Genomic DNA, 115,343 nt, shown 5'->3' on the forward strand with positions numbered 1-115,343 from the left:
TCATCCGAATGCCGTTTTCGTGCCATGTCTCACTACTCCAGTCTCTAATAAACAATGGCACAGTTTTAGGGGGACGAGACAGCTTTGGGGGCGAATATGCTGAATAGGTTCAAGACCACCGATGCTATCTTGATCAAGTTGAATGATCGCGCGGATGGCTTGAACTGGCAATTCAGCCAAAATTGCATGATAGGCGATGTCATCTATCCGTGCCCGGGAAATCACTCTGCCTCCAACTCCAACAATTGACTGTGAAACTGAGGTTTCGGGCCAATCACCATCGCGCCAAAAACGAGTTCGATCTCTATTGAAACTAGATCAGTGTCGGCGCGGTCTTGGATTTCTTCATTAAGTATATTCCGCTCGGGCTCTGATATCCGATCTTGAGGTCCCCAGGCTCTGATATCTCTAAGGGTGTTGAAAACATCCCTCCAAGGCGTAAATCCCGTCTCCATGCTTCGACCGCTTACCCAACGGCGCCACAAACTCATAACTTGTCTCAATGCGGCGTCGTTAGGAACAAGCAAGTAGGCGGCAGGATTTTTGTCGTCGTCCTCAGGAAAAGCCTCTTCGTCGATCAACTCCAGGCCCGGGACGTTACGAATAGCATTTGCAAAACTTGATATTGCCCCACGAACTTCGAAAACCAGAAGCCTTTCTGGTGCGAGTGCTGTAGGGTCTGCTCGAACCTCCAAGCCGCTGGAGGAAGCATCCATAAGTGACGCCAATTGTTCGAACTTAGGGCCTATCCGCTCAACTTGCCTACTTTGGTCAAATGATTCAGGTGGAGGCACAAACTGGGAATTACCGGGTTGCCTTCTTTGCGCGGGCCCTGCCTTTAGCCTCAGGAGCGGCATGTCCAAATTCGTCAACATCAAATATCCTTGGTTTTACTCTACTATCCCAAAGTTCTAGCTCAACCTTAAGGGCAGTGTCGACAGAGACCTCACCCAAACCAAGTATTTGTCTTCGTCGTACATTTTGACAAAAATCAATTATTTCTGAAAAGCTGGAGTCTCTGAGCTTCTTAGACAACGCAGCGGAACTTGACTTTGGGCAATCCGGCCATTGCCTTATAATTTGTTCTAGGAAAGCTTTCGTTTGGCTTATGCTAGGCGCAGGAAACTCTGAGCGGATTTGAAACCTTCGCCAAACCGCTTTGTCCAATAATTCAGCATGATTGGTTGCCGCAATAGTCACGACATAACTGGGAAGCTGATCGAGCTGCATCAACAAGAACGAAACAACACGCTTTATTTCACCAGTTTCGTGGTTGTCTCCTCGTTCTTTACCGATAGCGTCAAATTCGTCAAAGAATAGAACACATGGTCGTGTGCGGACATAGTCGAATAATTTCCGCAGCCGCGCGTTGGTTTCACCCAAGTAACTTCCGATCAAAGCGTCATAGCGAACTACGAAGAAAGGAAGTCCCAATGCCTCGGCAATGGATTCTGCAAAAGAGGTCTTCCCGTTGCCTGGCGGCCCAGACAACAATACCCGGTGTCTCGGTTCAAACCCATGTGCGCGCAACACGTCGGCGCGCATGTGCTCTTCAATAAGCTGACGGCCATTCTCACGCACTGGCAGCGGAAGCATCAGCTCATCAAGTTGAACCCTCGCTTCAACTTCCAAGATCGCCTCTTTTTCGTCTCCTGCTGGCTTTCTGGAGGTCATCAAAGCCGGTGCGGCCACAGGAATGCTGGAAAGCGTTCGCTCTATACGGTCAGCAAGAATATTGTGATTTTTTGCCCGTTCCTCAGCGATCAACGCTTCGGTTGCTGAGCGCAACTTTTTTTGATCGCCAGACACTCCGGCGCTTACAAGAGATAAAAGAAGGTCGCTGCGGGCCATGATGACAACTCTGTTTTAATCTACTAAACACTTCGGGAGCCAAAAATGGAAACATTTCATTTGCACAAGTTGAGCAAGTCGAGGACTTATGCATCAATAGAAATTTTACAACTATATAAAGTTATATAGGGATTCTTCGGGAGCCGACCTACATCTCCTTATGCTCACACACAGATAGTGCCGTCTAATATGCATGTCACTTACTTGCAGTTTAGGGCCAGTGTATTCGCTTGTGGAGAACCATATCACGAAGAATCTCCGTAGGGCTTGCCTGCAAGCGTCGAGGGCAGACAGCTGTACAAGCCAGAAGCCATGTCGATGTAATCAATCGAAGGGAAGTGATCCAGATAGACCTCTCCATCGTATGATAGAACCTCTAAGTCAGATCCCATCGCATCGATGGCTATTTTGGCTCCATTGCTGATTATTGGCATTAAATTGAAGAACAGACGTGATGGTTCGATACTCCGAGACTTGAAGTGTTCCACAGTCTCGCGGACTTGCAAATAATCCAAAATTTCAGAAGCCCGTTTATTCGAAAGCCGATTTTCTTTGTGTTCCAAAAACTCGACGATATCCGGTAGATAATGTGGCAGACTGGCTTGGCTTTCCGGCTGATAAGCCACGGTCCAGTAGCTTTGAGTGCTCCTGATTTGCCCCCTGAAAGCCATGGAAACAAAACCACGAACCCGTGACCCAAGATTGTGATGTCGCGCGTTACGAATGCCGATTAGGGTTCTAGCGCCCGGTTGCTCCATCCAGTCGTATGTATCTCGCGATGCGTCAGCAAGACTGTGATAACACGAAAGGACGTGATAGACGGCACTATCGAGGTTTCCAACTGCTTCATCGAGGTCGACCATCGCCAAATTCGAGAAGCCGAAGATAGCCTCTGGCAATCGACGAAGCGCACGACAAAACTCATCGTATGCATAATTGATCGATCTCATGTTTTCCCGAGCCACTTTCATAACCATAATACCTACTGCATCAAACGTTAGAACGATGACGCATTTCGTTCCGTTTGCACAGCAAAAGTTACCACCATCTGTCTTGAACGGCCGCTCTCTCGAGTTTTAAAATGCTACCTCGCATCCGTAGCGAATGTCCGGTTCCCGCCCTTTTTATTCATACAGCTTGCCCTCTAAGTTGCTTATGTGATGTCAATGTTCCTAGTTGGACATAGGTGAACATTTCAGCTCATCACAAAATATTACGATTTCTGAGCCTAAAATGAGCCTAAAGCCCGATTAAATTTTCAATTTTTCAGCTAAGTCATTGATTTTAAATGGAGGCGAGTACCGGAATCGAACCGGTGTACACGGATTTGCAATCCGCTGCGTCACCACTCCGCCAACTCGCCGTCCCATGGTGTACGCAGGGCTATAGCAACGCTGACCATGGCATGCAACACGAAACCGCGTCCTTAGTGCAGGTAATAAAACAACAAGCTGGGCAATAATTGAAACGCCAGTAGCGCTCCAAAAAACAGGCTGATCTTGCACCGGCCAAACCGCCATATCAACCATCCGCCTAAAATCAGTACACACAGGCTTTCTAGCATGCCAACTATTTGCCCAAAATGCGCTGGATCCCAATAGCTAACGGGACTCTCAAACACCCAATCTGAAAATGGCCAAAAATGGCGCCGTGCATCATCGTTGTGCAATAGAAAATCAGAAACCAAATGCAACATGCCCGATCCGGCAAAGGCTATTGCCGCCCAAATCCGCCGCCATATCGCCCACAGCAAAATCGCCCCCCATAGCGGGATCGAGTTATCTATCGCAAACACCGCCTGCCAACTGTTGGAAAAATAAAACTCGTCAAATATGCGACCAAAACTATGCCCACCGATCAACCGCGCCCATAAAACCATCAAATACAAAGAAAGATCGGGTAGAACACCACCAAAGATTGCCCACCATGTAATTTTCGGTTTATTTGGCTGTGCAAATGCAGCGGCTGCGATGATAATATGCGCGGGCGTGTTCATATTAAAATCATAGGGCATAGAATGGCGAAATCAATCATGATCCAAGGGGCCGGATCAAATGTTGGCAAATCTATGCTGGTGGCAGGACTGTGCCGCGCTTATCTTCGCCGCGGGATGTCCGTGCGCCCGTTTAAACCACAAAACATGTCCAATAATGCCGCTGTCAGCTCAGATGGTGGAGAAATAGGACGCGCACAGGCGTTACAGGCATGGGCATGTGGCGTGGATCCGGTCACTGATATGAATCCGGTGCTACTTAAGCCAGAATCAGAAACTGGCGCGCAGGTGATCGTGCAGGGCAAGCGCCTTACCACCGTAAAGGCCCGCGCATATTCTAACCTAAAACCCAAGCTGATGCCGCGGGTCATAGAAAGTTATGAGCGCCTGCGAGCGCAATCAGATTTGGTAATCGTCGAAGGGGCGGGCAGTCCTGCGGAAATAAATCTGCGCGCAGGGGACATTGCCAATATGGGATTTGCTGAGGCGGCAAATTGCCCTGTGATTTTGGTGGGGGATATCGATCGCGGTGGGGTCATTGCGCAGATGGTCGGCACCCACGCGGTATTACCCGCCGATGATCTGGCGCTGATAAAGGGTTTCATGATCAATAAATTTCGCGGCGATCCGACGCTGTTTGATGCAGGCTACGATGCGATCAAATCTCATACCGGCTGGCGGGGTCTGGGGGTTGTGCCTTGGTTCGATCAGGCCCATAGGTTTCCGGCTGAAGACGCGCTGGATATTGCCCCAGACCCACAGGGCGAGGGGCTGAAGGTTGTGGTGCCACAGCTGTCGCGGATTGCCAATTTTGATGATCTGGATCCCTTGTCTGCTGATCCAAATGTGCAGGTTCAAATGATCCCGACAGGTCAACCCCTGCCGCTGGATGCAGATTTGATTCTGTTGCCCGGTAGTAAATCCACCATCGCTGATTTAGCATTCCTGCGGGAACAGGGATGGGATATCGATCTGGCCGCACATATTCGTCGTGGTGGTCATGTGCTGGGTATTTGTGGCGGCTATCAAATGTTGGGGCGCGAGATAATTGATGACCAAGGTCTCGAGGGTGCGCCTGCGCGCGTGGCGGGGCTGGGGCATTTGGATATCACTACTGTGATGAAACCCGAAAAACGTCTTGCAGAAGTGACCGGCACCGATAGTACGGGCGATATTCTGGTATCGGGTTATGAAATTCACATCGGTGAAACCACAGGGCCAGATTGCGCCAAACCGATGTTATACATCGATGGCCAGGCACAGGGCGCGCAGAGCGCCGATGGTCACATTTCTGGCTGTTATCTGCACGGGATTTTTAACACCGATGGCTACCGGCGGCATTTTCTAACTGGTCTTGGTGGGCGGGGTGGTGATTTCAATTACGCGGCCAGCGTCGATCATGCACTGGATGCGCTGGCAGATCATTTGGAACACTATTGTGATTTAGATGCGCTATTGCGCTTGGCGCACTAGGCTTCGGGTTGGAAAACCTGTTTGATTTCATCGTGGATCAGCAAACGCACCTTGCGGGTAACATTCATCCCAAATGCCCCCTGCATTTCTGATCTGACAAACTGAGAAACCGTATCTTGTAACCCAATTGGCAATTCATCCTGCAGGCGCATTTGCACTTCGCTGGCGACGGTATCTTGCACCACTTTGCGTACGGTTTCCTCGATCATTTCTGGCGCGATCTGATCGACCAAATCTTGGATCTTCTCGGGGGCGAATGCATTGACCGCATGGCCCACATAAGACTTGCTGGTTTCAGCAAAAATATTGGCTATTTTGGCCGGGGCCATCTCTTCTATTATGCTGTGCAGGCGGGCGGGGGCCATGGTCTCGACGGTTTCGCTGATTGCGGTTTCTGCCAAAACCAACATCTTGGAATGGGTGACCTCTGGTTCATCCGCTAAATTTGCGGGCGTAGAAATATGTAGACGCCCCTGCTCAGAAATGCCCTCGCTTGCGGGAGCGGATTTCGCGGATTGGCTACCAGATTGAGGGGTAGTGTCGTGCTGGCGCACAGGATGTTGTAATACCAGCACGTTATCCTCGGTCGGCATCGCGCGCGTACGCGATCCACCGACAACCAAACGTTGTTCGCTTTCATGTGCCGAAACCTCGGAAATAAGCTGACGCAACTGTAGGGGCGTTGCCGAGATCGACAGGCTGTTTTTAAGTTCATCCATAGTAAATTTTCCGCGATTCGTTAATATATTACTAAAAAACCATGGCTAACAGCAAGCTTTTAGGCAATTTAAACGTCAGCGGCGTTTTTCCAACTTCTCCAAAAGGTTGTTTCGACGCGCCCCCAGCGCAGAGTTTGCACGCGCCTTTGGTGTGAATTTTTTGGGGTCATACAATTCCACATTCAACCCCAAAGTTTTGGCCGTAAGCGCTCCCATTTCTGATAGAACGCTATAGGCCCGAACCTGCTCATCGCGAAGGGCCGTTACCAATTCGGATCGTGCAGATAATAGATCCTGCTCTGCATCCAAAACATCCAATGTGGTGCGCGCGCCAACCTTGGCTTCTTCACTTACGCCCTCAAATGCGATTTTGCTGGCGCGGATTTGTTGCTGACGTGCGGTGATTGCGGCCTTGGCTGCTTCCCAATTGTAATAAGCGGTGCGCAGGTTGGCCTTGGTCGTGGCAATGGCCTGTTGTAGCTGACGTTGTTCGGTCTCTAGGCTAGCGGCGGCTGAGCGGCGCGCACTGCTGAGCGTGCCGCCTTGATACAGGGGAATGCTGGCATTTAGGCCCACGCTTACACTGGAATCGGGGCTGCTGAAATTACCGCTAAGATCAGATGTATCTCCAATTGATCCTGTCACCACACCAGTCACCGTGGGGATGCGATTTTTCTGAGCCACTTTTAAATCTTCCTCAGCAGCCAGTACGCTAAACTGTGCAGCGGTTACGCGAGGGTGATCAATCAAGGCGCGCCGTTCCGCTTCGGCCAAGGTCTTGGGCAGGGCAGGGTGGGCGGCAGGTGTCATCAGGCTGTGCGGTTGCTCACCAACGTTGGCAACATAATTGGCAATCTGACCTTGCAGGGCAGCGCGGCTGGTCTCGCGGCCACTGATCGCGGCGGCCAAGCGTGCCTGCGTTTGGCTGACATCTGTACGGGTCACTTCGCCAACCTCAAAACGATCCTGAGAGGCGCGTACCTGCTCTTCTAGAACGCGAATGTTGTTCTCGGCCAAGTTTAGTGTGGCTTGGGCGGCTCGTACATCCATGAAACTGGTGATCGCATTTAACAGCACTTGCTGTTCCGCAGCGACTAGATTTTCGCGCCCGGCCAATAGGGCCAATTCTGCGGCATTGATCCCCCCTAAGACCCGACCACCATCATAAATCAACTGGCTAACCTGTAGCTGAACGGTCTGGGAAAATCCCTTCGTAAAACTGCCACTGGTGCTAGAGGAATGGCTGTGCGTGGCGTTAGCGCTGTAGCTTCCGTTGGCGCTGGGGCGTAGGCCGGCGCGTGCCGATACCAAATTCTCGTCCAATCCGCGCAGGGTTGCGCGTGTTTCCGCCAGCGAGGGGTTGTTCGCATAGGTCGCTTCTAGTGCTGATTTAAGACTGGTCATATCGGCCAGAGCGGTTGTGCCCATGGCGATGCTTATCATGGTCACGCTAAAGAGGTTTCGCATGGTGGTCTCCTGTAGATTTTTTGGAGGGGGGAACCCTAAGCCAAGTTAAATTCTATTGTACGTTCAAATCCGCCAAGAATTGGCGCGGTTGCATCGAAATCACGCTTCCAGTTGATAGTATCGCCGGACTTTATGCCAATTCGGCACTGACCCATCGCCCCATCAACAAAGATCGCGGCCACACGCCCGCCATCTTTTAGCTGCTGCACAAGGCTTTCTGGGAAAACCTCAATCGCGCCTTGTAGAACCACCACATCATAGGGGCCGTGTTTGGCCGCCCCTGTGCTCAACGGAGCAGAGACAACAATTGCATTGTCCACCCCTTGTTGCGAAAGTGTTTCCGAGGCCGCATCAGCCAATTCAGCATTGTCCTCTACCCCAACAACAGCTTCTGCAAGATCCGCGATCACAGCCGTAGAATAGCCCAAACCGCAGGCTATATCCAAAACCAATTCATCACCGCGCACATTCACAGCATCCAGCATTTTGGCAAAGGTACGTGCATCCAGCAGATAACGGGAATTTCCCAACGCCACATGATCCCCCACATAGGCGATTGATATCTTGTCTGTCGGCACATATTTTTCGCGAGCAATATTCAACAAGGCATTGATAATAGGATATTTTGTCACGTCAGACGGTCTCACTTGGCAATCAACCATTGCGGTGCGTGCAGATGTGAAATCATTCATATCGATACCATTGTTAAAATCAGCTCGCCTTATCTTTGCCACAGGCACCCCACAGGAGCAAGCCCCTGCGAAATTAGTTTTCCTGTGAAAGCAAGGGGATCGGTACTGCGTCGCCCTTAAATCGGCTCTTGGCGCTGGGGTGGATGAATTCGGCACTTTTGCACCCCAGAACACGCCGTTTGCGAAACAAGAAGAATTTGGCAATCCCACGATAGGATCCCACCTTGGGGGCCGTTTCGTCACAGGGGTAGCGCTGGCGCCAATCATCAGGCAAGGTTAGACCGCAATCCACCACCTTTTTTAAAATCCAGGTCAGCGGAATATTGGATAATCCGCGCGCTGCGGGTCTGGCATAAACCTGTCCGCCCACATCGGCATGTCCACCTTTGAACCAGACCTGTTGCATCTGGCCAGGCCAGCTGGGATCGGCATCCCATAATTCGGGGGTATAGGCTATACGGTTTTCATCAATAGCCAACGCCTGATAGCCATGTTTTACACAAGCGCCGATGCGATCATTATGAAATTCGGTGGCCATGGGTGCGAGGCGCGAAATCAACGGATAAGGCAGTCCTAGCGCCTTTACCGTATCCCATACGCCCACCATGGTAATTTCCACATTCGCGGCACAGTGTTCGGCGCAGAAATCCCGTAAGGTCGCAGCAGAGGCCTGTTGTTCGTATAGTCGGAATGCTTGGCGCAGGTTTCGATGGGTGGCGCATTCGCGTCGCAACAGCCCCACTTGATCAATCATCCCCGCCAAGGATCGCACCGCATAAGCACCTCGAGAATAACCGAACAGGAAAATCCGATCCCCCGCACGATATTTACTGGCCAATAAATCATAGGCGTTCTTAATGGACTTATTAATCCCCATCCCAGAGGCCAAGGTCACCAAATTCCACAGCCCATGCCCCTGAACCCCTGCATCATAGTGCAAGGAGGTGGTCTTGGGGTCGTGCACTTCCAACAGCAATTTGTACAGAATACCCGCGTTGGTCTCTTCGCCCGTGGTCATGCGGCTTTGGGTGCCATCAATGATGATGATATGGTTTCGGTGCATTGGCCCTGCTTTGTTGCGTGGCCCCTAGGGTGAAACTATTCTATGCCCAAGTAAAGGGCGCAAAATTTCATAATGCCTGTATTGTTGGAATATCGCCAAACCCGTTAAATCGGGTTGCGATGGATTGCACATAGGCCCCCATGCCTTGAATTATGATGTAATCTCCATCCTTTAAATTAATCGGCAAATCCAAAGGCGCATCCAATTGATCCAATGAATCACAGGTCGGGCCAAACGCCATATACCCCTGTTTCGCGCCGCCCTTAGGATGGGCCTGGTCATCCACCACATACATGCGACCACAGATGCCAATATCGCTGAATTCGGCCAATCCACCGTAAACGCCGTCATTCAGAAAAATCTGTGAACCATCGCGCGCCTTAACTCGCAAGATCAAATTGCCCGCCTCAGCCACCATCGCCCGGCCCGGTTCGCAAACCAACAGCGGAGCTTGATCAAAATTATCTCGCACCGCTTGATAGATGGCGTCAAAATAAACAGATAGATCCACCGGCCCTGTACCGCGATCGCTGGGAAAACCACCCCCCACATTTAACCGCGCCAAGGGCACCTGCGCACGCCCCGCAATCTCAGCGCATTTTACTATGTAGCGCTCCCATGCGGTGGGATTTATACACTGGGTGCCTGGGTGAAAAGTCATGGAGGCCACCATCCCCGCGCCATGCGCCCGACGTAGCAATTGGACACAGGTTTCCGCCTCTGCACCAAACTTGGTGCCAAAATCATAGGCCGCCCCTGCCACATCCATATGCAGGCGTACAGAAACCTCGCTGCCCCAGGGTAACACGGCCAATAGTTTTTCCATCTCGCTGAGGCGATCCACCGAGAAAGAGCGTACCCCCAGCGCCACGGCTCGCTCGATTTCATCCCTGCTGCGCACGGGGTTGTTGTAATGCAGAATCAGATCTTCACCCATCTGACGGATGGTTTCGATTTCGGTAATTGAGGCCACATCAAATGTCTGAATGCCAACATTGATTAACTGGCTTAGAACCATTGGGTCAGGATTGGCCTTCACCGCATAGGTGACCAGCCCGGCAAAACCCGCTTGGAAACGCTGTGCGGTTTGGCGTAGGGTTTCGGAATCCATAAATAAATGTGGGCGCTCAGGCTGACAGCGACGAATAAACTCTTCGGGGGAATTCCAAACTGTTGGTTGATAACGCATGGGGCACCTTTTCTTACCAGAATGCGTGTAAAGATGGGCAAAAGGACTCGTAAATTTGTCAAATAGCTGAATAATATGTAGCATTATGACGAAATTTTGGGGAAATTACCATGGATGCCATAGATCACACCATCATTGACGCCCTGCGCCAGAATGCCCGCCTGCCTATTTCCAGCCTTGCCGCACAGCTGGGCATGGCACGTACTACCATCCAAACCCGCCTCTCGCGGCTGGAAAGCACCGGCATAATCCAAGGTTATGCAGTGCGCCTAGGCCCAGAAATCGAGGAGCGCCAAATCAAGGCTACGGTGCTATTGCAGCTAGACCCCAAAGCGGGGGCAGGGGTTGTCGCGCGTTTGAAGAAGATTCCGAACGTCGAACAGGCCTTTACGGCGTCTGGCCGTTTTGATTTGGTGCTGACGGTGGGGGCCAACTCTACGGGTGCGCTCGATGAGATATTGGACGAGATCGGGGATATGCAGGGGGTCAAATCATCCGAGAGTCTGATCCAGCTCAGCACCAAAATTGATCGCTAGCCTCGGCGCATCCACAATCCTCCTTTCCCTTGCTCAAAACCCACGCTAAGAAGCACAAAGCGTGATTTCACAGCGGATTATTCACAGGGCAAAACGATGGCGATGGAAAAAAACTTTGATGCGAGCAAACGCGAGGCTGACATTTGGGAAAAATGGGAAGCGGCGCAGGCCTTCAAGGCAGGTGCAAATGCACGCGATGGTGCCGATAGCTTCTCGATCATGATCCCCCCCCCGAATGTGACCGGTGTTTTGCATATGGGGCATGCATTTAACAACACGCTTCAGGATATCCTGATCCGCTGGAAACGTATGCAGGGCTTTGACACCCTATGGCAACCGGGCACAGATCACGCAGGCATTGCCACCCAGATGGTGGTGGAACGCGAGCTGGCCAAAGAGGGCAAAAAACGCACTGATTTCCCGCGCGAAGAGTTTTTAAAGAAAATCTGGGCCTGGAAAGAACAATCCGGCGGCACCATAATCAACCAGCTGAAACGCCTCGGCGCATCCTGTGATTTTGACCGTACCGCCTTCACCATGTCGGGGGCACAGGGTGATACCCGCGTGGGCCACGAAAACAGCCCCAATTTCCACGATGCCGTCATCAAGGTTTTTGTTGAAATGTACAACAAAGGCCTGATTTACCGTGGTAAACGCTTGGTCAACTGGGACCCGCATTTTGAAACCGCGATTTCTGATCTAGAGGTGGAAAACATCGAGGTTGACGGCCACATGTGGCACTTCAAATACCCCCTAGCGGGGGGGCTGGAATATGAATACGTCGAGAAAGACGCGGATGGCACCGTTACGCTTCGCGAGATGCGCAACTATATCTCTATCGCCACCACACGTCCTGAAACCATGCTGGGGGATGGCGCAGTTGCCGTACATACCAAGGATGCGCGCTATGCCCCGATCGTGGGTCAGCTATGTGAAATTCCTGTTGGCCCCAAGGAACAGCGCCGCCTGATCCCGATTATCACCGATGATTACCCCGATCCCGATTTCGGATCCGGTGCTGTGAAAATCACCGGTGCCCATGATTTCAACGACTATATGGTCGCCAAGCGTAACAATATCCCGATGTACAATCTGATGGATACCCGCGCCAACATGCGCGCCGATGGCGCCCCATATGTGGAAGAGGCCGCCAAGGCCCAAGCCATCGCCAATGGCACGCTGGAATTCGACGAGGCGATGATCGCCGCCACCAATATGGTGCCCGAGGAATACCGCGGTCTCACCCGCGAAGAGGCCCGCGCGCGCGTGATTGCCGATATCACCGCCGAGGGTCTGGCCGTGATGCACGACGTGACCAAAACCATCAAAGACGAAGAGGGCACCGAGTCTCAAATCACTGAAACCGTGCCATACGTCGAAAACAAACCGATCATGCAACCCTTTGGCGATCGCTCCAAGGTGGTGATCGAGCCTATGCTGACCGATCAGTGGTTCGTAGAAACCGATAAAATCGTCGGCCCCGCGCTGGACGCCGTGCGTGAGGGTACCGTTAAAATCATGCCCGAAAGCGGCGAGAAGGTTTACTACCACTGGCTCGATAATATCGAGCCATGGTGTATTTCTCGCCAGCTATGGTGGGGACACCAGATACCGGTTTGGTTTGATACAGAGGGCAACCAGTTTTGCGCCGCAACCGAGGCCGAAGCCATCGAGATGTCTGGCGGCAAGTCTCTAACCCGCGACCCAGACGTCCTAGACACATGGTTCTCCTCTGGCCTCTGGCCCATCGGCACGCTGGGCTGGCCCGAACAAACCGACGAGCTGGCGCGCTATTTCCCCACCAGCACCCTGATCACGGGCCAAGATATCCTGTTCTTCTGGGTTGCCCGCATGATGATGATGCAACTGGCTGTGGTGGATCAAATCCCCTTTGATACCGTGTATTTGCACGGTTTGGTGCGCGATGCCAAAGGCAAGAAAATGTCGAAATCCACCGGCAATGTCATTGATCCGCTGGATTTGATCGATGAATACGGCGCCGATGCCCTGCGCTTTGCCAATGCGGCCATGGCATCAATGGGCGGTGTGTTGAAAATGGATACCAAACGCATCGAAGGCTATCGCAATTTCGGCACCAAGCTGTGGAATGCCACGCGTTTCGCCGAATTCAACGAGGCCGCACCAGTGGCCGATTTCGACCCAAAATCCACAACCCAAACCCTGAACAAATGGATCGTGGGCGAGGTGGCCACACTGCGTGAAACAGTCGATGCATCGCTAGCTGCTTACCGCTTTAACGACGCGGCCCATGCGCTGTATGGCTTTATCTGGAACAAACTGTGCGATTGGTACGTAGAATTGTCCAAGCCATTGCTACAAGGCGATGATGCCGCCGCCGTGGCTGAAACCAAGGCAACACTGGCTTGGGTGTTGGATCAATCCTATACAATGCTACACCCGATTATGCCGTTTATCACCGAGGAGCTTTGGGCCGAAACAGGGCACACTGACCTGTTGGCACACAAAGATTGGCCCGAATACACCGCGGCTGATCTGGTCGATGCAGATGCCAATGCAGAGATGAGCTGGGTGATCAATCTAATCGAACAGGTGCGTTCTTTGCGTGCAGAAATGCGCGTCAATGCAGGGGCCAAAATCCCGATGGTGCAGTTGGAACTAGACGCAGCGGCCAAAACGGCCCTTGTCAATAACCAATCCATGATCATGCGCCTTGCCCGCATCAGCGAAATCACCACGGCCAGTGCCGCCCCCCAAGGCGCGGTTACTATCGCGGTCGAGGGTGGCGAATTCTGTCTGCCTCTGGCCGATATCATCGATATCGATGCAGAAAAGGCCCGTTTGACCAAGGCGATTGAAAAACTGAACAAAGAGCTGGGCGGGATCAAAGGCAAGCTGTCGAACGAAAAATTCGTCAATAACGCCCCAGAATCCGTGGTTGCGGAAAACCGTGCGCGTATCGAAACAGGATCAGAAGAGCTGGAAACCCTCACCGCTGCATTACAGCGCGTTGAATCCTTGGGATAAACTAGGCGGGATAATCTCGGGGCGCGCAGAACGCGCGCCTCTTACAATTCCAAATCTTTAAAATATCCAATCCCCTTGTCCCTCGGGACAAGGGGCAACAACGGCCGCTAGGGCACCACACGTTCCACCGCGCGCATCATTCCCGCCGCCTTGTCAAAATACACGGTCAGAATACGCCGCCCGCCGACCTTGCTGGCCACATTGGGCACAAGCCGCAGGCCCAACGCCGCCCCGCCGCTGGCCAAAACCCCACGTCGGCTGATTTTTATGCTGGTGTCATCTGACATCACGCCCTCCCATAAAGTCGTCCTGTTGCTCAATATCTAATGTCTCAGCATAGATTTTCAAGATAACGCCCTTATTCCATTGCATCTTCGCAGGATTTGCCGTTCTTTAGGCCAAAGGAATTTATATGCCCAAACAGACCAAACTTGCCCAATCTCTGCCCGCCACAGTGCCCTTCATCGCCCCAGAAATGACCGAGCGTGCCCGTGGCCGCGCCTTCACCGCGCGCCTTGGTGCCAATGAAAATGGTTTTGGCCCCGCGCCATCGGTGCTGGATGCTCTGCACAGCGCTGGCCCAGAAATTTGGAAATACCCGGACCCTAGCCTGTTTGACCTACGCCAAGCTCTATCAGACCACCACGCTATCCCGCCCAATCAGTTCATCCTTGGCGGTGGTATCGATGGCCTGCTGGGCACGCTGTGCCGCCTGTTTGTGGATCATAGCACGCATGTGGTCACCTCTTTGGGCGGCTACCCCACATTTAATTACCATGTGGCGGGATTTGGCGGCACCCTGCATCAGGTGCCCTATAAGGATGATATGGCAGATTTGGACGGCTTGCTGGCATCAGTTGTACGCAGTAATGCCACATTGGTCTACCTATCAAACCCAGATAACCCCATGGGCACAATGCACAGCGCCAGTGCGATAGAACAATTTGCAGAGGCCTTGCCTCGAACTTGCCTATTCATCCTAGACGAAGCCTATATCGAATGCGCCGATGCGCAAAATATCCCAAACCTTGCGGTAGACCAACCAAACCTGATCCGCTTTCGCACCTTTTCCAAGGCCTATGGATTGGCTGGCGCGCGTATTGGTTACGGGATCGGCCCCGCTGATCTGATCGCCAGCTTTGATAAAGTGCGCGATCATTTTGGCGTCAGCCTGCTGTCTCAGGCCGCGGCATTGGCGGCATTGGCAGATCAAACATACCTAACGGAGACCTGCCAGCACATCACACAGGCGCGCGATCACATCGCCCAAATCGCCCGTGATAATGGGTTGATCCCACTGCCCAGCCAGACCAATTTTGTCACAATCGATTGCGGACAAGGGGGGTATTTCGCCCGAGCAGTTTTGCAAAGCCTTGCTGATCAAGATGTCTTTGTTCGCATGCCAATGGTCGCCCCGCTGGATCGCTGTATCCGCGTATCTGTTGGCCCCGCGGCGGAATTGGCCGCCTTTGCCAAGGCCTTGCCCCTTGCGCTGACACAGGCGCGCGGCTAGCGCGATGCGGTTGCTATCACATGATTAGCGGCCTCAAGCGCGCCGGCGCCATGGGGAATATCTAGCGCTTTTAGCGCCGCATCAATCGTCCCCAAGGTACCCAGTATCATCGGTACATTCATGTGCCCCATATGACCAATGCGGAAATAATTTTCAAACTCGGGTGACTTCGCATCCGCCATACCCAGCCCTATGCCCAAGGTCACCCCCGCCACATTTTCGCACCAATCGCGAATTTTTCCGCCATCAAAATGGCTGGTGGTGATCGAGGTTACGGCAAAGGAGCGCTTGTCGGGTTCCTTGATATTTAACCACATGCGTCCAGCACTGCCCCAGCTATCAACGGCCGCCCAAATAGCCTGCGCAAACACGCGATGACGCGTCCAAACGTTTTCCAATCCCTCTTCTATCAGGATCATGTCAAGCGCCTCGCGCAGGCCCATCAAATGATGCGTCGGCGGGGTACCAGCAAAGCGTTGGTACAGCATCTCAGGGGCAACGCGCGGCGCCCAATCCCAATAGTAAGAAACGCGATCCATTTCGCGTCGGGCCGCATGGGCACGATTATTCAAAAACACAAACCCCATGCCCGCAGGCACCATCAGCCCCTTTTGACAGCCAGAAACCATCACATCCACCAGCCATTCGTCCATGAAATGCGGCTCGGTTCCAAGAGAGGCCATGCAATCCACCATATAAAGGGCAGGGTGCCCAGTGGCCCGTATGGCCTGCCCAAGGGCAGATATATCATTGCGCACAGATGTAGAGGTATCGGTTTGTACTACTAGAATGGCTTTTATATCGTTGTTCTTATCCGCCAAAAGCCGCGTCTCTACTTGGGCGATATCCACGCTGGATTGTTTGCCAAAATCGATTACTTCAATCTCTATACCCAATGTCTGAGCAACAGCCCCCCACCCAAGGGCAAATGGCCCTGTGCCCAGCACCAAGACCTTTTCGCCTGCGGCCACGGTATTACTTAGCGCGGCCTCCCAGGTGCCGTGACCATTGGTAATATAGAAAACCACATCGCCCGTGGTGCCGGCCAATTGCTTTAGATCGGGGATCATCCCTTCGATCATTTCCTTTAGGGGGCCATAATAAATATTGGGAGAGGGTTGATGCATGGCATTCAAAACCCGATCAGGCACAACCGAAGGCCCAGGAATAGCCAATAGTTTCCGTCCGTTATCCAGTGTCATCGCAGGCCTCTTAAAATACGGGGTATAGTGTGGCAGTCGCCGCGTACCAGAAGCACAGATTCGCGCCCGCTTGTAAAATTAAAATTTGTGTCATTGGACTTCACCTGTGCTCATGCTAAGAGGGGGGTCGAATTGCCCAGAGGGAACTGAATGCCCCAAGATTTTGATCCTAACCGCAGTGCATCTCAGGCCTATGGCCGATTGTGGCGCGATTGGTTGCGCCCATACCGCGCAACACTGTTCCTGACACTGATGTTAATGGTGATTGTTGCGTTGGCCTCGGCGGGCTATGCTAAATTTATCCAAATGGTGATCGAGGGCTTCGAAACCGCCTCAAACAGTGTAATCTGGTGGGGACCCTTGGGGATCATCGTGCTAACCCTCTCCAAGGGTGTTAGCCAATACCTGCAAAATGTCCTGCAAAACCAAGTGATGTCGCGCATGCAGGCGGATATTCAAACCAAGATGTACGCCAGTCTGGTCACTATGGATTTGGCGCATCTGCTGGCCGAATCCCCCTCTGCATTGTCGGCGCGGTTTTCCGCAGATGTTGAATTAATCCGCAACGCATCGCGCCAAGTGTTTTCTGCTGTTACGGCTATTTTGACCGTAATCGCCACCTTTGGGGTGATGTTGTCGATCGACTGGGCGATGACGCTGGGGTTGATATTGATTTTTGCGCTGGCCTTTGGCCCTGTGGGGATCGTAGGCGCGCGGGTTAAGGCGATATCGGCCACCACCCAGGAAGAAATCGCCCAGATGGTATCATCGGTGGACGAGGGGCTGTCTGGTATCCGTATGGTGCGCGCCTACCGCCTAGAGGATCGGCTGAAGGATTCGTCAAAAGCAGTCTTCGAAAACCTGTATAAACTGCGGGTCTCTTTGGTGAAATGGCAGGCGATCCTGTCGCCAATGATGGAAATTCTGGGCGGCTTGGCTGTTGGGGCGCTGTTCTTTTTGGTCGCTTTGCGCATGCGTTCGGGGGCTATTGATCTGGCGGGGTTTATCGGCCTGCTTACGGCGCTGGGCGTTGCCACAAATCCGGCACGTAAACTGGGCGGGGCCTATGCGATTGCCCTACAGGGTCAGGCTGCGCTGGATCGGGTTTTCGCGCTGTTTGATACCCCCAATACCATCCGTGATGGCAGCTTTGAGTTTGCCAGCGGAGATAAGGCCAAGGGCTTGGTAGAATTTCGCGATGTGGATTTCACCTATCCCGATGGGTTTCAGGCGCTGCATGGGATTAACCTGCGTATCGAGGCCGGCAAGACCTATGCCTTTGTTGGGCGCTCTGGAGCGGGTAAATCCACTGTTTTCAATCTTTTACCTCGCCTGTTTGACGCCACGTCTGGGGTGATATACCTAGATGGCCGCCCAATCACAGAATACACATTGCCAGCATTGCGTGATCAAATATCAGTGGTCAGCCAAGACAGCGTCCTGCTGAGCGGATCCGTGCTGGAAAACATCTCCTTCGGGCGCGAAGGCGCCAGCGAGGTGGATTGCATCAAGGCCGCCAAATCCGCCGCCGCACATAAGTTTATCACCAAACTACCCGAGGGGTTCAACACCCATATCGAACCCGCCAAGATCAAGTTTTCCGGTGGCGAGCGCCAGCGCCTGTCGATAGCGCGCGCGATCCTGCGTGATGCGCCAATCTTGTTGCTGGACGAGCCGACATCCGCCCTTGATGCGGAATCTGAAAACCAAATTCGCACAGCTCTTGATGTGTTATCTGAGGGGCGTACAACTCTGATTATCGCCCATCGCCTATCCACAATTCTGGATGCAGATCAGATTGTGGTGATGGATCAGGGCGCGGTGGTGGCGCAGGGTAGCCACGATGAATTGCTGGAACAGGGCGGGATCTATGCCGATCTGTTTAATCTGCAATTTGACCTCAGCCCAGAATCCTCTGCACCAAAACGCAAGCGATCGTTCAGCAATGGCCAAGGGCGCTGGAAATCCCCGCTTGAGGGTCTGGTCAAGTTTTTCGGGGGGTAGATGCGCGGTATTTCTGTGCCAGAACCTCGGGCGATGCCCCCAATTTAAACCGCGCCACCAAAATAATGTTACGCAGACCTTGGCGCAACCATCCCGCACGTTCATACCGGATGGCCGAGGTTTGGGCTGTGAAGTTCAAGGCCACCATCTGCCCCTTTAGAGCCTGAGCAATCAAGACATCTTCCATGATCGGAACTGGCGCATAGCCCCCCACAGCATTGTACAAACGTTTGGATATCAGCAAGCCTTGATCACCGTAGGGCATATCAAATAGGCGCGCGCGTAAATTGGCCCATTTGGCCGTAACCCGCGCCATAAAATGCCCACTGTCAAAGCACAACTGACCATAGCCCGCATGGGCCTTGCTAGCGATATGGGCCTCTAGCACGCTGCTCCAACCCTCTGCTAAAATGGTATCGGCATGGATCACCAAGACCCATGCCCCGCGCGCCGCTGATACGCCCGCATCCAACTGTGTTCCACGCCCCATAGGAGCGGTGATTATGCGCGCCCCAATCTCATCTGCAATGTGTTGGATATTATCGTCTGATCCGCCATCGGCAAAAATTAACTCGTGTACCAATCCTGCGTTTAATCCCTCGATCAGGGCGCGCAATGTAGGTGTGATGTGATGGGCCACGTTCAGGGTGGGGATCACAATTGAAAGTGGGGCGGGCATAGGGCTTGGCATTCCTTGTTATTCAAGGCTACATACAGGTTCTGAAAAGTAACATCACCCGAAAACTGAGGCAATACTCATGAGCGAATGGGCTGAAAATCGTCAACTCCTGCACGTCAGCGGCGCAGACACCGCCAAATTTTTGCAAGATTTGGTTTCGAATGATTTGACCGCCACATCCGATGGGCTGGTTTATACGGCCCTGTTGTCGCCCAAGGGCAAATACCTGTTTGATTTCTTCGTTACGCAACAAGACGGCGCATATCTGATTGATGTGGCCAAGGATCGCGCCGCGGCTCTGGCACAGCGCCTCAGCCTCTATAAATTGCGCGCAGATGTTGCGATTGCCGCATCAGATCTGCTAGTGAACCGCGGCCTTGGCGCCCCGCCGAGCGACGGCCACGCTGACCCGCGACACTCAGATATGGGATGGCGCGCCTATCAAGGCACTGCGGGGGGGGCTGCGCAGATTGATTGGGATGCGCGCCGCGTGGTGCAGTGTATCCCTGAAACGGGTATCGAGCTGATCCCTGATCAAACCTACATCTTAGAGGCCGGTTTCGAGCGCCTGAACGGCGTGGATTTTCGCAAAGGGTGCTATGTGGGCCAAGAGGTGACCGCGCGCATGAAGCATAAAACCGAATTACGCAAAGGTTTTGCCCTAGTGTCTATTGAGGGAAACGCTTCAATTGGAACGGATATCATGAGTGAGGGCAAGGTTGCAGGACAGCTGTTTACGCAATCGGGTGGCTCTGCAATCGCCTATTTGCGATTTGACCGCGCATCAGGTGATATGAATGCCGAGGGCGCGGTGATTAGATATCACGCACCAACTTAGCAAATTTGGCGTGGCCTTCGCTATTGGCGGCAATAATCGTACCCGTGTGCATTGGGTTAGCGTCCGCTTCGATTGATTGAACCAATCCACCGGCCTCTTTCACCAGCAAAAGACCCGCGGCCATTTCCCAGTATTTCAAACCACGGTTCCAATATCCGTCATACCGGCCCGCCGCCGTATAGGCCAAATCCAACCCCACAGCCCCAAGTCCACGAATGCCACCTGCGCTGGGTGAAATGCGCGCTAAATCTTTTAGATGCATTGGCAGATTGCCACTGGTTCCCGCAGGCATGCCCGTGCCCAAAACCATTTGTTCCAGAGAGGTCCGCCCAGAAACCCGCACGCGCGCCTCGTTTAGCCAGGTTCCAGCGCCCTTTTCCGCCAAGAATAATTCCTCGATAACGGGGCTTAGAACCACCGCCGCAACAATCTCCCCCTTGTATTCCAGCGCAATAGATACAGACCAATGCGGCAAACCGTGCACAAAGTTTTCCAAACCATCCAGCGAGCGTACAATCCAGCGCCGCGTTGGATCATCGCCCTTGGTCTCGCGTCCGCCGGCTCCGACAAACCCATAATTCGGGCGTGCCTCGCGAAGGATTTCTTGTAATGTTTCCTCGGTGCGTTGATCCGCACGTCTGGCAAAATCATTAGGCCCTTTTTTGGACACCTGCAATTTATCGACCTCGTTAAAATCGCGCATCATGGCGCGACCGGCCGGGCGAATAGCCTTGAGCATTACATTGATATTTGCAGACCATTGAGTCATGGGGGTTCACCTTTGAAATTCGGCATGGATGTTCGGGTTGGCGTTCTATAGGCCTAAGTGCGCGGAAACCCAAGCCCTAAATTCATTCCCCGGCTTTACGCTCTGCGCGCGTAAAGCCCACAAAATCCTTCATAAACGGGGCATCGGCCTCACTTTTGCGCACCGCCGCATATAAGCGCCGCGTCAGCCCGTTTTTGGTTACGGGCTTGGTGGCAAAATCATGGCCGTATTTCTGATCCTCGACCACCCAATCAGGCAATACAGAAACCCCACGCCCGGAGGCAATCAGCAATATAATCACCGCCGTTAGCTCTGCTTGGCGAATTTGTGCAGGTTCGATGCGGGCCGGGATTAAAACCTCGGAAAATATATCCAAACGTGCCTTGTCCATGGGATAGGTGATCAGTGTCTGATCACGAAAGTCTTCGGCCTCGATATAGTCTTTGGACGCCAATGGGTGATCCGTGGCGCAGACAAAGGTGGGCGTGTAGTCAAATAATTCCTGAAATTCGATCCCTGCCAGATCCTCTGGGTCCGACGAAATCACCACATCCACCTCTTCGCGTTGTAGCGCCGGCAGGGCGTCAAAGCTCAGGCCGGGTTTGATGTCGATGTCAATTTTTGGCCAGCTCTTGCGAAAATTTTCCAATACCGGAAACAACCACTCGAAACAGGCATGGCATTCAATGGCAATATGCATCCGCCCCGCCGTGCCACCAATCAATCCTGCAAATACCTCTTCGGTGGCGGCCACCTGCGGCAAGACCTTCTCGGCCAAATCCAACAGCTTGAACCCCGCCTTTGATAACTTTAATGGTTTTGACCGGCGCAAAAACAGCTCCATCCCCACCTGTTCTTCTAGGGCCTTGATCTGATGCGATAGCGCCGATTGTGTGATATTCAGCGTATCCGCTGCGCGCCCCAATCCACCTTGTTCGTGGATGGCCTTGATGGTCTTTAAATGTCGAAATTCTAGATACATGCCGTGCCTTTATGAGGTGATTTCATCTTTATTATTAAATATATGAATTTGATTCAAGCATGCAAATATTAGATAACCGTCCTAACTTACAGGAATAAGACCATGAACCTCTCTGATAAAAATTTCGGCCTTTCATTCGAGGTCTTCCCCCCGCGCAGCCTTAGCGCCAGCTTCAAACTGTGGAACACCATCGAACAATTGGCTACCCTCGATCCCAGCTTCGTCTCGGTTACGTACGGGGCAGGGGGATCAACGCGCGATATTACCAAATCTGCGGTACAGGTCATTGCCAAGGAATATGGAATCGATGTGGCGGGGCACCTGACCTGCGTTGATGCCAGCCGCGAAGACGTTCTGGCGGTTGCGCAGAACTATGCAGAATCTGGTGCGAAACAAATCGTGGCCTTGCGCGGTGACAGCCCCGATGGCACGCCGTTTCAGGCGAAACCAGATGGGTTCCAATCTTCTGTCGAATTGATCGAAGCCTTGGCCAAGCAAGGCGATTTTAAGATCCGTGTGGCCGCCTATCCGCATCCCCACCCCGATGCCAAGACCGCCACGGCCGATATCGATGTGCTAAAGGCTAAATTCGACGCAGGGGCCGACAGCGCCATCACCCAGTTCTTCTTCGAGCCAGAGGATTTCCTGCGCTTTCGCGATTCTGCGGCGTGCGCGGGCATCACGGGTAAAATCATTCCTGGTATTCTACCGGTGGAAAACTGGGCCAAAACCAAAAACTTTGCCAAGCGCTGCGGTGCCCTAACACCAGATTGGCTAGACAAGGCCTATGAGAATGCCAATACCAAGGAATTGCATGATTTGTTATCGATTTCGATCTGCACAGAGCTCTGTGATGATCTCATCAATGAGGGGGTGGAGGACTTACATTTCTATACACTGAATGATCCGAGCTTAACCAAAGAGGTTTGCCGTGCCTTGGGGCGCTGTGTTGCCACACCGCGCCTGACGAATGTTGCCTAGAAAAGAGGCCCTGTGTTCATATCACGAACCCAGGGCCTCATCCGCGCCAATGCGCTACACCTTTTGAACTTAAGCAAGTTCTCTTTAGAAATTGGTACTCATGCATTCAATTCAAGCATGCAGAAAAGTTACCCTAGGTAAGTTTCTAACGGGTAAACAATTCAAAACATCCACAAGCAAGATAATGTGTTGTTAAGAGCCTGATATCGTTGCCCAAAGAAGGAAAATCACGCGAAAATTGACAAATTTAACGGTTTTCACGAATAGGTGAAATAGGTGAAAATCGGCACGTTTAGGCGCGCTCTGAATATTCCATTGTCTCGGTATGCACCACAATTGACTGGCCCTGATCAATGAACGGGGGCACCATAATGCGCAACCCATTGTCCAAAACCGCAGGCTTGAAGCTGTTGGCGGCGGTTTGACCTTTTACCGCAGGCTCGGTTTCCTCTACCACACAGGTCACCTTTAGCGGCAGGGTCGCGTTTAACGCCTCGCTCTCGTGATATTCGATGGTCACAATCATGCTGTCCTGTAGAAGGGGGCGACGCTCGCCCAATATATCCGCAGGCAATTCAATCTGTTCAAACGTCTCGTTGTCCATGAATACCAGCATTCCATCATTCTCGTACAAAAATTGCTGGTCTTTTTGCTCCAGACGTACACGCTCTACCTTATCGGCGCTGCGAAACCGTTCGTTCAACTTTGATCCATTACGCAGGTTTTTCATTTCCACCTGCGCAAAGGCGCCGCCCTTGCCGGGCTTTACGTGATCGATTTTTACCGCCACCCATAGGCCACCGTTATGTTCCAGCACGTTGCCCATGCGAATTTCGTTTCCGTTAATTTTTGGCATTTGTTATGGCCCCGTTAGGATTGAATTAAGGTTTTGAGCGCTTATATCTGTCCTGTTGTTCGCATACAAGTGAGGCGGGCGGATTTAATAAAAGAGCTATGCGTTACGTGCATGATTGCTATGACCGTACTGGGGTACCGAATCGTCATAAAATCGTCATATTGCACGAACCTTAACAAAAACAAGAAAAAGAGGACGGCGAGATGTTCGATTTCGTTGATGACACAGCTTACACAAATGATCAGGGCAAACGCGCTCAGAAACTGTTTGCCGCTGTTGTATTGGCTGCTTTGGATGATGCCATTGCAGATGATAAGAAATATGGCAATGGGGTAGAATCCATTGCGCGCTGGGCACGTTCACGCGATGGCCGCGAAGTGTTGATGTGTGCGGGTATTGAGCCAACAGAGCGTTGCGTGACCGGCATGATGGGCTTCGTCGAAAAAGGCGTGCGCACATCAGTGGCCCTCAGCCGCGAAGAAAGCGAGCGCCAAGCCGCCGCCAAAGAAGCCGCCTAGGCGCTTCTTGTCAAAATTTTGAAAATGCGCCTCCCTTGCGGAGGCGTTTTTCGTTTGGGCGGGGTGTGTTGCACAGGGCATGTTGAGCGTAGCGTATTCTCAAGCTTTGGCAGATCTATCTTTTGCGCGGGTGTTTTACACGTCGTGTTGGTTCTGCCTCTGCAGGGTTCTCGGGCCATGGATGGCGCGGGTAGCGCCCGCGCATATCTTTGCGCACGTCAGCATAGGATGTCGCCCAAAAATTTGGTAAATCTGCGGTGGTCTGCACAGGGCGGTGCGCAGGCGACAGTAACTCAATCAATAGCGCCGTGCGCTTGGGGCCAATCGTAGGATGGGTTGTCATCCCAAACAGCTCTTGCAAGCGCACAGATATGCGCGGCGGCTCGCTGGCGTAATCCACCATCAGCTTGGTGCCCGTCGGGGCCAAGATATGGGCAGGGGCCAGCTGGTTTAGCAGCTCGTTTTGCCCCCAATCCAGCAGCCCCTGCACGATCATCCCCATGTCCAGCTTTGCTAGAGCGTCCATGGTCTTGATCCCAGACAGATGTGGCAACAGCCACTCCTGGGCGCGTAGGGCCAAGGCGTCGGGGGAACAATCCGGTAAATCCGCCCCCTCCGACACCAATCGATTGATACGCGCCAGATACAGGCGTGATGCCTTGCTCCATGGTAAACAGTCCAGCCCCAGATCCAACACGCCGTCTAACATGGCCGCGCCGATCGCAGCGCCGTCACAATCCTTCCAATTCTTGGCGCTTAATACCAAGGCCCCAAAACAGACCTCCTCTTGCGCCAACACCCGCCGCTCGCGTTTTGACCAGATGCACCTCTGGCGGGTCTCAATACGCTCTGGGTATAGCCCAAGCACCTCAGCCTCGGTGATCGCGATGCCCAAGCGCAGGCGCGCATTCGCACCGCCCCCATCCAGATCCGTGGCCACAATCATGCGCGATGCCCCCAATGGGTCGCCATCCGCAACCTCTGCCCCCCTGCCACCAGATAGCAAATAGCGCGCGCCCTTACCCGTGCGGCGCAACCCGATGCGATCCGGATAGGCCAGTGCCGCCATCTGTGCGAGGCTTAGATTATCGGTACCTGTGCCCTTCAGCCGCTTGGCGGTTTCCAGCACTCGTTTGCGGGCGGCTAAATTCACCCGAGGGACTTCGCGCGGATTATTCAGGGCCTTCCAGCGCAGGGTCAAATCACCACTGTCAGCGCTGGTCAGAATATCGCGCGCCTCCATCAAGGCCACGGCGCGGGGGGCCTCGCGCTGTGCTGATAGCAAGACCTTGGCCATACGCGGATGCACTGGCAGGCGGGCCATTTCCTCGCCCGCTTTGGTTAGGCGGTTGCCCTGATCTAACGCCCCCAACTGGCGTAAAACATCCTGTGCAGCGCTGAAATCTGTGGGGCGGGGCTGATCCAAAAATGGCATGGCACTGGGATCATCGGTGCCCCATGCGGCTAGTTCTAACACCAGTGCCGATAGGTCACTGCTGTGAATTTCTGGCGGGGCAAATGGCAATAGGCCGCCTTCTTCTCCTTTGGTCCACATCTTGTAGCATGTGCCTGCCGATACGCGGCCCGCGCGCCCCATGCGCTGGGTGGCCTCGGCGCGCGTTACGCGCTCGGTTACAAGGCGTGACATGCCCGATCCTGCATCAAAGCGCGCGCGCCGCGCCTGACCGCCATCCACCACCACGCGGATATCCTCGATGGTCAGGGAGGTCTCGGCAATAGATGTGGCCAAGACCAACTTGCGCGATGTGCTGGGCTCGATGGCGCGGCGCTGGTCCGCAAAAGGCATGGCTCCAAACAGCGGGTGGATGTGGATGGGTTTTAGGCGCGGCTCTAGCAGGGCCTGTACGCGCCGGATTTCGCCCTCGCCAGGCAGAAAGGCCAATATACTGCCCGTGGTTTCGGCGGCGGCGGTTTCGATCAGGGCGGCCATGGCCTGTACGAACCCATAGCCGCGTTGATTGGGCTGTGCCCATGGGCGCGCAAGATGGTGGGGGGTTACGGGGTATGATTTCCCCTGCGAGGTCACAATCGGCGCATCCCCCATTAGGGCGGCAACTGGGGCCGCATCCAAGGTGGCGGACATCACCAATATTGCCAGATCATCGCGCAGCGCTGTGCGTATTTCCAAGCACAAGGCCAGCCCCAAATCGGCGTTCAGGCTCCGCTCGTGGAATTCATCAAAGATCACACAGGACACGCCCGTAAGCTCTGGGTCGGATTGAATCATACGGGTTAGAATACCCTCGGTGATCACCTCGATCTTGGTTATTGCGCTGGTCTTGCTGTCGCCGCGCATGCGATAGCCCACAGTTTGACCCAAGGCATCGCCGTAATGTTGTGCAAGGCGGGTAGCGGCCCCGCGCGCGGCAAGGCGGCGCGGCTCCAGCATCAGTATCTTGCCGCTAAAAATCTCCGCTGATTCCAACGCGATGGGGATTCGGGTGGTTTTACCAGCCCCTGGTGGGGCCTGTAGCACGCATTGGGTGTGCTGACGCATTTTCTGGATCACATCATCCAAAACATCATCGATTGGTAAAGGGAAGGCAAACTGGGTCATGGGGCATAGATAGGGGAAAACGAACGCTATGTTGACCATAAATTGCACAAAACTGCGCGACGGGATAAAACATCTATGGAAGTTATGAGAATCCCTTGACCTTCGTGTCATATGGGCCTATTGCACGGCTCTGTTATATCAATTGCGTTTGGCCACTGGGGCTGAACCCCGAAAACCCGAGGAAGAAAACATGTCTCGTCGTTGTGAACTAACTGGCAAAGGCCCGATGACCGGCAATAACGTAAGCCACGCGAAAAACCGCACGCGCCGTCGTTTCCTGCCCAATCTGAATGATGTTACTTTGGCAAGTGAGACCCTTGGTCAAACTTACAAATTCAAAATCTCTGCTGCTGCGTTGCGCACTGTTGATCACCGTGGTGGTCTAGATGCCTTCTTGGCCAAAGCAAAAGATGCTGAGCTATCAGACAAAGCTCTGAAAGTGAAAAAAGACATTGCTAAGGCAACTGCCGCAGCATAAGTCTTGCGACCAATTGAACCGATTAAAGGCCTCGCACCTCGCGGGGCTTTTTGCTATTTGATGACCATGTTTTCAGATTTAAATTGGATATAGAGATGAAGCGTATTTCTTTGATACCTTTTAGCATTGTGATGCTGATTATTTTGGCGATTTCTTGGGTTTTTGCCTATGGACCATGTACACGGTCTGGTGAAATGGCTGTTGTGGATGCTTATGCGCGCGCCTCTAGCCCAAGCGCAAAAACCGGTGCTGCGTTTTTCGTTTTGAAAAACGGCACACAAAAGAATGATCGCTTAATTGCAGCCAAATCCGATGTTGCGCATCACTTGATGTTGCATACCCATAAAATCGATGCCAATGGCGTGGCGCAAATGGTGCATTTAATGGAAGGCTTTGCTATCGAGGCAGGGGCAGAATTTGCGCTAAAGCGCGGTGGCGCGCATGTGATGCTTATGGGGCTACAGCGTCCCTTGGTTGATGGGCAGAAAATCCCGCTTACCTTGGTGTTTGAAAACGCCGGTGAAATCATTCTAGAGGTCACTGTGGATAATAACCGCAAGGCCAAACACGCCCATTAGGGCCTATTGGATTTCCAACTATGAGTGATCTATTCACAGGAATTTTAAACGGTGCTCCTCTGTGGGTTTGGCCCTTGTTGGTGGGGTTGATCGCTCTTGGCTTGATCACCGCGCGCACCCGGTGGACATCTCTTGTTCCATTTTATTTTCTGCCCTTGCTGGCGCTGATATCGCTACAGGGGATATTGGCGCTGGATCCGCAAATCCTCGTTTGGCCCATCTATGGTATCGGCTATTCTATTGGGGCCTATTGGGTGTATCGCCGTCAGGCGGGGCTGATTTTAGAGCGCGCCGAGGGACGGGTGCGCCTACAAGGGGAATGGTTGCCGATGATCAGTCTGATGGTTATTTTTTGGGCCAATTTCGCTAATGGCACGATCAGCGCCATTAGCCCGTCGGCAGCTCAAGGTGTGCCCTTTGTTGTGGTGTTTGTGGCAATCGTATCGCTCGTCTCAGGCAGCTTCTTGGGCCGATCAGTGCGAATACTACGGGGCTAGGCCAACAGACCTACCAACCTCTGGGCCTGACTTTCACAGCTATTTAAGGCGGCGCGATCCTCGCCGGGGTAAAATCGAGCACGTGTGGCCGTGGGCATCGGCTCGGGGGTAAACCCGATGATGCGTGGCCCGGTGCTCTCGCTTTCTTTGGCCCAACTGGAAAACAACGCATCTTGCGCCGCCTTGCTGGTACCATAGGCGCCGAAAAATTTCTGGCCTGCGTTCTTATCAATCATATGCACCGCAGTGCCTTTGCGTGCGGTTAGCAGGGGTTCAATATTGGTAATTAGGCGTCCAGTTGCAGTGATATTCTGGGTGATGGTTTTTTGCCAGTCGCTGTCTGCAATATGGCTGGCAGGAGCCAAGGGCGCCGCATGAATGGCACAATGCGCCCAAATATCCAAGCCACCCCAACGTTCATGTATGGAAATACACAGCCGCTTTTGGGCCTCCTCGTCGGTGATATCCATGGGCACCAAGGTTGCAGTTCCACCTGCCGCTTGAATAAGATCATCAATTTCTTCCAATGCGCCCACAGTGCGGGCCACGGCGATGACATGGATATCCTTCTTGGCTATTTCTACAGCCAGCGCAGCCCCCAACCCACGCGAGGCGCCGGTGATCAGCGCCAGATTGTCGCCTTGTTCCGCCATGGTTATTCTGCCGCCATTTCAAAACCCTTGGCGATTTGATCGCGGGGTTCTACAGGGTATTCACCAGAGAAGCAGGCATCACAGTATTCAGGAGATGTAGCGTTGCGCCCTGATTTTACACCGCAGGCACGATACAGGCCATTGATCGAGATGAACTTCAGGCTGGCAACGCCCATATGTTCGCGCATTTGCTCTTCGGTCATGGTTGCCGCCAGTAACTGTTCGCGATCTGGCGTATCTACACCATAAAAACATGGCCACATGGTGGGGGGAGATGCGATTCGGAAATGAACCTCTTTGGCGCCCGCATCCAGAATCATTTCTTTGATTTTTAGGCTGGTGGTGCCGCGCACCACCGAGTCATCTACCAAGATCACCCGCTTACCCTCGATCAGCGCGCGGTTTACATTCAACTTTAACCGCACGCCCATGTTGCGGATTTGCTCTGAGGGCTCGATAAAGGTGCGGCCCATGTAAGAGTTACGGATGATGCCCATGCCATAGGGGATGCCGCTTTCATGGCTAAAACCAATAGCAGCAGGTGTGCCAGAATCGGGCACTGGACAGATCAGATCCACATCCGCGGGGCTTTCCTTGGCCAGCTCGATGCCGATCTGGCGGCGGGTTTCATAGACTGATTGCCCACCCAAGATGCTGTCTGGACGAGAGAAATAAACCTTCTCGAAAATACAGGGGCGGGGGCTGACCCGCTCGAAGGGGAAGCTGCTTTCTATACCCTCTGGGCCGATCACAATCATCTCGCCCGGTTCGATTTCACGCACCAATTGGGCACCGATAATATCCAGCGCACAGGTTTCCGAGCTAAGCACATAGCCATCACCAATTTGGCCTAGCACCAGTGGGCGCACGCCGCGCGGATCCCGCACACCGATAAGTTTTGTGCGGGTCATGGCAATAACTGCAAAGGCCCCCTCGACACGGCTAAGGGCATCTTTGATGCGGTTGGTATGGTTTTTATGGATCGAACGCGCCATCAGGTGAATGATACATTCGCTGTCTGACGAGCTTTGGAAAATTGAACCGCGGTTGATCAATTCTTTGCGCAGGCTATCGGCATTGGTCAGGTTGCCGTTATGGGCAATAGCACAGCCGCCCAAGGAAAATTCCCCAAAGAAGGGTTGAACGTCGCGAATAGCTGTATTGCCCTTAGCGCCCGCGGTGGAATAGCGTACATGGCCCAAGGCATTATCGCCCGGTAATGTTTCCATCAGCGATTTTTTGGTAAAATGATCGCGAACATATCCAAAGCGACGGGCGGAGTTAAATCCGGTCTCGTGGTCATAGGCGACGATGCCACCGGCCTCTTGGCCGCGATGCTGTAGGGCATGCAGACCTAGAGCTACGAAATTGGCGGCGTCTTTTACGCCGATCACACCGTATATTCCGCATTCTTCTTTGCGTTTGTTATGATCAAAGGGATGGGGCAGGAACGGTTCGGTGTCCGACAGACGCATGGCAATGACTCGCAGATGTTAGCAGCTGAGCGTTATATAGGGCAGGGAACACAAGGAGTCACCCGCCCTATAGGCGTTTTGGTAATTATTCTTAGTTGCCGGTTACCTTTGGTAGATCGTCTTTGGCGGCATTGGCACTACAGGTTGTGGTCAACTCGGTGTATTTTGATTGACCCCAGGCGTATACGCCTTCTTTGCCGGCCTCGTAATCGCGCTGAATCATGTCTTGGATTTTCACCTGAGTTTCTGCCAGCAATTCAACAGTCTTTGACTCGTTTACAATTGGGAAATCTGCCTCGAAGAAAGCATAGGCCACCAATGCCGCCAAGATAAGAAGAACCCCGCGCAGCATACCAAACAAAAATCCAAGTCCCTGATCAAAACCACTAAGCACGGAGCGCTGGACGGCGCCTGCGAATAGGGGGGTAAAGATTGCCTCGATAATCAGCGTACCCGCAAAGACGATGAAGAAGGCGGCGATCACCGACAATTCGCAATTCTCGCCCAAGATATCCGATAGGATCGGGACCTCGCGGATCAAGGGCTCTACTTGTGGTGCAAAGATGAAGGCAACGATGGCCGCCACAAACCAGCCTGCGATTGACAAAATCTCGCGTACAAAACCGCGCGAATATGCAAGTATTGCGGAGAGAAGGAGGATTATCCCCGACCCTGCGTCGACAAGTGTGAAACCTTCCATTCAGTATCCCCTTACACTGTTTAAGCGTCTATAGCCCCAAAACATCTTTCAACGAAGGCGTCTACACCATCGAATTTCTCTACCTTCATGCCCGATTCGCTGGGCAATTTCATCCTCGAAGGTGCGAAAATAGTTGAAAAACCTAATTTCTGTGCCTCTTTAATCCTATTTTCGGCCTGAGAGATAGGGCGCAATGCCCCTGAGAGGCTAATTTCTCCAAAAACGACGGTGTCCGAGGCCAAGGCAATGTCTTGGCGCGCAGATATCAATGCCGCCGCGACCGCTAGATCAGCGGCGGGCTCAGAAATGCGCAGCCCCCCGGCAATATTTAGATAGACGTCTTGGCCAGCAAAGCTGATGCCAACCCGCGATTCCAGCACCGCCAAGATCATCGACAGGCGCGCCCCATCCCAACCAATTACCGATCGGCGCGGCGTGGCCAGCGGCGAGGGCGCAACCAGTGCCTGAATTTCCACAAGCAAGGGGCGCGAGCCCTCTATCCCCGCGAAGACAACAGATCCTGCGGTTTGGGTGTCACGTTCCGAGAGGAACAATTCCGATGGATTGGAGACCTGCGCCAGTCCTGCGCCTGTCATCTCGAACACCCCGATCTCGTCCGCGGCGCCAAAGCGGTTCTTGACCGCGCGCAGGATGCGGAACTGGTGGCCACGCTCGCCCTCGAAATACAAAACAGTATCGACCATATGTTCCACCACGCGCGGGCCGGCTAGTTGGCCCTCTTTGGTCACATGGCCCACCAAAATCACCGCAACACCGCGCTTTTTGGCAAATGTGGTTAGCTCGTGCGCGGTGGCGCGCACTTGGGATACTGAACCCGGGGCGCTGTCGACGTGATCAGCCCACATGGTTTGCACGGAATCGATGATGGCTAGATCTGGTTTTTCATCCTCTAGCGTGGTTAAAATATCGCGCAGGTTGGTTTCTGTGGCCAATTTTACCGGTGCATCCGTAAGGCCAAGGCGTTGCGCACGCATACGGATTTGGCTAGAGGCCTCTTCGCCGGAAATATAGATAGCCTTTTTGCCTGAGCGGGCAAACTCTGCCGCCGCCTGTAACAGCAGCGTCGATTTGCCGATGCCCGGATCACCGCCCACCAAAATGGCACTGGCGGGCACCAGCCCACCTCCCAACACGCGATCAAATTCGCCAATGCCGCAGGTGGCACGCGGCAGGGGGGCATCGACTGTGGCCAGATCTGACAGGGGCACTTTGCGCCCTTTGCTGGATCCCAGCGTTTTGCCCTTGGGGCCAGCGGCAAGGGGGGCCTCTTCGCGGATGGTATTCCATTCGCCGCATCCATCACACCGTCCGGCCCATTTTTTATGGGTGGCACTGCAATTGGTACAGGTGTAGGTGAGTGTTGTTTTTACCATGCGATGGTTCTGCCCCAAAGCGGCCTTAAGGGCAAGAAAAGACTAGCTCTTTTTATCCAACATCAGGGAAATAACCAAGCTGGTTAGAACACAGGCGGTGAAGAGGTATAACCCCCAGCCTACCTCTAGGCGCCCCACGCCCACGCCTTTGGCCACCACGATATACATGGCGATCAGAAAAATATCAGCCATGGCGAATTTCCCCATGATTTGCAGGGCGGGGATCAGGCGGGCAGGGGCGCGGTTTAGCTGTAGTGCGGTGGTGCCCAGCACCTTGAGCATGGGGGCGACCAGTGCAAAGAGGATGACGATGATTGCAAGGAATATATCCTTTTCAAGCAGGCTATTGATGCCTGAAATCACGCTGATTTCCTTGAGTTTGAACAGTGGCAGTAGGCCAGCGCGCAACAGGGGGGCGAACCATGCAATGGGGAAGAGGATCAACAGGGACAGGTTAGCGCCGATCAGCAGGCGGGTTCGCATTTGCGCAGGGGTTGCGGTTTTGGGGAAGCCCAAGGGCATCAGCGCACCGCCTCTATAGGCCCCTCGGCGCGGCCATGCAGGAATTGATCTAAATAAGGGTTGCCAGATGTTTCAAGCTTGGCAATTGGGCCAGACCATTGCACCGCGCCGTCGTGTAGCATGGCCACCTTATCAGCGATGGCGCGTACAGACGACATATCGTGGGTAATGGTCATGGCTGTTGCGCCCATTTCTACCACGATCTCGCGGATCAATTCATTGATAACGCCAGACATGATGGGGTCTAGGCCAGTGGTGGGTTCATCAAAAAAGATAATTTCTGGGTCGGCGGCAATGGCGCGGGCCAGCCCTACGCGCTTTTGCATGCCGCCTGATAGTTCGGCGGGGAATTTATCGGCCACATCGGCGCGCAACCCCACGCGGCGTAGCTTTTCCACCGCCAGATCACGGGCATCTGTTTTTGAGAGTTTCCCCGCACCGCGCAGCAGGCGAAAGGCCACGTTTTGCCAAACTGGCAGGCTGTCAAACAGCGCCGCCCCCTGAAACAGCATGCCAAAACGTGCCAAGAAGGCATCGCGGTCGCCTTGGTCGGCCTCTTGACCGTAGACCAGAATGCTGCCGGCATCGGGGGTCTCTAGGCCAAGGATGCATTTTAGCAGCACGGATTTACCAGTGCCAGATCCGCCGATGATTACCATACTTTCGCCTTTGGCGATTTTCATATTCACACCCTGCAATACATGGTGTGCCCCAAATGATTTATGTACGCCTTTGATATCGATCATTAGAAAAATGCCTCCGTCAGGATATAGTTGGCGGCCAGGATCATTACGCTAGCAGAAACCACTGCATTGATGGTGGCGCGCCCCACACCAGCCGCGCCACGCCCAGAGTTATAGCCATGGTAGCACCCCATCAGGGCCACGATAAACCCAAAGACCGCCGCCTTGGCAAGGCCGCTGGCGATGTCCTGAAATTGCAAGAAATCGGTGGTGTTCTGGACATAGGCGCTGGCGTTAAAGCCCAGCCGATTGGTGCCCACCAGATAACCACCCATAATGCCGATGGTATCGCCGACCGCCACCAAGACCGGCATGGCCAATGTGGCCGCAGCAAGGCGCGGGGCCACCAGATATTTCATCGGGTTGGTTGACAGTGTGGTCAGGGCATCTATTTGCTCGGTCACCCGCATAGTGCCCAGTTCTGCGGCAATCGAGGAGGCCACACGCCCCGCCACCATCAGGCCGCCCAAAACCGGGCCCAGCTCGCGCACCATACCGATGGCCACGATCGAGGGCACCACCGCCTCGGCATTAAACCGCGCGCCACCTGAATAGATTTGCAGTGCAAGGGCCGCACCTGTGAACAGGGCCGTCAACCCTACAACGGGCAAAGAAAAGTAGCCAATTTGCATAAGCTGTTGTGCCAGCTCGCGCCCATAGAAAGGCGGGCGAAATATATGCGACGTGGCGCGCAACGCAAACAGGATAACGCGTCCAATAGTGGTGCAAAATCCAAGGGTTGCGGCCCCAATGGCGCCCAATGATCGTTCGATTAACTGCATGATTAACCTGCGTAATTACGGGCGTAACGCGCCCCGAGATTGGTAAGGATTTCATAACCGATGGTGCCAGCGGCGTCGGCCAAGTGCTCGATGGTCTGCGTCTCTGTCAGCAGATCCATCTGATCCGGAACATGGTCTAAATCAGTAACATCAACGGTAATTAAATCCATCGAGACCCGCCCAATAATCGGACAGGGTATTCCATCAGCAAAGAGGCAGATATCCCCGCCTCCCATGGCGCGGATCAACCCATCAGCATAGCCTGCGGCGATTGTAGCAACGCGGCTGTTGCGCTGGGCAACCCAAGTGGCAGAATAGCCTACTGTTTCGCCCGCTGCGACCACGCGGGTTTGGATCACGGGAATTGAGAGAGTGGCCACGGGGGCGGCATTTGTGAACGGGTGCCCACCATAAAGACCAATGCCCGGGCGGCACAGGTCAAAGTGATACTCAGCCCCCAGCAACGTCCCCCCCGTTGCCGCCAGCGAGCGGCGCGCAGATAGGCCATCGGTCAGGGCATGAAATTCGGCCAATTGCGCGCGGTTTTGCGGATGATCGGGGGTGTCAGCACAGGCGAGGTGGCTGATGATCAATTGGGCGTTTTGGGCGCTATCACGGTGGGGCGCGAATTCATTGGCCTCCATCCCTAGCCGGTTCATGCCTGTATCCAGCTGAATGCCGAAATCCGCATCGGGTAATTCTGTGCGAAAGCGCATCATTTGTTCGGGGGCGTTAAGCATGGGGATCAGTTTGTGATCGTGCAGGGTTTTCGCATCACTTAGCATCATGCCGCTAAAAACATAGATTTTAGCGGCATTTCCCAAGGCCTTGCGCAGGACCGCGCCCTCGGATGGCAGGGCTACGAAGAAGCTGTTTGCGCCTGCCTTTTGTAGGGCGGTGGCGACTTGTGCACTGCCTAGTCCATAGCCGTCGGCCTTAACGACGGCAGCGGTTTCTACGTGGGGGGCAGACTGTGCATCTAAATCGCGCCAGTTCTGACAGAGATTGTTTAGATTGATATGTAGGGTCGATGTGCTCATGCCCCATTGGCCATAGGCGGGTAGGGAAGGTCAAGGGCAGAGGCCGCATTGGGACGGTTTTTACCACATTGGGCTTTCAAATTTATGTTCGATCTGGAAGATTGCCCAAAAGAGGAGAACGAGATGAGTGCTGGGCGGATTCTATTTGTGTGTTTGGGAAATATTTGCCGTTCTCCTACGGCCGAGGCGGTTTTGCGCGCGATGGCACAGGCGCGCGGATTGGATTTGGTGGTAGAGAGTGCGGGAACGGGGGGCTATCATATTGGTGCCGATCCCGATCCGCGGTCGCGCCGCGTAGCAGAGGCGCGGGGATATGATTTTACGGGTCAGGTTTCGCGCAAATTATCAGCGCAGGATTTCAGCGACTTTGATCTGATCCTCTGTATGGATCAAGCCAATCTCCACGACACACGGGCGGTTATGCCAGAGGGCGCGCGGGCAAAGGTGCGCCGCTTTCTGGACTATGCAGTGGATCAGGATTTGAGAGATGTGCCTGACCCCTATTATGAGAATAATTTCGAACAGGTATTGGATCTGATCGAGCTGGGCGTGGGCAGGGTGCTAGACGCTGAAACCTAGCCGCAATGCATCTGCGCCAGTTCACCAAATTCCTTATAGCGTTTCCAAAACCGTTCTTTGGATCGGACATCGGATTGGCGGGTGTCCTGGGCCAATTGCGGGTTTTTGAAAAACTTTGCCGCCAAGGATTGATCGCTGTTGCTGAGCTTGGCGTTGGCGACCTGTTGGATACAGGAGCATGTGGCGCGATCAACGCGGCGGTCTGATTTCAGGCAGGCGGATTGAATTTTGCCTGCGTATAGGGGGACGGAACTGGTGCCTAGCGCCAGAGAAAGCCCGATAATCATTGCTGTTTTTTTCATATCTGCCTCTTTCGTGCGATTTTTTCGCATCTTGTTTTGCTATGATGCCAAAGGGGCACAATTGTGGCAAGAGTCAGTTTTGCAACAGTGTTAATCGCGCTGAATTAGCTTTGCAGGGCTATGGTCTCTTGACCAGACCTGAAAACCATATCATATCCGCAATTATGACTGATATAACCAAAATCCGCAATTTTTCCATCGTGGCGCATATCGACCACGGTAAATCGACGCTGGCCGATCGGCTGATCCAATCCACGGGCACCGTGGCGGATCGCGACATGGAAGCGCAAATTTTGGATACAATGGATATCGAAAAGGAACGCGGGATCACCATCAAGGCGAACTCGGTGCGTATTGAATACAATGCGAATGATGGCGAGACCTACACGCTGAACCTGATCGATACCCCTGGTCACGTGGATTTCGCCTATGAGGTCAGCCGCTCAATGAAGGCTGTAGAAGGATCATTATTGGTTGTGGATGCGTCTCAAGGTGTTGAGGCACAGACCTTGGCCAATGTGTATCACGCCCTAGAGGCGGATCACGAGATTGTGCCAGTGTTGAACAAGGTCGACTTGCCCGCCGCAGAGCCTGATCGTGTGGCAGAGCAGATTGAGGATGTGATTGGCATTGATGCCACGGATTCTGTGCATATTTCTGCCAAGACCGGTGTAGGGATCCCTGATGTTCTCGAGGCGATTGTGAATCGTTTGCCCGCGCCAACAGGCGATATTGATGCGCCCCTAAAGGCGATGCTGGTGGACAGTTGGTATGACCCTTATTTGGGTGTTGTGGTGTTGATCCGCGTGATCGATGGCAAGATAAAAAAGGGCGATAAAATTCGAATGATGAACACCAATGCCACATATCCTGTGGATCGCATTGGCGTGTTCCGCCCGCAAATGGAAAACATTGATGTGCTTGGCCCTGGCGAGATGGGGTTCCTGACGGCATCAATCAAGCAAGTATCCGATACGCGTGTTGGTGATACTATCACCCACGAGAAAAAGGGCTGCGAAGAAGCATTGCCTGGTTTTGCCCCAGCACAGCCAGTGGTCTTTTGTGGGTTGTTCCCTGTGGACAATGCCCAATTCGAAGATCTACGCGAGGCTATTGCCAAACTGTCTCTGAATGATGCGAGCTTTAGTTCAGAAATGGAAACCTCGGCGGCACTTGGCTTCGGGTTTCGCTGTGGATTTTTGGGATTGTTGCACCTCGAGGTGATCCGCGACCGCCTAGAGCGGGAGTATGACATTGATTTAATCACCACCGCCCCCTCTGTGATCTACCATATCCATATGCGCGATGGCGAGCTGATCGAGTTGCATAACCCAGCCGATATGCCAGACCCCACCCATATCGATCACATCGAAGAGCCGCGCATTAAAGCGACTATTTTGGTGCCGGATGAGTATCTGGGCGATGTGCTAAAGCTGTGCCAAGACCGCCGCGGGATTCAAGAGGATCTGACCTATGCGGGCACACGGGCCATGGTGGTCTATGATCTGCCATTGAACGAGGTGGTATTCGATTTCTATGATCGTTTGAAATCTGTGACCAAGGGATATGCCTCGTTTGATTACACGATGGAGGGCTATCGTCAGGATTTCCTTATGAAAATGCAAATTCTGGTAAACGAGGAGCCTGTGGATGCGCTATCTACAATGGTGCACCGCGATCGCGCCGATGCGCGCGGGCGGGCGATGGTAGAAAAGTTGAAAGACTTGATCCCGCAACACCAGTTTAAAATCCCAATCCAAGCAGCGCTGGGCGGGCGTATTATTGCCCGTGAAACCCTAAGTGCATTGCGAAAAGATGTGACCGCAAAATGTTATGGCGGGGATATGTCGCGCAAACGTAAATTGTTGGATAAGCAAAAGGCGGGTAAAAAACGCATGCGTCAATTCGGTAAGGTAGACATCCCACAAGAGGCGTTTATTTCGGCATTGAAGATGGATAGCTAGACGTAGGATTGCAAAGGCTAAGTGTGATGCAATCTAGGGTGTGTTTTTAGACGAGTCCTTGATGAAAAACTTCTGTTATTTACCAACTTAAGAAAAAGTTAATTTAAATTTTTGTCTTCAAAGTATAAAAGGTGATGGTGCTTTTATTTGCATTTTCACAAATTTCATAAGGGGACAATTATGAAAAACCTACTACTAAGCCTATCAATTGTGGCATTATCCGTTACAGCGACACAGGCGGGGACGCTGACCGATCCAGCGGTTGAAGAAATCATCGAACCAGCGGCAGAAGGATCCTCCGCAAATGGTATTCTAATCCCATTGCTGATTTTGGGTGTCGCTATCGCCTTGGTCGCTAGCAGTGATGATGACGATGATAACTGTAATATCTATCGCGACGTGGCTTTGGACGACCGCATTATTTGCCAAAAACGATAAGCTCGTGGTGCTGTCGGGGCGCGGGAAACTCCGTATTCTCCTGCCCTGATTACCGACTACTGGCCAATTGGCGGTGCCCTATAGGGCATCACCAACCTTTTGCGCAGAGTTAGATATTGCGCGACCGGCACTGTTTAGATCGCGCCCTACACCATCCACCGTGGCACAGGCGCTTAGGGTGCAGATAAGTCCGATGCAGATCAGCGATTTCATATAATTTTTCATGTGGGCCTCTTTTTTCTCAGTAATAGCAGATTACCCCCGATATTCAATTCTCTGGGGCAGTGGAATTATATTTCGGCGGGTTTGGGAATTGTGCTTTCATTGCGTTGGTTTCGCGGCTAGGTCGGGGGTAACGAGAGGTGGGATAATGTTAAATGTTTTGATGGCAAGGGCGGGGGCGAAATGCGAGTTTTGTACCGCCAGCGATGATTTGGCACCTATGGCTGTGGGGCCAGATGCGGATGGCACGGCCAATCGTGGGATTTTGTTGTGCGGTGTATGTCGAGACATGATTGAGGGGGATATTGATACCAATCATATGCGCTGTTTAGGCAGCGCCATGTGGTCGGAACATGCGCCTGTACAGGTGATGGCGTGGCGGATGCTGGATCGATTGTCGGATCAGGCCTGGGCGCGTGATCTACTTGATCAGATATATATGGAGGATGCGACCCGTCGTTGGGCCGAGGTCGGTGCGCTTCGCGACAGCGCGCATAAAGACAGTAATGGTGCGGTGCTGAATGCAGGGGATAATGTGGTTTTGATCAAGGATTTGCCTGTAAAAGGGGCGGGCTTTACTGCCAAGCGCGGCACAGCAGTGCGCGGGATATCCTTGGTTGTTGATAACCCTGCCCATATTGAAGGCAGGGTAGAGGGTCAGCGAATTGTGATACTGACCGAGTTCGTTAAAAAGAAATGATTATTGGGTGATATCGATTTCACATTCGGTTTCCAACGCCTTTAGGTAGGCGCCGATTTGCGAGGTGAATTCGCCCGGCTTCATAGACTGCATAGCCTCGAACATAATTTCGCTCTCTTTGGACTTTTCGGAAATCATTGCCAATGTTGCTGCTTCTTTCAGCTCTGGCGATAGGGTGGTTTCCATTTGTGCAAGTGAGCAATGGCAATCATCTGTGCTGACTTCCTCATTGGGGTTAACCTGTGCTGCTTTGGCACAGATTTCACTATTTGATTGCGCGAAGGCGGCGCCAGCAAGGCAGGCGAGCGCCGCTGTTGTTGAAATAAGTTTGACGGGAATAAGGGTCATGACGTTTCTTTCGCTGTCTTAGTTCACCGCGCATTTGGCGCCAACGGCTGCACCATATGCTTCCATGTCGCCTTCAAAGTTGGGGCGCTCGGATAGGCGGGTGAATGTTTCGATTTCTGTGCCACCGGAAAGCATCACGCGATTTAACGCGGCCTTGACGTCATCTTCAAGGTGGGCATCCATCTGATCTTGCATGCAGACGCACAGCTTGGTTGGCATTCCAATGCCATTACCACTTTCTTTTACTGCGGCGCAGAATTCTTCGTTGGTTTGCTGGGCAAAGGATGCGCTGGCGGTCGCAACCATAAAACCTGCTAAAATCACTGTTTTCATAATTTGTCCTCAAGACTATCTGTTGTGGGGGGAGAGTACACTGCCGTTGCTGTTAAGGTCAATTACACCTTTAACGGTTGCGGTTATCCGCTGATACCGCATTCTGCCTGTATGGCCAGACCGAATTTTTGCATAATGGGCAGCAATTCGGATTCAGGGGCAACCTGTAGCAGCCCCTCGTAGGGGGAAACGCCCGCCAATTGCGCCTGTTGCACGGCCTGTTTCATTTCCGGCGTCATGTGAATATCGGATTGCTGATAGATACAGACGCATTGCGCGTTGCTAACTCCGTCTAAATGATCAAGCTGTTCAGCGGCATCGCATTGCTCTTGGTTTGATAGATTGGCCTGTGCCATCGGGGCAATCAGGAAAAACAATATGGCAGAGTAGATGCGGTTCATCGGGGATCCCTTTGCAAATTTTGAAGGTATCTTAGGGGCTGAGTGGGCCATGTAAAGGTGCCATCAACTATTGGTGCCGCTACTTGCACTAATTTGATGGGAATTTTTCCTATATTTGGCATGATTTACTAGCGCGCGCATAGTAGCTTCGGGCGCGGAGGTGGCATATGAGAACATTGGCGATGATAGTTGGGCTAGCTGTAGCATGCTGGGGTGCTGGAACGATTGGGAAAGAGGTCAAGGCCACAGGGCCTACGGTAGAGAATTTCCGACTGGCCCAACAGGAGGGCGGCGATATGGACGAGGTGCACCACCCCTAGGGCAATGGCTTGAATGGATCACGATCTGGGCCTATGCTGGACTCAGCACAAGGAGCGTGAAGTTGGATTCCAGCGAAATTGAAAAAACCAAGTCGGATGTATCACAAAAGCTGGCGGATAAATTTTCCAGCAAAGGGGGATTCGCTAGTCAACTGCGTAAAAACAAGCACAAATTGCCGAAAACAGTGGTGGCCGATGCAGCGATCATCGAAGAAGCCGAGCATAATTTGCGCCACCCTAAGCTGCGCAAGCGTGTTGATGCACAACAGGTTTCAAACGCAAAACGGCGCATTCTTACCGCAGCCGATCAAGTTGAGGTTCAGCCGAACGATTATCAAGGGGTGATGGTTGGTTGGGTTGGCTTAGTTCTGGCCAAGCTGATGGGCGCGGCGGCGTTGATTTTTGGCGGCGGGTATTATTTAGGCCTATATTAACCCCAGAGAGAGATAATCGCGAGAATCACTTAGCTAATTCGCGCCGAATTTGTCTGACCAAGCGTCACGTTGGCATGAATGTGATAAACTTTGGGTTACCTGCGACAACTTTTGCGTGATTTGCCGATGTTTGGCGGTATCTATTGCGTGCATTGCGGTGGGTTGCCACATTTTGAACATATTTCAAGGCGATATATAGGGTATACCACTGCCATGGCTATACTATTGATTTTCCTGTGGAAGACATTTTAAATATATGGTGAAATGGTCAGGTACGAATAGAGTACGATTGCTGTATAGATTTATGGGTCGTTTTTACGTTGGGGTTCAATGATGTTGAAGAAAATATGTAAATTCATTTCGGATCAGAGCGGGTCGATGACCTTGTTCGTGGTTTTGACATTTACGACGATGATCGCCTTTGCTGGGATCGCGATTGATGTGGCCCGATATGAGGCGAGCCGTGCAGAGATCCAGACCCATTTGGATAATGCCACATTGGCCGCGGCCAGTTTGCGCCAGACCGAAGATGCAAGCGTGATTGTTGATCGCTATATGGTCGCTGCAGGTTTGGATGTGAAATATGATGTTGTTGCATTGAACGAGGTCAACAGCATCACCTATCGTCACATCGAAGCACAGGCTACCAGCAACATGGATACCTTCTTCATGCATATGTTTGGGGTAAGTGATCTGGATTTGGTCGTACGCTCGGCGGCGCAAGAACGTGTACCCCATGTAGAGGTATCCTTGGTTTTGGATATTTCAGGATCAATGGGGAACGGTGGCCGATTGACCAATTTGAAACCGGCGGCCGTAAGCTTTGTTACGAATTTGTTGGATGCGAATGATGCGGATAACCCAAACCGTGTTTCTATCTCCTTGATCCCCTATAATATGCAGGTGAATGCAGGTGAGACACTGTTCGAACTGGTGACTGGTGACGAGAATTCAGATCATGATTATTCTTATTGTGCCGAGTGGGATGAACAGGCCTTTGAGGAAACTGGATTTTCGGTTAGCCGCATGGATCAGGCGGTACATATGGGATATTCAAATTCTGACGACTACACCGATACCTCAGGATATGGTACGACGGTTGGATATTTGACCAGCCCCTATTGCCGACCAGAAACATTTGCAGAAATTACGCCTTGGTCGAAAGACCTAAACGCTCTGACCACACAGATTAACAATCTACAAGCTCGGGGGAATACATCGATTGATCTTGGTGTGAAATGGGGTACTGCCTTGTTGGACAGCTCTGCACAGCCGGTTTTGACCGCCCTTGCGGGAATGTGGGAGACCAATGCGGAAACCGGCGAGGTAACCGCGACGAACCGCCAAGCGGTGGATCCTGGTTTCATTGGACGGCCCGTGGTTTCAGGTGATGAGGTGACGCTAAAGGTTTTAGTGGTGATGACTGATGGCCAAAACACAACGCAGTATCGCGTAAAAAATTCCTATACGAGCAATACTGCTAATTCCCCTGTTTGGATTAACAGGAGTACCGAAGCAGTATCGTTCAATTTTGAAAGCGGCAGCTCTTGGGATCGCATGTCATGGACCGAGATGTGGGGCCGGGTATCCGTTAAGGGCTATACCCGCCGCAAGGGTGGTAAGTGGTGGCATTTCTGGGATTACCACCTAAACAATAGTGAGAAGAACGATCGCCTATCGGATATTTGTGCTGCGGCGAAGGACAATCAGATTATCGTGTTCTCTATTGCCTATTCTGCTTCAGAGGATGGTCAGGATGCATTGGAAGATTGTGCAACCAGTTCGGCCTATTATCACGAGGGTGATCCCGAAACCATCGGCGGAATCTTTGCTGAAATTGGCGGCGTGATTGAGAAACTGAAGTTGGTTCAATAGGATGCTTGCCTTTAAAAAATGGCGTTACCTTTTGCGGGATGCGTCTCTATTCAAGCGATTTTCCGAAGATCAACGCGGGGCGACATCGCTAGAAATGGTGGTGGCGTCTACGCTGTTTCTGTTCATCCTATTTTGGATGATTGAAACCGGATTTATCATGCTCCGTTGGATTATGCTGGAGCGTGGTGTAGATATTGCGGCGCGCGAATTACGCCTGTATGGCGTACCTGAGGCCTATGATACCAATCTGGCAAAGCATGAGTATATCAAAACCAAGATTTGCGATGAAACTGCAATGATCAAAGATTGCGATGAGAATCTGTATTTAGAGTTGCGCCCAGTGGATTCCAGCACTGGTATCCCCAATACTGCCGCCCAATGTGTTGATCGCACCGATGATATTGACCCCAATCTGGGAATTCCCACGGTTGATGCCGGGGCACGCAATGTGGCCGATGCTCGCGATATTATGTTTATGCGGGCCTGTGTTGTGGTTGATCCAATTTTGCCCGCAAATTACTCTATGCCGCTCAAGCTTGATCCCAGTGGCGGGATCGCGTTGGTGGTGGATAGTGCCTATATTAACGAGCCAAACTAGGAGACAGTGATGAGATTAAAGTCATATTTATCCGACAAGCGCGGTGTAGTTACGCTGGAATTCATGATGTTGGTTCCTGCGCTATTTCTATGGTTTGCTGGTACATTTGTGTTTTTCCAAGGCATTCATGGCTGGATGAAGGCCAAAAAGGCCAGCTATGCTGTTTCTGATATGTTGTCGCGCCAAACTGAGGTGGACAATGCATTTATCGATGCCTTGGACGGTGTATTTGATAGCGTATCCCAAAGCGAGGATTTCGCTCAAAGTTCGATCCGGGTTAGCAGTGTTTACAACGATGCAACGGATGGCTTGGAAATGAAGTGGCACTGGCCGCCCAATCCACCAGCACAGACCCCGCATCAGCTGTCTGATATTACCAGCCATATTCCTCAGTTGACCGATGGCGAGTATATTCTGGTTGTTGAAACATTTCGCCCGTTTACCCCTCTATTTGACTGGGTCGGGCTAGATCCGATGACATTTGAGAACACGATTGGTTCTGTTTCGCGGTTTTCAGCGAAGCTGAGCAATACCGATTTCCCAGACGCATCCACCGCCACCGATGATGGCGTAGAAACAGATGATCCAGATGCGGATCCCGACGCGTAGGATTTTATCACATTAGTTTATGAAAAGCAGGGCTTAGCCCTGCTTTTTTGTACCCAGCTTCTTCAACTTGCTACGCTCTTTCAAGGTTCGGTAACCCCCCTTGGATCCAAGGGCAAAGATTACCCCAAGGAAGCATGCCTCTAGCGGGAAAATAGAGGCCACAGCCGGTAGGGCGAGGATCATCTGTAACAATGTCCATAGGATCACCAATACAAGCCCCAGGCCCATAACCGTATAGAGCGCATGTCTGGCCTGATCTAATCTTGCCCCGTACTGGCGATCAACCATCCAACCAAAAGCTAAAGCCAATGCAAAGAACAAGACGACAGTGTGGAAAAAGCTCATGGTTCAAGGCTCGCATAAATGGTTTCAGACAGGTTTATCCCCCGAAGTGTTGCTAAGATCAATGCCTTTGGCATTCGCCCAGTCAACAAGATTCTTGGGGCGATAGCTGGTATCAGCTGCACATCTCTGAAACACTGATTTATCAATCACCTCGCATAGGCAGGTCAGAGTGAAATTATCGCCCTTGATCACGCCGCGCCCAATAGGGCGATGATGCCGGCGCCCAAGGTTACGGATAACTCCGATAATCCCACTAGCAAAGCTGTCTTCGATTCTTCCACTCGGGGATGCGTCGGATAGATCGACCGGTTTCTGAATTAACAGCCCCGCTGCCTGCGCTTGGGTGAAAACCCAGTTTAGAGGGATTTTTTCATAGGTATTGCCCTTGGATCCGCCAACACATCCGTGGCTGCCAGCAAACCAGCGCTGTTCTATGCTGGGGGTTATACGGTCTAGCTCTCGTTTTTTTTCCTCAGGTGAGAGATTATCTGGGGCATATTTGAAAAACAGAGTGGGTTTATACAGCTTGCGGTTTTCATTAATCGACAACGCATGGGCGATGTTTTTATACAGGGTGGATACGTTTTGGTGGTGGAACTTATGCTTGGTGTTCAATCCAAACCTATCTCCCTTGGGGACACCGATCATCCCCACAGTATCCCACAAGCCCATAAACTGAATATTCACGCGTTTGGAATGGGCCATGATTTGGCGCTCGGCTGGTGTATGCTCGGCGGCGTCTATGCGTTTTAGCACGCTGATTTGGCGAGCGAGTTTTCTGCGCGTATAATATTGAAACACCTGATCAGCCGAGAGCTCTGCAGTATTGTTTGATAACCCATAACGCACAATCATCCCCCCCAATGATCGCGCGGTATAGGATCCGCGCGAGAATCCGAACAGATAGATATTGTCACCGGGTTCGTAATGCTTGGCTAGAAATTTATAACCCTCTAGGATATTTGCTTGAACACCTTTGCCAAACGCTCCGCCGCGAATCCATGTAAATCGTTCGACCCCCACGCCTTTGATGTATTTGGTCACCTGCCTGCCGTTTGATTGGCTGGTGTTCTGGGCAATTTGATCATAGCCTTCGAAAACGTTCGTGTTGGTTTTGGGTTTATTCCATGTTCCGTCAAAAAATAGGGCAATATTTTTACCAGCCATCATAAAATCTCCAATTTAAACTTCGTAACAGAGTATCACATTTATTTTTTCCTGCGCATGTGATTTTTCCTACGAATTGTGATCCCTGGTTGTGATACCGGGTTGTTTTTCGCCCATGACTAGGACAAAGCTGTGCAGAGGTTTTACAACAGCGCAGGAGTGGGAAATGCGATTTGCTCATACAATGGTTCGGGTTACAGATATAGACGCTAGTCTAGACTTTTGGTGTACCAAATTTGGCCTAATAGAGGTGCGTCGCAAGGATTATCCCGCCGGGCGCTTTACCCTGATATTCCTAGCGGCCCCCAAAGACAAAGCCAGCGCACAAGCGACACAGGCCCCCGAGCTAGAATTGACCTTTAACTGGGATGGTGAGGCAGAGCCACTGCAAACGGGACGGTCTTGGGGGCATCTGGCCTACCGTGTGGATGATATTTACGCCAGCTGTCAGCGCCTAAAGGATGCAGGTGTGGTGATCAACCGTCCGCCGCGTGATGGGTACATGGCCTTTGTTAAATCCCCTGACAACATCTCTATTGAGCTGATCCAAGATGGCGAACCATTGCCCCCCCAGGAGCCATGGGCCAGCATGGAAAACAACGGCAGTTGGTAGGAACCGGCGATGAAAAAATCTGTTCGATATATTCTAAACGGGTTATTCTTGCCTGTGTTCGTTGTGAACCAGAAGAAGAATATCAGCTTTATGAACAAGGCCGCACGGGCGCGCTATGTGGATGCGCAAACTGGACAAGAGTTCAAAGAGGTTATTTCATCTAAAAAATGCCGCAAGGCGCTGAAAAAGGTTTTAGAGGGGGCGCCAAACGAGACGGTGACCATCACCTTACAAGAGGTGGTGCCAACCTCGTTTCGCGTATCTCTTTCGCGTTTGGATGATGAGCGCGGCGGCGCACCCAGCTGTGTGCTCAGCTTTGAGGATATTTCGCATATTCAAGAGGCCGAGCAGATGCGTCATGATTTTGTGGCCAATGTCAGTCACGAGTTGCGCTCGCCTCTAACGGCCATTTCGGGCTTCATCGAGACGCTACAAACGGCGGCGCAGGGCGATGCTGTGGCCACCAAACGGTTCCTAGATCTAATGGACCTAGAGGCGGGCCGTATGGCGCGTCTGATCGCAGATTTGCTGTCCTTGTCTAAATTGCAATCCAGCGAACGTGTGGCCCCAACACAAGCGATAGATGTTCAAAAGGTTTTGGCTCAGGTCACGTCATCTCTGTCTGGATTGGCCGAGCAAAACAAAGTGAACATTGAGCACAATCTATGCAACAACATTCCATTGGTTCTTGGGGATGGCGATGAGTTGACGCAGGTTTTCCAGAATTTAATCGAAAATGCGGTGAAATATTCACATCAGGGCACGTCGGTGGCGATCGATTTCTGCCCAGAGAATGCCCCGCATTCGCATGTGTGTATTTGCATTCGCGACCACGGCGATGGCATCGAGCCTGCGCATATTCCGCGCCTGACCGAGCGGTTTTACCGCATCGATAAGGGGCGCTCGCGCTCGCAGGGGGGCACGGGGTTAGGGCTGGCAATTGTAAAGCATATTTTGATCCGCCACCGTGGCTGGATGAAGATCACATCAGAGGTAGGCGAGGGCAGTGTATTTTCTGTATACCTGCCCATCGCCGAGCATTAGGCTTGATCTTGGTCTCGAATATAGGCCGCTGCCTCTTTGGCAGTTTCGAAAATATGCGGCTGTAATTTTCGTGCTTTTAGGTCTTGACCCATTTTCTGGCGTAGGAAGGCCGATGTGGTATATCGTGCGGCCTTTAGGAAGTACTGGGTCTCTAGCTCTGCTTGGAAATCCGCATAGAGCCCACGCAATTTGGGCGCGATCACGCGGCCATCAAAGTTGGAAATGATATTAACCTTCTTCCCCAGATCACCGAAGAAGCGATGCATGACCGTATAGTGCTCGTCCAGATCAGCCTTGGTGTTGATCGAGGTGCCGGCCAGATTGATGAAAACAGTATTTGTTGTCTCGTCATAGGTTAGGCGATCTTCCATTTTAACATTGATTAGGCTGTTGCGCAGCTTCATCGGTTTGTCTGCAAAAAGTGCAGGGTCCATGATCTTGGGCGAATTAATAATTGGCCTAAAGGCCATGTGGGCCAGAATATCGCGTTCGATATCGATACCTGGGGCGACTTCGGCTAATTCCAGACCGGCCTCGGTGAGGCGCAATACGCATCGCTCTGTGATATATAGAACCTCTTGGCCCTGTTGGGCTGCATATTCGCCGTTGAAAGTGACCTGTTCGACCTCTGGGATGAACTTCTGCATCGTGCCTTCTTGGGTAATCTGCATTGTGCCATCAGGGCATTCTATACGCAGGCCACGGGCCGTGAATGTGCCAACAAATATTAGCTTTCGGGCGTTCTGGCTGATGTTGATAAACCCGCCAGCACCGGCAAAGCGATCCTTAAACCTGCTGACATTTACATTGCCCTTGGCATCGACTTCGGCCATGCCCAGACAGGCCAAGTCCAGCCCGCCGCCATCATAAAAATCAAACATTTGATTGGTTTGGGTGACGGAATTAGCATTGATCGCCGCGCCAAAATCCAGGCCAGATTGCGGCACCCCTCCCAGAACGCCTGCCTCTGTTGTGAGGGTGATGTGATCCAGTATCTCTTCTTCGTTGGCCACGGCACCCACACCCTCTGGCATGCCAATGCCTAGGTTTACGACACCGTTAATCGGCAACTCCATGGCCGCACGGCGCGCAATAATTTTGCGATCAGAAAAGGGCATGGGGGGCAGCTCGTCCACCACACCTTTGAGGCGGCCAGTGAAGGCATGATTATAGGTGGTGTCATAGGTTTGCATGTGTTCAGAGGGATCCGCGACCACCACACAATCAACAAAATTGCCGGCAACGACCACTTCGCGCGGGTTCATCGAGCCTTCTGCGGCCAGACGTTCGACCTGCGCAATCACCAAGCCACCAGAGTTTTTGGCTGCCTGAGCGATAGAGAGCATATCCAGTGTCAGGGCCTCGCGTTCCATGGTGATATTGCCGTATTTATCCGCGGTGGTGCCACGAATAAAGGCTACATCGATTGGGATCGAGCGATAGAACAGCCACTCTTCACCGTCCAGATCCTTTAGCTCTACCAGCTTTTCTGTGGATAGTTCATTGATCGCCCCACCAATGTGGCGCGGATCGACAAATGTGTTTAGGCCCACCTTTGAAAACATACCCGGTTTGCCACCGGCGATCTCTCGGTACAGCTGTGAAATACAGCCCAACGGCAGGTTATAGGCGGCGATCCTATTCTCTACCGCCATTTTCCCAAGGCGCGGCACCAAAGACCAGTGGCCGCCGATGGCACGTTTCACTAGCCCATCCTGCGCCAAGCGATTCAGGCCTGCATCTTTGCCATCGCCCGGCGCTGCGGCAAACAACAGCGATAGATCGCGCGGCTCTGCCTGATCTCGATAGCGATCGGCCAGCCCGCGCACCAACGCCTCGGGCGTGCCAATACCCACAAACCCAGAGACACAAACCGTGTCCCCATCTTTGATGACTGCGACTGCATCTTCCAGTGATACGACCTTGTCGACCATAGTAGCCTCCCTTTTGTCTAAACTTGGGTTTTCTTGATCCAGTCGATCAAGCCACCCGCAACCACGCCTTGGGCTTTGCGGCTGACGAAGACGCCAACATGCCCACCGGGGAAGCCGATTTCGGTATATTTCTTTGGTGAAATGTAATTGCTCAGGGGTTTCGTACAGCTGATTGGTACGATGTGATCCTGTAGCGCGTAGATATTCATCACGGGGCAGTCGATATGCGATAGGTTCACCGCCTGACCGTCGACGCTGAACTCGCCCTTTACCAGCTTGTTTTCCCGATAGAAATCATTGAACCATTGCTTGGCGGCAGCACCGGGATGATCTGGGCGATCTGCGATCCATTTTTCCATACGCAGGAAATTCAATGTGGCATCCCTGTCGCCCTGTAGCCGTTGCAGACCGAGGTTATATTTGGTCATGGAATTCATCGGTGTCAGGGCCGAGAACATCACGCCAGACATCTCGCCGGGCATATTGCCGTGGACGTCGATCATGTTGTCGATCTCTTCTTTCGACATATTCGATAGCCACTGGTTCAAAAAACCCTCGCCGCGCCAGAAATTTTCTGGATCACCTTTGAAGTCGATGGGGGTGATGGCAAGCGCAAGACCTTTGAACAGGTCGGGTGCAAGGGCGGCTAGGCAGGTGGATAATGTGCCCCCCTCGCAGATACCAAACATGGTGATCGGCTTGCCATCATTATAATCCACCAAATACTCAACACAGTCGCGCAGATATATATCGATCATGTCTTCGATGGTGGTGAATTGATCGGCGCGCGTCGGGTTGCCCCAATCCAGCACATGTACATCAATGCCCGCCTCCAGCAGGTTACGCACCAAAGAGCGATCCTGTTGCAGATCGATCATGGTTTGACGGCCAAACAGCCCATAGGCGATAAGCACTGGTGGTGCGCCTTTTAGGGGCTTGGCCAATGGGCGATAGCGGCTGACGGTGACCTTATCGATCTGAAATACCACATCAGATGGGGTGGTGGCTATTTGCACATCAGTGTCAGAAATTGCGTTCAGCATTTCGGATGATTTTAGTGTGTTAACACCAGCGTCCATCAATTGACCCATGGCGGTATTATAGGCCTGTGAGAAATTATCAGGCGTCTGCTTTGGGGTGGTCATTTCTGTGCGGCCCTTAGATCTTTTTTCAGTTTGCGCAACTCGCGTTTCAGCTTGTGCACAGTTTCGGTCAGATCATCGATTTCTGTGCGTGTTGGCATCTGCAATTTTTCTCCCCAAGCTTCGGCCATTTTGGCCTGACGTTTTGTCAAGTTGCTAGAGGCTTGAATAAGGCCGCGTTGTGCAGCCATGAATTCTGTGGATGATTGGGTGTCCAGCAGCTCTTCATTTGCAGTTTTTACCCAGGCATTAAGGGCTTCGGTTACGTTGCCTGCCTTTAAATCATCGACGCTGAAGTGTTTGGAATAGGTGGCATAGGCGCGCGACCATGCCTCTTGCATTACCTTGCCAAATGCACTGCTGGCCTCTTGGAAATCAATCATCTCCTGCCATTGATCTGCGGCGCCAATTTGTGGGTAGGTCAGATCAGCCAGTTGGGGCATATTGGCAACGGATTCAAGGATAGAGCGTAGCTGTTCAGGCGCCTGTGTCATCCATGTGCTCGGATCAAACAAGGCAAAATAGGCGTCCTTTTGTTTGTCAAAGTTGGATTGTACGCTAGAGGCCATCATCGCACTTGGATCCCATCCAGGGGCCCAAGCGCGCACGAAGTTTTGCCAATTTTCAACGCCTTGACTGATCGGGTCTTTGGGTTTGGGTGCGAAGGCGCGGCCGAAATTTTCGGCCATTTCGCGCTGAGCATCGAAAAAGCTGTCTTGGCCTTGCTTCCAAAACTGCATCATTGCATCCATTCCATCGTTTTTATCAGCCATTGCGTTTTCTCCTAGAGTGCTGCGGTGTAAATTGCCAAGGCGTCGTCATAGGTGACTTCGCGCGGGTTATTTACCAGCAGACGTGATTGTTTCATGGCGTCCTCGGCCAAGCGCGGCAGGTCATTGTGGCTAACACCCACCTCTTTAAGTGTGGATTTCATACCCAGCTCCGGGCCCAGATCCTTGAAGCCCTGAACCATACCTGCACAGATTTCTGCATTTGATTTACCCGCCAGTTCTGGGAAGATAATCGGGGCTATCTCTGCATATTGCGATGCACCCAATTCATCGGCCATGTTGAATTCCAGAACATGGGGTAGAACCAGCGCATTTGACAGACCATGCGGTACATGGAAATGGCCGCCCAGAGGATAGGCCAGCGCATGTACCGCAGCCACAGGTGCGTTGGCAAATGACATGCCAGCCAGCATTGAGCCGAGCAACATATCAGAGCGCGCGGCGCGGTCTTCACCATCGCTACAGGCGGTCCGGATTGCCCCGCCCAGCAATTCCAGCGCTTGGCGCGCTAAGGTATCGGATAGAATGTTCTTGGCGTGTTTGGTGGTATAGGCCTCGATGGCGTGAACCATGGCATCAATACCGGTGGCGGCAGTTACATGCGCGGGCAGACCAACCGTCAGCTCTGCGTCCAGTACAGCCCAGTCAGGCAATAAGGTGGGCGAAACCACGCCTTTTTTCTCGGATGTGCGGGTGGTGACGATGGAAATCGGGGTCACCTCGGATCCTGTGCCAGCCGTTGTGGGGGCCAGCACCAGCGGCAGACGCCCGCCTTTCAGCATGCCCACGCCGTACATCTCGTCTAGGTCTTGGGCCACGTTATCCTGTGCCAGCACAGCGATCAGCTTGGCGGTATCCAAAGATGATCCTCCGCCGACAGAAACGACTCCATCGATGCCTTCTTTTTTAGCCTCTTCAACAGCGGCGCGGATCATGGCCTCTGGGGGATCTGCGACCACGTCGTCGATCACGTGTACATCAATGCCAGCATCTTTCAGGCCTTTTAGCGTAGCATCCGCAAGGCCCAGTTTTAGGATCATGGCATCGGTGACGAAGGCTACCTTTTTACAGCCCAAATCTTGCATCAGACCGCCGATTTTTTCGGTAGAGCCGACCTCAGACAAAATAGAGGCTGTGGTTTGGAATTTAAACGGTTTCATAATTGTGATCCTATTTGTTCAGAGGAGAGGAGAGCGTTTTTAGACGCGCAGTCAATTTCATGTTTTCAGAATAATCAACGGGACAATCGATGATCGATACGGTGCCATCATTCATGGCAGTGTTCAAAATGTCTTGCAATTCTTCAGTTTTTTCAACGCGGTAACCCTTACCACCGAAGCTTTCTGCGAATTTCACGAAATCAGGGTTGGTCACATCGATATGAGAGCTGCGGCCAAATTCGCGCAACTGATGCCACTCGATCAACCCGTATTTGTTATCGTTGAAAATGATGATGGTGATGTTCAAACCTAGGCGTAGAGCGGTTTCGATTTCTTGGTTGTTCATCATAAAGCCGCTGTCGCCGCAAACGGCTACGATATTGCGCTCTGGGTAGATCAGCTTGGCGGCGATTGCACCGGGAAGGGCGATGCCCATGGATGCGAAGCCGTTTGAGATGATGCAGGTATTTGGACGTTCGGCCTGATACATGCGGGCCATCCACATTTTATGTGCACCTACATCGGAAATCACGATATCCTCTGGGTCGAGCGCGGCGCGCAGATCGCAGATGATTTTTTGTGGTTTCACAGGAAAGTGGTTGTCGTCAGCATGCGCATTCAATTCTTCCGAAATGCTGTCGTGCAGATCGGCGACTTTGTTATCCAGATGCTTTTCGGCGCGCTGTGCCAGACGGGCAAGGCTGTCTTTGATATCGCCGACCATGCCGATTTCTGGGATGAAATGGGTGTCTACCTCGGCGGCGGATGCATCGATGCTGATGATGCGCACATCCGCATTTGGGTTCCAGAAGCTGGGAGTATATTCAACCATGTCTAGGCCGATACAGATAACCAAATCGCTTTCTTCGATACCGAAGGCGACCAGATCGTGGGCCTTTAGGCCTACGGTGCCAATGGAGAGAGGATGTGATGAGGGTAGGGCGCCCTTGGCCATAAAGCTGGTGGCGACTGGGGCATTGGTAGCCTCGGCAAAGGCGCGTAATTCATCGCATGCATCGAAACGGATCACGCCATTACCGGCGATGATTACGGGGTTTTTTGCATTCTCAAGTGCGCTCAGGACGCGTTCGGCGCTGCCGGTTGGGGCCACGGGGAACTGGGGGGCCTGTACTTTTAGGGGTTCGATATACTCATGTTTGGTATCGGCAACATTTTCAGGGAAGTCGATGAAGGAGGCGCCTGGTTTTTCTGCCTGAGCAAATTTGAACGCCTTGCGGATTACTTCGGGCACAATTTCTGTTTCGCGAATTTGCACAGAATATTTGGTGATAGGATCGAATAGGTTAACCAAATCTAGGATTTGGTGGCTTTCTTTGTGCAGGCGTGTTGTGGCGCCCTGGCCAGCGATGGCAACGATTGGTGCGCGATCCATATTGGCGTCAGCAACGCCGGTAACTAGGTTTGTAGCCCCTGGCCCTAACGTAGACATACATACACCTGCGCGTCCTGTCAGGCGGCCATAGACATCGGCCATGAATGCGGCGCCCTGTTCGTGGCGTGTGGTGATGAATTGAATCGTGCTGTCTAGCAGTGCGTCCATAACCGCGATATTTTCTTCGCCTGGGATGCCGAAAATGTATTCAACCCCTTCGTGTTCGAGGCATTTTACCATTTGCGCGGCTGACGATAGTTGCGTTCCTGACATATCTCTTCCCTTTTATGCAGCTGTTGTTTCTAGCTTAGTGTTAACCTTAGGTTGCGGTCTAGCCATTATTTCCCGTTGCGTCAGCTAGCAGTTTTTGCATAGCCGTTAACCGTTACAAACAAGGCAAAAGTTAACACTTTATTAATAAGAGGTGGAAAACAATAAGGCGGTTATTGTGCGCCGCACAATAAATTGCTGCGATGCACAAGATTTATGTTGCAATGCACAAAACCATCTGATACGCATCGGTTATCGGGCCAGTTTCGACCCGAAGGAAGATTAGGCCCGGCAACCTCCTGTTGGGTAAACTGGTAAAGGAATGATCACATGACCAAAGCAAACAAAGCGACCGAAAAAATGACTGCTGCTGCAACTGAAGCAACCGCTAAGGTGGCCGCAGCAACCGAAGTATCCCTGGAAAAATCTCAAGAGTTTTTCGCTAAATCAACCAAGGCTTCTGAAAAGCTTGTTGAAGGTGTTATTGAATATAACGCATCTGCATTTAAAGGTGCCGAAGTTGTAGCGAAAAAAGCCTATGACAACTATGTAGCCAACACTACAACCGCATACGAAGATGCAAAGGCATTGGCCAAAACATCTGATGTTGCTGGTTTCTACAAATTGGCTCAGGCCAACTTCTCTAAAGCTGCTGAGGCCTATACAGCCCAAGCTAAAGATTTGGCTGAACTGTCTCAAAAAGTCTTGGCAGATAACACTACTGTTGCCAAAAAATTGTACAAAGAAACATTCGCTGGATAAAACCAGATAATTGTTTTTCAAAGCCGCCTTGCAACCACAGGGCGGCTTTTTGCATTTCTAATACGAATTAGCCCGCATATGCACAAAAAGAGGGGTTCACACGCGCAGACTAACAGCTATTATGACGCAGTGCACAAAGGGGCGGCGATATGTCTGAGGATCAAAAAGTGGCTGATGAGCCAGAAAAGGCCAGCGCTGACCAGCGGGTGGTGATTAAGAAATACGCCAATCGTCGCCTGTATAATACCAGCGCAAGCAAATACATCGTGTTACAGGATGTTATCGAATTGGTAAACGCAGGTCGGGAGTTCGTGATCGAAGACGCCAAAAGCGGCGAAGACATCACTCGCAGCATCCTGAACCAGATCATATTCGAACAAGAAACTCAGCCCCAGGAATTCTTGTTTCCCCTAGAATTCCAAAAACAACTCATCCGATTATATGGCGATAGCTATGGACATTTGGTGCCCGATTTCTTGACCAAGTCGATAAACTTCTTTGCCTCGGAGCGCAAAGAAATGACTGATGCGTGGCAATCAATGATGGCTCGCAATACCGATACATTTCTAAAGCAATCAGAGGCCATGGCACGCCAGAACATGGAGGCGTTTCGCCGGACATGGGATGTGTTTGGGGTAATGGGAAAAAATTCTGAAAAACCAGATGCAGGACAAGATGCGCCCAGTACAGATGTCGATCAAAGTGAGGCATTGAAAAAACTGCAAGCCGAGGTATCCGCTATGCAAGAAAAATTAAAAGAATTGAAGTAAGATCGTGCAATCATGCTGACAAAACCAGATGGAAAAGTAACCGCACAACCGGGAATGAAATTTAGCCACAATTATGTCCGCGGGCTAAGTTTTCAGGGGTTTCATCGTATTCATTATACGGATTGGAACAATCGCCCCGATATTCAGGATCAGGATACGCTGGTCTGTGTGCATGGGGTGTCACGTAACGGGCGTGATTTTGACTATTTGGCCGAGCGGATGATGGATCAATACCGCGTGGTCTGCCCCGATATGGTTGGTCGCGGCGAAAGCGACCATCTGCTGACCCATAAGGGATACGATTATTTACAGTATAATGCGGATATGAATGCCGTTTTGGCTCGTTTGGATGTGGGTAAGGTCGACTGGGTTGGCACATCGATGGGAGGGATTATCGGCATGGTCTTTGCCTCTCTACCGCAATCACCGATCAAAAAGTTGGTTTTGGTCGACGTCGGCCCTGAAATATCGCGCGACAGCCTGTTGAAAATTGGCGAATACATTGGTCTAGCGGGAGAGTTTAAGACGCGCGAGGCGTTAAAGGAGTATATGCGCGAGATCTACAAAGATTTTTATCCGCTTAGCGAAGACGATCTAGATCATATGTTTGAGCATGCCGCTGTGCGTACCAAGCAAGGCAAGTTCAAGTTGCGCATGGATCCAGCGATTGGCGATGCCTTTCGCGAGGATATTTCTCTTTTTGATGTTGATATGTGGGAAACTTGGGACAATATCAGCTGTCCTGTCCTGATCGTTCGGGGCAAGGAGTCGCAGTTTTTCTCACAGGAAACTGCTAAAGAGATGTTGACCAGAGGGCCAGAGACAACCCTCATTGAGATGGAGCACGCGGGTCATACCCCGACACTGCGCAATGACGAGCAGGTTGACCCCATCCGCAAATGGCTGTTGGAAAATTAGGCAACCCCTGCCTGTATCAGGGTTAGCATGCGGATCAGGCCAATAGGGCGTGCGTCATCCAGAACGAAGGCCGCGCTTATTTTCTGTTGTTCTAAAATGCCCAAGATTTTTGCACAGGATTGGTTAGGGGTGACGGATATGAATTTCTTGGTCATAATCGCAGTACCCTTGGTTTCAAACATCACCTGCTTCATCGATCCATCGGTGTTCTCGGCCAGATAACGGCGAATATCGCCATCGGTGATCACGCCGCTTAGCGTGCCTTGATCATCTGTTAGCCCAATAATGCCATAGCCCTTTTCGCTCAATTGGGCCAGAATATCAGCGATCGTTGCACTTTGCGGGGCAAGGGGCAGATCAGCGCCCTTGTTCATCAATTCGGATACCGGTGTTAGCGCGGTTCCCAGCTTGCCTCCGGGGTGGAAATTAAAGAAATCCTGCTCGGAAAAGCCTTTGTTTTTCAATAACGTGATCGCGATTGCATCCCCCAACGCCATTTGAATTAATGTTGATGACGTGGGGGCCAGATTATGCGGGCAACTTTCGGTGACCTTGGGCAGGATCAGCTGAATATCGGCGGCTTTGCCCAGCGTAGATTGAGGGTTGGCGGTCATGGCGATTATGGGGATCGCAAAGCGTTTGGCGTAGCGCAGGATATCGCCCAATTCGCGGCTCTCTCCCGAAAACGACAGCGCCATAAACACATCACCCTTTTGCACCATGCCCAGATCGCCGTGGCTGGCCTCGGCAGGGTGGAGGAACAGCGATGGCGTGCCCGTAGAGGCAAAGGTTGCAACCATTTTGCGCCCTATAATCCCGCTTTTGCCCATGCCAGTAACCACCAAGCGGCCAGAAATATCCGACAGCAGGCTAACCGCGGCATCAACCGCCTGAGCAAAATCATCGATGTCAAGACGCGCGGTTAGCACATTCAATGCCTCTGTTCCGATTTCAAGACACTCTTTGACGGATGCGGTGTTTTCCATAATTTTGCCTGTATTTTTGACTTTTTCCAGCCCTATCACGGCTACCAGAATTGGGAAATGGTAAATAAAATGCAAGGGCTGGGAATTTCCGTGGTTTTCGATAATGAATTAGAATACTCTACGTTGTAAATATGGCCTGATTGCCTAAATAAATTTTATGACAACGGAGTACTAAATGTCGAGTTTCGAAGCCCAAATTGAACAATCAAAAAAAGAAGTTGCCGCCGCACAGTCAAAAATTGCTGATATTTCAACCCGAATTGAAAAGGCGCGTAGCAAGGCCGGTGCGGAAATCGATATTGAGAATGCCACATTGGACGAAGTGCATGCACATTCCGACGCGATGAATGCCAATATCGCCGAGTTGATCATGGGCTTGGATGATGTAACGGCCGGATTTAGCCAAGATTTTGACGCTATGCGCAGCAAATCTGGCTGGGAGAAATTCATTGGTATTTTCTCCAAGCACCGCAGTGAAAGCCTGCGCCAAGAACGCATGCGCACCGCCAGCATTGACGACAAGTTGCAGGATTTGATTTCCAAGTCCGATGTGATCACCCAGCTGTTGCAAGGCCAGCTAGAGGTTTTGAATACCCACAAAGAAAAGGTAGAGGTTAACCTGACCAGCACGCTAGCCGAACGCGAGGCGGCTGTTGGTGTATTAGAAGAGATCAAGGCAAAGCTGATCGCGATGGATCCAAAGATTATCGAAATGGAGGGCAAAATCTCTATGGAAACCGATGCCGCCAAGCGCACCAAATTGGAAAGCGAGCTGGCGAAGCTGAACGGTGAATACAATGATCTGGCGCAACAAGAGCAGGTGAAGCTGGCCGAGAGCCAAACCCTAGAGCGCTATATCGAAAAGGGTAAAACCTGGGTCGATAGTCTGCAAAACCAAGCGGCAACGCAGATGGTCTTGATCAATAAATTGCAAACAGACACCAAGCAACGCGTTGTTCTATATGATGCCCTAACCAAGTCCTTGAAAACCGCGCAACAGCAGGATGTGGCGCATCAGATCAACGAGATTGGTGTGGCAACAGACCAAGAGGCGCAAACCGCCATGGCGGCGATCGGGTCTGCCACCAATCGCCGTATGGCCGATATGATGGAAAAACACGAGGATCACATGGTTTTCGCGCGCAAGGTTTTAGAAGAGAAAGCCAAGTCAGATGAACGTTTCGCACGCCGCTTTGAAAAGATCGTCGAGAAGCATGACAGCAATGCTTATGGTGGCTGATGCAGAAAGCATCTCTATGGGCCCTGTCTCTAGCCTTCGCTTGGGATGGGGTATTCAATAGCTCTGGTCTGGGCCATGCCCAAGGGGCCTTTTCCAGATTGAGCAGGCCGTCACCGCGCCTTTCCTGCTTGCCATTCCATTCTTCTTGTTTGGAGAATTGGCGCGTGGGGCGCGCGCCATAAAAGCGAAACTGAAGCCAAGAGCCAGATAAATATGAACACCGATTACACCCAAGATCACAAAGTTATCGAAGGCGCGCAGGCCACACGGCGCTACTTTGCCAAATTCTCACGTATTATCGAGCATTTGGCGCAGGTGACTGATCTAAGCCAAGATGAGGGGCTGATCAGTGGTGCCGAGGCCCAGGTCTTGGAGGGGTATTTACTGGGTCTTTCAAATACCTTTACGGCGCTGTCGTACAAATTCTTGATGGCCAATCGGGTCGGGTCACATCTGGGCAAAGTGCTGTCGATTGATAGATCAGACAGTGGATTTCCAATTTTTCAAGAGCTGGTGCAAATGGCTGCGGATACTGTGCAGGCCGAGGTGCATCTAAACAGCCTACCATCCCAAGAACAGTTGAAGAAAGATATGGTGAACCATATCCTGACCGAGCAGCGCGCTCCCGTGCAACTGCAATATGCGCTGTCACAGCGGATTTACTATGAATATTTGGCGCAGCGCCAGTTGTTTTACTCGCAGAATGATCCGCATATCATTTGGACAGGGGGCGATGACGATAGGCGCAAGTATCTGATATATTGGGCCAATTACGACAGCCAAACCAACCTGCCGGTTATTTACCTGATGGAGGTAGAAGATACGGGCCGCAAGGCATTGGCCCGCGACGAGCGCCGCTGGCCACGGGTGCAGGCGCATCTGATGGCGCAGGCCGTTTCTGGCCTAAAGTTGCTGACCATTGCGCGTGGGTTTGACCAGGATTTTGACCATCTGCACCCTAAAAAACTGCGCAGGTTTCACATTGGCCCGATGTACAGCCATACATTTACCGAACAGGCGGGGCCCCTGCGCGAGGTACTAGCAGATGCATCAGGCGAGGCGGGGCTGGACTGGGCGCTGACATGGGGTGTGGAAACCCTGCGATCTGCGCGTGTCAGCGAGGAGAAGAGCGGGTTTTTCAGCACGGTTGAGCGTCAAGTCTTTGATGTGGATACCATGCGCGCTGGCCTGCAAGGGGTGAGCGATGCGCGCCGGTCATTGATCCTGCCGCACCGCGCCTTTCAAGTATTAGAAGAGAAAGACCCACCAACCCTGCGAGATACGCGCAAATACGTGGTGGGCAAGAATGCAAAAATTATCAGTTATAAATAGGTCTAAAACATGTCAAATTCAGCTGGATTATTGGAAATAAAAGAAGAGCAGATTAGCGCTAAATATTCGGCTGCGATGGGGCTGTTGGATGGGTTCGACCACACACCGCGCCTTGCTAAGGCGGCGGATATCGACGGCGGCGCAGAAAAATCCAGCGGCATTGGAACTCGCCGGCGGTTTCGCTCTACCACACCTGGGCTGGTTACCCGCAGTACCGCGCGCCCAGAAGGTGTGCATATTGCCAACCGCGTTATGGCATCAGACGATGATGACCCCTTGACCAGCCCTTTGCAGGCCACGGTTCTGCATGGGTTGCGCCGCGCATTGGCCACGGCGATAGTGGTTTCAGATCAATTCAGCGAGCAGACCGGGCTTGAGGCCCTGTTGGCGGATAATTTGGCGGGAAACCTGCCTAAGTCAAAACAGAGCGAGTTTAGCGAATTACTGTCTGCATCTGCGCTGATTTCGCTACATGTCTTCGCAAATATGGCGCAGTTCTTGCTGAGCAATGTGGCGCAGGCGGGGGATGTGGCCGAGATTGGCGAGGTCGAGGAGATATTGACCGACAACCCGCAACTGGCGCTGAGTGGGGCATTATGGGAGCTGGATCAGGATCTGGCGTTGTTTGCCAGCGATGAGGCCCGATTATTGCCTGTTATTCTGGCCTATCTGGAAAAAATGATGGAAAAGGTCGCGTTGCGCGCGGCCAATACGCCGCGGCTGGATGTTTTTGAAAACCTGGCGTTTCGCGTAGAGGCCGATGATTTCGAATCCTCTGGATTTGCGGCCTCTGCGCGGGCTACATCCAGCAAATTGACCATGACGTTTAAGAAACCCCACGAAGTGGTCGGCAACCACATCGCCAAGTATCAGGCGATGAAGCTGTCTAAGATGCTGATGGCCTATGATTTTGAGCGCAAGCTTAACCCCTTTGCCGATCTGGGTGGGTTCATCTTTACGTTTATGGGCGATGGCAAGCCGGGCACGGGGAAAACCACCCTCATTCAGATGATGGCGGGGCTGATCAATGACTATTGCCAAAACGCGGGCTATGCATTTCGCTATGAAAACCTAAGCACCGATAGTATCGACAGCTATCAGGGGAAATCTGCCCAGAATGCTAAGAACTTTATCAAGAATGTGCTGGATCCCAATGTGATCGGCTTTGGCACCATCGATGATATCGATCAGCTGGCGGGCAAGCGCGGCGATCGGCAATCATCAGCAGGGCAGTTGGAAATCACCGCCGTGTTGATGGAGAGCTTTGCCGGTGCCAATACCGTGGTGCGCGGCAATTGTACCTTTGGGATGTTTTCGAATTATCCTGAAAACGTGGATGATGCGTTGCGCCAGCGTGCGGGCGCACGTTTCTTGGTGGATGGGCCGCAAACGCGAGAGGATTACATCGATATTCTGCATCTGCTGATGGGCAAGAACCATAATATCCCTGTGGGGGATCACGAGCTGTTCTCGGCCCAGCAGATTAAAAAGGCCGTTGCCGCATCCTATGACAGCCATTCAAAACCGCATGAGGCGGGTCTGCTGAATGTCTTTGACCGTGTGCATTCCGAGGTCGGTGCATTGGATACCATTGCCAAAATGGGGGCCTATCTAAAGGCGATCCAGCAGGCCGACGCGCGTTTTACAGGCCGTGCGATTAAAAACATCACTGATGCGGTCAAGGTGCGGGCGATGGATTTTGAACTGCCCGATGAATGGATGGAGAATACCGAGCTGTTCCTAGCGCGCGATTACGACACCAAGCGCAATATGATCGCCGAATTGGCCCAGCCGATCACGGTGGAAATGGTGATCCAAGAGATCAACCGCTATGCCGATAGCGAGTTTAGATATGCGGACAAATCCGACGAGGTGGCGATTGAGAATATGGTGCGCGATTACGGAAGGCAGGAAGAGGCGAAGAAGCGGTATTTGGAGGGGAAGGGGTGAGTATAACGGCGGATCAATCCACGGAGCATAAATTTTGGGAACTTGGTAATCCGGTCATGTGGGGGGTGATCGCTACAATTCTAGTGGCGATTTTGGCAGGCGTTCTGGGCTTCCTACAGGTCTGTGATTCAGGCCATTCTTTTGTTGAACATTGCGAAACAAATGCTATGCGATTTTTGAACTCTCCACCCAATGAAGTGGGCGACACACTTGCAGGTTTTGCAGGGGCATTGGCGTTTATCTGGATAATTGTCACCGTTGGACTACAAAGCAAGGAACTAGCGGCGCAAAGAGAAGAGCTAAAACTGACCCGTGACGAATTTTCCAAGATGGCAGCGTCCCAGTCCCAGCAGGTAGATATTCTAAAGATACAAGGTGATATATTTTTGGATGAACAACGCCAGAGAAAAGAAGCTGAGCAAAAAGATTTTTTGGATGAGTTACTTTTACGCCTAAAAGGAAGAATGGAAATCCACATTTACATAGGCAAGGGAGGTCATAAAAAAATCCTATTTGAACAAACGTATCAAAAACTAGGACCAGTAGATATATATACCACTTTGCATTACAGTGACTTGTCAATTGATGAGTATTTCGCGCGACGAGTCAGGGAACTTTATCACTTTGTTAATTCGGATTTTTCTAAAAGTATTATAATCGAAGACGATAATATTCGTCGATGGTTGGTCGATCTAAGATCAATGCTGAAACAGGTGAATTCCATTGAAGGCCTTAGCCACACTCAAGAAAGCCGGATATCTCGGCTAACAAGTGGCGAAATTTTTGACCAAAGCTTAGAGGTTTTGCTGGAAAAGGTGCAAACACCATGATGCGTCTCGTCAAACGCGGCCTTATGTTTGGCAACCTCGTCGAGGTGAAGTCCCCCGCGCTGGTCGCGCGCTATAACCGCGCGTTGAAACATCTGGTGGGCCGCGAGACCGCCTTGCAAGAATTTCATGTGGATATTAGCGGCTATTCCCCTGAAATTGGCGATGAGCTGGGCGATGATCTCTACCTGAACCCCAATGGCTGTAACCGCCAGTTCATTCTGCTGACAACGGATCAAAAAACCGCGCCTTTGTTGAATGCCAAGTTCTCGACATCGCGTGAAATTTTGCGCGATTACATCGAGGAGAACGAGGCCGAGCTGTTTGTTCTAACCGCTCGCGAGGCGGTAGCGGGCGAGTTGTTGAATTCGGTTTTTTCAATTGGCTCTCTGGAAGATTTGTTTGAAATCAATCGTATAGAGGTCGAAGCGGATACCGTGCAAGAGCATGTGGCCGAGGCAGATGCCTTGCGCTTGCATCTGGATCGGTTCATGGGCGAGCAGGATGCGTGGTGGGATGATGTGCTAATTGCCAATATGATCGAGCTGGCCAAACGCACCGGAAATATCGAACGTCATCCCGTAAAATTGCAGGATAAAACCTATCAACAGGGCAATTATTACACCGAGCATTTTGGCGGTATTTATGTGCTGCGCAATATGGATCGGCCCGCGGTAATCTTGCGCCACGGCGAGGTGGGTAGCGATGATCTGCCCGTGGATCAGGTGCTACATTTCCAGACCCCCGAGAAGATCGCCAAATACCTATGGCGCCAAGAATTGGTCGAACCGATTGTCACCGCGCGCGATGCGGATGTGACTGCTGTAATTAAACAAAAGCTAGACTTTATTGCCCTATCCGTGGCCGCGGAACAGGGCGAAGAACTGGGCGATTTAACCCGCCAAGACATGCGCAGAATTTCGCGCCGATATGCAGATAAAATGCCCCCCGAATATCACGGTTTGATGAAGGTCTGGCGCTGGGCCAGCATGGGGGGGGAATGGCCCAAAATTTCCGCACAAGACCCTGCGTGGTTTTATACCGTGCGCGCAAGCCAAGGGCCGGATCGTGATTTGATCAACATGTTGTTGGCCGATTTATCCCCGAGGGATTTCAGGCAGCTGTTTATTTGCCACAAGGATGCATTTTATGCACAATACCGCAGGTGGTCAGACAGCAAGAAGGACTATGTTGCTCGCTTCTTGGCCGAGGAATATGCGCTGGACAAGGCCGGTACACGGGCTGAATTATTCGGGGCAGAGCCTGATATGAGCCCGCCACCGCCGCGCCGTCGCGGCCCATGGGATAGGGAGTAAATGATGCGCATTCTAAAGAGGGTTTTCACAGGGGTGGTTTTGATCATTGCGGTGGGTATTTTGCATTACACCTTGCCCGCGCGCGATATAGTGAAAATTGTCGGAACCGATGTGAAACGCATGGACGTAGGACAATATGCGTGGTTCTGGGCCAGCCCGGATTCTGGTACCAATGCCAACCTTACCCGTGATGTACGATTTGTGAATGCCATATGGCCCGATGGGTCCGCGCGGGTATACCGCAACGAGGATACCGAGTGGAATTGGCCGCCCTATTTCAAATTTGACAGTGGTAACCTAACCGCACAGGCGCAGGGCATTGCCAAGGAAGATGATATTTGGGTTGCGGTTACACATTATGGCTGGCGCATAAAGCTTTTGTCGATCTTCCCGAATGCGGTGGCGATGAAGCAGGTCTCTGGGCCGGATCAGCTGTTAATCCCATGGTTTAATATCGTGTTCTTTGGGCTTCTGGCGGGTGTTTTATTTGTGACATGGCGGATGTTGCGCCGGTTCAAGCGGCGCCGAATTGATCCGATTACCCAGCAAATCGAGGGTGCCAGTGACACCGTATCGGACTATGCAAATGCGGCGCGCGATGATTTAGAAAAACGCCAGAATGCTGTGATGCGGTCTTGGCGGCGTTGGTTTGGCACCGCCAAGAAATAAGTCTAGGCCAGCGCATCTTTGATCTGAAGGTGTTGTGCGATATCACCCACCTCTTGCATCCACATGGCAATCAAGCTTGGATCTGAAGGGGCGGCGTGCACGCCGCTGTCAATCTCGCCGCGCAGAACCGCCTCGATTGCCAAAGACAATGGCACCGAGACCAGCTTTGCCATGGCTGTGCCATTCTGATCCCCCCATGCATCCATCACATAGGTTTTAGAATAAGCGGGAACTCCATCTTTGCGAGCAGTTAGTTCCACGCACATAACCACGCGGTCGGGTTCGTTTTCTCCGTAGGCGTTATCGGCCCAGAATTGATCCGACATTTCCTTTAGGCGGGCATCGCCCTCTGGGCCGCTTAGAGTCTCTATTTCACGAAACACATCGCCCCATGCATGGGCCCAGCCCTGTAGGCGAAGCGTACCCCGTACAAATGTTTGAACTGGCCAACGGGGGTCAAAATTATATTCGGCAATGAAGGGGAGGCTGTTTCGATTTGGATATACCTCAAACTCTTCGGACTGGGGTAGGGGGGCGTCATAGGTGCTGATGGCATCCCAAGGGCGGCTGGCGTGCCATTCTTGGCCATCTTTGATAGATTTTGAGGGCGAACGCAGGGCCGTTAAAACGCCCAAGGGAGACCAGCTGAATTTATATCGGAAATCATTGGGTATTTTGGGGACACCGCCGCAATAGGATCGAAATGTGATCTCATTATCCACACCATAGCCCGCACTGGCCTTGTAATCCGCAACCAAATGGTGTGCCATCAAATGATCAATGCCGGGGTCTAGGCCGACCTCGTTGATCAAGGTTACACCGGCCTCCGTAGCGCGGGAATTTAGCGCAGACATTTCTGGGGAGATATAGGACGAGGATGCGAAATGCGCCCCTGCATCGATACAGGCGCTTGCTATTTTAACATGCCATGCGGCGGGCAGCATAGAAACGGCTATATCCCCCGAGTTTAGTGCGGCGACGAATCTATCAAAATCAAAGACACGGATATCATCGGTAATGTCCCCCACGGCGGCAATGGCCTTGTCTATGCTTCTGTTCCAAACGACCAGAGTGTGGCCATTTTCTATCAATCGGCGCAGTCCGGGGATTGCGGAAAGGCCGGTACCTATCCAATGAATGGTTGCCATTTAGATGTCCTGTACATGGGTGTTGAACGTTGTAGTTGCCCCCGCCCAGACACCGCTATCAAGCGCGCCTAGGGTTAAAAGGTGGGGTAGGAGTTGTTGTGCATAATCTTCGCTACTTTCAACCGGTAACATTGAGGGTAGATTGTCAATCGCGGTTACATCAAGTGGCGGGTTTTCATGGCAACGCACCATTGGATCAGCAAAACTGTGTGATGCATCGTAGATTGGGATCGGATTATAGGGGCTGTTTGGATCACAGGAAACATCGGCAATCACCGACAATTTACGCGGTGCGCTTAGGGCCGATTTTGGTACGAAAACCGGTACTGATGCATCGGCCAAAATACAATTAACGAAGATGTCATGGGCCAATATTTCGGGGAATGGCCCGCCACTGACGGTTTCGGCCATATCCCATTTGGTCACCGGTAAATCCAAGGTTTGGGCCAAATCACAGGCGCCGCTGCCCACGCGCCCCAAGGCACCGATGGTGATCATATTGGGGCGCTGTTTGCCACCATTGATCACCAGATTCAAATCGTCCCTCAATTCATTTATCAACGCAGTTTTATCGGCGTAAATACCAACAGAGGCGGGCCCTTTGAAGGGTGGCATTTGCTGGGCTATCCATGTTTTCAACCCCAATGCGGCGCCTGCGTACCCAGCCCAATAACCAAATGCTGCGACACGCCGTCCAGAGGGATCCAACAGATATTCAAGATCCAGCAAGGTACCGCCCCCCCGCTTGAAACGTTTTAATAGGGCTGGGCCTTCTGCTTGGCCCTTGTAGGCGTGACCAAACATAATATGGCGATGGATCAGGTCTGGGCCATCTTCATTCAGCTCTTTCAGGCCTAGAATAATCGTAGATGCAGGTGAATTGATCCACTCATCAGTATTGGCGATCTCGCAACCGGTGGCCGCATAATCCGCCAGAGGGATCGCGCGGGCGGGCGAGTTTTCAATAGTTACGTGAAAACCTGCCTCCATCAAGGCGCGAACACCTGATGGGGTTACGGGTACGCGTTTTTCTTGGGCGCGTTGTTCTGCGCGGATCCAGATGTGGGGCTTGGGGGGCATTTTGGCTCCTGCTAGGGGATGGCTTGAAATTCCATTTCTAGGATGGTGTGTTTGGTGTCCGATTCAGTTGCAAACAGGGTTTGACTAAGGTGAAAGGATCCGTTCGACCTCCAGATTAATAGCAATTCCATGCGATAGGCAAGACCATCTAACTGGATATGATCTGGGCTGTAAAAAACTAGACGATCAGGGTGTTCTTCGCCGGACAATTCGTGGACGGTGTTGTTGACCCTAGTGGTTAGGGTGGCGCTTAGGCGCCCATTGCTGTGCTGCTTCGCCATTAGGGTTAGGCGGCTTGCTCCTGCCGGGGTGGAACAACGACCAATAATAGTAAAGCTGTTTTGCGGGTTTCCAGTAGCGGTCGGGGTCGACGTCAGGCGGCATTGCGCACGTTGCTTGGGAGCGGTTGGCTTCTGTTGAGCATACCCAACACCGCGCCATTTTTGGGAATCGGTCATTGCTAAGAAATTCGCAGTTGCTGGTACTGTCGCGCAGAGGAACGCACCAATAGAAAGACGAAACAGCGAGATCATTTTCCAATCCTTAGAAATTTTGCAGGTAAAATCTGCGTAAGGCAAATCAACAGCGCCGGCAGAAACAACACATCCGACAACAGTGCCATAATAAATACCCCGATCGACAGCCCACCAAATATCGCCAAGGGCGGCATTTCGGACACGAAATTACCCAGCAATCCCATGACCAAAATCAAGGATGAGATCATCAGCGCAGGCGCGGTTTGGCGCACGGCATTTAGAATCATATGTGGGGCCATATGTGGGGTCTCTTTTGCCTGAATACGCAGGCGATTTAGCACGTGTACTGTGTCGTCAATTGCAATGCCAAAGGCGATGGTCAGCGCAACACCAGACGAGAAGCTAAGCCCATAATCCAAAAACACCATCACCGAACCCACCACTGTAATGGGCAACACATTGGGTATCATGACACATATACCAATTATTGCATTGCGCAACCACCAAGAGATTAGGACACCAGAAATCAAAACTGCAAACAGAAAGCAACGCGCAAAGGCCGACAGCATTTCGCGGCTGGTTAACGACGATAGAACCAAGGCACCCGTTGGCGGGCCAAGTGCCGCAAGCTGTGGCATACTGGCAATTCTTGGGGTGATCTCGCCAAGATATGCTGCAGTTGCGCCAGAGTTTTGATAGGGATGCACCAGCGTGATTACGGTGCTGGTAGCGTCATGCGAGATCAGCTGTTGCGATAGGGGCAGCGGTAGGGCGGCCAAAGTTTGGCGCCAATTCAGGGGATCATCTTCGATAACATCATAGAGGCCTAGGATGTTTTGTGCCCCAAATTCGCCGCGCAGGGCAATTGTTGCTTGTTTTAGCTGATCAATGGGTTCTATCGGGTGCTCGAATTTTATAGTGCCGATCGGCGACAGCTGTGTTTCTATCGTGCGCAGGGTGGCAACGGGTTCTGCGTTGGGTTTTAGACCCTCGTACAAAGAGTAAGAATAGGGCAGCTGGGCATAGATACAGAGGCTGGTCGCAAAGATCACCAACCCACTTGCGCAGGTTTTAACCGGGGCGACTTGGGCAATTTTAATTAGTCCTCCAAGGCCAAAACGGCGCTGCATGCGGAGGCCTGCATCTGTATTGACCCACGACAACCGATTAAAATAACCCAACGTCAGAAAGACCAGCGGAACGATGGTAAAAATCGTAATCGTTGAAATCAGTGTGGCAAACAGCCCCGCAAAGCCAAGCTGGTAAATCAGTGCCGATGGCGATAGCATCAAGCTGCCCAGAGCAATGCCCGTGGTAATGGCCGCCAATCCCGCAGCAGGAAAGATGCGCCTAACCGCGCGGTGGATCGGATTGGCTCGCCCATCGGCAATCTGTTGGCGAATTTCCAATACCAGATGAATAGCTTCGGCAAACGACAGGATTAGGATCAGGGCTGGCAGTGCCACCGTAATTACGTTTATCTGAAAGCCTAGGAAAACCATAGCCCCCGCTGCCCACAACAAGGCCAAGCCGCTGGACAGTGTTGTGATAATTCCAAGCCCCAGATTGCCCAATGTCAGCACCGCCAATGTTAGCCCCATCACTGCGCCAAAAACATTAAGCCAGATGAATTCTTGAAACAGCAAGCGCACGGTTTCAGTACGCAAAACCGGATAACCCGATAGGGCGGCATTGATTCCCAGATCGGCGGTGCTGGCCGTGGCCAGCTCATTTAATTGGGCCAGCAATACTTGCTGGTCTGGACCGGTTTCTGGATAGGAAGTTAGGGATATCACCACCAACAGATGCTGGCGATCGGGGGATATCAGCGTGCCAAGGCGCGGGTTTTGCGCCTGTGCATGAGAAAGGCGCTGTGCCATCTCAGACTGCGCTGGGCGTTGATAAGGGAAGAGAAAATCCTCAACCCCTTCTGGGCTGGTATACTGAAAGCTGAACGGCGAGAGCACAGCACTGACGTTTTCGATGAACTGGGCCTCGGTGATGAATGTTTCAACGGCGGTATTTTTCTGCGGATGTGCGAAATCATCTGTGTGAAACAGCACCAAAATTTCGGCGCCATCGGAATTAAACCGTTCGCTGAAATTCTGGAAGGCGCGAAAGGTTTCGGTATCGCTTTCAAAGGCAGTGCTAAGCCCGTCGTTGAAGGCCAGCCGCGTGACTGAAATAGCCATAATCGCGCTCAGGCAAATGGTTAAGGCCCAAGCGAAAACCAGAAAACGGCGTGAACCAATGGGCATCTTATTCCCTATTACCAATCTATGCACCCCACAGGCTAACCTGCGGGGCGCGAAAGGCAAGGAGTTTTAGCGCTCTGGGAGCAAACCGCGGGGGCGGAAACGCAGGGCCAGCAGTAGGATCATGCCCATGGTAATTAGGCGCATATGTGCCGCTGAATCGATTAGATGCGCGCGCAGGTCGCTGTCTGTGTCCATACCCGATGTAATCAGGTTCATCAGCCACAGTCCCATGGGTTCTGCCTCGATCCAGAAGAACCAGATAATAAAGCCCCCGAGAACCGCGCCCATATTATTCCCCGATCCGCCAACAATCACCATCACCCAGATCAAAAAGGTAAAGCGCAGCGGTTGATACGAGCTGGGCGTAAGCTGGCCGTCTAGGGTGGTGAGCATGGCGCCAGCAACCCCGATCACCACAGAACCCAGCACAAACACCTGAAGGTGGCGCGCGGTTACGTTCTTGCCCATGGCATTGGCCGATACCTCGTTATCGCGAATGGCGCGCATCATGCGTCCCCATGGGGATTTCAGGGCCTTTTCAGATAGGTACAAGAATAGGATCAGCACCACCGCGAACAGGCCTGCATAACAGAGTTTTACGAAGATGGAGGAAAATCCGACCACATCTGCACCTAAACTTGCGGCCAAGGTTTGGAACCATTCGGAGGCTTGCAGGTTGGTCTCATAAGGCACAGGGCGGGGGAGGCCGACCACGTTTTTAACCCCGCGTGACATCCAGTCTTCGTGCTTTAGGACGGCTACGATAATTTCGGATATTCCCAAGGTGGCAATGGCCAGATAATCCGAGCGTAACCCCAGTGTGATTTTACCAATTACCCAAGCGACTGCCCCCGCCAGTGCCCCGCCCACGGGCCATGCCAGCAGAACAGGTAGGCCAAGCCCACCAAGATAGCCAGTTTTAGCTGGCTCGACCTTCTCAATTGCATGGGTAACCGGATCAAAATAAATGCGCAGCAGGATATAGCCTAGTATTGATACGAAGGTCACAAGGGCCATTCGAAATAGGGATTTGGGTAATTTGCGGTACAGCACTGTAGCAACAATAACTGTTGCGATGAAAATCCCCAAGCCCAGCCACAGACCTGTACCCGCGGCTTGCCAAGCTGGCTGAACTGCAGGTTGGGCGATCAATACCGCTGCCAAGCCTCCAAGGGCTGCAAAGCCCATGATACCGACATTAAACAGGCCGGCATAGCCCCATTGCATATTCACACCCAGCGCCATGATCGCAGAGATCAGGCAGAGGTTTAGGATAGACAGAGAGACATTCCAGCTTTGGAAAACCCCGACAATAATCAGCAACAGAGCCATAATGCCAAAGTAGCGGATATTTTTATTTTGCTTGATCATACGGATTTCCCCGCGAATAGGCCGGTGGGTTTAAACAATAGCACCACCAGTAGGATAATAAAGCTAACGGCAAATTTGTAATCCGTGGCCAGCAATTGCATTAGCCCATTGGGCGTCCAGCCGTCCGGTCCAATATATGCTATGAATTTTTTATAGGGATAAGTGATCATTATCTCGGAAAATGCGATCACGAAACCACCGGCGATTGCGCCAACTGGGCTGCCTAGGCCGCCAACGATTGCGGCTGCAAACATTGGCAACAACAGCTGAAAATAGGTGAAGGGTTTGAACGATTTATCAAGCCCATAGAGCGTGCCTGCGATTGTTGCGAGAACAGCCGCCAGTATCCATGTGACGCGCACCACCTTGTCGGGATCGATCCCTGATAATAGCGCCAAATCCTCGTTATCGGAATAGGCGCGCATGGATTTACCAGTGCGGGTTTTGTTCAAAAACCAAAACAGCGCAATCACCACCAAAACGGCGGTTACAAGGGTAAGGCCTTGGCTGACCTTGATGGACATGCCCTCGCTTAGGCCTGTCATCTGTTTGAATTCACGTGCTTTTATGATAAAACGTTCGCCATCAGCAAAGCGTTGATCATTTGGGCCAATCACAAAACGCACCAACCCGTTCATCACAAACATCACCCCCACAGAGGCGATCACATAGATCACAGGGGCGGCTTTTTGTTTTCGGTAGAACTTATAAACTGTACGATCGGTGATCAGAACAAACCCAATGCAACAGGCAATGCCAAAGGGCAGGGCCAACAGGGCGGTGGGCAATGGCCCAAGGTTTATCCCCATGGATTGGAACCACCATGTAAATAGGATGACAAACATGGTGCCAAAGGCCATGGTGTCGCCATGCGCAAAGTTAGAAAAGCGTAGGATACCATAGATCAGTGTGATCCCTAGCGCGCCAAGCGCCAGCTGACTGCCATAGGCAATAGCTGGGATCAGCACAAAATTCGACAGCAAGATAAATGCGTTAAGAATATCAGTCATATCAGCCCCCCAAGAAGCTAGCGCGGACCTCTGGGTTGGCCATTAGTGCCGCCCCTGTGTCCGTAAATCGATTGCGCCCCTGAACCAAAACATATCCCTTGTCGGCGATGTTCAATGCTTGACGGGCATTTTGTTCAACCATCAGGATGGAAATACCTGTGCGGGCCACCTCGATGATGCGATCAAACAGTTCATCCATAACGATCGGCGAAACGCCAGCGGTTGGCTCGTCTAGCATCAGCAATTTCGGCTGGGTCATCAACGCGCGACCCACGGCCACCTGTTGGCGTTGCCCACCGGATAATTCGCCCGCGTTCTGGCGGCGTTTATCGCCCAAGATTGGGAAAAGTTCGAATACCTGTTCCATTGTCACCGAGATGTCATCGCGGCGCAAAAACGCCCCCATTTCTAGGTTTTCTTCAACGGACATAGTGGGGAACACATTGTTGGTCTGTGGCACAAAGGCCATGCCTTTGCCCACGCGCTCCTGGGGCGAAAGCTCTGTGATATCCTCGCCGTCCAAAACGACACGTCCCGTATGGATATTTAGCATGCCAAACACCGCTTTCATGGCGGTGGATTTCCCAGCACCATTGGGGCCAACGATCACGGCGATCTCGCCCTTTTCAGCGGCGATGGTACAGTCATGCAAAATATCAGCGCCGCCATAGCCCCCCGTCATGCCTTCACCAATGAGATAGCTCATGATGCTTCCTTATTCTTTAGGCCGGTGCCTAGATAGGCCTCGATAACCTGTTCATTTGCTTTGATTTCATCCAATGTGCCCTCGGCCAGAACGCCGCCTTCGGCCATTACGATCACGGGATCACACAGGCGCCCAATGAAATCCATATCATGTTCGATCACACAGAATGTATAGCCGCGTTCTTGGTTTAAACGGATGATGGCATCACCTATTGTGTTTAGCAGGGTACGATTAACACCAGCCCCGACCTCGTCCAGGAAGACGATTTTGGCATCCACCATCATGGTGCGGCCCAGCTCTAGTAGCTTCTTCTGACCACCAGACAGGTTGCCCGCAAGTTCGTCTGCCACATGAGATATTTCCAGAAACTCGATCACATCGTCCGCTTTGGCCCGGGTTTGTTCCTCTTGGGCACGTACGGCGGATGGGTTTGTCCATGTTTTCCATAGGGTTTCGCCCATTTGATCGGCGGGCACCATCATCAGGTTTTCGCGTACTGTAAGGGATGAGAATTCGTGGGCGATTTGAAATGTGCGCAGTAGCCCGCGGTGGAACAATTCATGTGGCGCAAGGCCAGTTATATCTTGGCCATCAAGTAGCACTTGGCCATCAGTTGGTGCGTGAACGCCCGCAATCACGTTAAACAGCGTGGTCTTACCTGCGCCATTGGGGCCAACAAGGCCGGTGATCGAGCCAGTTTCGATTTTCAAGGAGGCATCATTTACAGCGAGAAACCCGCTGAAGCTTTTGCTAAGGTTTTTAACTTCTATCATGGGGGATCCAAAAAAAATCAGGCGAGCGCAATCTGGCTCGCCTGAAATTACAGTTCAAAGATTAGCGGTAGCCAACGGTGCTAACGGCTTTGTCTTTGATTTCGATTTCGCGGTAGTTACCGGCACTTTCACCGGCGCCGATCAGCTCTACGTTGGATGCGCCAACATAATCGATCTCGCCACCTGATGCTAAGATATCAAGCGCCTTGCCCAATTCACCCGGCAGGATCTTTTCGCCCGGCGCATTGGCCACATCAAACACCTTGCCCTTGTAATCGGCTGGGGCGCTGGAATTTGCCGCCTGCATGGCCAGTAGGATCAGGGCCGCCGCATCATAGGATTCAGCAGAGAAAGGAGAGGTAGCATCAAAGCCATCTGCCATTTCTGCCAATTTACCGGCACCTGGGCTGTCTGTACCCGGTGCTTGGCCAAAAGAGCCATCAAGATCAGAGCCAATAGCGGCAGGCAATGCATCACCAACCATGCCATCGGGTAGAACAAAGGTGTCAAATGCGCCTGTGTCTAACGCGCCTTGGATGATGCCTTTGCCGCCTTGATCAAGGTAGCCCGCAACAACCAGTACTTCGCCACCGGCGGCGGCCAATGCGCCCACCTCGGCAGAGTAATCCGCCTTGCCATCTTCATGGCTGGTGTTGATGGTTATCGTGCCGCCTGCGGCCTCGTATGCGGTGGCGAATGCATCGGCCAAGCCCTTGCCGTAATCGTTATTGGTATAGGTCAGAGCCACTTCCTTAATGCCTCGGTCCATGATGATTTCGGTCATCACAACACCTTGGCGTGCATCAGAGGGTGCTGTGCGGAAGAACAACCCATTATCCTCGATTGTAGATAGGGCAGGGGATGTAGCAGATGGGGAAATCATCACCATGCCATTAGGCATTGCCACATTTGTCAGGGTTGCAGTGGTCACGCCTGAGCAATCCCCACCCACAATACCAGAGACCTTGTCTGAGGTGATCAGGCGTTCTGCGGCGGCGGTCGCGGCGGCGGCGTCAACACATGTTGTATCTGCGCGCACGGCAGATACGGTATTTCCGCCCATGAATTTACCCGAGGCAGATACCTCTGCGATGGCGGCCTCTGCACCGGGGGCCATTTGTGCAACCAAGCTTTCGATTGGGCCGGTGAAGCCCAAGAATACGCCGATCTTTACATCATCGGCCATAGCAAGACTTGCAGTCGTACCCAATACAGCAACTGACGTTAAAAGTAATTTTCTCATATTTTTCTCCCATAGATGTTTGTTCTTTTCCAACCAAGGGTTAGAATCGCAAACTAATTTGAGCTTAAACGGCAATTCACATTTATGACTACTTTTTTTTTGTAATGGGTCATTTTCATTCTTACCGTGCAATGGGTTCTTGCACAGGTTGTGGGCCGTAATTTGAACTACTTTGTAAAAAATTAAAGAAAATAAAATTAACCGCGTGTTTACGAAACATCCCTATTACCGAGACTCTTAAACTTTTCGACAAGTTTTACTCATCGATAAAGCAGAGCAGGGGACCATAATGAATAGCAAGAAGATTAGAGGCGGTGTTGCATGCGGGCTGGTGGCGTTAATTGGGGGGCCAGCGGTTGCGATCCCATCACCAGAGTTGGTCATTGGGTCTGTTTCCTCGTTAACTCAGGTATTTGCGGTGGGATTGGCAATGATCACCGGGGGTAGTGCCGCACTGGGCGCACGGGCCGGATTGCGCCGAAAATCTGGGCCTAAGAGTAGCAAAAAGGCAGTTATAACAGCAACTTGCTTTGGGCTTCTTAGTATGGCGTTGCTGGTAACTGTTATCCTACAGTATCAAAATTCTGCGGCCAAAGAACAAGCGCGCCTTCAGGCTACATTGCTGCGCCCCGCCCAGTTTGATGGCACCACGATCCAAGATGAAAACCTGAAAGAGACCTCCTTTGACAAGCAGGTACTCAATCAGTTTGCCGTGTCATCGGAACAGGCAGAGGCGCTTTTGGAGGGGGGGGATGTGGTGTTTGTGGATGTGCGCGAGGCGGCCGAACACCAAATGGGCAGCCTGCCAAACAGCCAACATATCCGTTTCCCTGATATCGCAAATAATTTACAATCTTACGCTGATAAGAAGTTGGTTCTATATTGTCATAACGGTAACAGAAGTTCCGAAACCTGCGCAAATTTGGCGAAATTGGGGGTGGATTGCCGCTTTATTGCTGGCGGCGTAGAGAAATGGATCGTAGAGGGACGCGATTTTAGTGATAAAAACGTGCGCGGCCTTTCGGATTTACGCGCAATACCAAACTACAAGAACAAAGACCGTTTGTTGTCCACCGATGATTTCAGATCGGAGCTGGCCGAGCAGTCGGTGCAAATCGTCGATACTCGATATCCTGGGGATTTTGCCACAGGTCATCTGCCCGGTGCGATAAATATCCCACTGCGCGCGATGCCCACGGATCAACTAATCGCCAGCATCGATGCGCTAGAGAACAAGCCAACAGTTGCCGCATGTTATGATCGGCGCAGTTGCTTTATGGGACAGGTTCTCGGGTACGAATTGGCCGCGCGCGGTTTTGATTTCAGGGGGCGCTATACCACACCTTGGGAGTATTTCATCCCCCCAGCGCCAAAACCGCATGTACAACAATGGTTGGCAGGACAAAACCTATCGATGTGGCAACAGATGATAGATGGATTGGCCCTTGGGCTGGGATGGGTTGCGGATCGCACACATATTCTTTTGGCTATTTTTGCGCTCTCGTTGATTTCTCGGGTTTTGGTTTTGCCAATTGCATTAAAATCAGAACGGGATCAATTGGTTAGCCGCGCAGCAAAGGATCAGTTTGATCGCATTAAGGCACGCTTGAAACACGAGCCCGCGCGAAAAATTCGGGCATTACAGGCCTTGAATAGCAAACTGGGCTTGACGCCTATGCGTAATTTGACGGCGCTGTTGTTTTTACCGGTGATGCTACTTGGGTTGAGCGCTGTAGAGAAAATGGCTGCCAGCAACATGGGGCCATTGCTATGGATGCAGCAGATGCATCTGCCAGATCCGTCCTTGGTGCTGCCGGTCTTATTCTGCCTGTTGGGCGGAATTTACCTGCATGTTGCCGTTGCTAAAAATACGCGGCAAAGGGTTGTTTCGTGGGCGGTTTCCTTCCCGTTATTGATGGTCCTTGTCTGGGCGATTAGCGGCGCGGGCATGGTCTATTTGAATTCCAGCATGGTTTTGTTGCTCGCACAGCGCGCCTATGTGGTTGGTCTATGGGAAAAAACCTATAATGGGGTTTTAATGTGGATTCAAAACCTGAAAGCGCGGTATTTTCTTAGTGGAATTCGCCCTCTTAGTCATGTGGCGGCCTTGGGGGAGAGTGGGAATAAATCATTGCGCTTGGCGGTGATGAAAGCCGCTGGGATTCCCGTGCCTGATGGCGTGGTGTTGGATACGCAAACATTGCAAACATATGCCAATCTATCCCCAGTGCAAAAAGAGATCTTTTACCAAAAAATATGGAAACTTATTGGCCAGAAACCCTGCGCCGTTCGCAGTTCCGCTGCAGATGAAGATGGCGAGGAGCAGAGTTTTGCTGGCGTGTTTGAAAGTGTCCTACACGTGGAGCAAAATGGCCTCGGCTGGGCGATCGACAGCGTGCTGGAATCCTTCACCACATCTCGCGCGGCAAGCTATGCAGGCACGGGCAGCGATCGCGGAAATATTCTAATACAGCAGATGGTTGATGCACAGTATTCAGGGGTTCTGTTTACCCAAGATCCAACAGCACCTGGGGCAATGCTATTAGAGATTGTAGAGGGGACCGCTGATGATCTAGTATCTGGGCGCGTTACCCCGCAAACCCTGAGGTTTGGTCGGTTTACCAAGGAAAACCTATCGCCAGACTCCCCACCGATTGATGTGCGCGCGCTCTTGGCGCTTGGGGATGAAATCGCTGAAATTTTTGGAACACCACAAGATATTGAATGGGCTTATGCGGATGGCGCGCTATATATTTTGCAAAGCCGTGATATAACCACGCTGAGCAAAGAAGCTAGGGGGGGGGATCCTGTATCGCACCATTGGCAAGATCTGTTTGAGCGTTTTGCAAATATGGCACCGGATCAGGTGGTTCTTGAACAGGATGAAATGTCGGAGGTTCTTCCCTATCCAACTCCGCTGTCCTTTTCAATGATGGGCGACATTTGGGGGGCTGGGGGCAGTGTCGAGCAAGCCTGCGCGGCACTTGGGATGCGATATCAAATCCCAGAAGAGGTGCCCGGGCATTTGGTGAATGTTTTTGGCAAGATTTATTCTGATCGCCAACTTAAGGAACAATCCGCGTTGCAAATGGGGCGTGGCACGATCAAGCATCTGAACAGGCAAGTTGGTTTATTCCATGCAGAATTTGAAGAGGATTTTCTACCAAACTATCATCGTCGCTTGGCGTTGATCCAAGCGCTGGATGTTACGCGCCTTGACACTGCGGCCCTGATAGAATGCCTGCTGGAGAACCACCGGTTTTTTGTTGATGAGGTTTATGTATGCGCGGAAATGGTGAATATTCTAGCCAGTTTCACACTGGCACGGGCACAGGAGGCTGCGCAGAAACAGGATGTGGAAATCTCGACCGCCTTGCAGGGGATGGTGCCGTTTTCGCCTACGGCATTGATGGCCGCGTCTGCTGGAATGGAGGCAGACAAGCGGCTCGAAAAACTGATCTCCGATATGGGGCACCGCGCAATTTATGATTATGAGTTGAGCATCCCACGATATTCTGAAGCGCCAGAAATGTTGGTGAATTTGGCACAGGCTGGTGATGCGATGGCGTTCTCGCGCACGGATGACAAACCACGCGACGTAAGATTTGAACGCGCGATGGAATTTCAGGGCTTGAAAGAGCGTGCGAAACACGAGGCGCTAAAATTACTTGCAGAACAGAGACGCTTTTGTCTTGAAATTGGAATGCGGTTGGGAATTGACGAGAAGGTGTTTCATATGACCTTTGATGAGATCGGCACCTGTACAGCTGGTATCACTAAAACACTGCTTGAGCGGTTAGAGAAACGCGTCCAAATTCGCGAGGCACTAAAGGAACATACACCAGAGCAACCAGAGTTGACCCTAGGAGATATGGAACGTGCATGCATTCCAGGCGAGCAAATCAGAAATGTTAAAGATGGGCAAATTGGGGGTAATCGGGTTTCGGGTAGTGGATCTGTATCGGGGCGCATTTATCACCCCACCGCCGAGCAGACTGAGAAAGGGGAGGAATTAGTGGATTTTCAAGAGGGTGACATCCTTGTTTGTACAATGCTGCACCCTGCTTGGTTGCCCTATGTGTTGCGAGCGGGGGGGGTGGTTTCGCAAGTGGGAGGCTGGCTTAGCCATATGGCTATTGTCGCGCGCGAACGCGATATAGCTATGTTCGTTGGATGTAATGGTATCGCACAACTGATCCACGGAAAAGAACTTGAAATCGATGCACATGGGGGGATGTCTTTGGTGCTCTGTGACGAACTGCAAGTGTTTGAGAAAGCCGCATCGTAGCGTAGTTACCTGAGGAGACCTAACTGTTACGCGGTATTTTCAAGCTTTAGAACTGGTACCGCAGGGCCTAGATATTCAGACAGCGCTTTCATTAGGCGTGCTTTGTTGATCGGCTTGCTCAGATAGCTATCCATCCCCGCCTCAAGGCAACGTTCTCTATCACCCTTCATAGCGTTGGCCGTCAGCGCAATAATAGGGGTGGGAAGCAGGTCATTCTCTTTTTCAATGCGACGAATTTCGCGCGTGGCCTCTAGCCCATCCATTTTAGGCATCGACATATCCATGAAAATAATATCGGGAGCGACCTCAAGGAAATTGTCTCGGCCCTCTAGCCCATTATTTGCGATGGCAATTGAGCATTTGGTGACCTTTAGCATGGTTTTCAGGACCAACTGATTGGTTTTATTGTCCTCTACGATCATGACCGTAGTATTTGAAAGATCTTTAGTCTCAATTTTCTTAGGTGTCGCCGTTGCATTTTGGCCTTGTGTGGTTGTCGTGGCGCTCATTGCACTGGCAAGAACTTGTTTTAGTGCGGTTGAGGAGACGGGTTTCAACAAGATATCTGCGAAATTTATGCCGGTGTGCTTCTTGAGATTAACAGCATCATCGACAGAGGATAGAATAACCAGAGGTAGGGCTGAAAAATGATTTTCTTCTCTAATCCGTCGGGCAAGTTCCAATCCATCCATGTTTGGCATTTGATAGTCTTGGATCACCATATCAAAGGGTTTTCCTGAAAGCTGGGCTTCTTTTAACATCGCCAGTGCTTCGGCTCCGCTGGCCGCAACTTGCTGGTCAATGTCCCAGCTACGCAGGCGTTCGGTAAGGATTGTGCGATTGACCTCAAGATCATCCACAATCAACACGCGCTTGTTTATGATATGATCCATATTTTCGCTGGGGGCTTCTACAATCTCGTTGTTCGCAGGTAAGGTAAGGCTTATCGTAAAGGTCGAGCCTTGATCCAATACGGATGTGACGTCGATCTTACCACCCATCATGCGGATCAAACGCGAAGAGATGGCAAGCCCAAGGCCTGTCCCCTCAAATTTGCGATTGGTTGCCCCGTCCGCCTGTTCGAACTCATTAAAAATACCTGCGATTTTTTCGGCAGGAATCCCAACGCCAGAATCTTTGACCGATATTTCAAGAGCGGTCCCATCCGCACCGTTTTGTCCCGTAACGTCAACTTCGATATTCCCTTGAAGTGTGAATTTCACCGCATTACCGACTATATTTGTGATGATCTGACGCAAGCGATCTTGATCCCCAAGGAAGCCAATAGGCAACTTTGGATCGTAGCGTAGGGAAATTTCAACATTGTTTTTTGCGCTATTGCTTGAGGCGAGTGTTAAAATTTCTTCGAGGCATCTCTGTAGATTGAAGGGCTTGGTATCCAATTCTAGTTTGCCTGCTTCAATTTTGGAAAAATCCAAAATGTCGTTGATGATCGTTAGCAAGTTTTGGCCCGAGTTAGCGATGGTTTTGGCATAGAGGTGCTGAGATGAGGATAGATCTGTTTCTAAGATCAGCTCGGCCATGCCAATGACCCCATTCATAGGGGTGCGAATTTCGTGGCTCATATTTGCAAGAAACTCGGACTTTGCACGACTTGCACCTTTGGCCTCTTCTATGGCGCGGTTAAGCGCGACCTCTCGCTCATCCCGCTCGCCTAAAACCATTTCCAGCATATTTACCGACCCATCTAGGGCGTTGAACTCCTCGGCTGCGATTTTTGGTAAGGATTGCGAAGGAGACGCGTCCCTAAGAATTGTCGCCTGCATATTTTTATGAATGATCGACAGAGGGTTTGTTGCCAGTCGATTGATTAAAAACAGAAAAAGAACCGCCATCGCGCCGACGGTTGTGATGGTCACAAGCATGCCTTGCCTAACGGCATCTTGCACCTGTTGAATACCTTCTCTGGTTGACCACAGAACCTCCATAGATCCAAAAACCTCGCCATCATACAAGATATCTGGGTTAAAAGTTTTAACCAATTCATCATGTGACGTATCGTTTGCCGGAAACCGTGTGATCTCTTGGCGATCCTCGTCATAGACCACTATTTGCAACAGCTTGGGAGCACGGGTAACCGCCTCTTCTAGGGCTGTATCAATAAGAGGGATATCTTCGACAATTATTGCCTCTAGCATCAATCCTGAAAGCAAGGAAACCGTTAAATCGGCCTGTTCTTGCAATGTGCTTTGCAGGCGCGTTGTTTCAAATTTGCGTACCAAGTTTTCAGAAATATAGGCCACAACTACCGCGACGGCGATCATGGACAGAGTGATTTGTTTCCAGAGGCTGATTTTTTTCACGGGGCTGAATCCTAGTTAAATGTTGCACTCTTTGCGATGGCGCTTCGAATGTCGTCATAATCCGCATCAGAACCTTCGATGAAGCCAGATTTGGAAACGGTTTTCAGAACGTCCTTGTCTGTGGCCGAAAGCATGACAACACGCATAGCTTCGACGATACGTGGGTCCATATCAGAGCGCACGATCCAAGGTTTGGTTACATTATCAAAATCAACCAACTTGCGAATGGGAACGTTTTTATCCTGTAGTTTTTTGAAGGTACTGGATTTTAGCGCACCTGCGTCGTAATCTTTCTTGCCGACAGCTGTACCGACGCGATCATGGCGACCTAAAAAGGCGTGATCGGATAGGTCAGCCTCAAAAATACCGGCCTCGATTAGCTCGCTTTGGGCGAGGTAGCGACCAATAGTGGACAACGGATCTCCAAATGCGAAAGAGCGATCCGCCAGATCCGCAAGGGTTTGGATGTCACTATCCTCATGAACTGCGATAATCCCTTTGAAGGTTTTTTTACCATTCTGGGATTCCATTGCGATGATTTCGATATCTGTATTTCTGTCCTTTGCGGAAACATAAGAGGCGGGACCAAATCGCGAGAAATCAACCGTGCCATTTACCAATTCATCGATACCTTGTTCGTATTTACCCGAGATTTGCATCTTGATCTTAACCGGCTCTTGCAACTGATCGCTGAGCTTTTCGCTTAGATAATCTAGGAATGGCTTGAATTTCTGAACCGTCTGCGTTGGTTTGTCAGCGGTATAGGTGCCAAACGTCAATTGAATCTCGGCCGCGGCCATTTGGCCCATGCATAGAGATGCAACAATGCCAGTACCGGCAATGCGTAAAATATCTCGTGGTGATGGCAGGCTGAAAGTGGGGTGTTTTGTATATTTAAGCATTTTGGTTTCCTCTGGTAGGGTAACAGCGTGCGCTGAAAGACCTGATCGAGGTAGCACTGAAATGCTTAATAACTGGATTAGAGGGGCAGAATCTGCCCGTCTAAATAATGATAATTTTATCTAAACAATCGATGCGATTATTTTAGAATTGATTTACCAGCATAAATTGCGCTGCTACCCAATTGTTCCTCGATACGGATCAATTGGTTGTATTTTGCCAACCGGTCAGAGCGTGCCAACGAGCCGGTTTTGATTTGCCCACAATTGGTGGCCACAGCCAAATCTGCAATGGTTGCATCCTCGGTTTCCCCTGAACGATGCGACATTACACAGCTAAATTTCGCGCGGTGGGCCATATCAACGGCTTCTAATGTTTCAGTCAAGGATCCGATTTGGTTTACCTTTACCAGCATTGAATTGGCGCTACCTTTTTCAATACCAGTGGAAAGGCGCTCGGAATTGGTAACAAACAGATCATCGCCAACCAGCTGACATTTATCGCCGATCTTATCTGTTAGCATCTTCCAGCCATCCCAGTCGTCTTCGTCCATGCCGTCTTCGATTGAGATAATCGGATAGTTGGCAACCAAATTGGCTAGGTAGTCTGCGTTTTCCTCTGAGGACAGCTTCTTGCCCTCGCCTTTGAAGTTGTAAACGCCGTCGGTGTAATACTCGCTGGCGGCGCAATCCAAGGCCAAGAAGACCTCTTCGCCGGGCTTATATCCCGCTTTCTCAATTGACTGCATAATGAAATCCAGCGCATCGGTGGTGGAATTCAGATTTGGCGCAAATCCACCCTCATCGCCAACACCGGTGTTGTGGCCGGCATTTGATAGCTCTTTCTTCAGCGTGTGGAAGATTTCCGCACCAATGCGCACCGCATCGCGGATATCCTTGGCCGCAACAGGCATGATCATGAATTCTTGGATGTCTATGGGGTTGTCAGCATGTTCGCCGCCATTGATGATGTTCATCATCGGCACGGGCAAAACACGCGCAGAGGTGCCGCCGATATAGCGATACAGCGGCTGTGATGTGAAATCAGCCGCCGCCTTGGCCACCGCCAGCGATACACCCAAAATTGCATTGGCCCCAAGGCGTGCCTTGTTTGGTGTGCCATCTAACTCAATCATCGCAGCGTCGATCTCGACTTGTTCTAGCGCATCAGTGCCGACCAGCATTTCGGCGATTTCACCGTTAACGGCCTCTACGGCTTTTTGCACGCCCTTGCCCATATAACGGGATTTGTCACCATCGCGCAATTCCACAGCTTCGTGGGCACCAGTCGATGCACCTGAAGGTACCGCAGCACGTCCCATAGTGCCATCTTCGAGGATAACATCAACCTCGACTGTTGGGTTTCCGCGGCTGTCGAGAATTTCACGGCCGATGACGTCAATAATAATACTCATGAGGAGGATCCTTTGTTTTGCTCGGTTAGCAAACGTCTAACGTGATCTGGTGCAAAGGTGAAGGGCGCCAGAGGGTGATTTCGTGCCGTTACGTCAAAAAAGTATAGTTTTTGGGCGGTTTTGTTGTTAGCGCTAACGGATTGCGTGAAAATCCCGAGAATCGCATCGAAGAAACACGGGTGATTCTTGCGCCGGCTAAGAGCAGGGCGCCTAACGAAACTACCTGAGTTTCGAAAACTCGATTCTGGTGCCAGAGCTGATTTTGCGAAAGGCAACCCCCAGCTTTGACTGCTCTTTGAAAAACACCAAATGCGCAGTGCCTGCACCGCTAAAGGGCTTGTAGCCTCGCGCATAGAGTGTTTCGTTCAGGTTGCGAAGCAAAACAGTGGTGTCAAACTCATGCGGGGAAATCTCGATGCGGCACCCAGAGCGCGGGTTCTTAAAGTTGACATCGATCTTGGCGGGGGTACTACCGGCTGCCCCTACGGGGAATACATCTCGCACATAGGTGCGCTTGCGTTTTGAATACCCATAGGAGATCAGTTGAGTGGTGTTCAACTGGCGTGTTTCAATGGCGCTGATACATTCTTGGGCGATGCTGGTTACGTAATGGGCGAAGAATACATCCTGAGTTTCAACGCTTTCTTGGGCTGTGATTGGCGATGCACCAGCCGCAAACAACGCAACGATCAATGTCTGTTTGAGATAGCCAAGCATCAGAGTTAATCCTTTTTCAAGGGAACACCATAGAGTTCCAATTTATGTCCCCGCAATTCAAACCCGAGTTTTTGCGCGATGCGTTCCTGTAGCTCTTCGATTTCGCGGCTGACAAATTCGATCACGTCGCCGGATTGCATGTCAATCAGATGATCGTGATGTTCGCGATGGGCGTCTTCGTAACGGGAGCGGCCATCGCCAAATTCGTGGCGCTCTAGGATGCCGGTTTCTTCAAATAATTTAACCGTTCGATAAACCGTGGCGATACTGATGCCCTTGTCTATCGCATTGGCACGGCTGTGCAATTCATCAACATCAGGGTGATCAGTAGCACTTTGCAAAACCTGTGCGATGACGCGGCGCTGTTCCGTTAGGCGCAGGCCGGATGCTTCGCAGCGCTCGATGATAGTAGTGCTCATAGCAAATCCGGCTCACGGCCAAGTTTGCGCGCCAATGGGGCGATAGTCAGGCCTTGAATGATGATGGAGAATAAGACCACCACATATGTCGCTGTCAGAATTAGCGGTTTCCATTCGTTGTCAGGCAAGGACAAAGCTAGTGCGACCGAGATGCCGCCCTTGATCCCGCCCCAAGTCATGATCGGGATTACATCCGATGGGAAACTGCGGAATGGTTTTAACAAGAAAATCGGCACGGCAACGGCCGCAAAACGAGCAATCAACGCCAGCACAATCGACAATAGACCTGCAAGTACGGCATTGGCATCAAAGGCGATGGCAAAGACTTCGATCCCGATCAGCAAGAACAGGATTGCGTTCAAGATTTCATCGATCAATTCCCAGAATTTATCCAAATAGTGCCGGGTTTCTTCGGTCATGCCGTATTTCATTCCAACATCGCCAATGAACAACCCCGCGACTACCGCCATAATCGGGCCGGACATATGTAGATAAACCGCCAACTGATACCCGCCAAAGGCGAGGCCAAGTGATAACAGAACCTCTAGTGCATAGTCATCGATACGTTTCATAATTTGAAAGACCAGATAGCCCAGAATTGCACCCAATACCGCACCACCAACGGCCTCTTGGAAGAACAATGTTGCCGCCCCCGCTAATCCGCTACCATGGTGATCGCCGCTGGGGAAGGCAATGCCTACCAAGACCAAAAAAACCACATAGCCAACACCATCGTTGAACAGGCTCTCGCCAGCGATTTTCGTCTCTAGGGATTTGCGCAGGTTTGCCTCGCGCAAAACACCAAGTACCGCCACCGGATCTGTCGGAGAAATCAATGATCCAAACACCAATGCGATCAAAATAGGGACACCCAAGATGAAATGGAAACCAATCCCCACAAAGACTGTGGAAATTGCAACGCCCAGCGTCGCCATCAGCAAAACAACCCATGCCTGTTCGCGCAGGTCGCCCAATTTAACATGCAATGCCCCCGCAAAGAGCAACAGCCCCAACATACCTTCGAGTAGCGCATCAGAAAACTCTATTTCTTTAACAACTGCACTGATCTGCGCCTCCATACCAAGGGCCGGTAGAAACCAATCCATCGCCATAACAGCAACAGAAGCCAGCAAGGCCACGACCAATATGCCGATCGAGGAGGGCAGTTTGAAAAACAGGTAATTTACGGTGCCAAAGGCCCCCGCAAGAACAATAAGAAGAGAGGCAATCTGAAGAATTGTCATGGTCTTGGCCTTTTAAGTTGGCCTCTTTTAGCAGGAGCACCCCAAGCGGGTAAAGAAAGATATGTGCGCGCAGTGGTCGATGGTCACAAAAAAACGCCCGACCATTGCTGATCGGGCGTTCAAAGAGCAAATGAATGACCTATTCGTCAAAGCCTGCTTTTTCGACCAATTTCAGCGAGGTCGGGCGCAATTTTGCAATATCACTTAGGGCAAGTGTATCTGGCGTTAGCGTGCCCCAGCTGGCGACCAATTCAGAGGCGGTTGAGCCTGGGATTAGCGGGTACTCACCATTTTGCTCTGCATAGATTTCTTGGGCGGTTTCAGAAGACAACCACTCCATCAACTTGATCGCGGCTTCCTTGTTTGGTGCGGCCTTGGTTAGCGCCATACCAGATAGGTTCACATGGGTTCCGCCGTTTTCAAATTTTGGGAAGATAATGCGCACAGAATCGGCCCATTCTTTTTGTTCCTCATCTGAAAGCATCTTCTTCATGTAATAGGTGTTGCCGATCGAAATATCGCATTCACCAGCCCAAATCGCCTTAACCTGCGCGCGGTCATTGCCCTGCGGTTTGCGTGCTAGATTTTCCTTAACGCCGCCAACCCATTCTTGGGCGTAATCTTCGCTGTGATGTGCGATAACGGCCGAGATCAGCGCCAGGTTATAGGCATTGGTGCCAGAGCGGGTGCAAATGCGGCCCTTCCATTTGGCATCTGCCAAATCTTCATAGGTGGTAACCTCGCCATCGGCTACTCGATCCTTAGAGGCATAGATAACGCGCGCACGAGATGTTAGCCCAAACCAATTTTTCCCCACATCGCGAAATTCTGCCGGGATATTTTCGCTTAGTACATCAGAGTTCACCGTCTGTGTAACACCTGCTTCAACCACAGAGTTTAAGCGCGAAATATCAACAGTCATGACCAAATCCGCGGGAGAGCGATCACCCTCAGCAACCAATTTCTCGACCAAGCCTTTCTTTAAAAACTTGACGTTGATTTGAACGCCCGTTTCGGCGGTATAGGCATCGAACAATGGGGCGATCAATTCAGGTTGGCGATACGAATATACATTCACTTCGTCTGCGGTAACAGGCAGGGCAATGGCAAGTGCCAGTGTGGTTAAGGTGGATTTTAGCATGGTAGTCCTCATTTATGTTTCACGTCTTTGTAGCGCATAGAATAGGTGCGTCAATACCTGAGTGTTTTTATCGGAGATTATTTTTCAAAAAATCATAGCGCCCTTTGCGGGGTAACCCAAACGGTTAAGCCCTCTCCAAGTTTTACGGAAAATGCGATGGGTATATCGTGCTTAATCTGGGGTTGGCTTTAGAGCGTCCTTGGCCTTATCCCACAGAGCATCCAATTCAGTTAGTGACGCAGACGAGGGGTCGCGGTGTTGTTTGTGCAGTTCATCCTCGATATATTCAAAGCGCGCAGTAAATTTGGTGTTGGCGGCGCGCAACGCTTCTTCTGGATCTATGTCTAGGTGACGGGCCAGATTGGCCATCACAAACATCAAATCCCCAAACTCTTCTTTTTGGGCTGCCGGGGACAGCGAATCGCGCGCCTCTATCAGCTCGATAGATTCCTCTTGGATTTTATCCAAAACCTCTAGCGTGCTGGGCCAATCAAATCCCACGCGTGCCGCCCGTTTTTGTAATTTGGTCGCGCGTGTTAGCGCTGGCAGATTGATTGCAACGCCATCAAGGGTGCGTGATTGTTGTTTGCCCTTGCTTTTGCGCTCTGCGGCCTTGATTTTCTCCCAGTCGATGGTTTGCTGTGCGGCGGATTTATCACGGCTGTCATCGCCAAAAACATGTGGGTGACGATGCACCATCTTGTCGGCGATTTTCTGAGCAATAGAGTGAAAATCAAACAGACCTTGTTCGCGCCCCATTTGGGCATAATAAATTACCTGTAATAACAGATCGCCCAGCTCGCCCTCTAATTCGGCCATATCGCCCTGCGCAATTGCATCGGCCACCTCATAGGCCTCTTCGATGGTATAGGGCGCGATTGAGTGGAAATCCTGTTCGATATCCCATGGGCATCCCGTTTGTGGATCGCGCAGGCGCGCCATGATTTCAAGTAGACGATTCAGCCCGCCGCTGGGATTGAGACAGATTTCTTGGCTGATGGAATAATCTTTTGTCATTTCGCTACTTTTCTGGATATGGTTTTTCTTACTATGACCTATGCCCCAAGGAGGATGCAACATGCCCGTCAACAATCGCATTGCTGATTATTTCGCGGAAATGAAATCATGGCGCCAGCATTTGCATGCAAACCCAGAGGTGGGGTTTGACTGTGATGATACCGCGGGGTTTGTGGTCGAGCGTCTGGGCGAATTTGGTGTGGATCAAATAGAAACGGGCTGGGCAAAGACAGGCGTGGTTGCGGTGATCAATGGCCAAGGCGCCGGGCAAACGATCGGGTTGCGTGCAGATATGGATGCCCTGCCGATGATCGAGGAAACGGGGCTGGCGTATGCCTCTGGGCGCGCGGGGGCCATGCATGCCTGTGGCCATGATGGGCATACAACGATGCTGTTGGGGGCGGCCAAATATCTGGCCGAGACCCGAAAATTTTCGGGGCGTGTGGTATTGATATTTCAGCCCGCCGAGGAAGCGGGCGGCGGCGCCGGCGTGATGATGCAGGAAGGCTTGCTTGAAAAATTTGACATTTCTCAGGTCTATGCCATGCACAATCTGCCGGGTCTAGAGGTCGGGCGCTTCGAGACCGTGCGCGGGCCGATACTGGCTTCGGTGGATGATTTTGAAATCGATATCACTGGTCAAGGCGGACATGCGGCGCATCCAGATCAAACCATCGATCCGGTGGTGGTTGCTGTCAATATTGTCCAAGCGCTGCAAAGCATCGTTAGCCGCAATGTAGACCCGATGAAAGCAGGGGTGCTATCCGTAACCCAAATTAATGTGGGCAGTGCGAACAATGTGATCGCCCAAACAGGCAAGATTGTCGGCACCATTCGGGCGTTTGAACCAGAGGTGCGGGAAATGATGTGCGCGCGCCTGCAAGAGATTGTCGCGCATACCGCCCATGCCTATCAGGCACAGGCAAGGGTGCAGTTCTTGGATGGCTACCCGCCAACCATCAATGACCACAGCGCAGTTGATTTTGCGGCAGAGGTCGCCGGTCAGGTAGTGGGGCAGGGCAATGTGTTTGAAGACACCATTCCCAGCATGGGGGCCGAGGATTTTGCGTTTATGTTGGAACGCTGCAAGGGCGCTTATCTCTATATCGGCAATGGTGATAGCGCAGATCTACACAACCCAAAATTTGATTTTAACGATGATATATCTCCAATCGGCGCCAGCTATTTTGCGCAATTGGTCGAAACTGCCCAGCCGATTAAGCGTTGAACACGCGCTCTAGGGCCTGCTCTAGGTCATGGATCAGATCATCGGCGTCCTCGATGCCGATCGATAGGCGTAGCAGGTTTGGATCAACAGGAAAGCCATCGCCAGATACGGTGGCGCGGTGCTCAATCAAACTCTCTACTCCACCCAGCGAGGTGGCCGGATAAAACACCGTGCAATAGCGCGCTACATCAATGGCGTCTTGTGCGGTGCCTTGGGTGATCACCGACAACATTCCCCCATACATCCCCCCCGTTTGGCGGGTTTGCAGGGTGTGATCCGGATGGCTTGGCAACCCGGGGAAAAGCACCTGTTTTAAATGGCGGTGGTTCTCAAAATGATGGGCGATCCGCAGTGCGTTTTCTGTCGCCTTCTCGACACGCAAATATAGGGTTCGCATGCCGCGGATCAGCAGAAATGCATCAAAGGAGGTGAGAACAGTGCCCTGAAGTTTACGATAAAGGGCAATTTCTTCCCAACCTACATCGGGGGTGCGCACCGATAGAACCCCTGCGGTGATATCCGAATGCCCGTTTAGATATTTTGTTGCGGAATGCATTGATATATCGGCCCCCAAATCCAGCGCCTTGGTGGCGCAGGGGGGGGTGCCCGTGCAATCGGCTACCAATTTTGCACCCCAAGCATGAGCGATTTCACTGGCGGCGGCGATATCTGTTACCGCCCAATCGGGGTTATTTGGTGTTTCGGCCCAGACCAGCACCGTATCAGCGCGCATGGCGGCGCGCATCTGATCCAAATCACCCGCCTCGTAATAAGAAACGACAAGACGCCCGCGGCTCTGCGCGGACTGAAACAGCGCTAGAACCCCGTGATACATTGCCCGTGGCACAACCACATGGGCACCTGTGGGCAAGGGGTCGATTACTGCGGCGGCGGCAGAGAGGCCAGAGGCGAACAACAGCGACTGTTCGGCATTTTCCAGCTCGGCAATAAGGGCCTCTGCGTGGGCCGTGGTTTCATTGCCATCGCGGCGATACCAATAGGGTTTGCGCACATCGTAGTTTTCATCCCGCGCATAGGTTGACGAGGTTTGGATAGGGGGGACAAGGGCACCCGTTTCAGGATCCATAAAGCGCAGGGCCTGTGCAATGCGGGTTTGTGGGCTAAGCTTGCGATTGGTTTTTCTCATGACGCGCCTCGGAATTCAGGTGGCATCACTGTTCAAAAAATCCAGGGCGCCGTCCAGTATAATCGAAGGAGAGCGCCATGAAATACTATTTGCCGCGGTAGGGTTCCACGTATTGTAGCGCCATATCCCACGGGAAGAAAATCCAAGTATCTTGGCTGACTTCGGTTATGAAGGTGTCGACCATCGGGTGGCCTACTGGTTTTGCATAGACGGTAGCGAAGTGGGCCTTGGGGTACATGCTGCGCACGATCTCTAGGGTTTTGCCGCTGTCTACCAGATCATCAATGATCAAAACGCCCTCGCCATCGCCCATCAATTCGCGATCCGGGTGTTTTAAAACCTGAGCTTCTGATTGGGACTGATGGTCGTAGGATTTTACTGCGACCGTATCAACAACACGAATATCTAGCTCGCGCGCCACAATCATAGCTGGCGCCATACCACCACGTGTGATGCCAACCACGGCCCTCCATTCACCATTATTCGGGCCCTTACCATCCAAACGCCACGCAAGCGCGCGCGAATCGCGGTGCAACTGATCCCAACTAACATGAAAGCCTTTCTCATGGGGAAGACGTTCGCTCATGACCTTATTCCTTACGTCCGGTGACCACGTCGATATCTGGCGCATCTTCGGCCTTCATGCCAACAACATGATAACCCGCGTCGACATGTAGGTTTTCGCCAGTAACACCCGACGATAGATCAGATAGCAAATACATGGCTGATTTGCCCACATCTGTGGTGTCAACATTGCGGCGTAGGGGGGAATTCAACTCGTTCCATTTTAGGATATAGCGGAAATCACCAATACCAGAGGCCGCCAATGTTTTGATCGGCCCAGCAGACAGAGCGTTTACGCGAATGTTCTTGGGGCCCAAATCCATGGCCATATATTTCACAGATGCTTCAAGTCCGGCCTTGGCCACACCCATCACATTGTAGTGCGGCATCACCATCTCTGCGCCATAGTAAGTAAGGGTTAGCATCGATCCGCCGTCAGTCATTAGCTTTTCGGCGCGCTGGGCAATGGCGGTAAAGGAATAAACCGAGATATCCATAGTCATACGGAAGTTTTCGGCAGAGGTGTCTACATAGCGGCCACGCAATTCATTTTTGTCAGAAAACCCGATCGCATGGACCACGAAATCCAATTTGCCCCATTTGGCCTCTAGGTCGGCAAAGAGTTTATCCATAGAGGCTGTATCGGTTACATCGCATTCTAGTACAGTGTCACAGCCGATAGACTCCGCCAGCGGCGCCACGCGTTTCTTTAGCGCATCCCCTTGATAGGAAAATGCCAGCTCGGCCCCTTGCTCGTGACAGGCCTGTGCAATTCCCCAAGCAATAGATTGCTTGTTGGCGACGCCCATGATCAAGCCGCGTTTTCCGTTCATTATACCCATAAGTGTATTCCCTGCGTTAACTTTCCGTTATGAATAGAGTATGCACTGGGTAGCTTCAAGAAAAAGGCACGCTATCGGTAGAAGTTTCCTCCGCGCTTGCTATAATTTGGATGGAATAGAGTGAAAAAGGCTTCCTATGACAGATAGATCAGGTATTTTTGCCGGGGATGATCCGATCAAATCGGTTCAGCTATGGCTATCAGATGCAGAAAAAACCGAAATAAATGATCCAAACGCTATGGCATTGGCAACGGTTGACGCCCATGGGCTGCCCAATACACGTATGGTTCTGTTGAAAGAGATCACGCAGGACGCCTTTGTGTTCTATACCAATTATAAATCGATTAAGGGCGAAGAGCTGGACCACAACAGCAAGGCGGCCTTTGTCCTGCATTGGAAATCTCTGCGCCGTCAGGTGCGGGTGCGCGGAGTTGTATCTAAGGCCGAGGGGCTACGGGCCGATGCCTATTTCGATTCTCGCTCCCCCCAAAGCCGCGTTGGTGCAATTGCATCGCGCCAATCACAGGTGATCGAAAACCGCGCAGTGCTAGAGGGCTGGGTCGCTGCTGCGCGTGCAGAGCAGGGTGAAACCCCAAAACGCCCTGCCTATTGGGGGGGGTATCGCATTAAACCACTGGAGATAGAATTTTGGGCCGACGGAGAATCGCGCCTGCACGATCGTTTTCGCTGGCGGCGCGAAACCTTAGATGCGGGGTGGGTTGTGAATAGGATCAGCCCATGAAACAGGTGATACTGTCCCGCGCCAAAGCCCTTGTGGTGCTGGCCTGTGTTCTGCCCGCTCAGGCGCTGGCTGAGAGCTGTGATAGCAAGCGCGTCGATCTGCGCTGGCCTGGCGGGCAATCTCGCTTTGCAGTCGAGATTGCAGATACGGATCGCCTGCGCATGATTGGGTTACAACACCGAGAGCGCCTTGGGCGGTTCGAGGGGATGCTGTTTGTTTACCCCTCCGAGCGGCCAGTGGCATTTTGGATGAAAAATACGCTGATTCCGTTAGATCTGCTGTTTTTCGATGGGCAGGGAATTTTGCAGAAAATCCACCGCAATGCGATTCCATTAGATTTGACCAGCCTACCAGGTGGGCGCAATATTCAATATGTTTTGGAAATAAATGCCGGAATGAGCGATAAGGTTGGCGTTAAACTGGGTGCAGAAATCCGCCACCCTGCGGTTTCAAACGATTTGGCGGCCTGGCCTTGTGGAAAAGTGGAAAATTAATTCGAGAAAGAGAAATTAGGTCTTTTCATTGGTGAAGGTTCTTTGTAAACCGCGCATCAGTCGGGGCGTGGCGCAGTCTGGTAGCGCACCTGTTTTGGGTACAGGGGGTCGTTGGTTCGAATCCAGCCGTCCCGACCATTTCGAAATTTTCGAAAATTAGATCGCCTTCGGGCGATTTTTTTTTGCCATTATTCTTACACTGGCCCAGAGTTTGTACTGGAACGAAAAAAGCCTCCTGTGGATAAAAAAATCGCTTCGTCTTGTATCTGTGCCGATTTACTTAACTTTTTCGTGACTGAGCCGATTCTCCGTTTTCCACATGTTGTGGGTAACTGCTCGTCAAACACAAAATGCGGCAAAAATGTGAAAAATTTCGTTGACCGATTCTTCGTTTTGGTACACCTTGTGGCATGTATCGGTGATCCAACTATATGTAGTGTTTGGCGCTGATTGAGGTAGAAATAACTAGGCTGCAGCCAACCACCAAGAATCAGGAAACTGATCAGTTGGATGCGGAAAAATTTGATTAAACAGGGGCTATTATGAAGATTGAACGTCGATTTACTTCCGTTGATTCCGGTGCTTATGCCGGATTAGAATTTCACAAGACCACATCAGAAATTCGCAATCCTGATGGATCGGTTGTGTTCTCTTTGGAAAACGTCGAGGTTCCGACCGGATGGAGCCAAGTGGCCGCCGATGTGATTGCCCAGAAGTATTTTCGTAAGGCTGGTGTTTCCGACGATCTGGTGAAAATCGAGGAAGAAGGCGTGCCAGAGTTTTTGTGGCGCTCAGCCCCTGCCGATGGTCAGCAAGTAAAAGGTGGCGACACCTATACGGGTGAAAAATCTGCGAAGCAGGTGTTCAATCGCCTTGCTGGTGCTTGGGCTTATTGGGGTTGGAAGGGCGGCATGTTTGATGGCGAGGCCGATGCCCGCGCCTATTTCGACGAGATGCGCTATATGCTGGCCGCACAAATGACTGCCCCCAACAGCCCACAGTGGTTTAACACAGGTTTACATTGGGCCTATGGCATTGATGGTCCTTCGCAGGGGCATCACTATGTAGATTACAAAACCGGCGAATTGGTTCAATCAAACAGCTCATACGAACATCCCCAGCCCCACGCCTGTTTCATTCAATCGGTTAAGGACGATTTGGTGAATGATGGCGGGATCATGGATTTGTGGGTGCGCGAGGCGCGCCTATTCAAATACGGTTCTGGAACGGGCACCAACTTTAGCTCGGTTCGCGGGTCCACGGAATCGCTAGGTGGCGGTGGTATTTCATCGGGTTTGATGTCTTTTTTGAAAATCGGAGACCGCGCAGCGGGTGCCATTAAATCTGGCGGCACCACACGGCGCGCGGCCAAGATGGTGATTTGTGATATGGATCACCCAGATGTAGAAGAGTTTATCAGCTGGAAAGTGAAAGAAGAGCAAAAGGTAGCCTCCTTGGTTGCTGGATCCAAAATACATGAATTGAAGCTGAACGAGATATTTGAAGCGATCCGCGCATGGGACGGCGCCGAAGAGGGCGCATTTGATCCCAAAGCCAACGCAGGTCTAAAGGCCGCTATTAAGTCTGCCAAAAAGGCGCTGATCCCTGAGACCTATGTAAACCGTGTGTTGCAATATGCGCGTCAAGGCTATGCAAGTATTGAATTCCCCACATATGACACCGATTGGGATTCAGAGGCCTATAATACCGTGGCGGGGCAGAATTCTAACAATTCAGTTCGGGTGACAGATTCATTTCTAAAAGCCGTCCAAAATGATGCAGATTGGGAGTTGATCCGCCGTACCGATGGCAAGGTTGCCAAGACAGTTAAGGCCAAGGATCTATGGGAAGAGGTTGGCCACGCCGCGTGGGCCTGTGCTGATCCAGGTGTGCAGTATCATGATACCATCAATGCGTGGCATACATGCCCCGAAGATGGCGAAATTCGCGGTTCAAACCCTTGTTCTGAATATATGTTCTTGGATGATACTGCCTGTAATTTGGCCTCAATGAACTTGCTGAAGTTCTATCAGGATGGCCAATTTAACGCCGAAGAATATGTGCATGCCACGCGTCTGTGGACCATGACATTGGAAATTTCGGTTCTAATGGCGCAATTCCCATCCAAAGAAATTGCACAGCGTTCCTATGAATTCCGCACGCTTGGATTGGGCTATGCAAATATTGGCGGCTTGTTGATGAATATGGGCCTATCCTACGATAGTGATGCTGGGCGCTCTATGGGGGCCGCATTGACCGCGATCCTTACAGGTGTTTCATATGCGACATCTGCGGAAATGGCCAAAGAGTTGGGGCCATTCCCGGGGTATAAGAAAAACGCTCAGCACATGTTGCGGGTTATGCGTAACCACCGTCGCGCGGCGCTGGGTAAGAAGGCAGGCTATGAGGGCCTAGAGGTAAAGCCAGTTGCGCTTGATCACAAGAACTGCCCAGATAAAGCTTTGATAAAATTAGCAGAATCCGCTTGGGAAGAGGCGGTGTCGCTGGGCGAAAAACACGGCTATCGTAACGCGCAGGTCTCTGTGATCGCGCCAACAGGTACCATCGGTTTGGTGATGGATTGCGATACCACTGGGATCGAACCTGACTTTGCATTGGTTAAGTTCAAAAAATTGGCCGGTGGTGGATATTTCAAAATTATCAACCAATCCGTACCAGCCGCGCTGGAGGTACTTGGTTATGGTTCTGCGCAATCGGAGGAGATTATTTCCTATGCTGTTGGTCACGGCACCATGGGCAATGCTCCGGGCATCAACCATACCAGCCTAACTGGTCATGGGTTTGGTGCGGCAGAGATCGAAAAGATCGAGGCGGCGCTGCCAACGGCATTTGATATCCGTTTTGTATTCAACCAATGGACGCTAGGGGTTGAATTCTGCAAAGGGACGCTGGGTATTCCAGAGGCGGAAATGAACGACCCATCTTTTGATTTGCTAACGCATCTAGGATTTAGCAAGCGTCAGATAGAAGAAGCCAACAACCATGTCTGTGGTACCATGACACTTGAAGGTGCACCGCACCTTAGCAAAGAGCATTACGGCGTGTTTGATTGTGCAAATCCATGCGGTAAAATCGGCACCCGTTATTTGTCCGTGGAAAGCCACATTACCATGATGGCCGCAGCGCAATCATTTATCTCGGGGGCGATTTCTAAAACCATCAACATGCCAAATGATGCTACAATCGAAGATTGCCAAAAGGCCTATGAGCTGTCCTGGTCATTGGGTGTGAAGGCAAATGCGCTGTATCGCGATGGCTCTAAATTGTCTCAGCCGCTCTCTGCGGCGTTGATCGAGGATGATGACGAGGATCTGGAAGAGGTGTTGTTAGAAGCGCCGGCAGGCGAACGCGCACAGGTTTTGGCCGAAAAAATCGTCGAGAAAATCGTGATCAAAGAGGTGAACAAGCGCGTGCGTGAGAAATTGCCTGAGCGCCGCAAAGGCTATACCCAAAAGGCCATGGTCGGCGGTCACAAGGTTTATTTACGTACGGGTGAATATTCCGACGGTCAGATCGGCGAGATATTCATTGATATGCACAAAGAGGGTGCAGGTTTCCGCGCGATGATGAACAACTTTGCGATCGCGGTTTCTGTGGGGCTGCAATACGGCGTGCCGCTAGAGGAATTCGTTGATGCCTTTACCTTCACCCGTTTTGATCCTGCGGGCATGGTTCAGGGCAACGACAGCATTAAATCCGCCACCTCGATCTTGGATTATATCTTCCGTGAATTGGCGATTTCTTATCTGGATCGCACGGATCTCGCCCATGTTCAGCCAGAGGGCGAAAGCTTTGATACATTGGGGCGCGGTGCAGAAGAAGGGGTTTCGAATGTTGCCCAAGCATCCGAAGAAAATCTGGCAATGATTAAACAAGTTTCCTCTACCGGTTATCTGCGCAAGCGTCTGCCCCAAGAGCTGATGCTATTGCAGGGCGGTCAGGGGAGCCTGTTCCAAAGCGAGGGTCAGTTACAACCCGCCACTGGAACAGAGGGTGCGGTGGCAGTTGCCGCGCCAACAAGTAGCGCTGTTGCGCCGGCACTCGATGATCGTGCCAAGGCAAAAATGCAGGGCTATGAAGGGGATGCATGTGGTGATTGCGGCAACTACACATTGGTGCGCAATGGTACATGCATGAAGTGTAACACCTGCGGGGCAACCAGCGGGTGTAGTTAGAGGGTTCGAGCGCTGGGCCATTTTGGCTCGGCTGCTCACATGTTCAGGCCACAGGCAACTAAATCTGAGCAGTTAAAAACAGAGCCTGAATATAAACTCGGGGGGATTTTCCCCCCGTTTTTTTTGTAGTAATGAACGCGTATCCAGATCCAGTAATCTCAAACTGCGCTCGATCTTAAAGCTTGCGGAATTATTTTGTGCTCTTGCGAATTGAAACAGCGTAACGCCCAGGTTTTTGACTTGCCTTGGTTTCGTTGTCTCTAACGGTGTTCAGATATTTCTGCCAAGGAAAGATATCCTCATTATCCCTGTCCATCTCGATAATTTCCCCCTCAGATAAGACACTGCCATAAGACTCTTTTAAAACCGGCTGAATTTGAAAGAGAGGCTTGTTCATGGGGATATAAATTTCTCGATTTGTGGCGTTCAGTTTTATATTTATAAACAAGGGAAGCGGATTAAATCGATCTGTTTCCACCAACCCTTCGAAACACGAAAATGAGCTTCGCACATCAAAGTTGGAAACAGGTCTGATTAATGTGCTCCAACCAGGATTGGTTTCTAAGAAATAACCAGACCATATCTGAACCATCCCGGGTACAAACAGCTCTGTAAGAAAGGGTGGATCTTTTTCTTCGAGATTCTCAGGCGCAAGACTGGCCCAGTGTTCGCGGAACTCTGCTTCAAAATTGGTGGATTTCATCGGAAACCATTGCCCATCTTGGAAGAAGAAGACCTCTTTTCCATCAAAATTTAGGTGTATGTCCTTGGGCGGAAAGACATGCCAACCATAGGAAGATGCAACTCTCATAGCCTCGCAGTATTGAAAGGCCGCTGCGGGCATGGTTCCTAGGCCCGACTTATCAGCGCGAATGATGTTTGGTGCATTTTTATAACATTTGAAAAATCTAAAAACGGACAACAGGCAATCCTTGTTAAATGGCCCCTCTGGTTCCCCAGAGGAGACATATTTATTTATTCAATACGATTGGCGCGATGCCGCCACCGGTGGAAACTTTGGCTGTGTTCAAGACAATCGGTGCAATTCCACCGCCAACTGACACTTTTGATTGCGCAAGTACGGTTACAGTTTTGTTAGGCTTCGTCATAAGATAACTCCTTCATTGTTACGACATCTTCACTTTCTATGAACATGTCTGGCGAGATAAAATACAATGAGTTAACGCTTGGGTAGTGTTAAATTTCACATTAAAACTGGAATTCTATTGTTCCAACGCGTTTTAAATGCGCAACATCAATTAGTTCCGCCCTTTTTGTGTTTAGAACTGCCCTTGTTCTTTAGCCAATAAAACAGCGTGTAAGGTGTTATTAGCCCCTAGTATATCTCTTGCGTTTGCCATGCGTTGATCGATTGTCCGATGGTGGCAACCCTCTATTTCCGAAATCTCTGAAACCGTCCGCCCCTCTGCAATCAGTTTCATGAAGTGGATCGTTCTCGTATCTAGTTTTTGACCCGAGGGAATGTTCTCGAACTGAGCGATTGTTAGGTCAAATATACAAAGTAAGGCAGTAAGGTCGGATTCATTGTTCTTCCATGTTTCGTCGGCGTCTTCCTGGGTGCCATCGGCACGAAATGCCATCCCGAAAGCGGAACGGTAGCGGCGGGTATGGGTAGGTACAGAATAGGTGACCCCAGCATTCAGTCCACATTGGCGGCCCTTCTCATAGGCATCCATTTGCTCAGGGGTCAATTTGCCCGCATCGGCGCGGCGCTTAGTTTCTCCCCAGCTGATGCATCCATAATTATACATGGCCCATTGTAGTGTTGGGCTGTGTAAATAAAGCCGTGAGAGTAAAAACTCTTGATCAAGTTTTTCGCCATAAGACGAGAGAAGAACCGATCCAGAATGGTTGTGAAGGGTTTCGGGGCTAAAATTTAACTTTTTCCCATATAGAACCCGATCAAAACCAAATGAGGCAAGTGCATCTAGCAGAATTGCCCAATTTGTTGCGACATCATTCGATTGCGTGAGCTTTTGAATAAATCTGTTGATTAACATATATCCAATGTCCTGATCCTGGGTATCAGTTACAATCTGGGGTCGTAGCTGCAAGTTGGCTCTCTGATATCTTAGGCGCTCTGTATTGGTCAACGCTACTTGTGCAAGGCCAGATCGAGCGGCCTCTTAGGATCATTTGAGAGCGGTGTTTTTTTCCACTAACGGATATGAATGTGCCGTCGGTTAAACGATGTATATGCTGTAAAATGCACATGTCCGCGTAAATATGCCCGCTGAGATAAGGTGGATGTATTGATTACTTGGCAGAGCGTTGCAATTTGGATAAACCACGCGAAAATCGAAAGGCAATCAAATGAGTTTTCCAAATACATTCGCCAGTAAAGAAGAAATGGCCAAACTGGCCGCCCAGATGTTTCTGGAAATCGAAGCAGTGAAGTTTCGCCCAGAAGAACCCTATACATTTGCCTCAGGATTGGCCTCTCCCGTTTATATCGATTGCCGCAAGCTGATCAGCCATCCGCGCATTCGCTCAGCGCTAATGGATTTTGCGGTGGCCACATTATACCGCGATGCAGGATTTGAAAAATTTGACAGCGCCGCTGGTGGCGAGACGGCGGGTATTCCCTTTGCCGCTTGGATCGCGGACAAAATGGCCCTGCCTATGCAATATGTTCGCAAAAAACCCAAAGGTTATGGCCGCGATGCCCAGATCGAGGGTGATATTCACCCCGGTCAACGCGTTCTACTGGTCGAGGATCTGACCACGGATGGCGGTTCTAAGCTGATGTTTGCGGAGGCTATCCGCCGCGCAGAGGCGATCTGTGAAGATATCTTGGTCATTTTCTATTACGACATTTTCAAAAATACCCATGAGATGCTGGCGCAGAACGGGCTTAGGTTGCACTACTTACTGACATGGTGGGATATTTTGGCCGCCGCGCGCGCAGGGGGTAATTTCGATGCCGCACAGCTGGATCAGGTCGAGGCCTTTTTGAATAATCCCCTGGAATGGTCTGCGGCTAATGGCGGGATCAGCGAGTTACCGGTTTCCAAGGCATAGGCCCTTCATATGTTCAATCGAAAGGCCCTCTGAACGGAGGGCTTTTCGAATGATAACACCGATTGCGTAAATGAATTCAGGTAATCTTGACTGACTTCGATCGGTTGGCCAAGTATGCAGCAAAAATTGTAACACGCGGACAAGGTGGATTCCGTTTCAAACTGTCGCTATCGGCGCCATGGGGTCATAGGGCAACGGTCGTTATACTAGGATCAACATATGCAGGGCGCAGCCTGTGAACATTTGGTGTTTTGATCAGAATATTTTACCACAATGTTCTTGGGTGATGGCTATTCAGCCGCGACAGGGGCCTCCATCATGACCAATCACCTGCGCGCCCCGCTGCATTGGCGGGTGATGGGATTTTTTGTGTTGGCTGTCATCGCAGCGATTTAACCTTAAGAGAATGCGATAAGTCGGCGAACGAGTCGCAAAACGTCGGTGTTTTGGCACGGCAAAATTAGATGTGTGAGCATGGTAGTGACTTATCAAGGCCTAGAAAATGTTCACAGGTAGCTTTCTGGTCAGCGGCCTAGGTGCGCAGTAGGCGTCATTTCAAACCTTCGCAAAACTTAGGAAACGCCAGTCGAGGATTGGAAATTCACAATGACTTCACATGAGATGGGACTTCACATGAGATGGTGGGGGGGGAATTGCCTCAAAAAGCACAAAACCCACGGCGCGAACCGTGGGTTTTTGTTTTGGAGCGGGCGAAGCGATTCGAACGCTCGACCCTAACCTTGGCAAGGTTATGCTCTACCCCTGAGCTACGCCCGCTTCCTATGTAGGGGGTGTACTCGTCATCCCCTTGGGTAGGGGCGTTATACTGGTCTGGAAAACTGCCGCAAGGGGGAAATGAAGAATTTCACGAAATTTTGCATTTAGCCCGCCATTTATTCAGCCCAGCTTGAGGGGGTGTGCGTTCAGAACAATAGAAGAACACGCTTCCACTATTGTTCAGAACAGGGTATGGAGACATTATGAATGATTGGGAAGAATATAGCGCCATCGAGGCCGCCGCGGCCATACCTTTGTCTCAGCAGGCAATGGGTGTAGGGAATACCTCTTATCTAGACGGATTGAACCCCGCTCAGTTGGCGGCCGTTGAAACACTGGATGGGCCTGTATTGATGCTGGCGGGGGCTGGTACGGGCAAGACCAAGGCGCTGACGACACGTATTGTGCATCTGTTACGCACAGGACGGGTACGTCCAAACGAGATCTTAGCCGTGACCTTTACCAACAAAGCCGCACGCGAGATGAAAGAGCGTGTTGCCACGCATTTGGGGGATGCGGCCAGCGGCATGCGATGGATGGGCACATTTCACTCGCTTTGCGTAAAAATTCTGCGCCGGCATGCGGAATTGGTTGGGCTGAAATCCAATTTCACCATTCTGGACACAGATGATCAAATTCGCCTGCTAAAGCAATTGATCCGCGCGGATAACATCGACGAAAAGCGCTGGCCTGCGCGGATGTTGGCGGGGTTGATCGACCATTGGAAAAATCGTGCTTGGACACCAGATCAAGTCAGCGCCGGCGAGGATGGGTTTGACGGGCGTGGGGCAAAATATTACGCCCAGTATCAAGCGCGGCTAAAAACATTGAATGCCGCGGATTTCGGGGATCTATTATTGCATGTGGTGACGATTTTTCAAAACCACCCAGATGTCCTTGAAAAGTACCAACATTGGTTCCGCTATATCATGGTAGACGAATACCAAGATACCAATGTCGCGCAATATCTAGGGCTGCGTCTGTTGGCGCAGGGGCATCGTAATATTTGCTGTGTTGGGGATGATGATCAATCGATCTATGGCTGGCGCGGGGCAGAGGTGGGCAATATCCTGCGTTTCGAAAAGGATTTCGATAACGCCACGGTGATCCGACTAGAGCAGAATTACCGCTCGACACCGCATATTTTGGGCGCGGCATCGGGGGTCATTGCTGGTAATGCAGACCGATTGGGCAAGACCCTATGGACCGCCCGAGAAGACGGCGAGAAGGTGCGACTGATCAATCACCGAGACGGCGAAGAAGAAGCCCGCTGGATGGGCGATGAGATAGAAAGCTATCAGCGCGGCACCCGTGGACTGGATCCCTATGGTCTGGATTCCATCGCGATTTTGGTACGTGCCAGTCATCAGATGCGCGCCTTCGAGGATCGTTTTTTGACCATTGGGTTGCCCTATCGGGTGATCGGCGGGCCACGGTTTTATGAGCGCATGGAAATTCGCGATGCCTTGGCCTATTTCCGCGTGGCGGTGAGCGCTGATGATGCATTGGCTTTTGAGCGGATCGTTAATACGCCCAAGCGCGGCATTGGTGAAAAAGCGCAGCAGATTATCAATCAAGTTGCGCGAAACAACGACGTATCCTTGTTTGAAGGTGCGCGTATTGTGGCCCGCGATGGCGGAATTTCAGCACGGGCAAGAAATGCATTGGGTGCACTAATAGAAGGGTTCGATCGCTGGCGTGTCGCATTGCAGGATCAGGATCAAAGCCATGTTGAGGTGGCTCAGATTATCCTAGAGGAGTCCGGCTACACTGATATGTGGCAGAAGGATAAATCCCCTGATGCTGCTGGACGCTTGGAAAACTTGAAAGAGTTGATCAAAGCACTGGAAGAATTTGAAAACCTAGAGGGTTTCTTAGAGCATATCAGCCTAATTATGGAAAATGATTCCCAAGATGACGCCCAGAAGGTAACCATCATGACCCTACACGGGGCCAAAGGGTTGGAATTCCCTGTAGTTTTTCTGCCAGGGTGGGAAGATGGGTTATTTCCCTCTCAGCGCAGCATGGACGAAAGTGGCCAACGCGGATTGGAAGAAGAGCGCAGACTGGCCTATGTGGGGATCACCCGCGCTGAAGAAATCTGTACCATCAGCTTTACCAGCAGTCGGCGTATTTTTGGTCAATGGCAATCTGCAATTCCGTCTCGATTTGTAGATGAAATACCGCCCAAACACGTAGAGATCCTAAGCGCACCTGGGGTTTATGGCGGCTCGATAGCACAAGAACCTTCAGCGATTGAAGAAAGGGTGGCGCGGGCGGATGCCTATAACTCGCCAGGTTGGAAGCGCATGCGCGCCCGCCAAGAAGCGCGCACGGCCAAGACCCGTAGTGCGATGAAAGATGTGATCGACGCCAAGGTTGTGGCCTCTTTCGGCTTGGGGGATCGTGTGCATCACGCCAAGTATGGGTTTGGCGCGGTCGTTGGTGTCGAGGGTGATAAGCTGTCGATTGTTTTTGAGGGGGGCGGTGCAAAAAAGGTGATGGCCAGCTTTATCACCATGGCCGATGATGTATCCTCTTGAGCGTAACCTAAGGGTTTCTAAGCCGTTAGGGTTATAATTTGGCCAATAATAACATAGTCTAGCAGAAATAATATCCATATGAGGCGCTAAATGTCTATTGATGCTCGAGAGTTTCGCGATGCGCTTTCTTGTTTTGGTACGGGGGTTACAATTGTAACAGCCGTCGATAGTACCGGCGCGCCCGTGGGCATGACCGCCAGCAGTTTTAATTCGGTCTCGGTAGAGCCGCCATTGATCTTATGGAGCGTGACAAAAGCTGCTCTATCTGCTGATGCCTTTAGAATGGCTTCCCATTTTGCGGTGCATGTTCTCGGGGCGCATCAGGTGCAACTGTCCAATCAATTTGCGCGCTCTGGGGGGGATAAATTTGACGGGGTGAATTATCGCGTCAATGCGCATGGGGTGCCTTTGCTGGATGATTTTTCAGTACTGTTCCAATGCGAAACTTGGGCGGTCTACGAGGGGGGGGATCACTGGATTATTGTCGGCGAGGTTAAGGAATTTCATCGCGAGAAAATCCCCAGCCTTTTGTTTTCAGAGGGGGCATATGCCAGTGCGACACCATTGGGATCCACGCAAGAAGAGGCGGCGGAGCTAGCGGAAGTTGGTCGCGATCCAATCGAAAATACCCTGATTTATCATTTGTCGCGGGCCAATACCTTGCTGGTATCGGAATTCCATCGGGCGATTTCTGCCCAAGACTTAACCCTGCCGGAATGGCGCGTACTAACGGCACTAAACGCGGTAGATGGTGCACAGGATATTGAAGCGCTACATCTGCGTACCTCGCTACACCCCAATGCTCTGCGAGATCTTGTATATACAATGCAGGATCAGGGGCTGTGCCACCGTGCGCTTAGGGGGCAAAAGATTTTTGCGCGTAGAACCGAAAAAGGGGCCGAGATTGTGCGCAAGCTAATGCGTGTAGCGGCCAGATATGAGGCAGAGGCTTTAAGGGGGGTGTCACAAAGTGAGGCAGAGAGTTTGCGAAACTTGCTGCGCCAAGTGATCGAAAACACCAGTCAGTAGTGTAAAGCCCAAATTTAGGATACTTTGCCCTAACAAGTACGTTTAGTTTTTAGATGGAACTGATCCGGCTTCGATTAAGAGCTCTGCTCTGCACTATTTGATAGCCGTCTCGCATTGGGATTTAGGCAAAATCTACACACCACTTGGTTTAGCGGGGCGGTTATGGTTTCCTTGGCAGATAGGGCCAGATTTAGGCTCGTGGGTATTTCTTGCTGGGGGGCTCAGATGGTAAATAACAGCATCATGCGGTGTGCTTGATGGCGCCAACATGTTGATCATATTGTTTGATATATAGTGTCATTTGGCAAGCGCATCGAAACGATGTGTTAGGGAAATCGATTTGTTGCGCTGCCGTTCTGAGCGGCTTCGTGGTATAAGCATGGGCTAGGTTAACAGCGCTAGCCATGCGGATATGGTGAAAATGCTTAGGAACGTTGCAATCACGACAGAGGATGCCGCCGTTGCCTTGCCGCGATTATAGATGTTCGCAAAGATATAGGTGTTGATGCCCGGTGGCATTGCGGCGGTGATTACCACGGAATTCCGCACCATATCCGGCAGATTAAACACATGGGTTGCCATCACATATGCAAGGGCGGGAAACAGCAATAATTTTAGCACGCTGACCATGGCAACCTCTGGCAGGTTGTTGGTCAGCTTATAGCGAAACAGCACCGCACCCAGCGAGAACAACGCCACCGGCAATGCCGCGCGCACCATCATATCGAGCGCGCGTTCAACCACTTCGGGTAGGACGAGCCCCGAAAAATTAAATGCAAACCCCGCGATCAATGCCATAGCCAGCGTATTTTTGAAAATTGCCCGCCCGATTGCCTTGATAATAACCCAAAATCCTGCTCCATCGGCGCGCAGTATTTCCATACATGTAATACCGATAGTGTAGCAAAATGGAACATGTACGGAAATCAATGCATAGTTTGACGTCATTGAAGCAGGGCCAAACGCCAATTCCATTATAGGTAGGCCTAATAGAACCGTATTGGAAAAAAGGCCGGTAAAGCCGATCGACACCGATTGCCCCGCAGTTCTCTTAAAGAAAGCGCGCGCCAAGATCATGCCGAGTAAAAACACTACCAACGCAGGCAGATAATAAGATACAAACAGCGGCGCGTTAAATACTTCGCGCAGGTTTAGATGCGCTACGGCATTGAACAACAACGCAGGAATAGCGAAATTTTGGGCGAAGTAAGCAAGGGTATCGGATTGCTGATCATCCACTGACCCGCGCCATCGAGCACCATATCCAAGTGCAATAATAAAGAACACCGGCAGAATTATTTGTGATATCTCAAACATCAATATGCATCCTGATTTGCATACCATCATAGGCTGGTTCTACATGGTCCGGGGTTTCGCAGTTTAGGGTCTGGTAATCCAGATCAATGTGTAGATTGGTTAAAACTGCCTGTTTAGGGCGATATTCGTTGATCCATTTCAATGCGGTTTCTACATTGATATGACTAGGGTGGGGGGTATACCGCAGCGCATCCAGCACCCAATAGTGTAGACCTGAAAGATGGGGTTCTACATCCGCAGAAAATCCCGAAATATCTGGGGTATATAATAGATCATTGATCCGCAGAGCACGCACCGAGATTGCCCCATGCTCTACATCAAAGCTTTGAATGTTAATCTTACCGCCTGCACCATCAACCCAGAGGTTCTCTGGCAGGTCATACATTTCTAGGATTGGTGGGTAACTGCTGCCCTCGGGGGTTTCAAAGGCATAGTTAAACCGCGATAGAATATCACCGCGCGCCTCTGTTGAGGCATAAACCGGAATGCGCTTGCGCATCCGTAGAGCAATCATCCGCAGATCATCCAGTCCGTGAACATGATCTGCATGTTGATGCGTATAGACCACAGCGTCCAGCGCCCCGACCTCCGCGGCCAATAGCTGGCTACGCATGTCTGGCGAGGTGTCGATCAAAACGCTCGTAACCCCATCTGCACCGTGGCGTTGGATAAGCATCGAACAGCGTAGGCGGGCATTCTTGGGGTTGGTTTTGTCACAGGCCCCCCAATCGCCCCCAATGCGGGGAACCCCGCCCGATGATCCGCAACCCAATATCGTAAAGGTCAGCGTTTTCATGGCTGTTTCCAAGCGGCGGCTTTGGGGAATAGCCGGTCAAAATTCTCCACCGTTTGGGCCGCGAACTCATCCACGGTTATCCCAAATATGTCAGCGCCTACTGCGGCTGTATGGGCGGTATAGGCCGGTTCGTTACGCTTGCCGCGAAATGGCACGGGCGCAAGGTAGGGGCTGTCTGTTTCGACTAAAATGCGATTGAGGGGCGCGCTGGCAAATATATCCCGCAGGTCTTGGGATTTTTTAAAGGTCGCGATACCAGACATTGACAGGTAAAAACCCAAATCAAGTGCGGCCCGCGCCAAATCGGCCGAGGAAGAGAAACAGTGCATAACACAGGTGTAGGGCGCATTCTTATATGCGCTTGTCAGAATATCGGCCATATCGTCATCGGCAGCACGCGCATGAATGATCAACGGTAGACCGGTTTCTTGGGCTGCGCGAATGTGAAGGCGCAGCGAGGTTTTCTGCGCATCGGCGCTGTCGGCGGTATAGTGGTAATCCAACCCCGTTTCCCCGATACCAACCATTTTGGGGTGCTGTGTGATGGTGATCAGCTGTTCCAGCGTCACAGGCTCGGTCTTGGCCACATGCATTGGGTGCACTCCGGCGGCATAAAACACCGGCGCATGGGCCTCAGCGATTGCGCGTACATTTGGCTCTTGATGCATTTCTGTACAAATTGTGACCATGCGGGTCACACCAGCGGCGGCGGCGCGGGCCACTAGATCGGGTATTTCGCCCTCGAAATCAGGGAAATCAAGGTGGCAGTGGCTGTCGACAAGGGTTGGGTTGGTCATTTTGGGGCCTTTGGGGCATGGCCCCTTGTTTATTTACGCGCGGTTTCTTCGAATTTAAACAACATATCTAGGATCACCGAAGAAGGGTCAAGGTTCACCGCATTTGCATGTTGAACACGACCTTGCAGGGACTGGCTTAGGCGCGCCCATTTTCGTGCTGCGGCCAGATCGGGTGCAAGTTTCGCCAGAACATTGGCCTCGCCTGTGGCGGCCTCGGCAAGGTTTTGAGGTTGGAGAGCACCAAATTTTGCAAGGCGTGCGATAAACAGATCGAACATGCGCAGAGTTAGTTGAAAGGTTGCGCTCTTATCCTTGCCAACACAGGCATTTGCCAACCGCATAGCGGCGTCCCGATCCATACGCGGCGCATCCTGTACCAAAGTGACGATGGATTGATAGAGGGCGATGCCATCCCCTGCCATTAACTCGATAGAGCGCCCGATAGAGCCATCTGCCAAAACGGCCAAAGCATCGGATACCGCGCTCTGTTCAAAATCAGCCTGCGTTAGCGCGGCGGCGATATCTTTCGGGGCAAGAGGGGCGCATTTTAAAATCCGACACCGCGAGCGAATGGTCGGCAAGAGGCGAGCAGGTTGATGACATATCAACAGTATTAAGGTTTTCTCCGGTGGCTCTTCCAGCAATTTTAACAACGCATTTGCCGCGGCCGTATTCATTTCCTCGGCCGCATCCACAATGGCCACACGCCAGCCTCCATCGGCGGCAGAAAGGGTGAAAAAGCTCTTGAGCTTGCGGATTTCTTCAACCGTAATATGGGCCTTTAGACGTTTCGCTTTCTCATCCCACGGGCGGCGGGTTAAATACAGGCTAGGCTCGCCCAAGGCATCTATACGCTTGGCAATGGGGTGGTCGTCTGGGGTATCTAGGCTGCTTACTGGTTGAGCCGGGAACATGGGGTTTGGTTCTGGCTGCGACAGCACAAAACGTGCGATGCGCCATGCCAATGTGGCCTTGCCCACGCCATTTGGGCCGGTGATCATCCATGCATGGTGTAGGCGATCAGAATTATAGGCCGATAGAAAATCGCTCTGCGCCGCATCTTGGCCAAACAGCGTTTTTGTATGGCGCGGGTGGGGCGCCCCATCTAGCTGATCAGATTGCGGGATTTCATCGGCGCTCATTTAGGACCTCTTGGGTAATGCGCAAGATCTCGGCGGCGATCAGGTCTATTTCACGCATGCCATCAATGACATGGCACCGCTTATGGTATTCACCCGCAAGTTCCAGAAACCCAGCGCGTAGGGATTTTTGGAACTCTAGGCCGAAATCCTCGAATCGATCCTCGCCGCAGTTGCGGGCCAATCCGCGTGATAAGGCACGCTCTGGGTCCATATCGATGACAAATGTCAAATCGGCCTCGGTCTGTATCGCCAAATCATGCAGGGCATCAACCATTGAGCGCAAGCTGGCCCGTGCGACCCCCTGATAGACCCGCGTTGAATCCACAAAACGATCCGAGATCACATGGTGACCCTGTTCCAGCGATGGGATGATGGTTTTTTCCAAATGATCGCGCCGCGCGGCCGTAAACAGCAAGATTTCAGTCTGTGCAGACCAACGCTCAGTATCACCCTCGACCAATAGCTTTCGGATCAATTCAGCCCCAGTGCTGCCCCCGGGTTCGCGGGTCTTGACGCAAGTCTGGCCAAGCGCAGTTAGTGCCTCGGCGAGCCGAGTAGATTGGGTTGTTTTTCCCGAACCATCGATGCCCTCGAACGTGATGAGAAATCCGCGCGACATGGGTTAATTTGCTGCCCCAAGTTTATTGCCAATCAAATCCTTAGACAACAAGTGAGCTGCAGCAATCATCCGTGTAAGAACTCCCCCTTTTTCCACATCGCTAGCGGCAACCAGTGGAAACTCAACGGGGTTCATTTTTGCTACATTCACTTTTAAAGTAGCGATTTGATCGCCCTTGGCTATGGGGGCTTCGATCGGGCCTTGGTAGCTGATGGACAATTGGATATCAGATTGTACACCCAGCGGGATCAAGCTGGCGATATCATGTTCAGTGGTCAACGGGACATGTTTTTCTGCACCCAGCCATACCTCCGCGGTCGAGATCGTTGCGCCCTGCTTAAACAGCTCTTTGCTAACAAACTGACGAAAGGCCCAATTGGTTAGCTTCTCAGCCTCGCTAGCGCGTTCGGCTGCAGATTGTAGGCCCGTGATCATGAATATTACCCGGCGTTTCCCTTGTTTAGCAGAGCCAACCAACCCGTATCCGGCCTCGCTGGTATGCCCAGTTTTCAGCCCGTCAGCGCCAATACCAAGGTTAAGCAAAGGATTTCGATTATCTTGCTTTACCCCATCCCATTCAAAGGACTGCTGGGAAAAATACGGATAAAACTGTGGGAAATCGGTGATTAAACGATTGGCCATAAAAACCAGATCGCGCGCGCTCATACGCTGTAGCGGATGCGGCCAGCCGGTGGCATTACCAAAGGACGAGGCATTCATGCCCAGCTCGCCAGCGCGATCGGTCATTTGCTGTGCAAAGGCCTCTTCGGTACCGGCAAGGTTTTCTGCCACGGTGACACAGGCATCATTGCCCGATTGCACGATAATCCCTTGGATCAGGTTTTCTACGCTGACCCGCTCACCAGAGCGCAGGAACATGGTCGAGCCCCCGATTTGCTGTGCGCGGTCGGATACCAAAAACTTGGTCTCCATTGTGACGCGCCCATCACGTAGGGCCTCGAACAACATGTTCAGCGTCATCAATTTAGACATCGAAGCAGGGGGAATCGGGCGGTCCGCATCTTTGGCCAACAGCACTGTGCCAGTGGTTTGATCAACAATCATGGCCGAAGTAGCGGCGGTATCAAAGGCAATGGCTGGGGTGACCAGCATCAAGGTGGCACTGAGCGTACAGAATATCCGAGACAGAAACTTCATGTTTTAGCCCTTTACAAGGTAGGCATCATTAAAGCCCATGGCCTTCACCTCTTTCAGTACGCGTGCCTGTTCTGCCTTGCCTGCGGCTGGCCCCGCCAACACACGATAAAAGGTCTTGCCCTTAGCAGACGAGGTGACGATCTTCCCGCTTAAGCCTTTGGCTTTTAGGGCCTTTAGGGTGCCATCGGCATTGCCTTTTACGCTGAACAGACCCAGCTGTACATAGCGGGTGTTTGCATCTGCCTTTGGTGCCGCGGGCGCGGCAGGTGCCTTGGCTGATGCGCTTGGCTTAACCGCAGGCTTGGATGGCGGGGTCGGTTTTTTGGTTGCGCCTTTCCGTGTGGTGGGTTTTTTTGCGGTGGGTTTCGTGTCATCCGCGGTTTCCAGCGCCTCTAAGGCGGTGGTCGCAATGTCCGTACTATCTGCTGGTTTCACGTCTGTTTTCTTAGCGATTTCGCGTTTTTCAAGACGCATCGCAGTTACAGATAGTGAAACAGGTGTACCGGCGGGGGTACCCAGAGCCGAAGCAGCATCTGATGACATTTGAAATGCCGGGCCGGGGGTGCCGCTGCTTTTGCGGAACAACGCACCTATCACGAATTTACCATTTGCTTGATTGCGAATGATAACGCGCTCGGGTTGTTTTACATCATTGTGCGCCACCCAAACGCCGCCTAAAGAAGGACGCCCATCCCACAGTGACTTGTCTGTTTTATGGAAGACCTCTGGGGCCTCGACATCGACCTCTTTATAAGACTTGGTACCATCGGGGGCGGCATCTATTGCATTGGGCTTGGACTTAAATGGATTGTCGCCGCTGGTTTCGCAGGCGGCGAGCCCGAGTGCGACTGTTGCAAGCAAAGAAAATTTAAGAAGCTTCGTTTTTTGTAAATGCCTGATCACGTTACTGACTTTCCTGTTTTTCCACCCATAGCCCTTGGTGCCATTGGCATGATTTTGCCGCTTATTTTGCGGCTTGGGGCAATGTTATACAATTAACTTCTGTCTTGGAAGTGGCAAGTCGCGCAAAGAAGCGGCAAGAGTGGCAAAAAAATGAAACTTCTGTATTTTTCGGCGTTTTTTGGCTTGCAACATCGGACGTGGCAATTTAGGGAAGGCGCACGGATCGACCCCGTATATATGGCACGGAGAGGTGGCAGAGTGGTCGAATGCGGCGGTCTTGAAAACCGTTGAACTGCGAGGTTCCCAGGGTTCGAATCCCTGTCTCTCCGCCACTACCTTTTTTGGCAAACTCATGTTTCTCCTTTATGGCCATGGCTACAATTATCGGATTGTGATCCCGATGGATTGGAAACATGTATTTTAGACGTGAGGCTTGCCGAGCAGTGATCCGCAGTCATACAGCAGGCGGGTGTAATCGACCTATAATTGGAACTGTGTGTGATCCAATTTTCGTAGATATGTTTTTAGGTTAACTTGCGCCCATAACGCGAACCAAAATGTTGTGGATTAACAGTGCCAGATGATCAGATAGCTTGCGAATCGCAAAAACCGATCGGCACTGTAGAATATGCAGTCCAAGACCAGCATTGTTGCGGCCAAGGCCCCAGCCGATGAGATAGATCGCGTGGCCGTTAAATCCTCTTGGGGTAGTCACGGCCATAGGCTTCAGAAACTCTATGCCCCGATCGCCATTAGCATATTATCCCAAGCGCTCGGAGCTGTGGCTACCTGGGCTGGCAGGGAAAACCACTGTTTTGTTGCCATTTAAGAATACGCGGTGGTGGGCATGCGCATGTATCGCGCGTGCCAGGACTTGGCTTTCAACATCACGCCCCAATGATACGTAATCCGAGGCCGATTGGGCGTGGGTGACGCGCACAATATCTTGTTCGATAATTGGGCCTTCGTCCAGGTCAGCTGTCACATAATGAGACGTGGCCCCGATCAATTTCACACCCCGCTCATAGGCTTGTTTATAGGGGTTTGCACCCTTGAAGGATGGCAGGAATGAGTGGTGTATGTTAATGATCTTACCTGACATTTTTTGACACATCTCATCTGACAAAATTTGCATATAGCGCGCCAAAACAATCAAATCAGCCTGTTGATCGGTGACGATCTTCATGATCGCCGCTTCGGCCTCGGGCTTGTTCTCTTTGGTCACCTTTATACAGTGAAACGGGATATCAGCATTAACCACAGGTTTTTGGTAATCCATATGATTAGAAATCACCGCTACGATCTCCACCGGTAATGCGCCAATACGTATCCGGTAGAGCAAATCATTCAAGCAATGCCCAAAACGGCTGACCATAATCACGACCTTCATTTTCTGGGTTTCGTCGTGAAACGCAAACTGCATGTCATGGGGTGAGGCGATGGACAGAAAGGACTGGTCTAGATCTGTGAGGGTGCGATCGGATTCTGATACAAAACTGATCCGCATGAAAAATTGCCCAGTACCCAGATCGTCATATTGCGAGCTGTCGGTGATATTGCAGCCATTCTCGGCCAAAAACCCCGCGATTGCCGCGACAATACCGCGGGTAGAGGGGCAGGTGACTGTGAGGCAATATTTTGTCATAGCATTTTCCGTATGATGCGAAGGTTTGATATCCGTTTCGTATGTTATAAATTTTATGGATGCAATGTTTGACCGACCCAAGGCGAAAACTGTGAGCAATTTTATCAACCCAGTCTATTTTGCATATTTTTTAAGCAGTTCCTTGATCGGTGGAGACTTATTCACCCGAGATCCTTTCGTGGGGTCGATCGGCAGGCTACGACCTCTATAAGGGGTGCCAGAAATGACCGAGCCACTGCACATTGTTGTAATCGATCCGAACAAAGAACGCGCATTTTTAATTGTAGATGCGCTGCGCGAAAGCGATGATTACCGAATTTCGGTGATCGGAGAAACAACTGGGCTGGCGCGCCGTTTGGGCGAAATGACGCCAGATATAATCTTGGTGGATTTCGAAGACCCAGCGCGGGATAGTTTCGAGCAGGTTATCTCTGCCCTTGGGCCCGCCCAAAGGCCTGTTGCGATGTTTGTTGACCAAACTGATAATCAAATGATGCGCGCCGCCATCGAGGCCGGGGTCAGCGCATATGTGGTGGACGGGTTGCGCAAGGATCGTATCAAGCCGGTGCTTGAAACTGCTGTTGCTCGGTTTCATGCTTTTGCGCGGATAAAGGCCGAATTAGAGGCTACAAAAACCGCCCTAGCCGAGCGCAAAACTATCGATCGTGCCAAGGGGTTGCTGATGAAATCCAGAGATTTGTCCGAAGATGACGCCTATGCCCTATTGCGTAAAACCGCCATGGATCAGGGGCGCCGCGTGTCCGAGGTGGCAGAAGCCTTGGTTACTGCTGCGGGATTACTGTTATGATTGCGGTGCTGAATTGTAGCTATGTGCCCTTGGTCGATGCGGCCCCTCTGATTGTGGCCAAAGAGCTGGGATATGCCGAGGAAGAGGGCATCCATCTAAACCTCAGCAAGGAAACCAGCTGGTCATCTCTGCGCGATAAATTGATGTATGGGGTGATTGACGCAGCGCATATGTTGGCTCCACTGGCGGTTTCATTGGCAAAACAGGGTGTAATCGTACCGCAGGTTCTTAGCCTAAATGGGAATTGTTTTGTCGCGGGTGATGAATTGGCGGCTTATCTACATGAGCGTGCGATGCGCTTTAATGATGCGGCGTGTTTGGGGCAGTGTCTAGTGAGTAGGGGGCGTGTTCGAATTGGTGTGCCGTTTTTGGCATCAATGCAAGCCTTGCTTCTACGGTATCTTGTGCGCAAATCTGGCGCCGACCCTGATCTAGTCTTGGATTTCGTGGTCTCGCCCCCCTCACTGATGGGCGCAAAGCTTCAAAATGGCGAGATCGAGTG

General features: G+C 51.6%; 110 protein-coding genes and 4 tRNA genes (1 of these 114 running past the window's edge). 43 read left to right on the plus strand and 71 right to left on the minus strand.

Annotated elements, in window-relative coordinates:
* Positions 1–221: 221 nt before the first annotated feature.
* The 5 genes from QQL62_RS00775 to QQL62_RS00795 form a co-directional block, all read right to left on the minus strand.
* Complete coding sequence (locus QQL62_RS00775; RefSeq protein WP_284375203.1) at positions 222–716, minus strand: hypothetical protein; 495 nt, start codon at positions 714–716, stop codon at positions 222–224.
* Positions 717–804: 88 nt separating this feature from the next.
* Positions 805–1,851 (minus strand): AAA family ATPase, encoded by a 1,047-nt coding sequence (locus QQL62_RS00780; RefSeq protein ID WP_284375205.1) that lies wholly within the window; start codon positions 1,849–1,851, stop codon positions 805–807.
* A gap of 245 nt (positions 1,852–2,096) precedes the next feature.
* Positions 2,097–2,828: a hypothetical protein gene (locus QQL62_RS00785; protein ID WP_284375207.1), complete on the minus strand. Its 732-nt coding sequence runs from the start codon at positions 2,826–2,828 to the stop codon at positions 2,097–2,099.
* A 312-nt stretch (positions 2,829–3,140) separates the two neighbouring features.
* Positions 3,141–3,214, minus strand: a tRNA-Cys gene (locus QQL62_RS00790).
* Positions 3,215–3,277: 63 nt separating this feature from the next.
* Positions 3,278–3,847, minus strand: coding sequence for a cobalamin biosynthesis protein CobQ (locus QQL62_RS00795; RefSeq protein WP_284375209.1), 570 nt, complete (start codon positions 3,845–3,847; stop codon positions 3,278–3,280).
* Positions 3,848–3,868: 21 nt separating this feature from the next.
* Here QQL62_RS00795 and QQL62_RS00800 point away from each other — a divergent pair, with 21 nt between their 5' ends.
* Entirely contained in the window at positions 3,869–5,317 is a 1,449-nt protein-coding gene (locus QQL62_RS00800; RefSeq protein ID WP_284375210.1) for a cobyric acid synthase, read from the plus strand.
* On the opposite strand, the gene QQL62_RS00805 is transcribed toward QQL62_RS00800, so the two are convergent.
* From QQL62_RS00805 to QQL62_RS00825, 5 genes are all read right to left on the minus strand, one after another.
* Complete coding sequence (locus QQL62_RS00805) at positions 5,314–6,036, minus strand: hypothetical protein (RefSeq protein ID WP_284375212.1); 723 nt, start codon at positions 6,034–6,036, stop codon at positions 5,314–5,316. The genes QQL62_RS00800 and QQL62_RS00805 overlap by 4 nt on opposite strands.
* Positions 6,037–6,111: 75 nt before the next feature.
* Positions 6,112–7,503, minus strand: a complete 1,392-nt coding sequence (locus QQL62_RS00810) for a TolC family outer membrane protein (RefSeq protein WP_284375214.1) — start codon at positions 7,501–7,503, stop codon at positions 6,112–6,114.
* A 35-nt stretch (positions 7,504–7,538) separates the two neighbouring features.
* On the minus strand, positions 7,539–8,195 hold the full coding sequence (locus QQL62_RS00815; protein ID WP_284375216.1) for a protein-L-isoaspartate O-methyltransferase family protein: 657 nt from the start codon (positions 8,193–8,195) through the stop codon (positions 7,539–7,541).
* A gap of 73 nt (positions 8,196–8,268) precedes the next feature.
* Positions 8,269–9,258 (minus strand): T6SS phospholipase effector Tle1-like catalytic domain-containing protein, encoded by a 990-nt coding sequence (locus QQL62_RS00820; RefSeq protein WP_284375218.1) that lies wholly within the window; start codon positions 9,256–9,258, stop codon positions 8,269–8,271.
* Between the two features lie 67 nt (positions 9,259–9,325).
* Positions 9,326–10,447 (minus strand): type III PLP-dependent enzyme, encoded by a 1,122-nt coding sequence (locus tag QQL62_RS00825; RefSeq protein ID WP_284375220.1) that lies wholly within the window; start codon positions 10,445–10,447, stop codon positions 9,326–9,328.
* Positions 10,448–10,557: 110 nt separating this feature from the next.
* On the opposite strand from QQL62_RS00825, the gene QQL62_RS00830 reads away from it, so the two are divergent.
* Together QQL62_RS00830 and QQL62_RS00835 are read left to right on the plus strand one after the other, a co-directional pair.
* Positions 10,558–10,983, plus strand: coding sequence for an Lrp/AsnC family transcriptional regulator (locus QQL62_RS00830; RefSeq protein WP_284375222.1), 426 nt, complete (start codon positions 10,558–10,560; stop codon positions 10,981–10,983).
* Between the two features lie 96 nt (positions 10,984–11,079).
* Positions 11,080–13,989 carry a valine--tRNA ligase gene (locus QQL62_RS00835; protein WP_284375224.1) on the plus strand — a complete coding sequence of 970 codons (2,910 nt, stop codon included), beginning with the start codon at positions 11,080–11,082 and terminating at the stop codon, positions 13,987–13,989.
* A 107-nt stretch (positions 13,990–14,096) separates the two neighbouring features.
* On the opposite strand, the gene QQL62_RS00840 is transcribed toward QQL62_RS00835, so the two are convergent.
* Complete coding sequence (locus QQL62_RS00840; protein ID WP_284375226.1) at positions 14,097–14,276, minus strand: Tat pathway signal protein; 180 nt, start codon at positions 14,274–14,276, stop codon at positions 14,097–14,099.
* A gap of 125 nt (positions 14,277–14,401) precedes the next feature.
* Here QQL62_RS00840 and QQL62_RS00845 point away from each other — a divergent pair, with 125 nt between their 5' ends.
* The gene (locus QQL62_RS00845; protein WP_348520649.1) at positions 14,402–15,502 is read left to right on the plus strand and encodes a pyridoxal phosphate-dependent aminotransferase; all 1,101 of its coding nucleotides are present in this window, start codon (positions 14,402–14,404) and stop codon (positions 15,500–15,502) included.
* Here the strand turns inward: QQL62_RS00845 and QQL62_RS00850 are convergent.
* On the minus strand, positions 15,499–16,704 hold the full coding sequence (locus QQL62_RS00850; RefSeq protein WP_284375228.1) for a pyridoxal-phosphate-dependent aminotransferase family protein: 1,206 nt from the start codon (positions 16,702–16,704) through the stop codon (positions 15,499–15,501). The genes QQL62_RS00845 and QQL62_RS00850 overlap by 4 nt on opposite strands.
* A gap of 150 nt (positions 16,705–16,854) precedes the next feature.
* On the opposite strand from QQL62_RS00850, the gene QQL62_RS00855 reads away from it, so the two are divergent.
* Positions 16,855–18,708 (plus strand): ABC transporter ATP-binding protein, encoded by a 1,854-nt coding sequence (locus QQL62_RS00855; RefSeq protein ID WP_284375230.1) that lies wholly within the window; start codon positions 16,855–16,857, stop codon positions 18,706–18,708.
* Here the strand turns inward: QQL62_RS00855 and QQL62_RS00860 are convergent.
* The gene (locus tag QQL62_RS00860) at positions 18,689–19,387 is read right to left on the minus strand and encodes a TIGR04283 family arsenosugar biosynthesis glycosyltransferase (protein WP_284375232.1); all 699 of its coding nucleotides are present in this window, start codon (positions 19,385–19,387) and stop codon (positions 18,689–18,691) included. The genes QQL62_RS00855 and QQL62_RS00860 overlap by 20 nt on opposite strands.
* Before the next feature lie 79 nt (positions 19,388–19,466).
* On the opposite strand from QQL62_RS00860, the gene ygfZ reads away from it, so the two are divergent.
* A complete protein-coding gene (gene ygfZ / locus QQL62_RS00865) occupies positions 19,467–20,225 on the plus strand; it encodes a CAF17-like 4Fe-4S cluster assembly/insertion protein YgfZ (RefSeq protein ID WP_284375234.1) in 759 nt (252 codons plus the stop codon).
* Here the strand turns inward: ygfZ and QQL62_RS00870 are convergent.
* Together QQL62_RS00870 and QQL62_RS00875 are read right to left on the minus strand one after the other, a co-directional pair.
* A complete protein-coding gene (locus QQL62_RS00870) occupies positions 20,203–20,994 on the minus strand; it encodes an inositol monophosphatase family protein (RefSeq protein WP_284375236.1) in 792 nt (263 codons plus the stop codon). The genes ygfZ and QQL62_RS00870 overlap by 23 nt on opposite strands.
* A gap of 82 nt (positions 20,995–21,076) precedes the next feature.
* Complete coding sequence (locus tag QQL62_RS00875; protein ID WP_284375239.1) at positions 21,077–21,976, minus strand: LysR family transcriptional regulator; 900 nt, start codon at positions 21,974–21,976, stop codon at positions 21,077–21,079.
* A gap of 102 nt (positions 21,977–22,078) precedes the next feature.
* Here QQL62_RS00875 and metF point away from each other — a divergent pair, with 102 nt between their 5' ends.
* The gene (gene metF / locus QQL62_RS00880) at positions 22,079–22,957 is read left to right on the plus strand and encodes a methylenetetrahydrofolate reductase [NAD(P)H] (RefSeq protein WP_284375241.1); all 879 of its coding nucleotides are present in this window, start codon (positions 22,079–22,081) and stop codon (positions 22,955–22,957) included.
* 292 nt (positions 22,958–23,249) lie between these two features.
* Here metF and efp read toward each other — a convergent pair whose 3' ends face one another.
* A complete protein-coding gene (gene efp, locus QQL62_RS00885) occupies positions 23,250–23,813 on the minus strand; it encodes an elongation factor P (RefSeq protein WP_284375243.1) in 564 nt (187 codons plus the stop codon).
* 203 nt (positions 23,814–24,016) lie between these two features.
* On the opposite strand from efp, the gene QQL62_RS00890 reads away from it, so the two are divergent.
* Entirely contained in the window at positions 24,017–24,331 is a 315-nt protein-coding gene (locus tag QQL62_RS00890; protein ID WP_008034515.1) for a DUF6280 family protein, read from the plus strand.
* Between the two features lie 115 nt (positions 24,332–24,446).
* On the opposite strand, the gene hrpB is transcribed toward QQL62_RS00890, so the two are convergent.
* Complete coding sequence (gene hrpB, locus QQL62_RS00895; RefSeq protein WP_284375252.1) at positions 24,447–26,909, minus strand: ATP-dependent helicase HrpB; 2,463 nt, start codon at positions 26,907–26,909, stop codon at positions 24,447–24,449.
* Positions 26,910–27,099: 190 nt separating this feature from the next.
* Here hrpB and rpmB point away from each other — a divergent pair, with 190 nt between their 5' ends.
* From rpmB to QQL62_RS00910, 3 genes are all read left to right on the plus strand, one after another.
* A complete protein-coding gene (rpmB, locus tag QQL62_RS00900) occupies positions 27,100–27,387 on the plus strand; it encodes a 50S ribosomal protein L28 (RefSeq protein ID WP_284375255.1) in 288 nt (95 codons plus the stop codon).
* A gap of 95 nt (positions 27,388–27,482) precedes the next feature.
* Positions 27,483–27,965, plus strand: coding sequence for a copper chaperone PCu(A)C (locus tag QQL62_RS00905; RefSeq protein ID WP_284375257.1), 483 nt, complete (start codon positions 27,483–27,485; stop codon positions 27,963–27,965).
* Positions 27,966–27,985: 20 nt separating this feature from the next.
* Complete coding sequence (locus QQL62_RS00910) at positions 27,986–28,462, plus strand: hypothetical protein (RefSeq protein ID WP_284375259.1); 477 nt, start codon at positions 27,986–27,988, stop codon at positions 28,460–28,462.
* Here QQL62_RS00910 and QQL62_RS00915 read toward each other — a convergent pair.
* The 8 genes from QQL62_RS00915 to alr form a co-directional block, all read right to left on the minus strand.
* On the minus strand, positions 28,459–29,115 hold the full coding sequence (locus tag QQL62_RS00915) for an SDR family NAD(P)-dependent oxidoreductase (RefSeq protein WP_284375261.1): 657 nt from the start codon (positions 29,113–29,115) through the stop codon (positions 28,459–28,461). The two genes, QQL62_RS00910 and QQL62_RS00915, sit on opposite strands and share 4 nt — an antisense overlap.
* Positions 29,116–29,117: 2 nt before the next feature.
* Entirely contained in the window at positions 29,118–30,590 is a 1,473-nt protein-coding gene (purF, locus tag QQL62_RS00920; protein WP_284375263.1) for an amidophosphoribosyltransferase, read from the minus strand.
* 91 nt (positions 30,591–30,681) lie between these two features.
* Complete coding sequence (locus tag QQL62_RS00925) at positions 30,682–31,290, minus strand: CvpA family protein (protein ID WP_284375266.1); 609 nt, start codon at positions 31,288–31,290, stop codon at positions 30,682–30,684.
* A 20-nt stretch (positions 31,291–31,310) separates the two neighbouring features.
* Entirely contained in the window at positions 31,311–32,684 is a 1,374-nt protein-coding gene (gene radA / locus QQL62_RS00930; RefSeq protein WP_284375268.1) for a DNA repair protein RadA, read from the minus strand.
* A 42-nt stretch (positions 32,685–32,726) separates the two neighbouring features.
* Positions 32,727–33,206 (minus strand): paraquat-inducible protein A, encoded by a 480-nt coding sequence (locus tag QQL62_RS00935; protein ID WP_284375270.1) that lies wholly within the window; start codon positions 33,204–33,206, stop codon positions 32,727–32,729.
* Complete coding sequence (locus QQL62_RS00940; protein WP_284375272.1) at positions 33,206–33,952, minus strand: ABC transporter ATP-binding protein; 747 nt, start codon at positions 33,950–33,952, stop codon at positions 33,206–33,208. Before QQL62_RS00940 ends, QQL62_RS00935 begins: the two co-directional genes overlap by 1 nt.
* Positions 33,952–34,731, minus strand: coding sequence for an MlaE family ABC transporter permease (locus tag QQL62_RS00945; RefSeq protein WP_284375274.1), 780 nt, complete (start codon positions 34,729–34,731; stop codon positions 33,952–33,954). Before QQL62_RS00945 ends, QQL62_RS00940 begins: the two co-directional genes overlap by 1 nt.
* Before the next feature lie 2 nt (positions 34,732–34,733).
* Positions 34,734–35,771 (minus strand): alanine racemase, encoded by a 1,038-nt coding sequence (gene alr, locus QQL62_RS00950; RefSeq protein ID WP_284375276.1) that lies wholly within the window; start codon positions 35,769–35,771, stop codon positions 34,734–34,736.
* A 123-nt stretch (positions 35,772–35,894) separates the two neighbouring features.
* On the opposite strand from alr, the gene QQL62_RS00955 reads away from it, so the two are divergent.
* Positions 35,895–36,350: a low molecular weight protein-tyrosine-phosphatase gene (locus tag QQL62_RS00955; RefSeq protein ID WP_284375278.1), complete on the plus strand. Its 456-nt coding sequence runs from the start codon at positions 35,895–35,897 to the stop codon at positions 36,348–36,350.
* Here QQL62_RS00955 and QQL62_RS00960 read toward each other — a convergent pair.
* Positions 36,347–36,652, minus strand: coding sequence for a hypothetical protein (locus QQL62_RS00960; RefSeq protein ID WP_284375280.1), 306 nt, complete (start codon positions 36,650–36,652; stop codon positions 36,347–36,349). The two genes, QQL62_RS00955 and QQL62_RS00960, sit on opposite strands and share 4 nt — an antisense overlap.
* Positions 36,653–36,816: 164 nt before the next feature.
* Here QQL62_RS00960 and lepA point away from each other — a divergent pair, with 164 nt between their 5' ends.
* Positions 36,817–38,616, plus strand: coding sequence for a translation elongation factor 4 (gene lepA / locus QQL62_RS00965; RefSeq protein ID WP_284375283.1), 1,800 nt, complete (start codon positions 36,817–36,819; stop codon positions 38,614–38,616).
* A 180-nt stretch (positions 38,617–38,796) separates the two neighbouring features.
* Positions 38,797–39,054 (plus strand): hypothetical protein, encoded by a 258-nt coding sequence (locus tag QQL62_RS00970; protein ID WP_284375285.1) that lies wholly within the window; start codon positions 38,797–38,799, stop codon positions 39,052–39,054.
* Positions 39,055–39,132: 78 nt separating this feature from the next.
* Here QQL62_RS00970 and QQL62_RS00975 read toward each other — a convergent pair whose 3' ends face one another.
* On the minus strand, positions 39,133–39,279 hold the full coding sequence (locus QQL62_RS00975; protein ID WP_284375287.1) for an entericidin A/B family lipoprotein: 147 nt from the start codon (positions 39,277–39,279) through the stop codon (positions 39,133–39,135).
* Between the two features lie 145 nt (positions 39,280–39,424).
* Here QQL62_RS00975 and QQL62_RS00980 point away from each other — a divergent pair, with 145 nt between their 5' ends.
* Positions 39,425–39,976 (plus strand): PhnA domain-containing protein, encoded by a 552-nt coding sequence (locus QQL62_RS00980; RefSeq protein WP_431355736.1) that lies wholly within the window; start codon positions 39,425–39,427, stop codon positions 39,974–39,976.
* On the opposite strand, the gene QQL62_RS00985 is transcribed toward QQL62_RS00980, so the two are convergent.
* The 3 genes from QQL62_RS00985 to QQL62_RS00995 form a co-directional block, all read right to left on the minus strand.
* Positions 39,977–40,324 carry a hypothetical protein gene (locus QQL62_RS00985; protein ID WP_284375291.1) on the minus strand — a complete coding sequence of 116 codons (348 nt, stop codon included), beginning with the start codon at positions 40,322–40,324 and terminating at the stop codon, positions 39,977–39,979.
* A gap of 18 nt (positions 40,325–40,342) precedes the next feature.
* A complete protein-coding gene (locus QQL62_RS00990) occupies positions 40,343–40,657 on the minus strand; it encodes a hypothetical protein (protein WP_284375294.1) in 315 nt (104 codons plus the stop codon).
* An 83-nt stretch (positions 40,658–40,740) separates the two neighbouring features.
* Positions 40,741–41,058: a hypothetical protein gene (locus tag QQL62_RS00995; RefSeq protein ID WP_284375296.1), complete on the minus strand. Its 318-nt coding sequence runs from the start codon at positions 41,056–41,058 to the stop codon at positions 40,741–40,743.
* Between the two features lie 167 nt (positions 41,059–41,225).
* Here QQL62_RS00995 and QQL62_RS01000 point away from each other — a divergent pair, with 167 nt between their 5' ends.
* The 5 genes from QQL62_RS01000 (at position 41,226) to QQL62_RS01020 (ending at position 44,894) form a co-directional block, all read left to right on the plus strand.
* Positions 41,226–41,378 carry a hypothetical protein gene (locus tag QQL62_RS01000; RefSeq protein WP_284375298.1) on the plus strand — a complete coding sequence of 51 codons (153 nt, stop codon included), beginning with the start codon at positions 41,226–41,228 and terminating at the stop codon, positions 41,376–41,378.
* Positions 41,379–41,434: 56 nt separating this feature from the next.
* The gene (locus QQL62_RS01005) at positions 41,435–41,812 is read left to right on the plus strand and encodes a hypothetical protein (RefSeq protein WP_284375300.1); all 378 of its coding nucleotides are present in this window, start codon (positions 41,435–41,437) and stop codon (positions 41,810–41,812) included.
* A gap of 333 nt (positions 41,813–42,145) precedes the next feature.
* The gene (locus QQL62_RS01010) at positions 42,146–43,687 is read left to right on the plus strand and encodes a pilus assembly protein TadG-related protein (protein WP_284375302.1); all 1,542 of its coding nucleotides are present in this window, start codon (positions 42,146–42,148) and stop codon (positions 43,685–43,687) included.
* 1 nt (position 43,688) lies between these two features.
* Entirely contained in the window at positions 43,689–44,285 is a 597-nt protein-coding gene (locus QQL62_RS01015; protein WP_284375304.1) for a TadE/TadG family type IV pilus assembly protein, read from the plus strand.
* A 9-nt stretch (positions 44,286–44,294) separates the two neighbouring features.
* Entirely contained in the window at positions 44,295–44,894 is a 600-nt protein-coding gene (locus tag QQL62_RS01020) for a TadE/TadG family type IV pilus assembly protein (RefSeq protein ID WP_284375306.1), read from the plus strand.
* A gap of 33 nt (positions 44,895–44,927) precedes the next feature.
* Here QQL62_RS01020 and QQL62_RS01025 read toward each other — a convergent pair whose 3' ends face one another.
* Entirely contained in the window at positions 44,928–45,239 is a 312-nt protein-coding gene (locus QQL62_RS01025; RefSeq protein WP_284375308.1) for a hypothetical protein, read from the minus strand.
* 24 nt (positions 45,240–45,263) lie between these two features.
* Positions 45,264–46,409, minus strand: coding sequence for a T6SS phospholipase effector Tle1-like catalytic domain-containing protein (locus QQL62_RS01030; protein ID WP_284375310.1), 1,146 nt, complete (start codon positions 46,407–46,409; stop codon positions 45,264–45,266).
* 163 nt (positions 46,410–46,572) lie between these two features.
* Here QQL62_RS01030 and QQL62_RS01035 point away from each other — a divergent pair, with 163 nt between their 5' ends.
* Together QQL62_RS01035 and QQL62_RS01040 are read left to right on the plus strand one after the other, a co-directional pair.
* Positions 46,573–47,019 (plus strand): VOC family protein, encoded by a 447-nt coding sequence (locus QQL62_RS01035; RefSeq protein WP_284375312.1) that lies wholly within the window; start codon positions 46,573–46,575, stop codon positions 47,017–47,019.
* A gap of 9 nt (positions 47,020–47,028) precedes the next feature.
* Positions 47,029–48,063, plus strand: coding sequence for a sensor histidine kinase (locus QQL62_RS01040; protein WP_284375314.1), 1,035 nt, complete (start codon positions 47,029–47,031; stop codon positions 48,061–48,063).
* Here the strand turns inward: QQL62_RS01040 and QQL62_RS01045 are convergent.
* The 5 genes from QQL62_RS01045 to QQL62_RS01065 are packed head-to-tail and all read right to left on the minus strand — an operon-like array spanning position 48,060 to position 54,756.
* Positions 48,060–49,997, minus strand: a complete 1,938-nt coding sequence (locus tag QQL62_RS01045; RefSeq protein WP_284375316.1) for an acyl CoA:acetate/3-ketoacid CoA transferase — start codon at positions 49,995–49,997, stop codon at positions 48,060–48,062. The genes QQL62_RS01040 and QQL62_RS01045 overlap by 4 nt on opposite strands.
* A 17-nt stretch (positions 49,998–50,014) precedes the next feature.
* A complete protein-coding gene (locus tag QQL62_RS01050; protein WP_284375318.1) occupies positions 50,015–51,142 on the minus strand; it encodes an alpha/beta fold hydrolase in 1,128 nt (375 codons plus the stop codon).
* A complete protein-coding gene (locus QQL62_RS01055; RefSeq protein WP_284375319.1) occupies positions 51,139–51,912 on the minus strand; it encodes a poly(R)-hydroxyalkanoic acid synthase subunit PhaE in 774 nt (257 codons plus the stop codon). The genes QQL62_RS01050 and QQL62_RS01055 overlap by 4 nt, the downstream gene beginning before the upstream one ends.
* Before the next feature lie 11 nt (positions 51,913–51,923).
* Positions 51,924–53,090 (minus strand): iron-containing alcohol dehydrogenase, encoded by a 1,167-nt coding sequence (locus tag QQL62_RS01060; protein WP_284375320.1) that lies wholly within the window; start codon positions 53,088–53,090, stop codon positions 51,924–51,926.
* Positions 53,091–53,100: 10 nt separating this feature from the next.
* Positions 53,101–54,756: an acetolactate synthase large subunit gene (locus QQL62_RS01065; RefSeq protein WP_284375321.1), complete on the minus strand. Its 1,656-nt coding sequence runs from the start codon at positions 54,754–54,756 to the stop codon at positions 53,101–53,103.
* A 327-nt stretch (positions 54,757–55,083) separates the two neighbouring features.
* Between QQL62_RS01065 and QQL62_RS01070 the strand changes: the two genes are divergently transcribed.
* From QQL62_RS01070 to QQL62_RS01080, 3 genes are all read left to right on the plus strand, one after another.
* The gene (locus tag QQL62_RS01070) at positions 55,084–55,515 is read left to right on the plus strand and encodes a phasin family protein (protein ID WP_284375322.1); all 432 of its coding nucleotides are present in this window, start codon (positions 55,084–55,086) and stop codon (positions 55,513–55,515) included.
* A 149-nt stretch (positions 55,516–55,664) separates the two neighbouring features.
* Positions 55,665–56,285 (plus strand): polyhydroxyalkanoate synthesis repressor PhaR, encoded by a 621-nt coding sequence (phaR, locus tag QQL62_RS01075; protein WP_284375323.1) that lies wholly within the window; start codon positions 55,665–55,667, stop codon positions 56,283–56,285.
* 12 nt (positions 56,286–56,297) lie between these two features.
* The gene (locus tag QQL62_RS01080) at positions 56,298–57,203 is read left to right on the plus strand and encodes an alpha/beta fold hydrolase (RefSeq protein WP_284375324.1); all 906 of its coding nucleotides are present in this window, start codon (positions 56,298–56,300) and stop codon (positions 57,201–57,203) included.
* On the opposite strand, the gene QQL62_RS01085 is transcribed toward QQL62_RS01080, so the two are convergent.
* Positions 57,200–58,189, minus strand: a complete 990-nt coding sequence (locus QQL62_RS01085) for a KpsF/GutQ family sugar-phosphate isomerase (protein WP_284375325.1) — start codon at positions 58,187–58,189, stop codon at positions 57,200–57,202. The genes QQL62_RS01080 and QQL62_RS01085 overlap by 4 nt on opposite strands.
* Positions 58,190–58,364: 175 nt before the next feature.
* Between QQL62_RS01085 and QQL62_RS01090 the strand changes: the two genes are divergently transcribed.
* From QQL62_RS01090 to QQL62_RS01115, 6 genes are all read left to right on the plus strand, one after another.
* Positions 58,365–59,429: a coiled-coil domain-containing protein gene (locus tag QQL62_RS01090; RefSeq protein WP_284375326.1), complete on the plus strand. Its 1,065-nt coding sequence runs from the start codon at positions 58,365–58,367 to the stop codon at positions 59,427–59,429.
* A 213-nt stretch (positions 59,430–59,642) separates the two neighbouring features.
* A complete protein-coding gene (locus QQL62_RS01095) occupies positions 59,643–60,761 on the plus strand; it encodes a hypothetical protein (protein WP_284375327.1) in 1,119 nt (372 codons plus the stop codon).
* Positions 60,762–60,770: 9 nt separating this feature from the next.
* Positions 60,771–62,711, plus strand: coding sequence for an AAA family ATPase (locus QQL62_RS01100; protein WP_284375329.1), 1,941 nt, complete (start codon positions 60,771–60,773; stop codon positions 62,709–62,711).
* Positions 62,708–63,541, plus strand: a complete 834-nt coding sequence (locus QQL62_RS01105) for a hypothetical protein (protein WP_284375331.1) — start codon at positions 62,708–62,710, stop codon at positions 63,539–63,541. Before QQL62_RS01100 ends, QQL62_RS01105 begins: the two co-directional genes overlap by 4 nt.
* Complete coding sequence (locus QQL62_RS01110; protein WP_284375333.1) at positions 63,538–64,854, plus strand: DUF6638 family protein; 1,317 nt, start codon at positions 63,538–63,540, stop codon at positions 64,852–64,854. Before QQL62_RS01105 ends, QQL62_RS01110 begins: the two co-directional genes overlap by 4 nt.
* On the plus strand, positions 64,855–65,523 hold the full coding sequence (locus tag QQL62_RS01115) for a DUF1523 family protein (protein ID WP_284375335.1): 669 nt from the start codon (positions 64,855–64,857) through the stop codon (positions 65,521–65,523). It abuts the gene before it with no gap.
* A 2-nt stretch (positions 65,524–65,525) separates the two neighbouring features.
* On the opposite strand, the gene QQL62_RS01120 is transcribed toward QQL62_RS01115, so the two are convergent.
* The 9 genes from QQL62_RS01120 to QQL62_RS01160 form a co-directional block, all read right to left on the minus strand.
* On the minus strand, positions 65,526–66,671 hold the full coding sequence (locus QQL62_RS01120; RefSeq protein WP_284375337.1) for a saccharopine dehydrogenase family protein: 1,146 nt from the start codon (positions 66,669–66,671) through the stop codon (positions 65,526–65,528).
* Positions 66,672–67,751: a saccharopine dehydrogenase gene (locus QQL62_RS01125; RefSeq protein WP_284375339.1), complete on the minus strand. Its 1,080-nt coding sequence runs from the start codon at positions 67,749–67,751 to the stop codon at positions 66,672–66,674.
* A gap of 11 nt (positions 67,752–67,762) precedes the next feature.
* Positions 67,763–68,284 carry a hypothetical protein gene (locus QQL62_RS01130; protein WP_284375341.1) on the minus strand — a complete coding sequence of 174 codons (522 nt, stop codon included), beginning with the start codon at positions 68,282–68,284 and terminating at the stop codon, positions 67,763–67,765.
* On the minus strand, positions 68,281–70,485 hold the full coding sequence (locus QQL62_RS01135; RefSeq protein WP_284375344.1) for an efflux RND transporter permease subunit: 2,205 nt from the start codon (positions 70,483–70,485) through the stop codon (positions 68,281–68,283). The genes QQL62_RS01130 and QQL62_RS01135 overlap by 4 nt, the downstream gene beginning before the upstream one ends.
* A 66-nt stretch (positions 70,486–70,551) precedes the next feature.
* Positions 70,552–71,856: a branched-chain amino acid ABC transporter permease gene (locus QQL62_RS01140; protein WP_284375346.1), complete on the minus strand. Its 1,305-nt coding sequence runs from the start codon at positions 71,854–71,856 to the stop codon at positions 70,552–70,554.
* Complete coding sequence (locus QQL62_RS01145) at positions 71,853–72,866, minus strand: branched-chain amino acid ABC transporter permease (RefSeq protein ID WP_284375348.1); 1,014 nt, start codon at positions 72,864–72,866, stop codon at positions 71,853–71,855. Before QQL62_RS01145 ends, QQL62_RS01140 begins: the two co-directional genes overlap by 4 nt.
* Before the next feature lies 1 nt (position 72,867).
* Complete coding sequence (locus QQL62_RS01150; protein ID WP_284375350.1) at positions 72,868–73,572, minus strand: ABC transporter ATP-binding protein; 705 nt, start codon at positions 73,570–73,572, stop codon at positions 72,868–72,870.
* Positions 73,569–74,345 carry an ABC transporter ATP-binding protein gene (locus tag QQL62_RS01155; protein WP_284375353.1) on the minus strand — a complete coding sequence of 259 codons (777 nt, stop codon included), beginning with the start codon at positions 74,343–74,345 and terminating at the stop codon, positions 73,569–73,571. Before QQL62_RS01155 ends, QQL62_RS01150 begins: the two co-directional genes overlap by 4 nt.
* Before the next feature lie 61 nt (positions 74,346–74,406).
* A complete protein-coding gene (locus tag QQL62_RS01160) occupies positions 74,407–75,588 on the minus strand; it encodes an ABC transporter substrate-binding protein (protein WP_284375355.1) in 1,182 nt (393 codons plus the stop codon).
* A gap of 289 nt (positions 75,589–75,877) precedes the next feature.
* Between QQL62_RS01160 and QQL62_RS01165 the strand changes: the two genes are divergently transcribed.
* Positions 75,878–79,876, plus strand: a complete 3,999-nt coding sequence (locus QQL62_RS01165) for a PEP/pyruvate-binding domain-containing protein (RefSeq protein WP_284375357.1) — start codon at positions 75,878–75,880, stop codon at positions 79,874–79,876.
* A gap of 26 nt (positions 79,877–79,902) precedes the next feature.
* Here QQL62_RS01165 and QQL62_RS01170 read toward each other — a convergent pair whose 3' ends face one another.
* From QQL62_RS01170 to mazG, 8 genes are all read right to left on the minus strand, one after another.
* A complete protein-coding gene (locus QQL62_RS01170) occupies positions 79,903–82,200 on the minus strand; it encodes a response regulator (RefSeq protein WP_284375360.1) in 2,298 nt (765 codons plus the stop codon).
* 11 nt (positions 82,201–82,211) lie between these two features.
* Entirely contained in the window at positions 82,212–83,102 is an 891-nt protein-coding gene (gene phnD, locus QQL62_RS01175; protein ID WP_284375363.1) for a phosphate/phosphite/phosphonate ABC transporter substrate-binding protein, read from the minus strand.
* Between the two features lie 137 nt (positions 83,103–83,239).
* A complete protein-coding gene (gene eno / locus QQL62_RS01180; RefSeq protein ID WP_284375365.1) occupies positions 83,240–84,514 on the minus strand; it encodes a phosphopyruvate hydratase in 1,275 nt (424 codons plus the stop codon).
* Between the two features lie 219 nt (positions 84,515–84,733).
* Entirely contained in the window at positions 84,734–85,231 is a 498-nt protein-coding gene (locus QQL62_RS01185) for a hypothetical protein (RefSeq protein ID WP_284375366.1), read from the minus strand.
* 5 nt (positions 85,232–85,236) lie between these two features.
* Positions 85,237–85,650: a Fur family transcriptional regulator gene (locus QQL62_RS01190; RefSeq protein ID WP_284375368.1), complete on the minus strand. Its 414-nt coding sequence runs from the start codon at positions 85,648–85,650 to the stop codon at positions 85,237–85,239.
* Positions 85,647–86,894 carry a cation:proton antiporter gene (locus tag QQL62_RS01195; RefSeq protein WP_284375370.1) on the minus strand — a complete coding sequence of 416 codons (1,248 nt, stop codon included), beginning with the start codon at positions 86,892–86,894 and terminating at the stop codon, positions 85,647–85,649. Before QQL62_RS01195 ends, QQL62_RS01190 begins: the two co-directional genes overlap by 4 nt.
* 139 nt (positions 86,895–87,033) lie before the next feature.
* Positions 87,034–88,035: a Fe(3+) ABC transporter substrate-binding protein gene (locus QQL62_RS01200; RefSeq protein ID WP_284375373.1), complete on the minus strand. Its 1,002-nt coding sequence runs from the start codon at positions 88,033–88,035 to the stop codon at positions 87,034–87,036.
* A gap of 171 nt (positions 88,036–88,206) precedes the next feature.
* Entirely contained in the window at positions 88,207–89,052 is an 846-nt protein-coding gene (mazG, locus tag QQL62_RS01205; protein ID WP_284375376.1) for a nucleoside triphosphate pyrophosphohydrolase, read from the minus strand.
* A 61-nt stretch (positions 89,053–89,113) separates the two neighbouring features.
* On the opposite strand from mazG, the gene QQL62_RS01210 reads away from it, so the two are divergent.
* The gene (locus QQL62_RS01210) at positions 89,114–90,280 is read left to right on the plus strand and encodes a M20 aminoacylase family protein (RefSeq protein ID WP_284375378.1); all 1,167 of its coding nucleotides are present in this window, start codon (positions 89,114–89,116) and stop codon (positions 90,278–90,280) included.
* On the opposite strand, the gene QQL62_RS01215 is transcribed toward QQL62_RS01210, so the two are convergent.
* The 3 genes from QQL62_RS01215 to fabI form a co-directional block, all read right to left on the minus strand.
* Positions 90,270–91,427 (minus strand): trans-sulfuration enzyme family protein, encoded by a 1,158-nt coding sequence (locus tag QQL62_RS01215; RefSeq protein ID WP_284375380.1) that lies wholly within the window; start codon positions 91,425–91,427, stop codon positions 90,270–90,272. The two genes, QQL62_RS01210 and QQL62_RS01215, sit on opposite strands and share 11 nt — an antisense overlap.
* 85 nt (positions 91,428–91,512) lie before the next feature.
* A complete protein-coding gene (gene gpt / locus QQL62_RS01220; RefSeq protein WP_284375381.1) occupies positions 91,513–92,013 on the minus strand; it encodes a xanthine phosphoribosyltransferase in 501 nt (166 codons plus the stop codon).
* A 4-nt stretch (positions 92,014–92,017) separates the two neighbouring features.
* Entirely contained in the window at positions 92,018–92,833 is an 816-nt protein-coding gene (gene fabI / locus QQL62_RS01225; RefSeq protein WP_284375384.1) for an enoyl-ACP reductase FabI, read from the minus strand.
* 136 nt (positions 92,834–92,969) lie between these two features.
* Here fabI and pdxH point away from each other — a divergent pair, with 136 nt between their 5' ends.
* From pdxH to QQL62_RS01245, 4 genes are all read left to right on the plus strand, one after another.
* On the plus strand, positions 92,970–93,575 hold the full coding sequence (gene pdxH / locus QQL62_RS01230) for a pyridoxamine 5'-phosphate oxidase (protein WP_284375386.1): 606 nt from the start codon (positions 92,970–92,972) through the stop codon (positions 93,573–93,575).
* Positions 93,572–94,069: a DUF192 domain-containing protein gene (locus QQL62_RS01235; protein WP_284375388.1), complete on the plus strand. Its 498-nt coding sequence runs from the start codon at positions 93,572–93,574 to the stop codon at positions 94,067–94,069. Before pdxH ends, QQL62_RS01235 begins: the two co-directional genes overlap by 4 nt.
* A 61-nt stretch (positions 94,070–94,130) precedes the next feature.
* Positions 94,131–94,207, plus strand: a tRNA-Pro gene (locus tag QQL62_RS01240).
* A 404-nt stretch (positions 94,208–94,611) separates the two neighbouring features.
* Positions 94,612–98,265 carry a vitamin B12-dependent ribonucleotide reductase gene (locus QQL62_RS01245; RefSeq protein ID WP_284375390.1) on the plus strand — a complete coding sequence of 1,218 codons (3,654 nt, stop codon included), beginning with the start codon at positions 94,612–94,614 and terminating at the stop codon, positions 98,263–98,265.
* A 190-nt stretch (positions 98,266–98,455) separates the two neighbouring features.
* On the opposite strand, the gene QQL62_RS01250 is transcribed toward QQL62_RS01245, so the two are convergent.
* The 3 genes from QQL62_RS01250 to QQL62_RS01260 all read right to left on the minus strand — a co-directional run bounded on the left by QQL62_RS01250 (position 98,456) and on the right by QQL62_RS01260 (position 100,379).
* Complete coding sequence (locus QQL62_RS01250; RefSeq protein ID WP_284375391.1) at positions 98,456–99,187, minus strand: DUF6065 family protein; 732 nt, start codon at positions 99,185–99,187, stop codon at positions 98,456–98,458.
* 49 nt (positions 99,188–99,236) lie between these two features.
* Complete coding sequence (locus QQL62_RS01255) at positions 99,237–99,374, minus strand: hypothetical protein (RefSeq protein ID WP_284375393.1); 138 nt, start codon at positions 99,372–99,374, stop codon at positions 99,237–99,239.
* Positions 99,375–99,545: 171 nt separating this feature from the next.
* Positions 99,546–100,379, minus strand: coding sequence for an autoinducer binding domain-containing protein (locus QQL62_RS01260; protein ID WP_284375395.1), 834 nt, complete (start codon positions 100,377–100,379; stop codon positions 99,546–99,548).
* A gap of 220 nt (positions 100,380–100,599) precedes the next feature.
* Here QQL62_RS01260 and QQL62_RS01265 point away from each other — a divergent pair, with 220 nt between their 5' ends.
* Complete coding sequence (locus tag QQL62_RS01265; RefSeq protein WP_284375398.1) at positions 100,600–101,307, plus strand: orotate phosphoribosyltransferase; 708 nt, start codon at positions 100,600–100,602, stop codon at positions 101,305–101,307.
* Positions 101,308–102,009: 702 nt separating this feature from the next.
* On the opposite strand, the gene QQL62_RS01270 is transcribed toward QQL62_RS01265, so the two are convergent.
* A tRNA-Gly gene (locus QQL62_RS01270) sits at positions 102,010–102,084 on the minus strand.
* 203 nt (positions 102,085–102,287) lie between these two features.
* Between QQL62_RS01270 and QQL62_RS01275 the strand changes: the two genes are divergently transcribed.
* A complete protein-coding gene (locus QQL62_RS01275) occupies positions 102,288–104,627 on the plus strand; it encodes an ATP-dependent helicase (RefSeq protein WP_284375400.1) in 2,340 nt (779 codons plus the stop codon).
* Between the two features lie 90 nt (positions 104,628–104,717).
* Complete coding sequence (locus tag QQL62_RS01280; protein WP_284375403.1) at positions 104,718–105,656, plus strand: flavin reductase; 939 nt, start codon at positions 104,718–104,720, stop codon at positions 105,654–105,656.
* 384 nt (positions 105,657–106,040) lie between these two features.
* Here QQL62_RS01280 and QQL62_RS01285 read toward each other — a convergent pair whose 3' ends face one another.
* From QQL62_RS01285 to QQL62_RS01315, 7 genes are read right to left on the minus strand one after another with little or no spacing between them, the layout of a single operon-like run.
* Positions 106,041–106,973: an AEC family transporter gene (locus QQL62_RS01285; RefSeq protein ID WP_284375405.1), complete on the minus strand. Its 933-nt coding sequence runs from the start codon at positions 106,971–106,973 to the stop codon at positions 106,041–106,043.
* Positions 106,966–107,769 (minus strand): MBL fold metallo-hydrolase, encoded by an 804-nt coding sequence (locus QQL62_RS01290; protein ID WP_284375407.1) that lies wholly within the window; start codon positions 107,767–107,769, stop codon positions 106,966–106,968. The genes QQL62_RS01285 and QQL62_RS01290 overlap by 8 nt, the downstream gene beginning before the upstream one ends.
* Positions 107,766–108,566, minus strand: coding sequence for a TatD family hydrolase (locus QQL62_RS01295; protein WP_284375410.1), 801 nt, complete (start codon positions 108,564–108,566; stop codon positions 107,766–107,768). The genes QQL62_RS01290 and QQL62_RS01295 overlap by 4 nt, the downstream gene beginning before the upstream one ends.
* Before the next feature lie 29 nt (positions 108,567–108,595).
* Positions 108,596–109,708, minus strand: a complete 1,113-nt coding sequence (locus QQL62_RS01300; RefSeq protein ID WP_284375412.1) for a DNA polymerase III subunit delta' — start codon at positions 109,706–109,708, stop codon at positions 108,596–108,598.
* Entirely contained in the window at positions 109,695–110,327 is a 633-nt protein-coding gene (gene tmk / locus QQL62_RS01305; protein ID WP_284375413.1) for a dTMP kinase, read from the minus strand. Before tmk ends, QQL62_RS01300 begins: the two co-directional genes overlap by 14 nt.
* A gap of 3 nt (positions 110,328–110,330) precedes the next feature.
* The gene (locus QQL62_RS01310; RefSeq protein WP_284375414.1) at positions 110,331–111,485 is read right to left on the minus strand and encodes a D-alanyl-D-alanine carboxypeptidase family protein; all 1,155 of its coding nucleotides are present in this window, start codon (positions 111,483–111,485) and stop codon (positions 110,331–110,333) included.
* A gap of 3 nt (positions 111,486–111,488) precedes the next feature.
* Positions 111,489–112,346 carry an SPOR domain-containing protein gene (locus QQL62_RS01315; protein WP_284375415.1) on the minus strand — a complete coding sequence of 286 codons (858 nt, stop codon included), beginning with the start codon at positions 112,344–112,346 and terminating at the stop codon, positions 111,489–111,491.
* A 286-nt stretch (positions 112,347–112,632) separates the two neighbouring features.
* Here QQL62_RS01315 and QQL62_RS01320 point away from each other — a divergent pair.
* Positions 112,633–112,720 (plus strand) — tRNA-Ser (locus QQL62_RS01320).
* A 197-nt stretch (positions 112,721–112,917) separates the two neighbouring features.
* Here the strand turns inward: QQL62_RS01320 and QQL62_RS01325 are convergent.
* Both QQL62_RS01325 and purU read right to left on the minus strand, forming a co-directional pair.
* Positions 112,918–113,103: a hypothetical protein gene (locus QQL62_RS01325; protein ID WP_284375416.1), complete on the minus strand. Its 186-nt coding sequence runs from the start codon at positions 113,101–113,103 to the stop codon at positions 112,918–112,920.
* A gap of 45 nt (positions 113,104–113,148) precedes the next feature.
* Positions 113,149–114,033 (minus strand): formyltetrahydrofolate deformylase, encoded by an 885-nt coding sequence (gene purU, locus QQL62_RS01330; RefSeq protein WP_284375417.1) that lies wholly within the window; start codon positions 114,031–114,033, stop codon positions 113,149–113,151.
* 223 nt (positions 114,034–114,256) lie between these two features.
* Here purU and QQL62_RS01335 point away from each other — a divergent pair, with 223 nt between their 5' ends.
* Positions 114,257–114,841 carry an ANTAR domain-containing response regulator gene (locus QQL62_RS01335; RefSeq protein WP_284375419.1) on the plus strand — a complete coding sequence of 195 codons (585 nt, stop codon included), beginning with the start codon at positions 114,257–114,259 and terminating at the stop codon, positions 114,839–114,841.
* Positions 114,838–115,343: the start of a CmpA/NrtA family ABC transporter substrate-binding protein gene (locus tag QQL62_RS01340; RefSeq protein ID WP_284375421.1), read on the plus strand. It continues 604 nt past the right edge of the window; only the first 506 of its 1,110 coding nucleotides appear in the window; its start codon is at positions 114,838–114,840; the stop codon falls past the right edge of the window. The genes QQL62_RS01335 and QQL62_RS01340 overlap by 4 nt, the downstream gene beginning before the upstream one ends.

This window comes from Amylibacter marinus (assembly GCF_030160015.1).
Taxonomy (GTDB): Bacteria; Pseudomonadota; Alphaproteobacteria; order Rhodobacterales; family Rhodobacteraceae; genus Amylibacter; species Amylibacter marinus.

Coding starts and splice junctions, on each gene's coding strand:
- QQL62_RS00775 (WP_284375203.1), bottom strand. CDS start 716: ATGGATGCTTCCTCCAGCGGCTTGGAGGTTCGAGCAGACCCTACAGCA.
- QQL62_RS00780 (WP_284375205.1), bottom strand. CDS start 1,851: ATGGCCCGCAGCGACCTTCTTTTATCTCTTGTAAGCGCCGGAGTGTCT.
- QQL62_RS00785 (WP_284375207.1), bottom strand. CDS start 2,828: ATGGTTATGAAAGTGGCTCGGGAAAACATGAGATCGATCAATTATGCA.
- QQL62_RS00795 (WP_284375209.1), bottom strand. CDS start 3,847: ATGAACACGCCCGCGCATATTATCATCGCAGCCGCTGCATTTGCACAG.
- QQL62_RS00800 (WP_284375210.1), top strand. CDS start 3,869: ATGGCGAAATCAATCATGATCCAAGGGGCCGGATCAAATGTTGGCAAA.
- QQL62_RS00805 (WP_284375212.1), bottom strand. CDS start 6,036: ATGGATGAACTTAAAAACAGCCTGTCGATCTCGGCAACGCCCCTACAG.
- QQL62_RS00810 (WP_284375214.1), bottom strand. CDS start 7,503: ATGCGAAACCTCTTTAGCGTGACCATGATAAGCATCGCCATGGGCACA.
- QQL62_RS00815 (WP_284375216.1), bottom strand. CDS start 8,195: ATGAATGATTTCACATCTGCACGCACCGCAATGGTTGATTGCCAAGTG.
- QQL62_RS00820 (WP_284375218.1), bottom strand. CDS start 9,258: ATGCACCGAAACCATATCATCATCATTGATGGCACCCAAAGCCGCATG.
- QQL62_RS00825 (WP_284375220.1), bottom strand. CDS start 10,447: ATGCGTTATCAACCAACAGTTTGGAATTCCCCCGAAGAGTTTATTCGT.
- QQL62_RS00830 (WP_284375222.1), top strand. CDS start 10,558: ATGGATGCCATAGATCACACCATCATTGACGCCCTGCGCCAGAATGCC.
- QQL62_RS00835 (WP_284375224.1), top strand. CDS start 11,080: ATGGCGATGGAAAAAAACTTTGATGCGAGCAAACGCGAGGCTGACATT.
- QQL62_RS00840 (WP_284375226.1), bottom strand. CDS start 14,276: ATGTCAGATGACACCAGCATAAAAATCAGCCGACGTGGGGTTTTGGCC.
- QQL62_RS00845 (WP_348520649.1), top strand. CDS start 14,402: ATGCCCAAACAGACCAAACTTGCCCAATCTCTGCCCGCCACAGTGCCC.
- QQL62_RS00850 (WP_284375228.1), bottom strand. CDS start 16,704: ATGACACTGGATAACGGACGGAAACTATTGGCTATTCCTGGGCCTTCG.
- QQL62_RS00855 (WP_284375230.1), top strand. CDS start 16,855: ATGCCCCAAGATTTTGATCCTAACCGCAGTGCATCTCAGGCCTATGGC.
- QQL62_RS00860 (WP_284375232.1), bottom strand. CDS start 19,387: ATGCCCGCCCCACTTTCAATTGTGATCCCCACCCTGAACGTGGCCCAT.
- ygfZ (WP_284375234.1), top strand. CDS start 19,467: ATGAGCGAATGGGCTGAAAATCGTCAACTCCTGCACGTCAGCGGCGCA.
- QQL62_RS00870 (WP_284375236.1), bottom strand. CDS start 20,994: ATGACTCAATGGTCTGCAAATATCAATGTAATGCTCAAGGCTATTCGC.
- QQL62_RS00875 (WP_284375239.1), bottom strand. CDS start 21,976: ATGTATCTAGAATTTCGACATTTAAAGACCATCAAGGCCATCCACGAA.
- metF (WP_284375241.1), top strand. CDS start 22,079: ATGAACCTCTCTGATAAAAATTTCGGCCTTTCATTCGAGGTCTTCCCC.
- efp (WP_284375243.1), bottom strand. CDS start 23,813: ATGCCAAAAATTAACGGAAACGAAATTCGCATGGGCAACGTGCTGGAA.
- QQL62_RS00890 (WP_008034515.1), top strand. CDS start 24,017: ATGTTCGATTTCGTTGATGACACAGCTTACACAAATGATCAGGGCAAA.
- hrpB (WP_284375252.1), bottom strand. CDS start 26,909: ATGACCCAGTTTGCCTTCCCTTTACCAATCGATGATGTTTTGGATGAT.
- rpmB (WP_284375255.1), top strand. CDS start 27,100: ATGTCTCGTCGTTGTGAACTAACTGGCAAAGGCCCGATGACCGGCAAT.
- QQL62_RS00905 (WP_284375257.1), top strand. CDS start 27,483: ATGAAGCGTATTTCTTTGATACCTTTTAGCATTGTGATGCTGATTATT.
- QQL62_RS00910 (WP_284375259.1), top strand. CDS start 27,986: ATGAGTGATCTATTCACAGGAATTTTAAACGGTGCTCCTCTGTGGGTT.
- QQL62_RS00915 (WP_284375261.1), bottom strand. CDS start 29,115: ATGGCGGAACAAGGCGACAATCTGGCGCTGATCACCGGCGCCTCGCGT.
- purF (WP_284375263.1), bottom strand. CDS start 30,590: ATGCGTCTGTCGGACACCGAACCGTTCCTGCCCCATCCCTTTGATCAT.
- QQL62_RS00925 (WP_284375266.1), bottom strand. CDS start 31,290: ATGGAAGGTTTCACACTTGTCGACGCAGGGTCGGGGATAATCCTCCTT.
- radA (WP_284375268.1), bottom strand. CDS start 32,684: ATGGTAAAAACAACACTCACCTACACCTGTACCAATTGCAGTGCCACC.
- QQL62_RS00935 (WP_284375270.1), bottom strand. CDS start 33,206: ATGCCCTTGGGCTTCCCCAAAACCGCAACCCCTGCGCAAATGCGAACC.
- QQL62_RS00940 (WP_284375272.1), bottom strand. CDS start 33,952: ATGATCGATATCAAAGGCGTACATAAATCATTTGGGGCACACCATGTA.
- QQL62_RS00945 (WP_284375274.1), bottom strand. CDS start 34,731: ATGCAGTTAATCGAACGATCATTGGGCGCCATTGGGGCCGCAACCCTT.
- alr (WP_284375276.1), bottom strand. CDS start 35,771: ATGAGCACATCGACCCTACATATCAATCTAAACAATCTCTGTCAGAAC.
- QQL62_RS00955 (WP_284375278.1), top strand. CDS start 35,895: ATGAGTGCTGGGCGGATTCTATTTGTGTGTTTGGGAAATATTTGCCGT.
- QQL62_RS00960 (WP_284375280.1), bottom strand. CDS start 36,652: ATGAAAAAAACAGCAATGATTATCGGGCTTTCTCTGGCGCTAGGCACC.
- lepA (WP_284375283.1), top strand. CDS start 36,817: ATGACTGATATAACCAAAATCCGCAATTTTTCCATCGTGGCGCATATC.
- QQL62_RS00970 (WP_284375285.1), top strand. CDS start 38,797: ATGAAAAACCTACTACTAAGCCTATCAATTGTGGCATTATCCGTTACA.
- QQL62_RS00975 (WP_284375287.1), bottom strand. CDS start 39,279: ATGAAAAATTATATGAAATCGCTGATCTGCATCGGACTTATCTGCACC.
- QQL62_RS00980 (WP_431355736.1), top strand. CDS start 39,425: ATGTTAAATGTTTTGATGGCAAGGGCGGGGGCGAAATGCGAGTTTTGT.
- QQL62_RS00985 (WP_284375291.1), bottom strand. CDS start 40,324: ATGACCCTTATTCCCGTCAAACTTATTTCAACAACAGCGGCGCTCGCC.
- QQL62_RS00990 (WP_284375294.1), bottom strand. CDS start 40,657: ATGAAAACAGTGATTTTAGCAGGTTTTATGGTTGCGACCGCCAGCGCA.
- QQL62_RS00995 (WP_284375296.1), bottom strand. CDS start 41,058: ATGAACCGCATCTACTCTGCCATATTGTTTTTCCTGATTGCCCCGATG.
- QQL62_RS01000 (WP_284375298.1), top strand. CDS start 41,226: ATGAGAACATTGGCGATGATAGTTGGGCTAGCTGTAGCATGCTGGGGT.
- QQL62_RS01010 (WP_284375302.1), top strand. CDS start 42,146: ATGTTGAAGAAAATATGTAAATTCATTTCGGATCAGAGCGGGTCGATG.
- QQL62_RS01015 (WP_284375304.1), top strand. CDS start 43,689: ATGCTTGCCTTTAAAAAATGGCGTTACCTTTTGCGGGATGCGTCTCTA.
- QQL62_RS01020 (WP_284375306.1), top strand. CDS start 44,295: ATGAGATTAAAGTCATATTTATCCGACAAGCGCGGTGTAGTTACGCTG.
- QQL62_RS01025 (WP_284375308.1), bottom strand. CDS start 45,239: ATGAGCTTTTTCCACACTGTCGTCTTGTTCTTTGCATTGGCTTTAGCT.
- QQL62_RS01030 (WP_284375310.1), bottom strand. CDS start 46,409: ATGATGGCTGGTAAAAATATTGCCCTATTTTTTGACGGAACATGGAAT.
- QQL62_RS01035 (WP_284375312.1), top strand. CDS start 46,573: ATGCGATTTGCTCATACAATGGTTCGGGTTACAGATATAGACGCTAGT.
- QQL62_RS01040 (WP_284375314.1), top strand. CDS start 47,029: ATGAAAAAATCTGTTCGATATATTCTAAACGGGTTATTCTTGCCTGTG.
- QQL62_RS01045 (WP_284375316.1), bottom strand. CDS start 49,997: ATGGTCGACAAGGTCGTATCACTGGAAGATGCAGTCGCAGTCATCAAA.
- QQL62_RS01050 (WP_284375318.1), bottom strand. CDS start 51,142: ATGACCACCCCAAAGCAGACGCCTGATAATTTCTCACAGGCCTATAAT.
- QQL62_RS01055 (WP_284375319.1), bottom strand. CDS start 51,912: ATGGCTGATAAAAACGATGGAATGGATGCAATGATGCAGTTTTGGAAG.
- QQL62_RS01060 (WP_284375320.1), bottom strand. CDS start 53,090: ATGAAACCGTTTAAATTCCAAACCACAGCCTCTATTTTGTCTGAGGTC.
- QQL62_RS01065 (WP_284375321.1), bottom strand. CDS start 54,756: ATGTCAGGAACGCAACTATCGTCAGCCGCGCAAATGGTAAAATGCCTC.
- QQL62_RS01070 (WP_284375322.1), top strand. CDS start 55,084: ATGACCAAAGCAAACAAAGCGACCGAAAAAATGACTGCTGCTGCAACT.
- phaR (WP_284375323.1), top strand. CDS start 55,665: ATGTCTGAGGATCAAAAAGTGGCTGATGAGCCAGAAAAGGCCAGCGCT.
- QQL62_RS01080 (WP_284375324.1), top strand. CDS start 56,298: ATGCTGACAAAACCAGATGGAAAAGTAACCGCACAACCGGGAATGAAA.
- QQL62_RS01085 (WP_284375325.1), bottom strand. CDS start 58,189: ATGGAAAACACCGCATCCGTCAAAGAGTGTCTTGAAATCGGAACAGAG.
- QQL62_RS01090 (WP_284375326.1), top strand. CDS start 58,365: ATGTCGAGTTTCGAAGCCCAAATTGAACAATCAAAAAAAGAAGTTGCC.
- QQL62_RS01095 (WP_284375327.1), top strand. CDS start 59,643: ATGAACACCGATTACACCCAAGATCACAAAGTTATCGAAGGCGCGCAG.
- QQL62_RS01100 (WP_284375329.1), top strand. CDS start 60,771: ATGTCAAATTCAGCTGGATTATTGGAAATAAAAGAAGAGCAGATTAGC.
- QQL62_RS01110 (WP_284375333.1), top strand. CDS start 63,538: ATGATGCGTCTCGTCAAACGCGGCCTTATGTTTGGCAACCTCGTCGAG.
- QQL62_RS01115 (WP_284375335.1), top strand. CDS start 64,855: ATGATGCGCATTCTAAAGAGGGTTTTCACAGGGGTGGTTTTGATCATT.
- QQL62_RS01120 (WP_284375337.1), bottom strand. CDS start 66,671: ATGGCAACCATTCATTGGATAGGTACCGGCCTTTCCGCAATCCCCGGA.
- QQL62_RS01125 (WP_284375339.1), bottom strand. CDS start 67,751: ATGCCCCCCAAGCCCCACATCTGGATCCGCGCAGAACAACGCGCCCAA.
- QQL62_RS01130 (WP_284375341.1), bottom strand. CDS start 68,284: ATGATCTCGCTGTTTCGTCTTTCTATTGGTGCGTTCCTCTGCGCGACA.
- QQL62_RS01135 (WP_284375344.1), bottom strand. CDS start 70,485: ATGCCCATTGGTTCACGCCGTTTTCTGGTTTTCGCTTGGGCCTTAACC.
- QQL62_RS01140 (WP_284375346.1), bottom strand. CDS start 71,856: ATGATCAAGCAAAATAAAAATATCCGCTACTTTGGCATTATGGCTCTG.
- QQL62_RS01145 (WP_284375348.1), bottom strand. CDS start 72,866: ATGACTGATATTCTTAACGCATTTATCTTGCTGTCGAATTTTGTGCTG.
- QQL62_RS01150 (WP_284375350.1), bottom strand. CDS start 73,572: ATGAGCTATCTCATTGGTGAAGGCATGACGGGGGGCTATGGCGGCGCT.
- QQL62_RS01155 (WP_284375353.1), bottom strand. CDS start 74,345: ATGATAGAAGTTAAAAACCTTAGCAAAAGCTTCAGCGGGTTTCTCGCT.
- QQL62_RS01160 (WP_284375355.1), bottom strand. CDS start 75,588: ATGAGAAAATTACTTTTAACGTCAGTTGCTGTATTGGGTACGACTGCA.
- QQL62_RS01165 (WP_284375357.1), top strand. CDS start 75,878: ATGAATAGCAAGAAGATTAGAGGCGGTGTTGCATGCGGGCTGGTGGCG.
- phnD (WP_284375363.1), bottom strand. CDS start 83,102: ATGCTTAAATATACAAAACACCCCACTTTCAGCCTGCCATCACCACGA.
- eno (WP_284375365.1), bottom strand. CDS start 84,514: ATGAGTATTATTATTGACGTCATCGGCCGTGAAATTCTCGACAGCCGC.
- QQL62_RS01185 (WP_284375366.1), bottom strand. CDS start 85,231: ATGCTTGGCTATCTCAAACAGACATTGATCGTTGCGTTGTTTGCGGCT.
- QQL62_RS01190 (WP_284375368.1), bottom strand. CDS start 85,650: ATGAGCACTACTATCATCGAGCGCTGCGAAGCATCCGGCCTGCGCCTA.
- QQL62_RS01195 (WP_284375370.1), bottom strand. CDS start 86,894: ATGACAATTCTTCAGATTGCCTCTCTTCTTATTGTTCTTGCGGGGGCC.
- QQL62_RS01200 (WP_284375373.1), bottom strand. CDS start 88,035: ATGCTAAAATCCACCTTAACCACACTGGCACTTGCCATTGCCCTGCCT.
- mazG (WP_284375376.1), bottom strand. CDS start 89,052: ATGACAAAAGATTATTCCATCAGCCAAGAAATCTGTCTCAATCCCAGC.
- QQL62_RS01210 (WP_284375378.1), top strand. CDS start 89,114: ATGCCCGTCAACAATCGCATTGCTGATTATTTCGCGGAAATGAAATCA.
- QQL62_RS01215 (WP_284375380.1), bottom strand. CDS start 91,427: ATGAGAAAAACCAATCGCAAGCTTAGCCCACAAACCCGCATTGCACAG.
- gpt (WP_284375381.1), bottom strand. CDS start 92,013: ATGAGCGAACGTCTTCCCCATGAGAAAGGCTTTCATGTTAGTTGGGAT.
- fabI (WP_284375384.1), bottom strand. CDS start 92,833: ATGGGTATAATGAACGGAAAACGCGGCTTGATCATGGGCGTCGCCAAC.
- pdxH (WP_284375386.1), top strand. CDS start 92,970: ATGACAGATAGATCAGGTATTTTTGCCGGGGATGATCCGATCAAATCG.
- QQL62_RS01235 (WP_284375388.1), top strand. CDS start 93,572: ATGAAACAGGTGATACTGTCCCGCGCCAAAGCCCTTGTGGTGCTGGCC.
- QQL62_RS01245 (WP_284375390.1), top strand. CDS start 94,612: ATGAAGATTGAACGTCGATTTACTTCCGTTGATTCCGGTGCTTATGCC.
- QQL62_RS01255 (WP_284375393.1), bottom strand. CDS start 99,374: ATGACGAAGCCTAACAAAACTGTAACCGTACTTGCGCAATCAAAAGTG.
- QQL62_RS01265 (WP_284375398.1), top strand. CDS start 100,600: ATGAGTTTTCCAAATACATTCGCCAGTAAAGAAGAAATGGCCAAACTG.
- QQL62_RS01275 (WP_284375400.1), top strand. CDS start 102,288: ATGAATGATTGGGAAGAATATAGCGCCATCGAGGCCGCCGCGGCCATA.
- QQL62_RS01280 (WP_284375403.1), top strand. CDS start 104,718: ATGTCTATTGATGCTCGAGAGTTTCGCGATGCGCTTTCTTGTTTTGGT.
- QQL62_RS01285 (WP_284375405.1), bottom strand. CDS start 106,973: ATGTTTGAGATATCACAAATAATTCTGCCGGTGTTCTTTATTATTGCA.
- QQL62_RS01290 (WP_284375407.1), bottom strand. CDS start 107,769: ATGAAAACGCTGACCTTTACGATATTGGGTTGCGGATCATCGGGCGGG.
- QQL62_RS01295 (WP_284375410.1), bottom strand. CDS start 108,566: ATGACCAACCCAACCCTTGTCGACAGCCACTGCCACCTTGATTTCCCT.
- QQL62_RS01300 (WP_284375412.1), bottom strand. CDS start 109,708: ATGAGCGCCGATGAAATCCCGCAATCTGATCAGCTAGATGGGGCGCCC.
- tmk (WP_284375413.1), bottom strand. CDS start 110,327: ATGTCGCGCGGATTTCTCATCACGTTCGAGGGCATCGATGGTTCGGGA.
- QQL62_RS01310 (WP_284375414.1), bottom strand. CDS start 111,485: ATGAAGTTTCTGTCTCGGATATTCTGTACGCTCAGTGCCACCTTGATG.
- purU (WP_284375417.1), bottom strand. CDS start 114,033: ATGACAAAATATTGCCTCACAGTCACCTGCCCCTCTACCCGCGGTATT.
- QQL62_RS01335 (WP_284375419.1), top strand. CDS start 114,257: ATGACCGAGCCACTGCACATTGTTGTAATCGATCCGAACAAAGAACGC.